At 62.3% G+C, this 114,625-nt stretch carries 97 protein-coding genes and 2 pseudogenes (2 of these 99 running past the window's edge); 64 read left to right on the top strand and 35 right to left on the bottom strand.

The annotated features are described in order from the left end of the window. Nucleotides 1–384, bottom strand: partial view of a LysR family transcriptional regulator gene (locus C4K38_RS21310; protein ID WP_053280073.1) — the beginning only. 510 nt of this gene lie to the left of the window's left edge; 384 of the gene's 894 nt are visible here — the first part of the coding sequence; the start codon lies at nt 382–384; the stop codon falls past the left edge of the window. A 125-nt stretch (nt 385–509) separates the two neighbouring features. Here C4K38_RS21310 and C4K38_RS21305 point away from each other — a divergent pair, with 125 nt between their 5' ends. From C4K38_RS21305 to C4K38_RS21245, 14 genes are all read left to right on the top strand, one after another. Continuing rightward, the gene (locus tag C4K38_RS21305; RefSeq protein WP_164487045.1) at nt 510–1,637 is read left to right on the top strand and encodes a muconate cycloisomerase family protein; all 1,128 of its coding nucleotides are present in this window, start codon (nt 510–512) and stop codon (nt 1,635–1,637) included. Between the two features lie 31 nt (nt 1,638–1,668). Then, entirely contained in the window at nt 1,669–1,959 is a 291-nt protein-coding gene (catC, locus tag C4K38_RS21300; RefSeq protein ID WP_009044734.1) for a muconolactone Delta-isomerase, read from the top strand. 51 nt (nt 1,960–2,010) lie between these two features. Next, the gene (catA, locus tag C4K38_RS21295; RefSeq protein ID WP_053280071.1) at nt 2,011–2,940 is read left to right on the top strand and encodes a catechol 1,2-dioxygenase; all 930 of its coding nucleotides are present in this window, start codon (nt 2,011–2,013) and stop codon (nt 2,938–2,940) included. Between the two features lie 150 nt (nt 2,941–3,090). Beyond that, the gene (locus C4K38_RS21290; protein ID WP_053280070.1) at nt 3,091–4,047 is read left to right on the top strand and encodes an AraC family transcriptional regulator; all 957 of its coding nucleotides are present in this window, start codon (nt 3,091–3,093) and stop codon (nt 4,045–4,047) included. 421 nt (nt 4,048–4,468) lie between these two features. Then, on the top strand, nt 4,469–5,830 hold the full coding sequence (gene benA, locus C4K38_RS21285; protein WP_053280069.1) for a benzoate 1,2-dioxygenase large subunit: 1,362 nt from the start codon (nt 4,469–4,471) through the stop codon (nt 5,828–5,830). Further along, nucleotides 5,830–6,318, top strand: coding sequence for a benzoate 1,2-dioxygenase small subunit (benB, locus tag C4K38_RS21280; protein ID WP_053280068.1), 489 nt, complete (start codon nt 5,830–5,832; stop codon nt 6,316–6,318). Before benA ends, benB begins: the two co-directional genes overlap by 1 nt. 10 nt (nt 6,319–6,328) lie before the next feature. Further along, nucleotides 6,329–7,342: a benzoate 1,2-dioxygenase electron transfer component BenC gene (gene benC, locus C4K38_RS21275; protein WP_053280067.1), complete on the top strand. Its 1,014-nt coding sequence runs from the start codon at nt 6,329–6,331 to the stop codon at nt 7,340–7,342. A gap of 153 nt (nt 7,343–7,495) precedes the next feature. Then, nucleotides 7,496–8,269, top strand: a complete 774-nt coding sequence (locus C4K38_RS21270; protein ID WP_053280066.1) for a 1,6-dihydroxycyclohexa-2,4-diene-1-carboxylate dehydrogenase — start codon at nt 7,496–7,498, stop codon at nt 8,267–8,269. Nucleotides 8,270–8,438: 169 nt separating this feature from the next. Continuing rightward, nucleotides 8,439–9,776, top strand: coding sequence for an MFS transporter (locus C4K38_RS21265; protein WP_053280065.1), 1,338 nt, complete (start codon nt 8,439–8,441; stop codon nt 9,774–9,776). 80 nt (nt 9,777–9,856) lie between these two features. Then, a complete protein-coding gene (locus C4K38_RS21260) occupies nt 9,857–11,071 on the top strand; it encodes a benzoate/H(+) symporter BenE family transporter (protein WP_053280064.1) in 1,215 nt (404 codons plus the stop codon). Between the two features lie 242 nt (nt 11,072–11,313). Further along, the gene (locus C4K38_RS32375; RefSeq protein ID WP_009049922.1) at nt 11,314–11,487 is read left to right on the top strand and encodes a hypothetical protein; all 174 of its coding nucleotides are present in this window, start codon (nt 11,314–11,316) and stop codon (nt 11,485–11,487) included. A gap of 352 nt (nt 11,488–11,839) precedes the next feature. Continuing rightward, nucleotides 11,840–12,925, top strand: coding sequence for a hypothetical protein (locus C4K38_RS21255; protein WP_053280063.1), 1,086 nt, complete (start codon nt 11,840–11,842; stop codon nt 12,923–12,925). 138 nt (nt 12,926–13,063) lie between these two features. Further along, entirely contained in the window at nt 13,064–13,417 is a 354-nt protein-coding gene (locus C4K38_RS21250) for a DUF1428 domain-containing protein (RefSeq protein WP_053280062.1), read from the top strand. A gap of 163 nt (nt 13,418–13,580) precedes the next feature. Continuing rightward, nucleotides 13,581–14,216, top strand: coding sequence for a glutathione S-transferase family protein (locus C4K38_RS21245; RefSeq protein ID WP_053280061.1), 636 nt, complete (start codon nt 13,581–13,583; stop codon nt 14,214–14,216). Nucleotides 14,217–14,264: 48 nt separating this feature from the next. On the opposite strand, the gene C4K38_RS21240 is transcribed toward C4K38_RS21245, so the two are convergent. Both C4K38_RS21240 and C4K38_RS21235 read right to left on the bottom strand, forming a co-directional pair. After that, nucleotides 14,265–14,471 (bottom strand): tautomerase family protein, encoded by a 207-nt coding sequence (locus C4K38_RS21240; RefSeq protein WP_053280060.1) that lies wholly within the window; start codon nt 14,469–14,471, stop codon nt 14,265–14,267. A 66-nt stretch (nt 14,472–14,537) separates the two neighbouring features. Next, complete coding sequence (locus tag C4K38_RS21235; protein ID WP_053280059.1) at nt 14,538–15,284, bottom strand: SDR family NAD(P)-dependent oxidoreductase; 747 nt, start codon at nt 15,282–15,284, stop codon at nt 14,538–14,540. A 118-nt stretch (nt 15,285–15,402) separates the two neighbouring features. On the opposite strand from C4K38_RS21235, the gene C4K38_RS21230 reads away from it, so the two are divergent. Beyond that, the gene (locus tag C4K38_RS21230) at nt 15,403–16,323 is read left to right on the top strand and encodes a LysR family transcriptional regulator (protein ID WP_053280058.1); all 921 of its coding nucleotides are present in this window, start codon (nt 15,403–15,405) and stop codon (nt 16,321–16,323) included. A gap of 159 nt (nt 16,324–16,482) precedes the next feature. Next, a complete protein-coding gene (locus C4K38_RS21225; protein ID WP_053280057.1) occupies nt 16,483–16,932 on the top strand; it encodes a hypothetical protein in 450 nt (149 codons plus the stop codon). Between the two features lie 206 nt (nt 16,933–17,138). Here C4K38_RS21225 and C4K38_RS21220 read toward each other — a convergent pair whose 3' ends face one another. Together C4K38_RS21220 and C4K38_RS21215 are read right to left on the bottom strand one after the other, a co-directional pair. Continuing rightward, nucleotides 17,139–18,185, bottom strand: a complete 1,047-nt coding sequence (locus C4K38_RS21220) for a class I SAM-dependent methyltransferase (RefSeq protein WP_053280056.1) — start codon at nt 18,183–18,185, stop codon at nt 17,139–17,141. Nucleotides 18,186–18,579: 394 nt separating this feature from the next. Beyond that, complete coding sequence (locus C4K38_RS21215; RefSeq protein ID WP_414860356.1) at nt 18,580–19,389, bottom strand: CAP domain-containing protein; 810 nt, start codon at nt 19,387–19,389, stop codon at nt 18,580–18,582. A 293-nt stretch (nt 19,390–19,682) separates the two neighbouring features. Here C4K38_RS21215 and C4K38_RS21210 point away from each other — a divergent pair, with 293 nt between their 5' ends. Together C4K38_RS21210 and C4K38_RS21205 are read left to right on the top strand one after the other, a co-directional pair. Next, on the top strand, nt 19,683–20,294 hold the full coding sequence (locus tag C4K38_RS21210) for a cell wall hydrolase (protein ID WP_053280054.1): 612 nt from the start codon (nt 19,683–19,685) through the stop codon (nt 20,292–20,294). A 216-nt stretch (nt 20,295–20,510) separates the two neighbouring features. After that, complete coding sequence (locus C4K38_RS21205) at nt 20,511–21,203, top strand: GNAT family N-acetyltransferase (protein WP_053280053.1); 693 nt, start codon at nt 20,511–20,513, stop codon at nt 21,201–21,203. Between the two features lie 12 nt (nt 21,204–21,215). Here C4K38_RS21205 and C4K38_RS21200 read toward each other — a convergent pair whose 3' ends face one another. The 3 genes from C4K38_RS21200 to C4K38_RS21190 all read right to left on the bottom strand — a co-directional run bounded on the left by C4K38_RS21200 (nt 21,216) and on the right by C4K38_RS21190 (nt 25,611). Further along, entirely contained in the window at nt 21,216–23,441 is a 2,226-nt protein-coding gene (locus C4K38_RS21200) for a DNA/RNA non-specific endonuclease (RefSeq protein ID WP_232007619.1), read from the bottom strand. Between the two features lie 126 nt (nt 23,442–23,567). After that, nucleotides 23,568–24,407 (bottom strand): oxidoreductase, encoded by an 840-nt coding sequence (locus C4K38_RS21195; RefSeq protein WP_053280051.1) that lies wholly within the window; start codon nt 24,405–24,407, stop codon nt 23,568–23,570. 193 nt (nt 24,408–24,600) lie between these two features. Then, a complete protein-coding gene (locus C4K38_RS21190; RefSeq protein ID WP_053280050.1) occupies nt 24,601–25,611 on the bottom strand; it encodes an AraC family transcriptional regulator in 1,011 nt (336 codons plus the stop codon). A 397-nt stretch (nt 25,612–26,008) separates the two neighbouring features. Here C4K38_RS21190 and C4K38_RS21185 point away from each other — a divergent pair, with 397 nt between their 5' ends. The 5 genes from C4K38_RS21185 (at nt 26,009) to C4K38_RS21165 (ending at nt 30,995) form a co-directional block, all read left to right on the top strand. Continuing rightward, nucleotides 26,009–28,087, top strand: a complete 2,079-nt coding sequence (locus C4K38_RS21185) for a TonB-dependent siderophore receptor (protein WP_172833171.1) — start codon at nt 26,009–26,011, stop codon at nt 28,085–28,087. A 300-nt stretch (nt 28,088–28,387) separates the two neighbouring features. Then, nucleotides 28,388–29,884, top strand: coding sequence for a methyl-accepting chemotaxis protein (locus C4K38_RS32745; protein WP_053280048.1), 1,497 nt, complete (start codon nt 28,388–28,390; stop codon nt 29,882–29,884). A 231-nt stretch (nt 29,885–30,115) separates the two neighbouring features. Then, the gene (locus C4K38_RS21175) at nt 30,116–30,370 is read left to right on the top strand and encodes a bacteriocin immunity protein (protein ID WP_053280047.1); all 255 of its coding nucleotides are present in this window, start codon (nt 30,116–30,118) and stop codon (nt 30,368–30,370) included. Between the two features lie 81 nt (nt 30,371–30,451). Then, nucleotides 30,452–30,730: a bacteriocin immunity protein gene (locus C4K38_RS21170; protein WP_053280046.1), complete on the top strand. Its 279-nt coding sequence runs from the start codon at nt 30,452–30,454 to the stop codon at nt 30,728–30,730. Between the two features lie 7 nt (nt 30,731–30,737). Next, nucleotides 30,738–30,995: a bacteriocin immunity protein gene (locus tag C4K38_RS21165; protein WP_053280045.1), complete on the top strand. Its 258-nt coding sequence runs from the start codon at nt 30,738–30,740 to the stop codon at nt 30,993–30,995. A gap of 78 nt (nt 30,996–31,073) precedes the next feature. Here the strand turns inward: C4K38_RS21165 and C4K38_RS21160 are convergent, their stop codons facing one another. From C4K38_RS21160 to C4K38_RS21150, 3 genes are read right to left on the bottom strand one after another with little or no spacing between them, the layout of a single operon-like run. Then, nucleotides 31,074–32,369, bottom strand: a complete 1,296-nt coding sequence (locus C4K38_RS21160; RefSeq protein ID WP_053280044.1) for a cytochrome c — start codon at nt 32,367–32,369, stop codon at nt 31,074–31,076. Further along, nucleotides 32,366–34,660: a xanthine dehydrogenase family protein molybdopterin-binding subunit gene (locus tag C4K38_RS21155; RefSeq protein ID WP_053280043.1), complete on the bottom strand. Its 2,295-nt coding sequence runs from the start codon at nt 34,658–34,660 to the stop codon at nt 32,366–32,368. Before C4K38_RS21155 ends, C4K38_RS21160 begins: the two co-directional genes overlap by 4 nt. Continuing rightward, nucleotides 34,657–35,130, bottom strand: coding sequence for a (2Fe-2S)-binding protein (locus tag C4K38_RS21150; RefSeq protein ID WP_053280042.1), 474 nt, complete (start codon nt 35,128–35,130; stop codon nt 34,657–34,659). The genes C4K38_RS21155 and C4K38_RS21150 overlap by 4 nt, the downstream gene beginning before the upstream one ends. Nucleotides 35,131–35,486: 356 nt before the next feature. Between C4K38_RS21150 and C4K38_RS21145 the strand changes: the two genes are divergently transcribed. The 13 genes from C4K38_RS21145 to C4K38_RS21085 all read left to right on the top strand — a co-directional run bounded on the left by C4K38_RS21145 (nt 35,487) and on the right by C4K38_RS21085 (nt 59,063). After that, nucleotides 35,487–36,899, top strand: coding sequence for a TolC family outer membrane protein (locus C4K38_RS21145; RefSeq protein ID WP_053280210.1), 1,413 nt, complete (start codon nt 35,487–35,489; stop codon nt 36,897–36,899). A gap of 132 nt (nt 36,900–37,031) precedes the next feature. Beyond that, complete coding sequence (locus tag C4K38_RS21140) at nt 37,032–39,170, top strand: type I secretion system permease/ATPase (protein WP_053280041.1); 2,139 nt, start codon at nt 37,032–37,034, stop codon at nt 39,168–39,170. 92 nt (nt 39,171–39,262) lie between these two features. After that, the gene (locus tag C4K38_RS21135) at nt 39,263–40,678 is read left to right on the top strand and encodes an HlyD family type I secretion periplasmic adaptor subunit (protein WP_053280040.1); all 1,416 of its coding nucleotides are present in this window, start codon (nt 39,263–39,265) and stop codon (nt 40,676–40,678) included. Between the two features lie 1,357 nt (nt 40,679–42,035). Continuing rightward, entirely contained in the window at nt 42,036–47,855 is a 5,820-nt protein-coding gene (locus C4K38_RS21130; RefSeq protein WP_053280209.1) for an SPM autocatalytic domain-containing protein, read from the top strand. A gap of 350 nt (nt 47,856–48,205) precedes the next feature. Continuing rightward, on the top strand, nt 48,206–49,441 hold the full coding sequence (locus tag C4K38_RS21125; protein ID WP_081001558.1) for an EAL domain-containing response regulator: 1,236 nt from the start codon (nt 48,206–48,208) through the stop codon (nt 49,439–49,441). A gap of 168 nt (nt 49,442–49,609) precedes the next feature. Then, nucleotides 49,610–50,446, top strand: coding sequence for a DUF3658 domain-containing protein (locus C4K38_RS21120; RefSeq protein ID WP_053280038.1), 837 nt, complete (start codon nt 49,610–49,612; stop codon nt 50,444–50,446). Nucleotides 50,447–50,546: 100 nt separating this feature from the next. Further along, on the top strand, nt 50,547–51,569 hold the full coding sequence (locus C4K38_RS21115; protein ID WP_053280037.1) for a fimbrial protein: 1,023 nt from the start codon (nt 50,547–50,549) through the stop codon (nt 51,567–51,569). Between the two features lie 366 nt (nt 51,570–51,935). Continuing rightward, entirely contained in the window at nt 51,936–52,769 is an 834-nt protein-coding gene (locus tag C4K38_RS21110; RefSeq protein WP_197678051.1) for a fimbrial protein, read from the top strand. A gap of 185 nt (nt 52,770–52,954) precedes the next feature. Beyond that, nucleotides 52,955–53,971 (top strand): fimbrial protein, encoded by a 1,017-nt coding sequence (locus C4K38_RS21105; protein ID WP_081001556.1) that lies wholly within the window; start codon nt 52,955–52,957, stop codon nt 53,969–53,971. Nucleotides 53,972–54,689: 718 nt separating this feature from the next. Beyond that, on the top strand, nt 54,690–55,226 hold the full coding sequence (locus C4K38_RS21100) for a fimbrial protein (protein ID WP_053280034.1): 537 nt from the start codon (nt 54,690–54,692) through the stop codon (nt 55,224–55,226). A gap of 78 nt (nt 55,227–55,304) precedes the next feature. Beyond that, nucleotides 55,305–56,009, top strand: coding sequence for a fimbrial biogenesis chaperone (locus C4K38_RS21095; RefSeq protein WP_081001575.1), 705 nt, complete (start codon nt 55,305–55,307; stop codon nt 56,007–56,009). Between the two features lie 108 nt (nt 56,010–56,117). Then, nucleotides 56,118–58,658, top strand: coding sequence for a fimbria/pilus outer membrane usher protein (locus C4K38_RS21090; RefSeq protein ID WP_053280032.1), 2,541 nt, complete (start codon nt 56,118–56,120; stop codon nt 58,656–58,658). Between the two features lie 72 nt (nt 58,659–58,730). Beyond that, nucleotides 58,731–59,063 (top strand): hypothetical protein, encoded by a 333-nt coding sequence (locus C4K38_RS21085; protein ID WP_053280031.1) that lies wholly within the window; start codon nt 58,731–58,733, stop codon nt 59,061–59,063. A gap of 111 nt (nt 59,064–59,174) precedes the next feature. Here the strand turns inward: C4K38_RS21085 and C4K38_RS21080 are convergent, their stop codons facing one another. From C4K38_RS21080 to C4K38_RS21055, 6 genes and pseudogenes are all read right to left on the bottom strand, one after another. Further along, nucleotides 59,175–60,311, bottom strand: coding sequence for a response regulator (locus C4K38_RS21080; protein WP_124345309.1), 1,137 nt, complete (start codon nt 60,309–60,311; stop codon nt 59,175–59,177). 11 nt (nt 60,312–60,322) lie between these two features. Continuing rightward, nucleotides 60,323–62,497 carry a sensor histidine kinase gene (locus C4K38_RS21075; protein WP_164487018.1) on the bottom strand — a complete coding sequence of 725 codons (2,175 nt, stop codon included), beginning with the start codon at nt 62,495–62,497 and terminating at the stop codon, nt 60,323–60,325. A 34-nt stretch (nt 62,498–62,531) separates the two neighbouring features. After that, nucleotides 62,532–63,236, bottom strand: coding sequence for a response regulator (locus C4K38_RS21070; protein ID WP_081001554.1), 705 nt, complete (start codon nt 63,234–63,236; stop codon nt 62,532–62,534). Between the two features lie 519 nt (nt 63,237–63,755). After that, nucleotides 63,756–64,833: pseudogene (locus C4K38_RS32970) on the bottom strand (HlyD family secretion protein). A gap of 156 nt (nt 64,834–64,989) precedes the next feature. Further along, entirely contained in the window at nt 64,990–66,456 is a 1,467-nt protein-coding gene (locus C4K38_RS21060; protein WP_053280028.1) for a calcium-binding protein, read from the bottom strand. Between the two features lie 69 nt (nt 66,457–66,525). Then, nucleotides 66,526–66,834 (bottom strand): hypothetical protein, encoded by a 309-nt coding sequence (locus tag C4K38_RS21055; protein ID WP_053280027.1) that lies wholly within the window; start codon nt 66,832–66,834, stop codon nt 66,526–66,528. Nucleotides 66,835–67,293: 459 nt separating this feature from the next. On the opposite strand from C4K38_RS21055, the gene C4K38_RS21050 reads away from it, so the two are divergent. From C4K38_RS21050 to C4K38_RS21000, 12 genes are all read left to right on the top strand, one after another. Then, a complete protein-coding gene (locus C4K38_RS21050; protein ID WP_053280026.1) occupies nt 67,294–67,581 on the top strand; it encodes a DUF5862 family protein in 288 nt (95 codons plus the stop codon). A 249-nt stretch (nt 67,582–67,830) separates the two neighbouring features. Then, on the top strand, nt 67,831–69,087 hold the full coding sequence (locus tag C4K38_RS21045) for an HlyD family secretion protein (protein ID WP_081001574.1): 1,257 nt from the start codon (nt 67,831–67,833) through the stop codon (nt 69,085–69,087). A gap of 11 nt (nt 69,088–69,098) precedes the next feature. Then, nucleotides 69,099–71,273, top strand: a complete 2,175-nt coding sequence (locus tag C4K38_RS21040) for a peptidase domain-containing ABC transporter (RefSeq protein ID WP_053280024.1) — start codon at nt 69,099–69,101, stop codon at nt 71,271–71,273. A gap of 44 nt (nt 71,274–71,317) precedes the next feature. After that, nucleotides 71,318–72,685 (top strand): TolC family protein, encoded by a 1,368-nt coding sequence (locus tag C4K38_RS21035; RefSeq protein ID WP_231998613.1) that lies wholly within the window; start codon nt 71,318–71,320, stop codon nt 72,683–72,685. A gap of 962 nt (nt 72,686–73,647) precedes the next feature. After that, entirely contained in the window at nt 73,648–73,806 is a 159-nt protein-coding gene (locus C4K38_RS32965; protein WP_414860354.1) for a DUF5993 family protein, read from the top strand. 13 nt (nt 73,807–73,819) lie between these two features. Beyond that, on the top strand, nt 73,820–74,419 hold the full coding sequence (locus C4K38_RS21030) for a disulfide bond formation protein B (RefSeq protein ID WP_081001553.1): 600 nt from the start codon (nt 73,820–73,822) through the stop codon (nt 74,417–74,419). Nucleotides 74,420–74,689: 270 nt separating this feature from the next. Beyond that, nucleotides 74,690–76,126, top strand: coding sequence for a cytochrome ubiquinol oxidase subunit I (locus C4K38_RS21025; RefSeq protein ID WP_053280022.1), 1,437 nt, complete (start codon nt 74,690–74,692; stop codon nt 76,124–76,126). A gap of 3 nt (nt 76,127–76,129) precedes the next feature. Then, nucleotides 76,130–77,137, top strand: coding sequence for a cytochrome d ubiquinol oxidase subunit II (gene cydB / locus C4K38_RS21020; RefSeq protein WP_053280004.1), 1,008 nt, complete (start codon nt 76,130–76,132; stop codon nt 77,135–77,137). A 15-nt stretch (nt 77,138–77,152) separates the two neighbouring features. Next, nucleotides 77,153–77,314, top strand: coding sequence for a DUF2474 domain-containing protein (locus C4K38_RS21015; protein WP_081001552.1), 162 nt, complete (start codon nt 77,153–77,155; stop codon nt 77,312–77,314). 710 nt (nt 77,315–78,024) lie between these two features. Beyond that, the gene (locus C4K38_RS21010; RefSeq protein WP_081364219.1) at nt 78,025–79,182 is read left to right on the top strand and encodes a TDT family transporter; all 1,158 of its coding nucleotides are present in this window, start codon (nt 78,025–78,027) and stop codon (nt 79,180–79,182) included. A 172-nt stretch (nt 79,183–79,354) separates the two neighbouring features. Next, complete coding sequence (locus C4K38_RS21005) at nt 79,355–80,206, top strand: molybdopterin-dependent oxidoreductase (RefSeq protein WP_081001551.1); 852 nt, start codon at nt 79,355–79,357, stop codon at nt 80,204–80,206. Continuing rightward, on the top strand, nt 80,178–80,663 hold the full coding sequence (locus tag C4K38_RS21000; protein WP_053280002.1) for a c-type cytochrome: 486 nt from the start codon (nt 80,178–80,180) through the stop codon (nt 80,661–80,663). The genes C4K38_RS21005 and C4K38_RS21000 overlap by 29 nt, the downstream gene beginning before the upstream one ends. 247 nt (nt 80,664–80,910) lie before the next feature. On the opposite strand, the gene C4K38_RS20995 is transcribed toward C4K38_RS21000, so the two are convergent. Further along, nucleotides 80,911–81,819 (bottom strand): LysR substrate-binding domain-containing protein, encoded by a 909-nt coding sequence (locus tag C4K38_RS20995; protein WP_053280001.1) that lies wholly within the window; start codon nt 81,817–81,819, stop codon nt 80,911–80,913. A 147-nt stretch (nt 81,820–81,966) separates the two neighbouring features. Between C4K38_RS20995 and C4K38_RS20990 the strand changes: the two genes are divergently transcribed. From C4K38_RS20990 to C4K38_RS20970, 5 genes are all read left to right on the top strand, one after another. Further along, the gene (locus tag C4K38_RS20990) at nt 81,967–82,188 is read left to right on the top strand and encodes a hypothetical protein (RefSeq protein ID WP_053280000.1); all 222 of its coding nucleotides are present in this window, start codon (nt 81,967–81,969) and stop codon (nt 82,186–82,188) included. A 48-nt stretch (nt 82,189–82,236) separates the two neighbouring features. Further along, a complete protein-coding gene (locus C4K38_RS20985) occupies nt 82,237–82,884 on the top strand; it encodes an isochorismatase family protein (protein ID WP_053279999.1) in 648 nt (215 codons plus the stop codon). A 797-nt stretch (nt 82,885–83,681) separates the two neighbouring features. Further along, complete coding sequence (locus C4K38_RS20980; RefSeq protein WP_053279998.1) at nt 83,682–84,179, top strand: sigma-70 family RNA polymerase sigma factor; 498 nt, start codon at nt 83,682–83,684, stop codon at nt 84,177–84,179. Nucleotides 84,180–84,222: 43 nt separating this feature from the next. Beyond that, nucleotides 84,223–85,206, top strand: coding sequence for a FecR family protein (locus C4K38_RS20975; protein ID WP_053279997.1), 984 nt, complete (start codon nt 84,223–84,225; stop codon nt 85,204–85,206). 96 nt (nt 85,207–85,302) lie between these two features. After that, a complete protein-coding gene (locus tag C4K38_RS20970; RefSeq protein ID WP_172833172.1) occupies nt 85,303–87,750 on the top strand; it encodes a TonB-dependent siderophore receptor in 2,448 nt (815 codons plus the stop codon). Between the two features lie 251 nt (nt 87,751–88,001). Here the strand turns inward: C4K38_RS20970 and C4K38_RS20965 are convergent, their stop codons facing one another. Then, nucleotides 88,002–89,162, bottom strand: a complete 1,161-nt coding sequence (locus tag C4K38_RS20965) for an MFS transporter (RefSeq protein WP_053279996.1) — start codon at nt 89,160–89,162, stop codon at nt 88,002–88,004. 15 nt (nt 89,163–89,177) lie between these two features. Further along, nucleotides 89,178–89,525, bottom strand: a complete 348-nt coding sequence (locus C4K38_RS20960) for a PALP domain-containing protein (protein ID WP_124345308.1) — start codon at nt 89,523–89,525, stop codon at nt 89,178–89,180. 154 nt (nt 89,526–89,679) lie between these two features. On the opposite strand from C4K38_RS20960, the gene C4K38_RS20955 reads away from it, so the two are divergent. Continuing rightward, a complete protein-coding gene (locus C4K38_RS20955) occupies nt 89,680–90,150 on the top strand; it encodes an Lrp/AsnC family transcriptional regulator (RefSeq protein WP_007932741.1) in 471 nt (156 codons plus the stop codon). A gap of 224 nt (nt 90,151–90,374) precedes the next feature. Here C4K38_RS20955 and C4K38_RS20950 read toward each other — a convergent pair whose 3' ends face one another. Next, a complete protein-coding gene (locus C4K38_RS20950) occupies nt 90,375–90,797 on the bottom strand; it encodes a DoxX family protein (protein ID WP_053279995.1) in 423 nt (140 codons plus the stop codon). A gap of 147 nt (nt 90,798–90,944) precedes the next feature. Between C4K38_RS20950 and C4K38_RS20945 the strand changes: the two genes are divergently transcribed. Next, nucleotides 90,945–91,853 carry a LysR family transcriptional regulator gene (locus C4K38_RS20945; RefSeq protein WP_053279994.1) on the top strand — a complete coding sequence of 303 codons (909 nt, stop codon included), beginning with the start codon at nt 90,945–90,947 and terminating at the stop codon, nt 91,851–91,853. Here C4K38_RS20945 and C4K38_RS20940 read toward each other — a convergent pair. Beyond that, entirely contained in the window at nt 91,838–92,764 is a 927-nt protein-coding gene (locus C4K38_RS20940) for a LysR family transcriptional regulator (RefSeq protein ID WP_053279993.1), read from the bottom strand. The genes C4K38_RS20945 and C4K38_RS20940 overlap by 16 nt on opposite strands. A gap of 98 nt (nt 92,765–92,862) precedes the next feature. Here C4K38_RS20940 and C4K38_RS20935 point away from each other — a divergent pair, with 98 nt between their 5' ends. Then, on the top strand, nt 92,863–93,867 hold the full coding sequence (locus tag C4K38_RS20935) for a cyclase family protein (RefSeq protein ID WP_053279992.1): 1,005 nt from the start codon (nt 92,863–92,865) through the stop codon (nt 93,865–93,867). 287 nt (nt 93,868–94,154) lie between these two features. Here the strand turns inward: C4K38_RS20935 and C4K38_RS20930 are convergent, their stop codons facing one another. After that, on the bottom strand, nt 94,155–94,406 hold the full coding sequence (locus tag C4K38_RS20930; protein WP_053279991.1) for a DUF7709 family protein: 252 nt from the start codon (nt 94,404–94,406) through the stop codon (nt 94,155–94,157). A gap of 92 nt (nt 94,407–94,498) precedes the next feature. On the opposite strand from C4K38_RS20930, the gene C4K38_RS20925 reads away from it, so the two are divergent. Both C4K38_RS20925 and C4K38_RS20920 read left to right on the top strand, forming a co-directional pair. Next, nucleotides 94,499–95,284 (top strand): AraC family transcriptional regulator, encoded by a 786-nt coding sequence (locus C4K38_RS20925; protein WP_053279990.1) that lies wholly within the window; start codon nt 94,499–94,501, stop codon nt 95,282–95,284. A gap of 213 nt (nt 95,285–95,497) precedes the next feature. Next, on the top strand, nt 95,498–96,493 hold the full coding sequence (locus C4K38_RS20920) for a DeoR family transcriptional regulator (RefSeq protein WP_053279989.1): 996 nt from the start codon (nt 95,498–95,500) through the stop codon (nt 96,491–96,493). 182 nt (nt 96,494–96,675) lie between these two features. Here the strand turns inward: C4K38_RS20920 and codA are convergent, their stop codons facing one another. From codA to C4K38_RS20885, 7 genes are all read right to left on the bottom strand, one after another. After that, on the bottom strand, nt 96,676–97,947 hold the full coding sequence (gene codA, locus C4K38_RS20915; RefSeq protein ID WP_053279988.1) for a cytosine deaminase: 1,272 nt from the start codon (nt 97,945–97,947) through the stop codon (nt 96,676–96,678). Nucleotides 97,948–98,025: 78 nt separating this feature from the next. After that, nucleotides 98,026–99,297 (bottom strand): cytosine permease, encoded by a 1,272-nt coding sequence (codB, locus tag C4K38_RS20910; protein ID WP_053279987.1) that lies wholly within the window; start codon nt 99,295–99,297, stop codon nt 98,026–98,028. Between the two features lie 194 nt (nt 99,298–99,491). Continuing rightward, complete coding sequence (locus C4K38_RS20905) at nt 99,492–100,115, bottom strand: NUDIX hydrolase (protein ID WP_053279986.1); 624 nt, start codon at nt 100,113–100,115, stop codon at nt 99,492–99,494. 37 nt (nt 100,116–100,152) lie between these two features. Next, nucleotides 100,153–100,659 carry a nucleoside 2-deoxyribosyltransferase gene (locus C4K38_RS20900; protein ID WP_053279985.1) on the bottom strand — a complete coding sequence of 169 codons (507 nt, stop codon included), beginning with the start codon at nt 100,657–100,659 and terminating at the stop codon, nt 100,153–100,155. Next, nucleotides 100,656–101,492 carry an alpha/beta fold hydrolase gene (locus tag C4K38_RS20895; protein ID WP_053279984.1) on the bottom strand — a complete coding sequence of 279 codons (837 nt, stop codon included), beginning with the start codon at nt 101,490–101,492 and terminating at the stop codon, nt 100,656–100,658. Before C4K38_RS20895 ends, C4K38_RS20900 begins: the two co-directional genes overlap by 4 nt. A 149-nt stretch (nt 101,493–101,641) precedes the next feature. Beyond that, nucleotides 101,642–101,998 (bottom strand): 6-carboxytetrahydropterin synthase QueD, encoded by a 357-nt coding sequence (gene queD / locus C4K38_RS20890; protein WP_025804812.1) that lies wholly within the window; start codon nt 101,996–101,998, stop codon nt 101,642–101,644. 97 nt (nt 101,999–102,095) lie between these two features. Continuing rightward, complete coding sequence (locus C4K38_RS20885; RefSeq protein WP_053280018.1) at nt 102,096–103,175, bottom strand: patatin-like phospholipase family protein; 1,080 nt, start codon at nt 103,173–103,175, stop codon at nt 102,096–102,098. 160 nt (nt 103,176–103,335) lie between these two features. Here C4K38_RS20885 and C4K38_RS20880 point away from each other — a divergent pair, with 160 nt between their 5' ends. The 4 genes from C4K38_RS20880 to C4K38_RS20865 are packed head-to-tail and all read left to right on the top strand — an operon-like array spanning nt 103,336 to nt 105,936. Beyond that, entirely contained in the window at nt 103,336–103,644 is a 309-nt protein-coding gene (locus C4K38_RS20880) for a PepSY domain-containing protein (protein WP_007930566.1), read from the top strand. After that, entirely contained in the window at nt 103,644–103,958 is a 315-nt protein-coding gene (locus C4K38_RS20875; protein ID WP_016701955.1) for a PepSY domain-containing protein, read from the top strand. The genes C4K38_RS20880 and C4K38_RS20875 overlap by 1 nt, the downstream gene beginning before the upstream one ends. Beyond that, on the top strand, nt 103,958–104,626 hold the full coding sequence (locus C4K38_RS20870; RefSeq protein ID WP_009049871.1) for a response regulator transcription factor: 669 nt from the start codon (nt 103,958–103,960) through the stop codon (nt 104,624–104,626). The genes C4K38_RS20875 and C4K38_RS20870 overlap by 1 nt, the downstream gene beginning before the upstream one ends. After that, complete coding sequence (locus C4K38_RS20865; RefSeq protein WP_053279983.1) at nt 104,623–105,936, top strand: sensor histidine kinase; 1,314 nt, start codon at nt 104,623–104,625, stop codon at nt 105,934–105,936. The genes C4K38_RS20870 and C4K38_RS20865 overlap by 4 nt, the downstream gene beginning before the upstream one ends. Nucleotides 105,937–106,159: 223 nt before the next feature. Here the strand turns inward: C4K38_RS20865 and C4K38_RS32960 are convergent, their stop codons facing one another. After that, the gene (locus C4K38_RS32960; protein WP_481374243.1) at nt 106,160–106,864 is read right to left on the bottom strand and encodes a methyl-accepting chemotaxis protein; all 705 of its coding nucleotides are present in this window, start codon (nt 106,862–106,864) and stop codon (nt 106,160–106,162) included. A gap of 201 nt (nt 106,865–107,065) precedes the next feature. After that, a pseudogene (locus C4K38_RS33065) lies at nt 107,066–107,122 on the bottom strand (hypothetical protein); the annotation flags it as partial. 1,616 nt (nt 107,123–108,738) lie between these two features. Here C4K38_RS33065 and C4K38_RS20855 point away from each other — a divergent pair. After that, a complete protein-coding gene (locus tag C4K38_RS20855; RefSeq protein ID WP_164487044.1) occupies nt 108,739–110,055 on the top strand; it encodes a Na+/H+ antiporter family protein in 1,317 nt (438 codons plus the stop codon). A gap of 214 nt (nt 110,056–110,269) precedes the next feature. Next, on the top strand, nt 110,270–111,949 hold the full coding sequence (locus tag C4K38_RS20850) for a methyl-accepting chemotaxis protein CtpM (RefSeq protein WP_053279980.1): 1,680 nt from the start codon (nt 110,270–110,272) through the stop codon (nt 111,947–111,949). A gap of 174 nt (nt 111,950–112,123) precedes the next feature. On the opposite strand, the gene C4K38_RS20845 is transcribed toward C4K38_RS20850, so the two are convergent. The 3 genes from C4K38_RS20845 to C4K38_RS20835 form a co-directional block, all read right to left on the bottom strand. Next, nucleotides 112,124–113,032, bottom strand: a complete 909-nt coding sequence (locus C4K38_RS20845) for a MurR/RpiR family transcriptional regulator (protein WP_053279979.1) — start codon at nt 113,030–113,032, stop codon at nt 112,124–112,126. 109 nt (nt 113,033–113,141) lie between these two features. Beyond that, nucleotides 113,142–113,906: an ABC transporter ATP-binding protein gene (locus tag C4K38_RS20840; protein ID WP_053279978.1), complete on the bottom strand. Its 765-nt coding sequence runs from the start codon at nt 113,904–113,906 to the stop codon at nt 113,142–113,144. An 18-nt stretch (nt 113,907–113,924) separates the two neighbouring features. Beyond that, nucleotides 113,925–114,625 carry the 3' portion of a succinylglutamate desuccinylase/aspartoacylase family protein gene (locus tag C4K38_RS20835; protein WP_053279977.1) on the bottom strand. It continues 412 nt past the right edge of the window, so only the last 701 of its 1,113 coding nucleotides appear in the window; the start codon falls outside the window, past its right edge — the gene reads right to left on this strand; the stop codon is at nt 113,925–113,927.

The raw sequence follows: 114,625 nt of genomic DNA, 5'->3' as shown, positions 1-114,625 counted from the left end.
GGTCATTTCCGATAACCCCAGCTCCAGGGCCAGGGTCTCGTGGCTGCGCAGGCGGCGGATCAGTTCCGGCAGCAGGCCATACAGAGTCGAGGGAGCGAAGCCGATGCCGAGCCAGGTCTTTTCGCCGTGGCCGATGCGCCGGGTGTTGTCGCAGACCTTGGCCAGTTGCTCCAGCAGCACGCTGGAATGCTCATAGAAAAACCGCCCGGCCTCGGTCAGGCGCAACGGCCGGCCGCGCTCCAGCAGCAACACCCCGAGTTCCTCTTCCAACTGCTGGATCTGCCGGCTCAAAGGCGGCTGGGCGATGTGCAGGCGCTCGGCGGCCTTGGTGAAGTTGAGGGTCTGGCCCAGCACCTGGAAGTAACGCAGATGACGCAGTTCCATAAGGCCTCCGCGGGCAAAGGTTGGATACCTTCAAGGTATCGAGCCAGACCAATTCTATATTGGAACCCCGGAAAAAGCCGTACGAGAATCGGGTCCATAACTTCAAGAACCTGATGGGTATGGAAATGCTTTCGAGTGCCATTGAATCGATCGAAACGATCATCGTCGATCTGCCAACCATCCGCCCGCACAAGCTGGCGATGCACACCATGCAGAACCAGACCCTGGTGCTGATCCGCCTGCGTTGCGCCGACGGCATCGAAGGCCTGGGCGAGGCCACCACCATCGGTGGCCTGGCCTACGGCAACGAAAGCCCGGACAGCATCAAGACCAATATCGACCGCTTCTTCACGCCGCTGCTGCTCGGCCAGGATGGCGCCAATATCAACGCCGCCATGCAGCGCCTGGAGCGCAGCATCCGTGGCAACACCTTCGCCAAATCCGGTATCGAGAGCGCCTTGCTCGACGCCCAGGGCAAGCGCCTGGGGCTGCCGGTCAGCGAGCTGCTCGGCGGTCGGGTGCGCGACGCCTTGCCGGTGGCCTGGACCCTGGCCACCGGCGACACCGCCAAGGACATCGCCGAAGCGGAAAAGATGCTCGACCTGCGCCGCCACCGCATCTTCAAGCTGAAGATCGGCGCCGGTGAGGTGGACCGGGACCTGGCCCACGTGATCGCGATCAAGAAAGCCCTGGGCGACCGCGCCAGCGTGCGGGTCGACGTCAACCAGGCCTGGGACGAAGCGGTGGCGGTGCGCGCCTGCCGGGTTCTGGGCGGCAACGGCATCGACCTGATCGAACAGCCGATCTCGCGCAACAACCGCGCCGGCATGGTGCGCCTCAACGCCATCAGCCCGGCGCCGATCATGGCCGACGAATCCATCGAATGCGTGGAAGACGCCTTCAACCTGGCCCGCGAAGGCGCGGCCTCGGTGTTCGCCCTGAAGATCGCCAAGAACGGCGGCCCGCGCGCCGTGCTGCGCACCGCGGCGATCGCCGAGGCGGCGGGCATCGGCCTGTACGGCGGCACCATGCTCGAAGGCGGCATCGGCACCCTGGCGTCGGCCCATGCCTTTCTCACCCTCAATACCTTGAGCTGGGACACCGAACTGTTCGGCCCGCTGCTGCTGACCGAGGACATCCTCGCCGAGCCGCCGCTGTACCGCGATTTCCAATTGCACGTATCCCGGGCGCCGGGCCTCGGCCTGAGCCTGGATGAGGAGCGCCTGGCGTTCTTCCGCCGCGACAAAGCCTGAACTGCCATTCATCACGTCTGAGGAGAGCACCATGCTGTTCCACGTCAAAATGACCGTGAACCTGCCGGTCGACATGAACCCCGAGCGCGCCGCCCAGCTCAAGGCCGACGAAAAGGCCCTGGCCCAGCGCCTGCAGGAGCAGGGCAAGTGGCGGCACCTGTGGCGCATCGCCGGCCTGTATGCCAACTACAGCGTATTCGACGTCGACAGCGTGCAGGAACTGCACGACCTGCTGATGCAACTGCCGCTGTACCCGTACATGGCTATCGAAGTGAATGCGCTGTGCAGGCATCCTTCGTCCATTCATGCGGATGACCGCTGAGCCCGCGCCGGCTCGCTCCACACTCTAATAAATACAAGATGAGGAATAACCATGAACGTCCGAATTTCCCACACTGCCAGCGCCCAGAAATTTCTCGAAGAAGTCAGCGGCCAGTTCAACGACCAGGGCAACCCGCGCACCAAGGCTCTGGTGTACCGCATCCTGCGTGACACGGTGAACATCATCGAGGACCTCGAGGTGACCCCGGAAGAATTCTGGAAGGCGGTCAACTACCTCAACGTGCTCGGCGCGCGCCAGGAAGCCGGGCTGCTGGTGGCCGGCCTGGGCCTGGAGCACTACCTGGACCTGCTGATGGACGCCGCCGACGAGCAGGCCGGCAAGACCGGCGGCACCCCGCGCACCATCGAAGGCCCGCTGTACGTGGCCGGTGCGCCGCTGAGCCAGGGTGAGGCGCGCCTCGACGACGGCCGCGATCCGGGCGTGGTGCTGTTCATGCAAGGCCAGGTGCGCGACACCGCTGGCCAGCCGCTGGCCGGAGCCATTGTCGATGTCTGGCACGCCAACACCGGCGGTACCTATTCCTACTTCGATACCGCCCAGTCGGAGTTCAACCTGCGTCGCCGCATCGTCACCGATGCCGAAGGCCGCTACCGTTTCCGCAGCATCGTGCCTTCGGGCTACGGCTGCCCACCGGACGGTCCGACCCAGCAGCTGCTCGACCAGCTGGGCCGTCACGGCCAGCGTCCGGCGCATATCCACTTCTTCATCTCGGCCGATGACCACCGTCACCTGACCACCCAGATCAACCTCGATGGCGATCAGTACCTGCACGACGATTTCGCCTACGCCACCCGCGACGAGCTGATCGCCAAGATCACCTTCAGCGACGATCAGCAGCGTGCGGCGCAGCATGGGGTCAGCGGGCGTTTCGCCGAGATCGACTTCGACTTCACCCTGCAGTCGTCCGCCCAGCCCGAGGAGCAGCATCGCCTGGAGCGGGTACGAGCACTGGAGGACTGACATAGCGGCAGATCCCGATCCGGGGCCACGGGATAACGTGAAGGTTATCCCGTGGTTTTTGCCGTTGTGAGCCGTGGTCGATGTTTTGCGTGATGTGCCAGCGGTGGCGAACGATCACCGCCCGATAATAACAATGAGAGTGACCCGCTTATGGAAACGCATCTGTTGAGTGAGCGCAGCAGGGTATTTGCCCAGGCCGATCCCTATGCTGTGTCCGGCTATGTCAACCAGCATGTGGGCAGCCACTGCATCCGTTTGCCCAAGGCCGGCAGTCCCCAGGCCAGCCTCAATCATCGGCAGTTCGCCAGCCTCGACCTGTGCTCGCTCAGCTACGGCGGCAGCGTGCGCGTCACCTCGCCGGCGCTGGAAACCATCTACCACCTGCAAGTGCTGCTGCGCGGCCACTGCCTGTGGCGCGGCCATCGCCAGGAACATTACTTCGCCCCGGGCGAGCTGCTGCTGATCAACCCCGACGATCCGGTGGACCTGACCTATTCCGACGACTGCGAGAAATTCATCATCAAGGTGCCCACCCGCCTGCTGGAGTCGGTGTGCCAGGAGCAGCGCTGGCTGTATCCGGGGCAGGGGGTGCGCTTCGTGGGCAACCGCTACCAGCTGGATGAACTGGAAGGCTTTATCAACCTGTTGGGCGTGGTCTGCCGCGAAGCCGAAGCCGCCGAATGCATCCCGCGGGTGCAGGAGCATTACGCGCAGATCGTCGCGAGCAAGATGCTCAGCCTGATGAAGACCAACATCCGGCGCGCGGGCCTGGGGTCGTCGTCGGCGACCTTCGAGACGATTGCCGATTACATCGAGCGCAACCTCAAGCAGGACATCGGCTGCGAGGAGCTGGCGCAGCAGGCGCAGATGAGCCTGCGTTCGCTCTATGCGCTGTTCGAGCGCAACGCCCGCACCACGCCCATGCGCTACATTCGCCAGAAGAAACTCGAGCGGATCCATGCCTGCCTGCGCGACCCCAGCTGCAATGTGCGCAACATCACTGAACTGGCCATGGACTTCGGCTTCCTGCACCTGGGACGCTTCTCGGAAAGCTACCGCAAGCAATTCGGCGAACTGCCGTCCGATACCCTCAGACGCCGGCCATGATATTGACGTATTTGCCTCTGTAGGAGCGAAGCTTGCTCGCGATAGCGTCGGATCTGACCCACCGCGTCGCCTGCCATCGCCGGCAATCGAGCGTCGACCGGCCGCTCCTACAGAAACCGTGTCCGCCACGTCATCCCCGATTCCTCGTAGCCGCTGCCGAGCCCGCGAGGCTGCGATCGACTGCGCAGCAGTCGTAAAACCTGAAACCACGATCGTTCTGGATAAATGCGACGCCCGAGTGGCGGCCACTGCATCGGACTTCCTTGCAACCCGAGCGCAGCCTCGGCGGCTACCCCCTGTAGGACTTGCCCTACAAAACTCTGCAGAAAACGGATAGTGGTCTGCACGCAACGGATATTGCCCCCGCGCACCCCGCCCTAGCATGAGCCTTGCCTGAATAAAAACAACGGAGGCGGCGGCCATGACCCTGCGACCCGAATACCTTCACTCACTGCTTGAAGAAGACCGTGACCGGGGCGTCTACCGCTGCAAGCGGGAGATGTTCACCGACCCTCGGTTGTTCGACCTGGAAATGCAGCACATCTTCGAGGGGAACTGGCTGTACCTAGCCCACGAGAGCCAGATCCCCAACACCAACGACTACTACACCACCACCATGGGCCGGCAGTCGGTCTTCATCGCGCGCAACAAGGACGGTGAACTCAACGCCTTCCTCAACGCCTGCAGCCATCGTGGCGCCATGCTCTGCCGGCACAAGACTGGCAACAAGTCGTCCTACACCTGCCCGTTCCACGGCTGGACCTTCAACAACTCCGGCAAGCTGCTCAAGGTCAAGGACCCGGCCGCCGCGGGTTATCCGTCGAGCTTCAATTGCGAAGGCTCCCATGACCTGACCAAGGTCGCGCGCTTCGAGTCCTATCGCGGCTTCCTGTTCGGCAGCCTCAACCCCGACGTGCTGCCCCTGGTGGAGCACCTGGGTGAGTCGGCGAAGATCATCGACATGATCGTCGACCAGTCCGCCGACGGCCTGGAAGTGCTGCGCGGTTCCTCGAGCTACATCTACGAAGGCAACTGGAAACTCACCGCGGAAAACGGCGCCGACGGCTACCACGTCAGCTCGGTGCACTGGAACTACGCCGCCACCCAGAGCCAGCGCAAGCAGCGCGAAGCCGGCGAAGAAATCAAGACCATGAGCGCCGGCAGCTGGGCCAAGCAGGGCGGTGGTTTCTACTCCTTCGACAAGGGTCACATGTTGCTCTGGACCCGCTGGTCCAACCCCGAGGACCGTCCGCTCTACGAGCGTCGCGACGAGCTGGCCCGTGACTTCGGCCAAGCCCGCGCCGACTGGATGATCGAGAACTCGCGCAACCTGTGCCTGTACCCCAACGTCTACCTGATGGACCAGTTCAGCTCGCAGATCCGCATCGCCCGGCCGATCTCGGTGGACCGTACCGAGATCACCATCTACTGCATCGCGCCCAAGGGCGAAAGCGACGAAGCCCGGGCCATGCGCATCCGCCAGTACGAGGACTTCTTCAACGTCAGCGGCATGGCCACCCCGGACGACCTGGAGGAATTCCGTTCCTGCCAGATGGGCTACCAGGGCAGCGGCAATGCCTGGAACGACATGTCCCGCGGCGCCGAACACTGGGTCGAGGGCGCGGACGACGCGGCCAAAGAAATCGACCTGCAACCGATCCTCAGCGGCGTGCGCACCGAAGACGAAGGCCTGTTTGTGATGCAGCACAGGTACTGGCAGCAAACCATGCTCGAGGCGCTTGCCGCCCAAGCCGCGCGAACCATTGCCGTGGAGGCTGTGTGATGAGCATTTCCCATGACACCGTGCGCGACTTTCTCTACCGCGAAGCGCGCTACCTGGACGACAAGGACTGGGACAGCTGGCTGGAGCTCTACGCCGCCGACGCGACCTTCTGGATGCCGTCCTGGGACGACAACGACGAGCTCACCGAAGACCCGCAGCGGGAAATCTCGCTGATCTGGTACGGCAGCCGCTGCGGCCTGGAAGACCGGGTGTTCCGGATCAAGACCGAGCGCTCCAGCGCGAGCATTCCCGACACCCGCACCTCGCACAACCTGAGCAACATCGAGGTGCTGGAGCAGGCCGACGGCCTGTGCAAGGTGCGCTTCAACTGGCACACCCTGAGCTTTCGCTACAAGACCGTCGACAGCTACTTCGGCACCAGCTTCTACACCCTCGACGTGCGGGGCGAGAACCCGCTGATCCTGGCCAAGAAAGTCATCCTGAAGAACGATTACGTTCGTCAGGTCGTCGATGTCTACCACCTCTGAGGCGACTGCCATGACTCATCAAATCGCACTCAATTTCGAAGACGGGGTGACCCGCTTCGTCGCCGCCAATGCCGGCGAAACCCTGGCCGATGCCGCCTACCGCCAGGGCATCAACATCCCCCTGGACTGCCGCGACGGCGCCTGCGGCACCTGCAAGTGTTTTGCCGAAGCCGGGCGTTACGACCTGGGCGAGGAATACATTGACGATGCGCTGACCGCGGATGAAGCCGAGCAGGGCTTCGTGCTGACCTGCCAGATGCGCGCCTTGAGCGACTGCGTGGTGCGGGTGCCGGCTTCGTCACAAGTCTGCCGCACCGCCCAGGCCACCTTCGATGCCACCATCAGCGCGGTGCGCCAGCTGTCCGACAGCACCATAGCGCTGTCGATCAAGGGAGAGGCCCTGAGCAAGCTGGCGTTTCTGCCGGGGCAGTACGTCAACCTCGGCGTGCCCGGCAGCGAACAGACCCGCGCCTATTCCTTCAGCTCGCTGCAGCGCGACGGCGAGGTCAGCTTCCTGATCCGCAACGTGCCGGGCGGCTTGATGAGCAGCTTCCTCACCGGCCTGGCGAAAGCCGGCGATCACATGAGCCTGGCCGGGCCCCTAGGCAGCTTCTACCTGCGGGATATTCGCCGGCCGCTGTTGCTGCTGGCTGGCGGCACCGGGCTGGCGCCGTTCACCGCGATGCTGGAGAAAATCGCCGAGCAGGGCAGCGAGCATCCGTTGCACCTGATCTATGGGGTGACCAACGACTTCGACCTGGTGGAAATGGATCGCCTGGAAGCCTTCGCCGCGCGCATTCCCAACTTCAGCTTCAGCGCTTGCGTGGCCAACCCCGAGAGCCGCCACCCGCTCAAGGGCTACGTGACCCAGCATATCGAACCCAAGCACCTGAACGATGGCGATGTGGACGTGTACCTGTGCGGCCCGCCGCCGATGGTCGAGGCGGTGAGCCAGTTCATCCGTGAGCAGGGCATCGCCCCGGCCAATTTCTACTACGAAAAATTCGCCGCCAGCGCGGCCTGAAACCCACCCCAATTCTGTAGGAGCGAAGCTTGCTCGCGATCAGCCGACAGGCTGAAAGGTCAGCGCTGCACGCACTATCGCTATCGCGGGCAAGCCTCGCTCCTACAGAAGAAGGTGCAGTGGTGCGTCGGCCTAGCGGAATGAGGTTTTGAGATGAGCAGATTCGAGGAAAAAGTCGCCCTGGTCACCGGGGCGGCACAGGGCATTGGCCGGCGGGTTGCCGAGCGCCTGGCCGAGGAGGGCGCGCGGCTGGTGCTGGTGGACCGCTCCGAGCTGGTGTTCGAGTTGCAGGCCGAGCTGGCCCCCAGGTTCGAGGTGCTGGCGCTGACCGCCGACCTTGAGCGGTACGCCGAATGCAGCCGGGTGATGGCCGCCGCCGTCGAGCGTTTCGGGCGCCTCGACGTGCTGGTCAACAACGTCGGCGGCACCATCTGGGCCAAGCCGTTCGAGCACTATGAAGAACAGCAGATCGAAGCCGAAGTGCGCCGTTCGCTGTTCCCCACCTTGTGGTGCTGCCACGCGGCGCTGCCCTACATGCTGGAGCAGGGCAGCGGCGCCATCGTCAACGTGTCGTCCATCGCCACCCGCAGCATCAACCGCGTGCCCTATGGCGCGGCCAAGGGCGGGGTGAATGCCCTGACCGCCTGCCTGGCGTTCGAGACCGCCGGGCGCGGGGTGCGGGTCAACGCGACCGCCCCTGGCGGCACCGAAGCGCCGCCACGGCGCATTCCGCGCAACAGCGCCGAGCAGAGCGCCGAGGAAAAGGTCTGGTACCAGCAGATCGTCGACCAGACCCTCGACAGCACCCTGATGAAACGCTACGGCACCATCGACGAGCAGGCCGCGGCGATCCTGTTCCTGGCCTCCGACGAGGCGTCCTACATCACCGGCATGGTCATGCCGGTAGGCGGGGGCGACCAGGGCTGAAGTATCAGGCGTCATCGAAAACCGCACCCAACTGTAGGAGCGAGGCTTGCCCGCGATGGCGTCCGGCCTGACACACCGCAGCGCTCCAATCGCGGGCAAGCCTCGCTCCTACAGGACTGCGTAAACGCACATCCGGTTTCTCCTAAAACAACAACAAGAGTCAGATGCCATGCGAAACATAGACAGCAATCAATTGATCGACGAGGCACGCTTCAATGCCTTTCACTGGCGCGTGCTGTTCTGGTGCGCGCTGATCATCATCTTCGACGGCTACGACCTGGTGATCTACGGCGTGGTGCTGCCGGTGCTGATGCAGGAGTGGGGCCTGAGCCCGCTGCAGGCCGGGGCGCTGGGCAGCTATGCGCTGTTCGGCATGATGTTCGGCGCGCTGTTTTTCGGCTCGCTGTCGGAGCGTATCGGCTGCAAGAAAGTCATCGCCATCTGCGTGGTGCTGTTCAGCGGTTTCACCCTGCTCAACGGGTTCACCACCACGCCCACCCAGTTCGGCATCTGCCGTTTTATCGCCGGTCTCGGCATCGGCGGGGTGATGCCCAACGTGGTGGCGCTGATGAACGAATACGCGCCGAAGAAAATCCGCAGCACCCTGGTGGCGATCATGCTCAGCGGCTACTCGGTGGGCGGCACGCTGTCCGCCGGCCTGGGTATCCTGCTGCTGCCGAATTTCGGCTGGCAGGCGGTGTTTTATGTGGCGGCGATCCCGTTGTTGCTGCTGCCGCTGATTCTCAAGTTCCTGCCCGAATCCCTGGGCTTCCTGCTGCGCCAGGGCCGGGAAGACGAGGCGCGCCAGGTGCTGCAACGGGTCGAGCCGGGCTTCGTGCCGCAACCCGGCGACTCGTTCGTCAAGGCCAACCTCAAGACTGCCGGCGCGCCGGTGGTGCAGCTGTTCCGCGAAGGCCGTGCGCTGAGCACCTTGATGCTCTGGGTGGTGTTCTTCTGCTGCCTGCTGATGGTCTACGCGCTCAACTCCTGGCTGCCCAAGCTGATGGCCAGCGCCGGTTACAGCCTGGGCTCGAGTCTGATGTTCCTGCTGGTGCTGAACCTTGGCGCGATCTTCGGCGCCGTGGGCGGCGGCTGGATCGGCGATCGCCTGCAGCTGCAAAAGGTCCTGGTGGCGTTTTTTGTCGTGGCCGCGGTGTCCATCAGCCTGCTCGGCTTCAAGAGCCCGCACGGGCTGCTGTACGCCCTGATCGCGATTGCCGGGGCCACCACCATCGGTACGCAGATCCTGGCCTTCGCCTGTGTCGCCCAGTTCTATCCGGTGACGATCCGTTCCACCGGCATTGGCTGGGCCTCGGGTATCGGCCGCAGCGGGGCCATCGTCGGGCCGCTGCTGGGTGGTGCCTTGGTGAGCATCGAGCTGCCGCTGCACTATAACTTCATGGCCTTCGCCATTCCGGGGGCAGTGGCGGCGCTGGCGATGTGTTTCGTCTACCAGCGGCCGGCCAAGGCGCTGCCGGTCAATCAGGCCAGCGCGCCATCGCTGTAGTGATGCCATGACCGGCGCGGGCGCCCAGGTGCCTGCGTCGGCGGTTCAGTCATGCCATGCCTCAGGGCTTCGGAGCTTGCATGCGGCAGTTGATCAAGGACTTTTCGTTGTCGGCGCTGGTGGCCGGGTTTATCGCCACGCTGATTTCCTATGCCGGGCCGCTGGTGATCATCTTCCAGGCGGCCGAGGCCGCGGGCCTGCCCGAGGAAGTGTTGTCGTCCTGGGTCTGGGCGATTTCCATCGGCAGCGGGGTGCTGGGCATCGTCCTCAGCCTGCGCTTCAAGGTGCCGGTGGTCATCGCCTGGTCGGCGCCGGGCTCGGCGCTGCTGGTGGCGTTGCTGCCGGGCATTGGCCTCAATGAGGCGGTGGGTGCCTACCTGGTGGCCAGCGCGCTGATCCTGCTGATCGGCCTGTGCGGCATCTTCGACAAGATCATCGGCCGGCTGCCGGCGGCGATTTCCGCGGCGATGCTGGCGGGCATCCTGTTCAGTTTCGGTACCGGGCTGTTCCGCTCGATCCAGGACAAACCGCTGCTGGTCGGGGCGATGTTCTTCACCTACCTGCTGTGCAAGCGCCTGTCGCCGCGTTATGCGGTATTGGCCGTGCTGCTGGTGGGCTGCGCCATCTCCCTGACGATGGGCGATATCGACCGCTCGGCACTGGTGATCGGCCTGGCCACGCCGCACTGGATCAGCCCCGCGTTCAGCTGGAACGATGTGCTCAACGTCGCGCTGCCGCTGGTGGTGGTGGCCCTGACCGGGCAATTCGTGCCGGGCATCGCCGTGCTGCGCAACGACGGCTACCACACGCCGGCCAGCCCGATCCTCGCCAGCAGTGCCTTCACCAGCCTGCTGCTGGCGCCATTCGGTTGTCACGGGTTGAACCTGGCGGCGATCACCGCGGCCATCTGCACCGGCCGCGAAGCCCACGAAGACCCGGGCAAGCGGTATGTGGCCGGGGTCATGGGCGGGCTGTTCTACCTGCTGCTGGGGATCTTCGGCGCGACCCTGGTTTCGCTGTTCAGCGCCTTTCCCCGGGCACTGATCGCGGCCCTGGCTGGGCTTGCGCTGTTCGCTGCCATTGGCGGCGCCCTGAGCAGCGCCATGGCCGTACCGCGGGATCGCGAAGCGGCGCTGATCACTTTCCTGGTGACGGCCTCGGGCATGTCGCTGTTCGGTTTGTCGGCGGCTTTCTGGGGGCTGCTGTTTGGCCTGCTGGCCCATGGGGTGCTGACCTTGCGTCGCCCGCAAGCCTTACCCGTAACGGGGGAGGCACCGGCCCAGGCGCGTAATTGACAGCGCTACGGCGCCCGCTATGTATCAAAAACCTTGCACAGGCGAATCACCTCCGGCACGGCCTGTGTCTGCGGGGCTGCCGTTCGCTGCTGCTGGGATGAATACGCAAGTCCCCGGAAACCTGTGGGTTTTTCGATACAACCCTTACCCATTCTTTACCTTCATGCGCTGCTCAATGTCGCGCAATCGCTGTCTGAAACGGCGAGAAACTTGTGGTTCTCGTCCTGAAAGAGAGTGAAGTGATGATGTTGAGTCGAGTTGCAAAAGTGGCGGTCGTGATCGCCTTGTTGTCGTCCCTGTCGGGCTGCTGGATGTTCTTTCCGCCGGGTGGCGGCGGCGGTGGTCATGGCGGCGGTGGCGGTGGTGGCCAGCATGGTGGTTTTGGCGGAGGCCCCGGCGGTGGCGGTCCACGCTGACCGCGACTGAGCCGATTCTGTAGGAACCAGGCTTGCCGGCGATCGAGGCATCGCGGGGTATCAGGCCGGACGCCATCGCGGGCAAGTCGGATCGCCGCCCGCTCGCTCCTACAGGGCGGATGCGCTTCTGTAGGAGCCAGGCTTGCCGGCGATCGAGGCGCCGCGGTGTGTCAGGCCGCACGCCATCGCGAGCAAGCGGCTGGTCGGATGCGCTGTTGCAAACCCCTTCTTGAGCCTGGGGCGCAAACCCCAGCACCTATACTCAATCCAGGCATGGTCGTGTGGTACCCGGTTGAAGCCTGCCCCGTCATGAGCGGGTGGCCGTGGTCGACGCTGTGCGAGGGTTGCCATCTTGTACCTGCGTGCGCTGATCGTCGTGATGCTGCTGGTGCTGGCCGGGTGCGCCGTGACCCAGCGCGTCCGCGAGGTGGTAGCGCCGGTGGTGGTGCCAGCCAGCACCTGGCGTCAAGTGGACCTGGAGATCGCCCAGGCTTCGCAAGAGGCGGTGATCCAGGTCAAGGTCTTTGCCCGCGGCTCCATGGAGCACTGGCGGGTGCGGGTCTATGCCGTTACCGAAGAAACCTTCATCCCCTGGTTCAGCAGTTACTGGACCCAGGAATGGATGGCCATGAAAGTCAGTTGGTACAGCCTCACCGCCGGCGACGAGAAGGACGCGGCGGCGACGCGGCTGGCGGAGTACCTCAAGGAGCAGTATCAGGAACAGGTGCTGGCACCGGTGGCGGTGGAAATCGACCCGGATGCGATTCTCAACCAGGCCACGGAGTTCTATGTCGAGCTGCTGGACAAGCAGATACAGGTTATCGCCCAGCGTTATCGGTTGCCGGCCAAGCAGCTCGATCAACGGCTCAACGGCATCCAGGCGATTCGCCTGGGGCCGCCGCCGCCGCGCGATGCGTCGATGTACCAGGTGCTGCACGCCAAGCCCTTGACCACCCTGCCGGCCTACTCGGCGCTGTACCAGCAGATCCATGGCGCCCCCGCGGGCACCGGCGAGGTGTCGTCCGAGGCCGGGATCGTCTCGGTGGCCAAACAGGCCAGCGAAAAATTCGAAGCGCAGATGGCTGGTCGTGGCATTGCCGGCGCCGCGTCGGCGGTGGCCGGCAAGGTCGCCGGTGCGGTGATCTCCCTGGGGGCGGCGGGGTTTCGCGCGATCGCCCATGAGAGCGACCGGGCCGAGACCGAGGCGCAGATTCGCCAGAGCCTGGGCAAGGCGTTCGACCAGGCCTGGTTCAAGCTGATGAACAACACCGGCAACGGGGTGATGGCCGGGGTGTATTACCTGGCCGGGCAGATCGAGGGCGAACTGGGCAAAAGCGCGGTACCGAACCCTCCGCTGGAGACTGTACCAGGCACCGTGCATCCACCTGCCACGCCGGGCCTGAGCGCCCCGGAAACCGGTTGGCAACCGGAGCCATGAGGCCCGTCGGTCGGCCGCCCGGTTTTTTTCGCGCCGAGCTGTCGATTGTCGGCGATGCGGATCGACCAGTTCCCAGAAGCCGCGACCGATACCCAGGTCGGGCCTTGATGTCCAACCCCAATCAGCAGGAGCAGGATCATGTCTTATGTCGATGGTTGTGTACTGGCAGTACCCACCGCCAACCTTGAAGCCTTCAAGCAGCATGCGCAGACCGCGGCGAAGGTGTTCAAGGGTTATGGCGCCCTGAGCGTGGTCGATTGCTGGGGCGACGATGTGCCCGAGGGCAAGCTGACCTCGTTCCCCATGGCGGTCAAGCTCAAGGCGGACGAGACGGTGGTGTTCAGCTGGATCATCTGGCCGTCCCGCGAAATCCGCGACGCGGGCATGCAAAAAGCCATGGAAGACCCGCGCCTCAAGCCCGACGCCTGCCCGATGCCGTTCGACGGCCAGCGCATGATTTATGGCGGGTTCAAGATGCTGGTGAATGCGTGAGGGGTTACCGGCGAAACATCGGCAACGGCCGCAGCGAGGCCCGGGGATACATCGATCATGTCGGCCAGTCGCAATGGTTGGACGCTCGAGGCGTGGGCGTGGCGGTTTATCAATGTATGGGCCAGCCGGCTGGCGATCGGGGATCAAGATCAGGAGAGCATTTATGAGTATCGAGTTGAGTGCGTTTCGTTGGGTGCCGCCCTTTGCCCGGGGTTATGTGCGCGATCTGCGGGTGCGCTGGGCGCTGGAGGAGGCCGGGTTGCCTTATGAGGTCCGGTTGATTGACCCGGAAATCCAGGCCAGCGACAGCTACCGGCGCTGGCAGCCGTTCGGCCAGGTGCCGGCCTACCGCGACGGTCGGGTCGAGATGTTCGAGTCCGGGGCGATCGTGCTGCATATCGCCCGGCAGTCCGAGGTGCTGGCGCCGGTTGATGAGGCCGGACGGGCGCGGGTCGAGACTTGGGTGCTGGCGGCGCTGAACTCCATCGAGCCTTCCGCCCAGAACTTCGCCAGCCTCGAGGTGACGTACGGGGCTCAGGCACCGGGCAAGGAACAGGAGAGCCTCGACCGGCGCCTGGAGGCGCTCGGTGCCTGGCTGGGGCAACGGGAGTACCTCGAACAGCGTTTCAGCGCCGGCGACCTGATGATGACCACGGTACTGCGGGAGCTGGTGGTCTGCGGCGCCCTGGCGCATTACCCGACGCTGGACGCCTACCGCCTGCGCTGCGAGGCCCGCCCGGCATTTGCCAGGGCCCTGGAAGGGCAGTTGCAGCCGTTCCGCGAGCATCCCGCGGGCTGATTCAAGCGCAATGAAAACAGGGCGGACCAGATACTGGTCCGCCCTTTTTCATTGCGCCGTTCGCTGGCGATACTCGGTGGTGGTCATGCCGGCATAGCCCCAGTTGTCGAGGTCGACTTCCTCGATGACGATGTGGGTCAGTTCCGGGGCCTTGTTCAGCACCCGTTGCAGGGTTTCGGTGATCTCGCGGATCACCTGGGCTTTCTGTTCGCGGGTCACGCCGTCACGGGTGATGCGCAGGTTGACGAAAGGCATGGCTGTACTCCTGGGGAAGATAGGGGGATTGCAAGAGACGGGAGGCACGCGGGCCTCCCGCCGGGTTCACCATTTGCCGCTGCTCATGCCGCCGTCCACCGGCAGCACCACGCCGGTGGTGAAGCCGGCGCCGGACAGGTAGAGCACCGCGTCGGCGATTTCCTCGATGCGCCCCAGCCGCCCGGCCGGTTGCAGGCCGTCGAGGAAGGCGCGGTGCGCCGGGTCGTGCATCGGCGTGTCGATGATCCCCGGGGCCACCGCGTTGACCTGGATATTGAACGGCGACAGCTCCAGGGCCAGGGCGCGGGTCATCTGGTTCACACCGCCCTTGATCAGCACCGGCAAGGCCGCCGGGACCGCCAGGTTCGGTTGCAGCGCGACGCTGGCGCTGATGTTGATGATGTGGCCCTGGCGCCGCTCGATCATGTGCCGCGCCGCAGCCTGGGAGGCATAGACCACGCCCTTGAGGTTGGTCTCCAGCAGGCTTTCCAGCTCCTCGGGGCTGTAGTCGATAAATGGCTTGGGCAGGAAGAAGCCGGCGTTGTTGACCAGTACATCGACCTGGCCGAAACGGCCGACGGCGCGTTCGACCAACTGGGTGGCGGTGGCCGGGTCGGCGATGTCGCCTGCGACCCCGAGAAAACGCTCGTTGTGGCCCAGGGTTTCGGCGGCTGCGGCCAACCGTTCTGCCGAGCGGGCATTACCCACCACGTTGTAGCCGCGGGCCAGGTAGGCCTGGGCCAGGCCGAGGCCGATGCCGCTGGAGGCGCCGGTGATGATGACGGTTCTGTCGTGGTTCAGGGTGTGGCTCATGGGGATAGTCCTGTTCTGCGTTGAGAGAAGTTCCAGCGCTGTTGGGCAGAACTATATTTGTGTGCCGAATGCTGATAAATAGCGTTACGGGTACTTCACTTGATACATGGTGTAATCAATGAGTCGGCAATTCGACGATGTGCTGCTGGGCAGCATCGAGCTGTTCTGCATGGCGGCGGAGATCGGCAGCTTTACCGGCGCGGCGCTGGCGGCCGGGGTCACGCCGGCGGCGGTCAGCCGCTCGGTGTCGCGCCTGGAAGAGCGGCTCGGCGTACGCCTGTTCGTGCGCACCACCCGCAGCATCCGCCTGACCGACGGCGGGCGCGACTATCACCAGCAATGCCGCAGCGCGCTGAACCAGATGCTCGAAGCCGAGCGCCAGTTGACCGGGCAGCAGCTGGCGCCTTCCGGCACCTTGCGCATCAGCCTGCCGACCACCTACGGCCATCTGCGGATCCTGCCGCTGCTGCCGGAATTTCGCCGGCGCTACCCGCAGATGCGGGTGGAGGTCAACCTGAGCAACCGCAATATCGATTTCGTCGAAGGGGGCTACGACATGGCGATCCGGGTGCGCGCGCAGCCGGATTCCGGGCTGGTCGCGCGGTTGCTGGAGGACGCCGAACTGGTGGTGTTCGCCGCCCCGGATTACCTGGCGCGGGCCGGTACCCCGCAGCGGCTCGACGACCTGGCGCAGCATGAGTGCATCCAGTTCGAGCTGCCCAGCAGCGGCCGGCGCATCGCCTGGCTGTTCAACGGCCCCGACGGCCCCTGCGAAGTGCTCGCCGGGGGGGCCTACGTGTGCTCCGAGGACCTGCTGGGGGGCGTGACCCTGGCCAGGCATGGCGCCGGCCTGTTCCAGACTTACCGTTTCATGGTCGAGCGCGAGCTGGCCGAGGGTTCCCTGGTGGAGGTGCTGCAGCCTTACGGTGGCCGTTCGCGGCCCTTCAGCCTGCTGTATCCCCACAGCCGGCATGTGCCGTTGCGCCTGCGGGCCTTTATCGATTTCCTGCTGGAGAAGCAGCCGGGCTGGAAGACCTGAAGCGGGGATGGGCAGCCCGGGATGGATTGGTTAGTATGGCGACCGGGCTTCCTGGGCGCCCACCTCGCGAAAGCGCAAGCACCTTCAATTCCCGCAAGCACCACGCTTGCATACCCCCTCCGGGCCAATAGCGAGCAGGCCGATTTTCTTGGAGTTGGTATGCCTATCAATAAATCCGTTCCCCGTTCACCCGCCAGTCAGGCCGCCAGCCTGGTACTGCGCGAAGCCAAACGCCTGCATCGCACTGCAACCAGCGGTTCGCTGGCCAGCGCCTTGCCGATCCTGCGGCGCTTGCTGGCGAGCAACAGTGTGCCTGGCCTGTCGTTGCCCGAGCTGTATCGGCAGCGCGACAAGGTGCAGCGCAAACACCTGTTGCGCACCCTGGCCAGCGAGGCCGGTTTTGCCCATTGGGAGACCTACCGCCAGGCCCTCGACGAGCTGGCGCCCGAGCAGTTGCAGCACTTCGAACTGGTCTACCGCCAGGCGGGCCATCTCAACTGCTGGTTCTCGTCGCCGGACGAGGCTCGGGAGTATGTGGCCCATCATGGCGGTCGGCTGTTGTGCATAGGGCAACAGGCGGTAGTGCTGGTGGATCTGCCGGCGGCGTAAGGCGCTATCCATAGCGGTACAGAAGCACGGCACCCGGGACTTCCCGGGTGCCGTTTTTATTGGCATGCAACATCTGAATCAACAACACACATCTGTAGGAGCGAAGCTTGCTCGCGATGGTCGTTAACGATGACGCGTATCGACCGGGTAAGCGCGCCGCCCTCAAGTTCATCGCGAGCAAGCTTCGCTCCTACAGGACTGCGTTTTTATTTACGTGCCTCGAGAATCAGGTTGAACGGCGTTTCTGCGGCCCGGCGGAACTGGCTGAAGCCGGCTTCGCTGAAGACCTTGCGCAGGCGTGCTTCGCCGGCCTGGGCACCGAGCCCGAGGCCGACTTCCTGGGACAGCGAGTTGGGCGTGCAGATAAAGGTCGAGGCGGCATAGAACAGCCGGCCGACCGGGGTGATGTTCTGGTCCAGTTGATCGTTGGCGAACGGCTCGACCAGCAGCACGCTGCCGTCGTCTTTCAGCGACTGGAAGGCATGTTGCGCGGCGCCCACCGGGTCGCCCATGTCATGCAGGCAGTCGAAGAAGCAGATCAGGTCGTAGTCGTTGCCGGGGTAGGTCTTGGCGCTGGCCTGGGAGAACTGCACGCGGCCGGTCACCCCGGCTTCCTCGGCCCGTTGTGTCGCGGTGGCGATGGAAGGCTGGTGGTAGTCGAAGCCGAAGAACTGCGAAGCGGGAAAGGCCTGGGCCATGATCACCGTCGAGGCGCCATGCCCGCAGCCAATGTCTGCCACCTTGGCCCCGGCCTGCAGTTTCTCCACCACACCGTCCAGCGCCGGTAGCCACTCGGCCACCAGGTGTGCCCGATAGCCCGGGCGGAAGAAACGCTCGGTGCCGCTGAACATGCACGGGTGGTGATCGCCCCAGGCCAGGGCGCCGTCGCCGCGCATCGCCGCCAGCAGTTTGTCCTTGTCGTGAAACAGCGCAGAGACCACCACGGCGCCACCGGCCACGTACACCGGCGAGTCCTCGATAGCCAGCGCCAGGGCCTGTTCTTCCGGCAGGCGGAACTGGCCGTCGAGGTGTTCCATGTAGCCGGACGCGGCATGGGCGCTCAGCCATTCGCGCAGCAGTCGCGCGTTGCAGCCGGTCTTGGCGGCCAGCGCCTCGGGGCTGACGAAGCGACTGTCGGCCATGGCCCGGTACAGGCCCAGTTCTTCGCCGAGAATCATATTGGCGAGCATCGCCGCGCCGCCCATGTCTGACACCAGTTTGCCCATGAAATCGTTGAGCTTGGCTTCGTCCATAGCCTTGTCCTCCGCTGTGAGGGGCACTGCCGCAGACGGCCCGGCAGTGGCCGGATGGAGATACGCGGCGCACGCGGGGAGGCCATGTCCCGGCGGTGCCGAAGGAGTGGGCCTGACAGGGCAGGCCGGGCTCTGAGGAGCTGACGCACGGGCGCCTCCAGCGTGGGACGGGGTGCGTGTATACCGTTCAGGAACATCAGGGTAGCCATCGGGGCTGGGCGCCTAACACGTGACGGCAGGCGAGGCTGCGCGCGGGTTCCGGGGACGCCCGGAGGAAGCGATTCCTGGCCGGTAGATGAGTCAGTCTAGTTCGCTGGCAGGGGCGTCGCGGGGTTGGCCGATGAGGGGGCAGGGGCGCCGATGACGACGCCCTTGGGCAACGCAGGTCAGGCCTTCAAGGCGTGCCGAACATGGCGGTCCAGTAGATGCCGGCATCGCTTTTCGGATCGACCGCATAGGACGCGCCCAGCTCGCGATACTGCGGGTTCATCAGGTTGGCGCAATGGCCGGGGCTGGCCAGCCAGCCATCGACCACCTTGCGCACGCTGTCCTGGCCGGCGGCGATGTTCTCGCCGATCTGCTGGCCGGCATAACCCGCCAGTTCGGCGCGGTCGCCGGGGGTGCGGCCGTCGCGGTCCTTGTGGTCGAAGAAGTTGTGGTTGGCCATGTCCCGGGTATGGGCCTGGGCCGCGCTGGCCAGGGTGGAGTTCCAGGCCAGCGGGGTGGCGGCGGCGAAGATCTGGTTGCCGCACTGGCGCGGCTGTGCGCGGGCGCTGTTGAGGCTTTCCAGGAGCTTCTGGCCCTCCGCCTGCCAGTCGCCGAGGCGCGCGGTCAGCAGCGGTCGGGCGAGGACGATGCGCCAATCCTGGCCGGTACGGCTGACGCCGATATCGACGAACTGCGGGTCCAGCACCACCTGGCAGAAACTTTCCCGCACCGCCTTCATGGCCGCCTGGGCATCGCGCGGCCCGGACAGGCTGATGGCCTGCACATTGACCATCGGGTAGGCGCTGCTGGCCAGGGCCTGCTGCAGGTTGCCGATGCTGTTGGCGGGCAACACCAGGCGCGGGTCGGCGGCCAGCGGCGGCAGTTCCTGGGATACCTGGCCGGCGCAGCGCTGGACCTGGCTGCGGTAGCTGTTGATCGATGTCACCAGTTGCGTCTCGTCGTTCGCCACGGCGGTGGTGGCGAAGGCCATGCTCATCGACAACAGGAGGGGCGACAGCAGGGTCAGCGGCAGAGCAGAGGATAGGCAGCGCATGGAGGTCTCCCTTGAGCGAATTGCGCCCATGATGCGCGATTTAGCCCCGGTCGGCGCAATGTCTTTTTGCAGAAAACGGGCGCCGTTATCCGCCCTCCCTGTTGCCGGCGCGGCGCCGGTTACGGCTGGACGGTGGCGAACTACACTCAACTCCAGTCGCCGCCAACCTGCCGCCAATGCAGCAGGCGCAGGCGGCTTTCCCGTGCCCGGACAGGGCTTTTGGCGAAGGTGCACGCATGCGCCCGACAGCGATTGCCGGCGGTCTCCTGATCCTCCTGTGCGGGGGGCTGGCGTTGGCCGCGGGTGAAAGGGCGGACCCCGAAGTGGTGGAGGACAAGGCCCAGGTCCTGGAGCAGAAAGCCGCGGAGCAGCAGCCGGTGCCCCGCAGCGAGACCATTACCCCTCCCGAAGCCCAGGCGGTGGACCCGGCCGGCGCCGCGCCGCTGGACGACGCCATCACCTGCCTGGCGCGCTCCATCTACTGGGAAGCCAAGGGCGGGGCCGCCGCCGACATGGAAGCGGTGGCCAGCGTGGTGCTCAACCGGCTCGGCCACGAGGGGTTTCCGGATACGGTGTGTGCGGTGGTCAAGCAGGGTTCGGAGCAGCGCGCCTGCCAGTTTTCCTGGTGGTGCGACGGGCGCCCGGATCAGGTGAAGGAAGATGAACCCTACATCGTGGCCAAGGAAATCGCGCGCAAGGCGCTCAACCAGCAACTCCGGGACCGCACCCACGGCGCCCTGTATTTCCACGACCGGCGCGTGAGCCCCGATTGGGCCAGGGAGTACCGCAAGACCGCCGAGACCGGCAAGTTTCTGTTCTACAAGCCGCGAGGCGACAGCGCCCGCTAGCCCGGTTTACCCAGACTGTAGGAGCGAGGCTTGCCCGCGATGGCGCCGTCCCTGACCCACCGCGGCGCCTGGATCGCGGGCAAGTCGGATCGCCGCCCGCTGGCTCCTACAGAAGCAGATCGCGGTACGGCCATGGCGCGACAACGAGTATCATGTCCGGCCCGCCGCCGACGCCTGCTGCCCAGGCGTGCCTCAACCTTTGGAGCCCTCCGCGCAATGCCCACCATCAGTCATTTTCACACCCAAACCCCGTGCCCGGAGGCCGTCAACAGCCAGATCCTGCAGATGGTGGTTGACTACCTGACCGACATCAGCGCGGTAGCGATCCCGCCCAGCAACCTGCTGTACAACATCTACCAGTACGCCATCGGCTACGAAGTGCATCTGTATCTGCAGGCCCTGGACGGCTCCCGGGGCATCGCCGTGGAACTGCTGGTGGCCACTGACGATGACGACCCGGAACAGGTGCTGGGTTTCCTGTTGTACCTGCCGGTCAAGGACGATCCCGAGGCGTGCGGCGTGGCCTATATGGCGGTGCGTGCCAGCCATCGCCGGCAGGGAATCGCGCGCTCGCTGCTGGCACGGATGCGCGAGCGCTACCCCCATGCCGAACTGACCTGCGCGGCGGGCAAGGTGGCCTGGTTCGAAGCGCTGGGTTTCCAGGTGCTGGGCGTGCGCGGCCCGCAGGTGCTGATGAACACCCGCGATCAGGCTACCGATGGCTTGATGGGCTTGCTGGACACGGCGCCGATCTATCGCTCGCTGGAGGTGCGGCAGATCCACAGCTACCTGCTGCAAAAGCATGGCAAGCGGGCGATGCTCGATGCCGAAAAACAGCGTGACCGCCACCTGGACCAGATGACCCGCAACGCCCAGGCGCTGGTCCGAGAACGCCTGGCGCAGGGCTGAGGCCGCTCGGTTTCACCTGTCAGGTTTCAGCCGCCAGACCCCTGGTACTGGGCGGTCAGGCTGCTTGTACTGGTCGGCGGCCATGATCGACGGCGTCAGGGAAATCCCCGTGAGCAGGCAGATGGCCGTGAGCGGCACCTTCTGCTTCTGGAAGGTGTTGGCCAGGTCCTGGACGGCTTCCTTGACGTTGAGGCCGAACTCCTTGATGACCTCGCTCTGATCGAACAGGAATCCGTAGGCCAGCAGTTCCGGGGTGCGCGATTCGTCCTTGGGCACTATGACGATTTTCCAGAAGCGGGTCGGGTAGCGCACCGGGCCCTTGCCGAAGTCCTGTTCCACGCACGAGGTCTGGTCCAGTACCGGGCCGGCGAAGATGATCGCCTGGCCGCCGCCCGCTTCGATCTGCTCGGCCAGCTCGTTTTCGAAGTAACCCCAGACCCCTTTGCGATTGCGGTATTCGGCACCGTCGGGCGATTCCTGGTTGAACAGCTCGTGCTGCGGCGTGCAGTTGGTCCAGTGGTAGGTGTCGGCGTTGGCGTACTCGGTTTCGAGCCCCGGCATCCCCCAGCAGCTGTCTTCGCGGCGCACGATATGGCCGCGGTCGAAGTTGCCGGCCGGCCCGTAGATATCGCCGTTGGTGAGCTGGTAGCGGCTCGGCACCCGGCGGTCGAGGCGCCAGCTTTCGCCACCGTACTTCTTGCGCGCGCGGGTATCGCCACGGACCTCGGGCCGGTAATCGACATTGCAGGCGGTCCACATCGGCATGCGGTAATCCTTGTTCATCACCAGCGAATAGTGGTGGTAGGGCAGGGCCAGCGGCGCCTCGTCATCCAGGCCGGCAAGCTGCACCGGCGGTACGTTGCGGGCCGAGGCGAGGTGTTCGCGGTAGTCGCCGACCCGGTAGAGCTGGGGCAGCCGCGCGCCCTCGATTGCGGGCGGCGGGACGGGCACCCCAAGAAAGTCCGGGTCGTAGCCTTTGCGGGCGGCGTAGTCGAGGTCGAAGGTCAGGGTCTTTTCCAGCGCCGCGGCTGCCGGAGCCGGCGCGGCAGGCACCGGCTCGGCAGGCGCGACGTTGAGGATGGGCATGACGCTGGCCGGGCTGTCCGCGGCGTGGCTGACGATGTTGATGGTGGTGGGGCCGGAGATATGAAAGATGTTCTGCGACATATCGGGCGCTCCTGGGCGGTGTGGCGCCGCGGGCAGGGTTTCGTTGACGCTGAGCATGGCCAGCGGGTCGGGGGTCAGCTCCATGAGCTGGGCCAGCAGCTCGGCCGGCTTGCCGCTCAGTTGCAGGGCCTTGAGCGCGCTGACGATGCTGCTGACCCGGGTGCCCTCGTTGGCCACCCAGTCCACCGTGCTTTCCTCGTCCCCTTCGGGGTTCCAGATGCTGTGGTCGGTCTTGAGAATGTTGCCGGCTTCGTCGGTCCGCGGAATGCCGCAGTGGTGCAGGGCGATCAGCTCCCAGTTGTCGCTGAACACCGGGGAGCCAGAGGCGCCTTCGGCGGTGTCGGTTTCGTAGTGCAGGAACCCCTGGTCGAGAATGTCCAGCAGGCGGTTGTGGGTGGTGGCGTACTGGCGCGGGCCGCCCTCGGGGTGCTGGATGATGTTCATCGGGCGGCCGCGCAGGGTCTTGCCGGTGGCTTCGATCAGGCGGATGCAGCCGTAGTCCGCCAGGGCTTCGCCGCGGGTGCCTTGCGGCGAGATGGCCACCAGGCAGAAGTCCAGCGCCTCGTCGGCGAAGTAGAACTGATCCGGCAGCAGGTTGAAGTAGGTGCCTTCGTTTATCCCGCGCTCCAGCCTTTCGTAGAGAAAGTTGGCGGCGCAGTCCACCGCGTCCACATCCCTGGGAAACACATGCTGGTTGGTCAGCAACAGGTTGGGGGACACCAGGAAACCAGTGGCGAAGCCCTCGACCACCGTTCCTGGCTGTGGGGCGTTGACCAGGCGCGCCACCGGCCTTGCCGCCTGGCGGGCAGCTTCGCTGGGGGCGTAGAAGGTCGGGTCCCAGGTGCCGATCCGTCGCTCCAGCCCGGCCCTGACCAGCACGGAGCGGGCATTCTCGCGGGCGATCCACTTGGCCAGCTGTTGCGGCGAGTCGCCGGCGCCGGGGCCCAGTTCGCGGATGCGCGACAGCGATTCGCTGCGGGCAACGGCTTGCCGGTTCCAGCGTTCCAGGGCTTTGGCCATATTGCTTCGGCGGGCAGTGGCAACGGCATCTGGCGTCTTGCTCAAGGGCACCTCCTGGCGAGTACGGGATTCCTTTCGGGCTGTCGATTTGAGCGTAGACAACAAGTGCGGTGGCAGATGGCTGGCGACATGCCGGCTCGTCGGATCCGTGGCCGGCATTACAGGGTGAAAGGCGGTTCAGCTGACCGGGCGGGAGATACCGGTGGCCAGGCGCATAAGGCCGTCAAAGGCGCGGTCGGAAAGCAGCCTGCGCAAGAAGATCAGCGGTTTGGCCCCGAACCCGACGGCATAGCGGGTCTTAGGTCGGCGGGCGCTGACAGCCCTGGCGATGGTATCGGCGATGACTTGCGGCGGTGACTGATACTTGCGGCTGGTCTGGCCGACCATGGACCGCGTCATGGCTTGCGCCTGGGGAGCGTAAGGCCCACGGCCGGAGGTCTCGACAATTTTTTGCGCCGCGATGTCCGCCCACTCGGTCTTGATGCCGCCCGGCTCGATCACCACCACATCGATACCGAAAGGCTGCACCTCCAGGCGCAGGCAATCGCTGATCGCTTCCAGGGCGAACTTGGTGCCGTGGTACCAGGCGCCCAGCGGCGTGTGCATCTTGCCGCCCATCGAGGTGATGTTGATGATCGTCCCCGAGCGCTGCGCGCGCATCTGCGGCAACACCAACTGGATCAAGCGGACGGCGCCGAACACATTGACCTCGAACTGGGCACGGGCTTCGTCGCTCGGCACATCCTCCACCGCGCCGTAGGATCCATAGCCGGCGTTGTTGACCAGCACGTCGATGCGCCCCGACCGGGCGAGGATGTCCTGCACGCAGGCCTGCATCGAGGCGTCGTCGGTCACGTCCAGGGGCAGTACATGCAGGCCGGCCTGCGCCAGCGGGTGCATACGCTCGACCCGGCGGGCGGCGGCATACACCGTATAACCCAGGGCTTTCAACTTGAGGGCGGTGGCCTCGCCAATGCCGGAAGAGGCGCCCGTTACCAAGGCAACTTTGCTGTTCATATCTGTCGATCCTCTGATTGAGAAGCGTCCGGCAAGCCAGCTCGGACCGCCATCCGTGGGGGGAACTTTAGGGGGATGGCGGCGCCGGCGCTCTAGCGCTTGGCGCCATCGGACTTGCAAACAGCGCCATGGCCATCGAGGGTTTTTCGGGCCGATTGCGCGATGGGCACTGGGGCGCCCTGGCCCACCGGTTTCAGTTCAGGCGCAGGGCGTGGCGGGCGCGATCGGGGGTCTGCCCGGTCCAGTCGAGGAAGGCGCGGTAAAAGGAGTTCGGGTCTTCGAAACCGAGCAGAAAGGCAATCTCCGTACCGGACAGGGCGGTGTTTTCCAGATAGTGGCGTGCCAGGCTTTCCCGCGTGCCGTTGACCAGCGCGCGGAAGTTCTCGCCTTCGTCCTCCAGGCGTCGTTGCAGGGTGCGCTTGCTCATGCACAGGCGGGCGGCGACCTCCTCGATGCTGGCCGCATTGCTTGGCAGCAACTCCAGCAGCAGGGCGCGCACCCGCTCGGCGGTCGCCGCCGTGGCATCGAGTTCACTCAGGCGTCGACGCAGGTCGGGCTCGAAGACCCGCCACATTCCTTCGTTGAGGGTCAGGAAGGGGCGCAGGACATCGACCGCGGCGAAGCGGATGCTCAGGCTGGCGCCGCGTTGCACGGGCACCCCGAAGAAACTTGCGTACTGGCGGGCATGGGCGGCGGGGGGGAGCGCGGGGAGCGTTACGCCGAGGGCGTTCACCGGTTCGCGGGTCGCCAGCCGCACCAGCCGGACAAAGAACGCCAGCTCCGCGACCTGCAGCGAATAGGGAATGTCGCCCTGGGCCAGCAGCCAACGCGGCGAGAGTCTCAGGTCGCCATTGCTGGCGACCTCGATGTCCAGGCTCATCGGCGCCACCAGCTGCTTGTACTTGGCCAGGCGCTGGACGGCCTGCATCAGATTGGCGCTGCACAGCGCGGCGAACACCGGTGGGTTGAACGACTCCGCCGAGACCGACTCGATGATCCGCAGCGCAAACAGCGGGTCTGCGGCCTCGTCCTCGAGGCTTTGCCAGAAGCACAGGTACTGCGTCGTGGAAAGGCTCTGGCCCGGGCGAGACAGCAAGTCTTGCGGCAAGCCCGCGCGACGCAGTACGTGGGCGGGCTGAAAGCCCAAGTCCTTGAGGATCAGCTGCCATCCGATGTCGAGGGGAAAAGACTGATTGCGGGTCATCGAACCTCTTGCGCTGTGCGGAGCAGGACCTGAAGCCGTCCTCCTGTGGCTGTGGAGATCGAGTATAGGGGGCCCAAGAGGATTCTTGGCATGCGGAGCGCGCCAGGCTGCCGGCAATTGGCGCCAGTGCGCAGGCGCGTGATACCCGATCGCTGCCCGCTTGCCGAGGGCTCACTAGGGGGCTGGAAAATGCGTGGTGCTCACGGCCTTTGGCATGAATTGGCCAATCGGCTGCCGATGACGGCATGAAAAAACCTGTTGCGCAGCAGGTTTGAGGGATTTACTGCGAATGAGACGCTCATTACAATGATAATCATTGCTATTAACATCCCTCCCTTGAGTGCACACCTTGAAGCCATCCTGTCCGCGTGCCCGCCGTAAAACCCTGATCAAACGCATGTTGCCGACACTGTCCTGCTGTCTGGTCGCCAGCCCGCTGTGGGCACAGGAGGCGGTCGAACTGCCGACCACCGATATCCAGGCCGAGCGCCTCAACCAGGACACCGGCTACACCACCTCGCAAGCCAGCACGGCGAGCAAAAGCAATGTGCCGATCAAGGAGGAGGCGCAGTCGATCAACGTGGTGACCCAGCAGACCCTGGCCGACTATCAGGTGCAGTCGCTGGAGGACGCCATGAAGTTCGTCAGCGGCGTCAGCCAGGGCAACACCCTGGGTGGCTCCCGGGACTCGCTGGTCAAGCGTGGTTTCGGCACCAACGATGACGGCTCGATCCTGCGCGATGGTGTGCGTTCCAACCTGGGGCAGAACTTCAGCGCCACCACCGAGCGGGTCGAAGTGCTCAAGGGCCCGGCGTCGATGCTTTACGGCGCGCTGGAGCCGGGCGGGCTGATCAACATCATCAGCAAGCAGCCGCAGTACACCCAGAGCACCACGCTCAGCGGCTCGGCCTACAGCGAAGGCGGCGGCACCATGGCCCTGGACACCACCGGGCCGCTGGGCGATACCGGCCTGGCCTACCGCCTGATCGCCGAGCGCGGCCACGAGGACTACTGGCGCAACTACGGGGTCAACGAGCACACCCTGGTGGCGCCGTCGCTGACCTGGACCGGCGAACGCGCCAGCCTGACCCTGAACTACGAATACAACGACTACTCCAGCCCCTTTGACCGCGGCACCGTATTCACCAACGGGCATCCGGCGGACATCGACTACGACAAGCGCCTGGACGAACGCTGGGCGAAAAGCGTCGGCATCCGCGAAGTGGCCAGCGCGCGCTTCGAGTACCAGCTGAGCGACGCCTGGAAAACCCGCGTCACCTACGGCTGGAACAACGACCGCTACAGCCTGTCGATCGCCCAGCCCAACAGCCTGACCGGCAACACCCTGCGCCGGGCCGCCAACGGTGCCCACTACGACGACGAAACCCGCTACGCCAGCTGGGACTTCATCGGCCAGCAGGAGCTGTTCGGCCAGCGCCATGACCTGCTGGTGGGCGTCGACAGCGAGCACTCCGACCAGTACCGCGGCAAGACCTACCGCAACACCGCCCAGGGTGGTTTCAACATCACCTCACCGGTCTACGGCAAGCTGGCCGAGCCGAGCCTGGTCAGCGCCACCCAAAGCAACCTGCGCAACCAGCTGACCTCGAGCTCGGTGTACTTCAAGGACAACTGGCATTTAAGTGAACAGTGGATCCTGGTGTTCGGTGGTCGCCAGCAGCATTACGACCAGTACAGCGACCAGGGCCTGGGCCGCAGCTACAAGGTCAACCGCGACAGCAACGGCGACACCTTCGTACCCTTCCTCGGCCTGGTGTTCAAGGCCACCGACAGCCTGTCGCTGTACGGCAACTACAGCCGTTCGTTCAAGCCCAACACCGATGTCGACGACGCCGGCAACACCTTCGATCCGGAAGAGGGCCGCAGCTACGAGGTGGGGGCCAAGTACGATCCGCTGCCCGGCCTGAACATCAACCTGGCGCTGTACGACATCGAGAAAAAGAACGTGGTGACTACGACCACTGTTAATGGCGTGAGCCTCTCGGAAGCCGCCGGCAAGGTCGGTTCCCAGGGTGTGGAACTGGATGTCACCGGGCGCATCGCCGAGCGCTGGGACCTGATCGGCACCTACGCCTACAACCACACGGAAATCCTCGACGACCCGAGCAACGAAGGTCACCGCCTGGCCAACGCCCCCAAGCACACCGCCAGCCTGTACCTGAGTCACTACCTCAACGTGCCCGCGGAATTCGGTGCCTGGCATGCGGGCGGCGGCGCCCGTTATGTCGGCGAGCGCGCGGCCAACAACGCCAACGATTTCTGGCTCAGCAGCTACACCGTGGCCGATGCCTTCGTGCGCTGGGAATCGCCGCTGTTCGGCTACAAGACCAGCTTGCAGTTCAATGTCGACAACCTGTTCGACAAGCAGTACTACCCGTCGTCCACCGGCAGCCAGCTGCAGGTCAACGTCGGCGAGCCACGCACCGCACGCTTGAGCGCCAGCGTAACCTTCTGATCACACCCGGACCGCTGCGCGTCGCCCTGCAGGGTGGCGCGTCGGCGGCAGCTGTTTCCCTGCTGTCGTCCCCCCGCCGATTCGGCCCTTCATGGCATTCCCGCCAATCTCCCGACTTTGCCCACCCGCGGCCCGATTCCCCGTGGCCCGGCGTCAAGAAAGCCTTGGCCATGTCGATAGTTGGAAGGCGATTTAGGCAATTTGCCACTATCGTTGCTGACTGAACCGCTCGCCGAAAGCGGTCACCCCGTTTTGCCCTCTGCCGTTTTTCTTCCCGTCACGTACATGGAGTAAGAGTGCATGGCTTTCCCCCCGCGTTTTCTCGAGCATTACCGTAAAGCCGACCGCATCATGATGGGCCTGATCTGGCTGATGTTCGCCTATGCGCTGGGCCTGGCGTTCTGGCACGACACCTTCACCCAGGCGCTGCTGGTGGGCGGCGATACCACCCTGGTGCTGAGCCTGCTGTACCGCGTTATCAGCGGCACGCGCCTGATGCGCTGCTGCATCGCCATCGGCTTCATGCTCATGGCGGCACTGCACATCAACCAGGCCAAGGGCTTGATCGAAGCGCACTTCGGCATTTTCGTGCTGCTGGCGGTGCTGACCTTCTATCGCGACTGGCTGCCGATTCTGCTGGCGGCGGTGACCATCGCCCTGCATCACGTGCTGTTTCATGTGCTGCAGCACCAGGGCTTCCCGGTCTACGTCATGGCCCATCACGGCGGTTTCGGCATGGTGGCGGTGCACGCCTTCTATGTGGTGGTGGAGACGGTGATCCTGCTGTACCTGGCGGTGCACAGCCATGCCGACGCGGTGGAGAGCCAGGACATGCTGGACAAGATGCTCGCCGCCACGTCCCAGTTGACGGTCGAGGTTCATCAGGGCGAAAGCGGCAAGGTGCATGTGTCGCTGGCCCAGCGTTTCGACCACTTCATGCAGCAGATCACCGCCCTGGTGGATGGCGTGGTGCGCGACACCCACGGCCTGCGCGAACTGGGCCAGGACCTGGCGAAAACCAGCCAGACCCTGGAGCAGGGCGCCCAGCACCAGTTGACGGAAATCACCCAGATGACCGGCTCCATGCAGCGCATGGGCGATGCCATGGGCGACATCGCGGTGCACGTTGAGCAGGCGGTCGAGCGCGCGGGGCAGGCCAGCGCGCAAATCAGCCGCGGCCAGCAAAGCGTCGACCGCGCCCAGGCGGAAATCACTCAACTGGCGTCACGCATCAACGGCACCAACGAAACCGTGCAACGGCTGGCGGGGCAGGCGGAACAGATCGGCAACGTGCTGGAAGTGATCGGCAGCATCGCCGCCCAGACCAACCTGCTGGCCCTCAACGCCGCCATCGAGGCCGCCCGCGCCGGCGAGCAGGGCCGCGGTTTCGCCGTGGTCGCCGATGAGGTGCGCAACCTGGCCCAGCGCACCGCGCTGTCCACCCAGGAAATCAAGACCATCATCGAAGCCCTGCAACAGGGCAGCCGCCAGGCCGCTGAAGCCATGCACGACAGCCGCGAAGGCGCCCAGCGCTGCGTCGAAGACAGCCGCCAGGCCTCCGCGATGTTCCAGGCTGTGGGCGCCGACATCTCCCATATCGACCAACTCAACGGCCGCATTGTCAGCACCACCCGCGAACAATCCAGCGCCAGCCTCGACATCGTCGGCCGCCTGCACTCGGTCCAGGCCATCGCCCAGAACACCGCCGACGACATGAGCAACCTGGCCCTGAGCAGCCAACGCCTGCCGCCGATCGCGATTCGCCTGGAGGCGTTGGGGCAGACGTTTCACAAGTAACGGGGGGAGTGGCGCCTGTTTGCCGATAAGTAGCGGGCGCCATCATTGTTGCTGGTTTGAAGGCCCTGACCGGAGTCCGGACTACAGGTCATTCAGACCGGTCGACGTCAATCTCAGAGTTCTCCACGTTTCCAAGGGCGAGCTGTTTCGCCAACTTGAGATATCGACAACCTGAGTGTCGTTACACCGAAACATCACATCGACATTCACCGAAAAGGATGACGTTTATCAATGAAGAACAACATCACTGACTTTACCGAAGACGAATTTGTCAGCTATCTGAATGAACTGCTCGCCGCTAACAAGACCGCAACCGACGATGTGCTTGACGATCTTCTAGAAGAGTTCTGCGAGATTACCGGTCACCCAGACGGCACCGATTTGATTTACTACCCGGAGGACGGTTCAAAGGGAACCGCCGAAGACATTACGCGAGTTGTGAAGGCGTGGCGTATGGCGAATGGGCTACCGGGATTCAAACAGTGATGATCAAAGGCGAGGGCGAGCTTCTGATATCAGGTTCATCAAAAGTGAGATCTCCCAAAGCATCGCTCAAGGTTAGCTGCCATGTCTTTAGATAAGACCCGGCTTGAGCACTACACAGAGTGTGAGTTCCTACAGCTGATCAATGAGTTCTTCAGTGAAACCAACGATCTGGAAGGGGCTCAGCTCGAAAATTATCTGAGTACGCTGGCCGATCATTTTGAGAAAGTCACAGGACACCCGGCGGGTTATGGACTCATTTACTACCCGGATCAAAACGGTATTGAAGACAGTCCTGAGGCGGTATTGAGTGAGGTGAAAGCGTGGCGGGCTGCAAATGGTTTGCCAGGGTTCAAGGGTTAAGGTGCTTATGAAAAACAACTTCTCTGATTACACAGAATCTGAGTTCATCGAGCTTTTGGAGGAGCTTCGTAAAGCAGACGAAGAAGATGAAACGGACGCTAGGGCGGATGTGCTTCTGCTGCACTTTGAAAAGGTCAGCCAGCACCCGGCAGGCTCCGACCTTATCTACTACCCCGAAGAGGGTGCAGACAACTCGCCCGAAGGCGTCACTCAGATCGTGAAAGCATGGCGGGTCGCGAACGGTTTGCCAGGCTTCAAGGCGTGATGCCCCACCTTGTTGAGCACCAGACAGAACCGATAAAAAGCCCCGCCCGTGCGGGGCTTTTTCATGGCCGGGAACGGGTCAGCCGGGAGGCAGGCTGGCGCGTATCTGGCCGACGCGTTGTTGCACTTCTTTCCAGGGGGCCTGGCCCGCCAGGTTCTGGCGCAGGAAGGTCAGCAGGTCGGCGATCTGTTGGTCGTCGAGGCTGTGGCGGAAGGCGGGCATGTAGCCCAGTTCCGGGTTGGCCGGTTGGGCGATGCCTTCGAGGATCACGCGGATGGCGTTGTCGGGGCTGTCGGCGTAGAGGTTGCTGTTGAGGGCCAGGGAGGGGCGCACGCCGGTCAGGGTCGGGCCTTTTTCCTGGGCGTGGCAGGCCATGCAGGCTCCCGAGAACAGGCGGGCGCCGGGGGAGCCGAGGGGCTCGGTGCGTTGCTCGGCCTGGTGGTTCAGGGTGTCGGCGCTGCCTTGCGTGGCGCTGGCCGGCTGCAGGCTGGACAGGTAATGGGCAATGGCCTGCAGGTCGGCCTCCGGCAGTTGCGCCAGGCCTTCGTGGATCACCGGCGCCATCGGGCCGGCGGCGACGCCGTGGCGCGGGCTGTAGCCGTGGCGCAGGAAGTCCAGCAGGTCCTGTTCGGTCCAGGCCAGCGGCGCCTTGCCGCCGGCCAGGGCATGGGCGCTCCAGTCTTCGGCTACGCCGCCGCTCAGGTGGCGCCGGCCGCCGCGTTCGCCAAACAACGGGTCGCGGGGCGAGTGGCAGGCGCTGCAGTGTCCCAGGCCCTCGCTCAGGTAGGCGCCACGGTTCCACAGGGCGCTGCGCCCGGGATCGTCGGCCAGGGCGCCGGGCCTGAGATAGAGCCAGTTCCAGGCGAGGATGCCCGGGCGGATATTGAAGGGGAAATGCAGGTCGGTCTGCGGTGGCTGGTGGCGGACCGGCGGCTGGCTCATCAGGTAGGCGTAGAGCGCCTTGAGGTCCTCGTCGCGAGTCTTGGTGAAGGCGGTGTAGGGAAACGCCGGGTACAGGTAACGCCCGTTGCGGTCGATGCCGTGGCGCATGGCGCGCTCGAAGGCCGGATAGGACCAGCTGCCGATCCCGGTCTCCGGATCGGGGGTGATGTTAGTGCTGTACAGGGTACCGAACGGGATGCGCATGGCCAGGCCGCCGGCATTGCGCGCCCCGCCCGGCGCGGTATGGCAGACCGCGCAATCGCCCAGGGCCGCGAGTTGCTCGCCCTTGGCGACTTGCCCATGGCTGAAGTACTGGATGTCGTGATTGTCCAGCGGCGCGATCGCCGGCTGCCAGCTGAGGAACACGCCCGCGGTGACGGCCAGGCTCAAGGCGGCCAGGCTCCAGCCGGCGATGGTCTTGAATGTGCTCATGGGCGAGCCTCCTGGCCAAGGCGGTCAGTGTCGGGAGCTCGCTGCAAGGCTTGCAACACCCGTTCCGGGGTGAAGGGCACTTGCCGCAGGCGCACGCCGACCGCGTCGAAAATCGCATTGGCGATGGCTGCGGCGCTGGGCACCGAGGCCGATTCGCCGGCGCCCATGGACGGCTCTTCTGGGCGGTCCAGCAGTTGCACATCCACTTCCGGCAGTTCGTCGAAGCGCAGGATCGGATAACCGCCCCATTCCAGGGAGGTGCTGCCGCTGCGGTCGAAGCCGACGTATTCCTTGAGCACCCGGCTGCACGACTGGACGATATTGCCGTGCACCTGATGCCGGACCCCGGCCGGGTTGACCATGCGCCCGCAGTCGTGGCTGACGAAGATCTTGTCCAGGCGGATCTGCCCGGTGCGCCGGTTGACGCTCAGGTCGCAGACCCACGCGGCCCAGGCGGCACCGAAGCCTGGGAACTTGCTGTGGAAATACCGGGCATAGGCAAAACCCCGGCCCTTGACCCATTCCTGCGACGGCGGCGCCGGGTGCCGGTGGGCGCTACCGTCCTGCCAGCCGGCCTGCTTTTTCAGCGCCTCGATCAGCGCCAGGGCGCGCGGGTCGTCCAGGTAGCGCAGGCGGAAGGCGATCGGGTCCTGCTGGGCGATGTAGGCCAGTTCGTCGATCCAGGATTCGTGGGCGAAGACATTGGGCAGCGCGGAGACCCCGCGCATCCATGAGGCACGGACGATCGGTGCGGCGTCCTGGCAGACGATGCGCATCTGCGGGAAGCGGTATTGCGGGATCGCCGTGCGGTCGCCCATCTGCTGGATGTCGGGGCGGTTGGCGACGGTGCCGGTGAGTAGCAGCGCCAGGGTCCGGGCGTTGTTCGAGGGGTAGCAGGTCTTCAATTCGTAGGCGGCCACTTCGCGTTTGCCGTCGAGGCCACCGCGGACCTGCATCAGTTGCGCGGTGCCCTTGGGTTCCCAGCCGGCTTCCTGTTCGCGCATCAGTTGTACCCGCACCGGCCGCCCGACCGCCTGGGACAGCAGGGCGGCGTCGGCGGCCACGTCGTCGGCGCAGTTGCGTCCGTAACAGCCGGAGGCCTCCATGCGGTTGACCTGCACCTGTTGCGGCGTGCGCCCCAGCAGCAGGGCGATGTCCTTGCGCAGGTCATGGGGGTTCTGGCTGCCGGCCCAGACCTCGGCCCGTTCGGCGTCGATCATCGCCACCGCGCAGGACGGGCCGATGGAGGCATGCAGGTGATAGGGCCAGACATAGTCGACATTGAGCGGGCTGTTGAGCTTGCCCAGGTGGCTGTCGAAACCGGGATCGTCGCGCAGCACGCGGTCCTGCTTGGGGTGGGCCAGGAGCGTTTCACGCAGAATGTCCGGCCGCAGATCGGGCAGCGCGTTCCAGGGTTTCCACTGGACCTTGAGCTGGCGCATGGCGTCGATGGCCTGCTCCTCGCGCTCGGCGACTATGCCGACAAAGTCACCGATCACCACCAGTTTGACGATGCCCGGCAAGTGCGCGATGGATGCCTCATCCACCGCGATCAGTGCATGGCCCAAGGGCGCGCTGGCATCGGCACCGGGGTAGGGCGGGCGCACCACGCGACCATGGAGCATGCCGTCCAGGCGCAGGTCGTGGACATAGGTCAGCTGGCCGCTGACCTTGGCCGGGATGTCCACGCGCGGGGTGGACTGGCCGACATAACGACTGGCGCCGACGGCCTTGAGTTCGACGCGCGGGTCCAGGGGCAGGTGCAGGTCCTGCCCGCGGGCCAGTTCGGCATAGCTCAGGCGCCGTGTGGGGCGAGTGCTGGCGTAGATCTGCCCTCGTTCAACCTGCAACCCGGCAAGCGGCTGGTCGAGGATTTCCGCTGCACCTTCCAGCAGCCACCGGCGCAACTGGGCGGCGGCCTGGCGCAGGGGCAGGGCGCTGACCTGCAGGGTCGCGCTGGCGATGGTCGGGCCCTGGTCCGGGGTGCTGGCGGTGTCGCCGAGAATCATCCGTACCTGCTCGAAGTCGACATCCAGTTCGTCGGCGACGATCTGCGCCAGCGCGGTGCGCACCCCGGTGCCGAGATCGACATGACCGCAGAACGCGGTCACGCGGCCGTCGGCGCCCAGGGCGATAAAATTGTCGACATGGTCCGGCGTCGGGTCCGCTGGCAGCGCCGCCGGGTTCTTGGTATCGGCCGTGGCCAGCAAGGGTTTGGGCAGCAGGGTACTGATCATGATCAGGCCGCCGGCCTGGAGCAGGCGGCGACGGGTCAACGGCAGGTCGTTCATGGTCGACCCCGCTCTGCCAGCAGTTGGCGGGCCCTGGCCGCGGCTTGCAGGATCTCGAAGTGCGCGCCGCAGCGGCAGAGGTTGTAGGCCAGCTCGTTCTTGATCCGTTGCTCGTCGGCCTCGGGTTCGCGCTCGAACAGCGCCACCAGGGTCATGATCATGCCGTTGCTGCAATAGCCGCATTGCGCGGCCTGCTCATCGATAAATGCCTGTTGTACCGGGTGCAGGTGCTCTTCCTGCTTCAGGCCTTCCAGGGTGGTGACCTGTTTGCCCTGCACGCTGGACAGCGGCAGGGTGCAGGAGCGGGCGGCGACACCGTCCACCAGCACCGTGCAGGCGCCGCATTGTCCCAGGCCGCAGCCGTACTTGGGGCCATTGAGGCCGAAGTCGTTGCGCAGGGCATACAGCAGTGGAGTGTCTGGCGGCAGCTGATCCAGTAAAAGGCGGCGGCCGTTGAGGATAAAAGTCATGGCAGCTTGGGTCCTGTGAGTGAGTGGCGTGGCGCGCGGAGAACGCGACAGCGGTCAGGGCAGGTGTGAGCCGGCAACGCGTCCCGTTCAGGGACTGGACAACAAGGTTGGGCTCAGGTGCTGGGCAGATTGGCGGGGGCGAAGCATGCGGGGTTTGTGGTGGGTCGATAAATAAGACGATTCTGGTTTTTTGTAGGCCAAAGCCAGGGAGTGATTCGGTTTTATCTGAGGAAACTCCTGAGAAAATGATGGCTACTAGCCATAATTGTCGCTTGTGACAGCCTTGGGCACGGCGTAGGATGCGCGCCCTGATCAGCCTGGCTGAACCGTTTTACCCGAATGCGACATGGATTGTTATGACTCACTCCCCCCGTTTTTTCTCGCCCTTGCTCATCCTGGCAATAGTGACGATACCGGCTTTCGCCGATCCAGGCGCCCAGCGCGCCGAGCTGCTGCAGGTTTACCGCCAGGCCGTCGAGCATGACGCCCAGCTGTCCGCGGCGCGCCACGAGTACCAGGCCCAGCGCGAAAGCGTCCCCCAGGCCCGTGCCGGTTTGCTGCCCACGCTCAATGCAGGCAGCACCCTGGAATCGGTGCGTCTGGAACGGGATGAGCCCGGCCTGACCCGCACCCGCAGTACCACAGTATTCCAGGCCAATCTCAACCAGCCGCTGTTTCGCGCCGATCGCTGGTTTCAACTGGAAGCGGCCCATGCCAGCACCGCCCAGGCCGAACTTGAACTGGGCGCGAAGGAGCAGGGGCTGGTGCTGACCACGGCCCAGGCCTATTTCGAAACTTTGCGCGCCCTGGACCTGCTCGCCGCCGCCAAGGCCGAGGAGGCGGCGCTCAAGCGTCAGCAGCAACAGGCCCAGGCCCGCCTGGAGAATGGCGCCTCGAGCATCACCGATGTGCTCGACGCCCAGGCCGCCCACGACAACGCCGGCGCCAATCGCAAACTCGCCGAGCGCAAGGTCGAGGATGCCTTCGAGGCCTTGTCCCGCTTGACCCGCCAGGACTATTCGACGATCGAGGGGATTCAGCATCAACTGCCGGTGGAACTGCCGGTGCCCAACGATGCCAACGAATGGGTCAGCCGCGCGGTGCGCCAGAACCTGGCGTTGCAGGCCAGCAGCTACGCGGTGATTGCCGCCGAACAAACCAATCGCCAGCGCAAGGCCGGTTATGCGCCGACCGTCGATGCGGTGGCGTCCTGGCGCAAAGGTGAAAACGACAGCTTCGGCTACAGCAACCCCACCGACTTCGGGCGGGATGGCTATCGAGGCAATGTCACGCAAAGCAGCATCGGCCTGGAGCTGAATATTCCGCTGTACTCCGGCGGCATGACCCGTTCCCAGGTGCGCGAAGCGACCGAGCGGCTGGCCCAGAGTGAAGACGAGCGCGAGGACCGCCGCCGCGAAGTGGTGCAGAACACACGCAATTTCTACCGCGCGGTGAATTCCGATATCGAGCAGGTCATTGCCCGCCGGCAGACGATTCGTTCCGGCCAGGCTTCGGTCAAGGCCAACCAGGTCGGGCGGGACCTGGGCTCGCGTAACACCGCGGATGTGCTCAATGCCCAGCGCCAGCTGTACAGCGCGGTGCGTGAGTACAACAACGCGCGCTACGACTACATCATCGACACCCTCAAGCTCAAGCAGGCGGCGGGAACCCTGAGCCCGAAGGACCTGAGCGACCTGGCGATGTACCTGACGAAAGACTACGACGCCGATCGGGATTTCCTGCCACCGCAGGAGCGCAAGGCGCTCTGACGGGCGATTCATACAAAAGAGTGAAATAAATCTCAATCAATGATGTCGTATTGATACTAATTGTTTCGGGTTTGATATAACATCTTGAAATATTAGGACTTTACGGCCGCAACGCGGCATGCATGGAAGCTTATGAGCGAACAAGGAAGGGGCGCCGAGTCGCCCACGCCAGACACGGGCCTGGTCTGTCTGGTGATGCTGGCCCGGTTTCATTCGGTGGCGGCATCCGCCGAGCAACTGGCCCACGAATTCGCTCCAGAGAACCAGCCGTTCACCCAGCGCGAACTGCTGCTCGCCGCCCGCAAGCTGGGGCTCAAGGCCAAGTCGGTCAGCACTTCCATCGCTCGCCTGGAGCGCACGCCATTGCCGGCGATCGCGGCCGATGGCGACGGCACATTCTTCATCATTGCCAAGCTCGACCAAGGCCAGGCGCTGATCCAGGACCCGCGTGCGGATCGTCCTGAAGTCATCTCCTTCGAGGCCCTGGCCGCGCGCTGGACCGGCGAGCTGGTGCTGCTGCGTTCCGAGGCCGGGTTGCCGGGGGAAACCTCGCGGTTCGATTTCACCTGGTTCATTCCCGCCATCGTCAAATACCGCAAGCTACTCGGCGAAGTGCTGCTGGTGTCCTTTGCCCTGCAGCTGTTTGCCCTGGTGACGCCGTTGTTTTTCCAGGTGGTGATGGACAAGGTGCTGGTGCACCACGGGCTGACCACCCTGGATGTCATCGCCGCGGGGTTGCTGGGCATCATGCTGTTCGAGTCGGCCTTGAGCGGTTTGCGCAGCTACGTATTCGCCCATACCGCCAGCCGGATCGACGTGGAGCTGGGTTCGCGCTTGTTCCGTCATCTGATCAACCTGCCGCTGGCGTATTTCCAGGCGCGCCGGGTCGGCGATTCGGTGGCCAGGGTGCGCGAGCTGGAAAACATCCGCAGCTTCCTCACCGGCAACGCCATTACCTTGTTGCTGGACGTGCTGTTCTCGCTGGTGTTCATCCTGGTGATGTTTTACTACAGCGGCTGGCTGACCCTGGTGGTGCTGTTGTCGTTGCCCCTGTACGTGCTGGTCTCGCTGTTTGTCACCCCGCTGTTGCGCGCCCGCTTGCAGGACAGTTTTACGCGCGGCGCGGAGAACCAAGCGTTCCTGGTGGAGACGGTAAATGGCATCGACACGGTGAAATCCATGGCCGTCGAGCCCCAGGCGATCCGCAAGTGGGACAACCAGATGGCCGCTTATGTCGCGGCCGGGTTCAAGACCCAGACCTTGTCCACCATCGCCAACGAGAGTGTGTCGCTGATCGGCAAACTGGTTACTGTGGCGACCCTCTGGCTGGGCGCGCGGCTGGTGATCGACGGGCAGCTTTCGGTGGGCGAACTGATCGCCTTCAACATGCTGGCCGGTCGGGTCAGCGGCCCGATCATGCGCCTGGCGCAGTTGTGGACCAGCTTCCAGCAGACCGGCGTTTCCGTGCAGCGCCTGGGCGATATCCTCAACACCCGCACCGAGCTGTCCCAAGCCACCCGCAGCGCCTTGCCGCCCCTCAGGGGGCAGATCGAATTCGACCAGGTGCATTTCCGTTATCGCGCCGACGGTTCGGAGATCCTGCGCGGGATCAACCTGCAGATCGCCGCCGGCGAAGTGATCGGCGTGGTGGGGCGTTCCGGCTCGGGTAAAAGCACGCTGACCCGTCTGCTCCAGCGCCTGTATGTGCCCGAACGCGGGCGGGTGCTGGTGGACGGCATGGACCTGGCGCTGGCGGACGTTTCCTCCCTGCGCCGGCAGATCGGCGTGGTGTTGCAGGACAACATGCTGTTCAACCGCAGCATCCGCGAAAACATCGCCCTGAGCGATCCGGGCGTGCCGCTGGAAACAGTGATGCATGCTGCCAGCATGGCCGGGGCCCACGAATTCATCCTGGAGCTGCCCGAAGGCTACGACACCATGGTCGGGGAGCATGGCACCTCGCTGTCCGGCGGCCAGCGGCAACGCATCGCCATCGCCCGGGCCCTGATCGGCAACCCACGGATCCTGATTTTCGACGAGGCCACCAGTGCGCTGGACTACGAGTCCGAACGGATCATCCAGCAGAACATGCAAAGCATCTGCGCCGGGCGCACGGTGATCATCATCGCTCACCGGTTGTCGGCGGTACGCGATGCCAACCGCATCCTGGTGGTCGATCGCGGACAGATCGTCGAGCAGGGCAACCATGCCGAACTGCTGGCGCACCAGGCCGGCCACTATTCGCGCCTGCACCGTATGCAGCAGGGCTGAGCAGCGCCCGATTCACAGGTTATTTGTCCAGCCCGGGCCCTCGCCGCAGGGGGCGGGGCTGGATGCCATCCGGATTCAAGGACCGATTGCCCATGAGCGCCACTCCTTCGTTATTGCAGCGCTACCGTGACGCCTGGCAACACGCCTGGCGCCAGCGCAAAAGCATGGACAGCGTGCAGCGCCTGCCCCATGAGGCGCAGTTCCTGCCCGCCGCCCTGGAGCTGCAGGACACCCCCGTGCATCCGGCGCCGCGGATTTTTGTCTGGAGCATCCTGGGCTTTGCCGTGCTGGCCTTGTTGTGGGCCTTTATCGGCAAGATCGAAGTGGTGGCGGTCGCGCCGGGCAAGATAGTGCCCAATGGCAAGACCAAGCTGATTCAGTCCAGCGAAACGGCGGTGGTCAGGGCGATCCATGTCAGTGACGGCCAGGTGGTGAAAGTCGGCGAGCTGCTGGTGGAACTCGACCCGACGGCGGCGGATGCCGACGTCAGGCGGATTCAGAGCGAGCTGCTGGCGGCCCGGGTCGACAGCGCCCGTGGCGCGGCGATGCTCGACGCGATCAATCAGCAACAGCCGCCGGCATCGCTGATCGGCGCGATTGCCAACGCCAACCCGGAGCAGGTGCTCAGTGCCCAGCGCTGGTTGCAGGGGCAGTATCAGGAGTACCGCAGCAACCTGGAGCTGGTGGACGCGGAAATCCTCCAGCGCAGCGCCGAAATCCAGTCCGCCCAGGCCCAGGTGGCCAGCCTGCGGCAAACCGTGCCGATCGCCACGCAATTGGCCGAGGACTACCGACGGCTGCTGGAACAACAGTATGTGGCGCGCCACGAGTACCTGGAAAAGGAACAGGCGCGCCTCGACCTGCTGCGCCAGCTGAGCGTGCAGCAGGCCAGTGTCTTGCAGTCCACCGCTGCCCAGGGCGAGGCGCGGCGCCGACGCGAAGGCGTGGTCGCGCAGAACCGCCGGGCCATGCTCGACCTGCAACAGGAAGCCAATCAGAAAGCCGCAAGCCTGGTCCAGGAACTGGCCAAGGCCCGTTACCAGAAAACCCTGACCAGCCTCAAGGCCCCGGTGGACGGCACCGTGCAACAACTGGCGATCCACACCGTCGGTGGCGTGGTCACCCCGGCCCAGCCGCTGATGGTCATAGTGCCCGCGGACCAGCCGGTGGAAGTGGAAGCGATGCTGGAAAACAAGGACGTGGGCTTCGTCCGCGCCGGCCAGCCGGTCACGGTGAAAGTGGAAACCTTCACCTTCACCAAATACGGCACCGTCGACGGCGAAGTGCTCAGCGTCTCGAACGACGCCATCGAAGATGAAAAACGCGGGCTGATTTACAGCAGCCGCATTCGCCTGAAGTCCGACCACCTGCTGGTCAACGGCCAACGCGTGGCGCTGTCGCCGGGCATGTCGATTACCGCGGAAGTGAAGACCGACCAGCGCCGGGTGATCGACTACTTCCTGAGCCCGTTGCAACAGCATGTGGATGAGAGTTTGCGAGAGCGCTAGGGCTGTTGCGCGGGAAGAGCCCTTGGCGCTGGCGGATGGGGTCGAGCGTTATGAGGTCGGTGGTTTTCAGGAGCACAAGCCTTATGAGCTTTCAGATATTAAAGCGGTAGAGGCATTTGCCCTGAGTGTTTGAGTGAGGAGGCGGTTCATGGAATTGCTTAGTTTGGAACAGCGGACTTTTTATAGTAAATACTTTCTGTACTCTATATTGTCTGGCGTGATTGTTTTTTTGCTGATGAAGTTTGTTTTTGATACGCCAGATTCGTACTTTGTCGAGATCTATCCTGATCTCAAGGCGCTCGTTTGTGTAAATATTTTTATAGGGCTTTTCCTTTCTGAAAGGAAGGCGAAACTCCTCGTTTATATCTCCCGAATATATGTGTTGGCGAACTTTTCGCTGTTCGGGTTTTTTACGGGGTGTGTAGTGCTTTATTTGTCAGTCATGAATAAGTAAGGAGTAGTGATGACGCTGTCAGTCAGTCAAATGGAACGTATCGCGGAGTTGATAGATAACTCTTTCGCGGTAAAAAGCATTCGCGACGATGCAAAGAAAGAGAAAAGCAACCCGCTGGAGGTTGCGGGAGACTACGGGACTATCGCTAATGGCCTGGCCTCGTTTCTGGATACTCCGGGGCGCACTGTTACGAGCTCGATTACTGCTCCACTGGTGCTCGCATCTGCCATTTATAAATTTTCCAAAGGCACTGCGGGCCTGGATAATTACGCAGATATTGCTTCGTTGATTGCGTTGAAAACAAGTAATGCGGCACTGGCGCGGCTTTCGCTTTCTTTTGCTGTAGGCGTGAAAATAGGCGGCTATATCCAAACCACATGGGGACCGGAAATTGATGCGCGAATAGGTGATTCCTCCATGCAAGTGGGGGATTACTTTTTTGACAAGACCGGGTCCGTCGAATTTGCCGCGGTCATGGCTGGAGCCTCTCATGCCCTTATGACCTTGGCCTATCTGCCTTCAGAGTTCGGTCCGGTGAAAGAGTTGAATGCCTGGATTGATGAAAAACGCTTGCTGGATCCGGCATTCAAGGCCTTTGATAGCTCTGTTGCCTTCACTGCCGATAATATTTTCTTGCCTGCCAGCAACGCCGTTGAATCTCTCAGCGCGCAGTACGATGCCATTTTCAATGGAGCCAAAGAAAGTCAAAACCATCCTCAGGGAGAGGGGCGTCAAGACTTAATAAAAATTGATATAACGCCCAACCCGGTACCGCAACAACATATCCAGGGCGAAAGCAAGGCCCAGCAGGACGTCGCCAACGGCTATATCCAGAACGCCGCGACGCACAATATCTTTGCCGTCGGCGGCATTCTCAGCAAAACCGATTTCACCTCGACCCAGATGGCCAGCCTGGCCTCGGGCGGTATTCGCCCCGGCGAGATGCAGCTCGACCCCAACGCGCGGCCCAACACCTACCTGTCGAACTTCTACCAGACCCCGGACAGCAGCAAGCCTGACTTCAGCCTGCGCAATGCCGTGACCCTGAACGGCCTGTCGGCCATGACCACCTTCAACACCTACGTTGACCCGTTGCTGCTGGACCTGACCGGCAACGGCGTGCACATGACCGACATCCGTGACGGCGTGCTGTTCGACACCGACCACAGCGGCACGCTCAAGCGCAGCGGCTGGGCCGATCGCAGCACCGGCATGCTGGTGATCGACGATGGCAGCGGCCAGATCAAGGACGTCAGCCAGATGTTCTCCGAGTACTACGGCGGCAAGGCCGGGGTGAACGGCGCGGCGGGCGAGACGAAGTTCAAGGACGGTTTCGCCGCCCTGGCCAGCGAGGATGCGAACAAGGACGGCGTGATCGACCCGCGCGATCCGATCTGGAGCAAGCTGCGGGTCTGGGTCGACGGCACCCATGACGCGAAAGTCGATGCCGGCGAACTCAAGACCCTGGCCGAGCTGGGCATCACCCAGATCAACGTGCGGGCGGCGGCGTCCACTCAAACCGAAGTGCGTGACGGCAACCGGGTGCTCGCCACCGGTTCGTTCACCATCAATGGCAAGAGCCAGGAAGCGCTGGCGGTGGATTTCCTCGGTGACCCGGTCAGCAACACCCTGACTGCCCAAGGCGCGGGTACCAAGGTGACCTCGACCACCAATGGCATCACCACCACCGCCTATGCCAGCCAGAGCACCACCGGCGAAACCCTGGATGCGGCGCAGCTGGGCGTGGGCAACCTGTACGGCGGCAGCGGCAACGACAGGCTGATTGCCGCGCCGGCCGGTGGCTGGCTGGTGGGTGGCGGCGGCAGCAACACCTATGTCGGCGGCAAGGGCGACGACGTCTTTGTGATCAGCGCCTCGGACGACACCAAGAACATCCACGGCAATGGCGGTCACGACACGGCGATCATCGTCGGCGACAAAGGCGTGGTGCTGAACATGGCCCAGGCCGGCCTGACCATTGCCCAGGGCGGCAGTGGCGACGACACCCTGATCAGCGGCGGCACCGGCAGTGCCTTCATCAAGGGCGGCTCCGGCAACTCGACCCTGGTGGGCGGGGCGGGCAGCGACGTGCTGGTCGGCGGCAGCGGCCACAACACCATCATTGGCGGCACCGGCAAGGCGGTGATCTACGCCGGGCCCCAGGGCGACGTGATTTACGCCTCCGAAGGCGGCAGCATCATTCACGCCGGTGGCGGCGCCGACCGGATTTTCGGCGGTGCCGGCAATGACGTGATCGAAGTTGGCCACGGCAATGCGACCATCGACGGCGACGGCGGGATCAACCTGGTGACGCTGCACGGCAACCATGGCGATTACCGCATCACCCGTACCGCGAGCGGCTATGAAGTGGCCGACCAGGTGGCTGGGCGCGACGGCACGGTGACCCTGAAAAATATCCAGAAGCTGAATTTCTCGGATATCTCGGCGGTCGATCTGCAGACCCCCAACGCCATGCCGGTGGCCGACGTGCTGACCCTCGACAAGGACGGCAAGGCCTTCGACCGCACCCAGCCCCACCAGATTTCCGCGCAAAGCCTGCTGGCCAACGATCAACACCTCAACAGCCAGGGTGCGCTGCGCATCGCCAATGTCGGCGACGCGGTCGGTGGCACCGTCAGCCTCACGGCCCAGGGTGATGTGCTGTTCACTCCAGATGCGCGCTACACCGGCCTGCTCAGCTTCAAGTACGGTGTGGTCGATGCCGCCGGCAACCTGTCGGCCTCGGTGGTGGACCTGAGCAGCGGGCAGACTGCGCCGATGCGTGCCGGGGTGACCTTGCTGACGCCGGAAGTGCCGCTGGACCCATTGGCGGCCCAGGAGTGGTACCTGAGCGACACCAACGTGCTGCCGGTCTGGAAGGACTACACCGGCAAGGGCGTACGCATCGGCCAGTTCGAGCCGGGCGGCCAGTTCGCCACCGCGCCCGAGATCTTCGACATCGCCCACCCGGACCTTGCCGCCAACGTCGATAAGGCCTGGCTGCAAACCCAACAGAGCAACGGCAGCTTGCCGGGCCTGGTGTCCAACCACGCCACCATGGTGGCGGGGGTGATGGTCGCCGCCAAGAATGGCTCGGGCGGGGTAGGGGTGGCCTACGGCGCGACGCTGGGCGGCTACTACCTGGCCAACAGCGGCGCCGACCTCGCCGGGCTGGGGCATATGGTCAGCTTCGACATCGCCAACAACAGCTGGGGCTTCACCAACGATTTCGCCCTCAGCAGTTTCCAGGACGGTTTCGTCAACACCGCCACGGCGCTGAGCATGAATGCCCAGTACGCCGCGAGTAACGGTCGTGGCGGCCTGGGGACGATCATTGTCGCGGCCGGCGGCAACAGCCGCGCAACCGGCGGCAATGCCCAGGGCTCCTTGACCAACAACAACCGCTTCTCGGTGGAAGTCGGCGCGATCAATGCCCAGGGCGACTTGTCGACCCTGCAGATCGGCTCCTCGCCGTTCTCCAACCCGGGCGCCAGCCTGCTGGTGTCGGCGCCGGGCAGCAACGTGGTGTCCACCAGCCATATGCTGGAAACCGACCGTGGCTCGACCTTCGGCAACGACTACACCAGCATGCAGGGCACCAGCTTCGCCGCGCCGATCGTCTCCGGCATCGTGGCGCTGATGCTCGAGGCCAACCCGAACCTGGGCTATCGCGACGTACAGCAGATCCTCGCGCTCTCGGCGCGCCAGATCAACGATCCGTCCACCCAATGGACCGACAACGCTGCCCGTGGCTGGAACGGTGGCGGCATGCACACCAGCAACGACTACGGTTTCGGCGAAGTCGACGCGCGGGCCGCGGTGCGCCTGTCCGAAGCCTGGATGACCCAGAGCACCGGGGCCAACGAGTATGTCTACAGCGCCTCCAGCGGCGCACTCGGCAAGAGCCTGGCGGCGGGGGGCACGCTGACTTCGTCGATCGCCATGAATGCTGGCCTCAATGTGGAACACGTCGAGATCGACTTCGACGCCCAGGTGGGCCGCCTTGGCGACCTGACGCTCAAGCTGATCTCGCCCGACGGCACCCAGAGCGTCCTGCTCAACCGCCAGGGCAAGGTGCCGGACGGCATGCCCGGCGCGAGTGCCAGCGATGTCGGCAGCACGCAGTCGGGGTCGTTCAAATACACTTTCATGACGACCCATGACTTCGGCGAGCGCTCGGCGGGCAACTGGACCTTGCAGGTGAGCGATGCGGCTTCCGGCCAGCCGGTCACGCTCAATGCCTGGTCGCTGCGTTTGTACGGCAGCAAGAGCACCCCGGACGATACCTATTTCTACACCGACGAATACCTCAAGTCGGTGGTCGGGCATGCCAACCGTGCAGTCCTGGACGACGCGGTCAACGGTGTCGCGGGCGGGCGCAATACCCTCAACGCGGCGGCCGTTTCCGGGGATAGCTCGGTCAACCTGTTGACCGGTGTCGTCAGCATTGGCGGCGCGGCGTTGACGGTGAAAAATCCGGGCAGCATCCAGAACATCGTCACCGGCGACGGCAACGATGTGCTGGTCGCTGGCAAGGCCGATGCCTTGCTCGACGGCGGGCGTGGCAACAACAGCCTGACCGGTGGCGCGGGCAAGGACTTCTTCGTGGTCCACCGCCGTGAGGGTGGTAGCGATGTCATCAACAACTTCGAGGCCGCCCGGGGCGAGATCATCGACCTGGTGGGCTTTGCCGGGAAGAAGTTCAGCGACCTGGTGCTCAGCCAGCAAGGCGCGGACGTCAAGATCGACCTGGCCAAGGGCCAGAGCATCGTCCTGAAGAACCAGCTGCTGGCCGGGATCGGCGCGGCGAACTTCAAGTTCCAGGACACCTTTGTCGCCCCGACGGCCTACGTCAACAGCGACGCCTCGGCGGTCCAGCCGCAGGAAGGCCTGGGCACCGTGCTGCTCAACGGCGGCGCTAAGGGCGTGATGTACAGCAGCGACGCCCAGGGCAAGATGGTGGCTTCGTTGAGCGGCACCCTCTACAGCCATGACAGCGCGACTTCGGATGTGTTCGTGGTGGCGGCCCAGTCGGGCGTCAAGGACTACAACAACGCCCTGCGCGGCTTCCGCCACGGGATCGACAAGATCGACCTGCGCCAGACCGGAGTGACCGATTTCAGCCAACTGACCATCGAGCACAAGAATCGCGCCACCCTCAACGGCCTGACGCAGATTCATGGGGTGTACGTGACACGTAACGGCGCCCAGGGCGCTGCCTCGAACGTCAACCTGGTGTACCTGGATGCGCTGGATGTGGCGCAGGTCAGTGCTTCGGACTTCATCTTCGCCGAGCATGCGCCGGAGGTGGTGCCGACCGTTGGCCCGGTGCCTGCGGTGACCGAGCAGCCGACAGTGACTGTGCCGGGTACGCTGACGCCGATTGTCGAGCGTCCTGGCGTGGACAAGCCTACGGTGGTGTCGCCGCTGCCGCCGGTCGATCTGCACCCGACGGTCAGCGTTCCAGTGGTCGACCCAGTGTTGCGACCTACGGTCACGATCCCGGACATCACCCTGCCGGAACACAAGACGATCGATCAGATCCTTGCCGAACGCGGTATCGACCTGAATCCTAAGGTGCCGGAGCACAAGACCGTCGACCAGATCCTGGCCGAGCGTGGCGGCAACCAGGGACCGACGACGGTTCCCGAGCGCAAGACTCTCGAGCAGATTCTTGCCGAGCGCGGCATAGGTTCGCTGGAGCCTTCGAAGGTGCCGGATATCGGCCCGGTCGGCCGTGATCTGGCGGGACGTACCCCGGTGGATGTGCCGAGCCCGCGACCGATCGTGATCCCTGATATCCCGGTGGTCGATATCGCTCACCGCGACCTGGATATTCCGAGTCGTCCGCGGGTCACAGTGCCGGATATCCCGGTGGTCCAGGACCCTCGGTTCAAGTTCGACGATATCCCTGGAGCGGCCGATACCTCGGACTTCTCCTATGCGTCGATCCGCGACCGGATCCGCGTGCGCCCGACACCGACCACCGTGGAGCCGGTAACGAGCTCGTCGCGCGACCCGCTCACGCTGAGCCCGTTGCCGACGGTCGATCCCGCGCCCGTGGCCAGCGATCCCAACACCATGACGGTCAAGGGCTTCTTCGCCAATGTCACCCTGGGCGACGAGAGCAAGATCATCAACGTCGAGGCCACGGGCGCCAAGCTGGTGGCCGGTAACGGTGACAACAAAGTCAACGTGACGGGCAGCCGGGCCGAGATCACCCTGGGCAATGGCAACAACGAGATTGCCGGCGACATCAACAAGCTCACGGTCGGCCATGGCAACAACAGCATCACCGACAGCGGCTCCTTCGCCACGGTGAAGCTGGGCGATGGCAACAACAAGGTCGTGGTCAGCGGCAGCATGCCCACCGTGGAAGTCGGGCACGGGGTCAACGACCTCGAGTTCAGCGGCAGCATGGGCCAGCTGGTGTTCGGCCAGGACATCAGCCCCGAGCGCCTGTGGTTCCAGCATGAAGGGCCGGACCTGCAGATCTCGGTGATCGGCAGCCAGCAGGAGGTCACGCTGCATAACTGGTATGCCGCAACCCCCGAGCGTCCACGGGACATCATGACCGGCGACCGTCACCGGTTGCTGGGCAACGATGTGGAAAACCTGGTCCAGGCCATGGCGGCGTTCGCGCCGGCAGCGCCGGCGACCATGACCTTCGGCGCTGCCGAGCAGCAAGCCTTGCAGCCTGTGCTGGCGGCCAACTGGACGTAACCGCGGTAGTTTGATCGGTAACAGGGCCCGCGATGCTTGTCGCGGGCTTTTGCCGCTCTCGTTCGGGAGCGGTTCTTTTTTATCCCCCAGGTTCCTCCAACTCACCCATCGGGCTGCGTCGGTTTTTTCGTGGGTGCAGGGTCTGATGAAACCGGACACCTCTCTTAGCGGGCCAACCCCGGCTACCGAAGCCAATCCGGTCTGGTGTCGAAATGTAGCTTCAGCTTCTCGTATCCAGAAGAGGCTGTTTTAGGAGTTTTCCTATTCTGATTACGGAGTTTTCCAAATGTCTGTATGAGGAGAACCAGACAGAATGGGGCCACGATTTTCATTACGCAGGTCGATACGCCATGTTCCCCTTTCGTGCACTTGTTCTCGAAGATCATGCATTTCAGAGAGCTGTTGCGGTCAACATGCTCCACCAATTGGGCTGTGGAGAGGTGCTTGAAGCAGCCGATGGTGCAGAAGCGCTGCTGCTCTTGCAGAACACTGGGCCGGTCGATGTGGCGTTATGCGACTTGCAAATGAATGGCATGGACGGCTTGGAGTTCATGCGCAAGGCCAATTCGTTTATTGGTTCAGTGATTCTGTGCAGCGAACTGGCTCCCGATTTGCGTCGCACCGTGATGCAGATTATTGCCATGCTGGGAATCAATCCGTTGGGCGACGCTGGCAAACCCTTGCAACTGAGAAGGCTGCAGGTTCTGTTGGAAAATCGCTTGCCGTTACCCAAGCCCATGTTGCCGGCCCCGTTAGCACTTGAGCTGCCCAATGAGGATGCGTTGTTCGAGGGCTTCGGGCGTAGCGAATTCGTTCCGTTTCTCCAGCCAAAACTTGATTTGGCTACTGGCCAAGTCAAGGGCGTGGAAGTATTGGCGCGCTGGCTTCGCCCCGGCAAGGGGCTATTGCCACCCTCGGTATTCATGCCCGTTATCGAGCGTTATGGCCTCTTGGATGTATTGCTGTCTGAGCTCCTGGCATCGGGGTTGGCTTTGCAGCGCAAGCTGCTACAGCAGGGTCATTCACTTGAGTTTTCCTATAATTTGCATGCCTCTCAATTGGAAAACTGTTACCTGATCCAGCGAATACAGGCGCTCCTCAAATATCATGGAGTGCCCGCCGGGAAAATCGTCTTCGAGTTGACAGAGAGCGCGCAGATTGAGGATTCGGCTACCAGTCTGGAGAGCCTGGTACGTTTGCGGATGATGGGTTGCGGCTTGTCCATCGACGATTTTGGCATCGGTTTCTCATCCTTGCGCCGCCTGTGCCAGCTGCCATTCACCGAGATGAAGCTGGATGCGGAGTTCGTTCACAGTTTGACGGCGCAGCCACGTAGCTCGGCGGTCATTGAAAGCACTCTGGTCTTGGCCAAGTCCCTGGGTATAACTCTGGTGATGGAGGGCGTCGAAACCAGGGAGCAGCACCAGGAACTGGTGGCCCTGGGCTGCTCAGTCGGGCAGGGCTACTTGTATGCGCGCCCCATGGGTGTTTCGGCATTCGTAGACTGGTTGGGTCAGGGGATTCACTCAAGAACTTCGCATGAATATTCAAACCCGTTTTATCGAGAGCCCTATTTGATTTGCTGATCGTGGATTCGGCTTTGGCGGAACCGACGCAGCCAGCGTGGAACGTAAATACACAACGTGCTCTTGGCAAGCAAAGCCACGATTCATGTACGCCTTCGAGACAGAGGGCGCCACTATCTGCGGGTAATAGACGCACCGTTAATCATTTGGCACAAAGGGACATTCCAGATGGCAGATATCCACCTCGTAGATTCTGAGAGTGCCAAGGGCTGCCTTCGGGTTGCTTTGCAGGCGCGAGGCTTGGCAGATGACGTTTTCTGCATTCAAGACTCTCTCTCATATGGCCCCCTGGCCGATGGACGGGAGCGGATGCGCTTCTGGTATTCGCTGTACGAGTGCATTGAAGAGCCATCAGTCGAAGCCATTGACCAGGCATCGGTCCTGGGCAGAGAAGAGCAGGCGGATTCGTTCGCACCCTGGCGAGCGCTCCAGAGCGCTGTTGCATTGATGGGGGCAGAGTCCTTGCGGGTTCTGATCTGGGACAGCGGGAGTGGTTCCGACTATGTGTTCCTGCGCATGGCGTGCCACTGGCTGGCGCCGACGGGGGCACAGTTGTGGCAAGTACCCGTCAAGCCTTTCCGAGGCGTGCATGCAGTGGCAGCCCATTCACCCCAGTCGCTCGTGGGGTTTATAGCAGACGCGGTCCCGCTGAAATGGGTAGAGGCCATGGTATTGGCAGAAGAGTTCCTGACGATCGCGGCAAGGACGGAACTGTTGCGCGAGTGTGATGCGCGGGGGCGTCTGCAGTTCAAGCCGATCTCGGCTCATGACGACATCATTCTTGAGTGTTGTTCGTCCCAGTGGAAGCCGGTGATACGAGTCATCGGCAACGTTATGGAGCGCACGGATTCCAGGAATGGTCTGGGAGATGCCTTTATTGCATTCCGCATCCGGCAATTGATCGCCGCGGGACGGATCGAGTCCGATGGGCCGACCCGGTACATCCGGCATTATCTTATTCGCCGTGTCCCCCCGTGCTCAGCGCTCGTAAAGGAACAGGAGTAGGGAGCGTGTTCTCCGTGAACTGGCGAATTTTCTCGAGGCGCGCTTGCGGCCCACGCCTTGCAACAATGTCTATAGAATTCCAGGGTGGAAAGGTACAACCATGAAAGGCTTGATTCAGTGCGTGAAGTTCGACCGACGACCCTACGCTTTTGCGTTGGGTCTGGGGATGATTGGCCCTGACGCATGGGCGGCGGCGCAATGCACCTTGAGCGGGCCAACCCGCGTTGATTTCGGGAACATCAGCATAGGACGGGACTTGGCCAACGGCTCACCCGTGGGGCGCCCGGTCACCCTGAATGTCTCGGTGAGCTGCCCTGCATCCGGCGGAGTGAATGGCTGGGACCTCCAAGCTGTTCGCGCTTTTGCAACCGTCACATCGGATACCGTTGCTGGCACATGGACAAGGCTTGCATACAAGTCGGTCGTTCCTTATTCCGTCATGATCACCAGCAACTGGAACGGCGGTACCCGGGTATCGGGCGGTGATCCCTACAATTTGCTTGGTACGGCCGAGCAAGGCTTCACTGGGTCCTACAGCCTGACATTCCAACTGTACAAGCAAGCATCCAATGAGAAGGCCTGGGACGATCTGGATGGCAGTACCGAATTTATGCGTTTATATAGCTATAACATTCGTGACAAGGACAGATCCAACAAGCTGCTGTCGTACACTTTTGCTGGCACCATCAACGAGCGGAGTGCTACATGCTTCATCAGTACGCGGTCCATCCCGGTGAAACTGCGCGATGTGACGGCGAGCAAGTTGCGTGATGCGGGTGCGAACGGGGTGGGGGATACCCCATTCACCATCGGTTTGACGTGCCCCGAGAACATTCGTCTCTACGCAACCTTGACCGATAATTCCGCTCCTAGTAATACCAGCAACCAGCTGAGCCTGGCATCCGAATCGACCGCCTCCGGAGTGCGGCTGCGCATCCTGCGAGACGGAACGCCCCTGACCTTTGGCCCGGACTCCTCGGCCCCTGGTAATACCAACCAGTGGTATGTCGGTATGTCGAGCGGCTCCGTGCAGATTCCGCTTACCGCCCAGTACATCTCGGACGGGGAGATCAAGCCAGGCACTGTCAAAGGGGTGGCTACCTTCACGATGAGTTATCAATAGATTGGCTACACAACATTCAACTACCGCGTGGACTGCTCCTTCCTGGCAGGCCTCGTTATACCTCCGGCCGTCACTGATAAAGCAGCCTTGACCCTCGCGTCTCCAGCATTTATTGGATATCTGCATTGAGGCGCCGCCAAGTTTCTTAGTTGTCATCCTATCGCTACAGAGTAAAAAATTACGACTATGAAAGGCTTTATACAGTTTGTGATGTTCAATCGATGGTTGTGCATCGTGGCACTAGGCTTGGCGATAGTCGGTCTGACACCTGAGGCCAGAGCAGCGGCCCAGTGCACGTTCAGCGGTCCAACCCAGGTCAACTTCGGAAATATCAATCTCGGGCGGGACTTGAAGGACGGCTCCCCCATGGGCGCACCCGTTACCCTGAACGTCTCGGTAAGTTGCCCGTTGTCCGGAGGCGAATCTGGCTGGTACCTTCAAACTATTGCCGGAATGAAGATGTCGTCCAGCGTCCCCGACACATGGACAAATACAGTATGGGTGTTTGATGCTCCTTACTCCGTAAAAGTAACCAGCAATTGGAACGGTACTACCTTGTTATCCGGTAATACTGATTACAATTCATTTGGTGCTGCGGCTCCGCAAGGCTTCCAAGGGAACTACAGACTGACTTTTCAACTGTATAAGCAAGCGTCATCTGCTCCTTATGTCGACTTCTCAAATACTGTTCTGAATCTAGTCAGTCATAATATTGCGGCTAATGAAAAGTCCGGTGTACTAATGGCCCTTAACATGGCAGGCACTTTCAATCAGCAGGCCGCCACCTGCCGCATCGACACAGCCTCCATCCCGGTGAATCTGCGCAGTGCGTCGGCGAGCCAGCTGAAGGGTGTGGGCACAACGGCCGGGGATACTCCGTTCAGCATTGGGTTGACCTGCCCTGAGAACATTCGTCTCTACGCCACTCTGACCGATGGTTCCGCTCCCGGCAATACCAGCAACCAGTTGAGCCTGGCACCTGGCTCGACCGCCTCTGGGGTGCAGCTACGCATTTTGCAAGGCAACAGGCCTCTCGCCTTCGGTCCGGACTCCTCGACCGCCGGCAATACCAACCAGTGGGAGGTCGGTTTGTCGAGCGGGTCTGTGCAGATCCCGCTTACCGCCCAGTACATCGCGACCGGGGAGATCAGCCCCGGCACGGTCAAAGGCGTGGCTACTTTCACGATGAGTTATCAATAGATGGCCGGGGTGGTGGCCATACAGTATTCAGCTACTTCCAGACTGGCCTGACGTTTATACGGCCGGCCGTCGCTGATGAAGCAACTTTGACCCTCGCGCCTCCAGGACTCTTTGGATATCGGCATTGAAGAGTGGCCAGGTTCCTTATTTGTCATTCAATCGCTACAGAGTAGAAACTTACGACTATGAAAGGCTTTATACAGTTTGTGATGTTCAAACGATGGTTGTGCATTACGGCGCTAGGCTTGGCAATAGTCGGTCTGACACCTGAGGCCAGGGCGGCGGCTCAGTGCACTTTCAGCGGTCCAACCCAGGTTAACTTCGGAAATATCAATATCGGGCGGGACTTGCCGGTCGGTGCCCCCATGGGCGCACCGGTTACCCTGAATGTTTCGGTAAGTTGCCCGTCGTCTGGAGGGGCGTCTGGCTGGTATCTTCAGGCTATTACCGGAATGAATATGTCACCCAGCGTTCCTGACACATGGGCAAAAACATACTATCTGATGAATCTTGCCTACTCCGTAAAAGTGACCAGCAATTGGAATAATTCTACCTTGTTATCCCGTAATACTGATTACAATTCGTTTGGTGCTACGGCCCAACAAGGCTTTCAAGGAAACTACAATCTGACTTTTCAACTTTATAAGCAAAGCTCATATGGGGAAACGAGTTCGATCCCATCCAATCATATTGTTCTGAATCTGGTCAGTCATAATATTGCGGCTAATGAAAGATCCAGTGCGAGATCCTTTAACATGGCCGGCACTTTCATTCAGCAGGCCGCCACCTGCAGTATCAACACCCCCTCCATCCCGGTGAATCTGCGCGATGTGTCGGCGAGCCAGTTGCAGGGTGCGGGGACAACGGCCGGGGATACCCCGTTCACCATTGGGTTGACCTGCCCTGAGAATATTCGTCTCTACACCACCCTGACCGATGGTTCCGCTCCCGGCAATACCAGCAACCAGTTGAGCCTGGCGCCCGGTTCGACCGCCTCTGGGGTGCAGTTGCGCATTTTGCAAGACGGCATTGCGCGCTCTTTCGGTCCGGATTCTTCGGCCCCCGGCAATACCAACCAGTGGTTCGTCGGTATGTCGAACGGCGCAGTGCAGATCCCGCTCACCGCCCAGTACATTTCGACAGGGGCGGTCACGCCGGGCACGGTCAAGGGGGTGGCTACCTTTACAATGAGCTATCAATAACCACCCGCAGGGGCTGTTCAGTCGATATGAACAGCTGCCGGGAGACATAGGCGGCGACTGGATGACTATGTCTTGTCCTGTCTCAAGTCGACTGGCGAAGGATTCTGTGAGCAGAGTTCCAGGTTCGTAGAGCATGGACTTGTTTTTATTTCTCCTCCAAGAGGGTGGTTCTCACCCTCTGAGAAAGTTGGACAGCTATTTTTCCGGGTGAAGCCAGTTGCCATTTTTCCCCAGATTACATCCGCACTAATCAGGCTTATCCCCCTCCGCCTGATATATCACGCCAACCCCACGGAATGATCCGTGCAACCCTCACTGATCTTTGATCTGCTATTGATGCAGTATTTTGGCCTGAGCAATAGTCACAGGCCGAGCTGGTTACTCATGATCATGTTCAAAGGATGTGGTTTCCCAGGTTCAAATGAAAATACCTGGCCGATGAGATCAACCTTAATGACCCAAGTCGTCCGTGCATTATCTCGGTCATCGGCCTTTTCTCACTATCAATATAACGACCCTGTCGCCTCACACCTGGGCAGAATCTCCGTGCCTGTCTTATCGATATCAAGAATATTCTTATACGAGATTAGGACTATCAAGGGGTGCAAACTAAGAGTTGGCCCAATACTTCCTTGTGTGCTGTCCGGCCAAAATACACAAACCGCAGAGCAGAAAGTATGCAAGGCGGTATTCATCAACTCAATGAGTGGTTCGGATCATGCGCAAAAATATAATGAGTGTTGCAGCTGCCAGTCTTGCGTCTTTAGGCAGTCTTCTCGCGACTTCGGCCCAGGCGGCGCCAGATGGCACCATCACAATCAACGGTTCGGTTTCGGGAACTACCTGTACTGTTAGCACTGCCAGTGCTACCCAGACGCTCCAATTGAACCCTAGCTCGACCAGCACTTTGTCGGAGGTTGGAAAGACCTCGGGGCGCAAACCGTTCAGTTTCGCTCTGACCGGCTGCAGTGCCGGCGCGGGGGCTGTAAAGGCTCGCTTTGAAAAGGGCACCAACACTGATGATGCCTCGGGGGAACTGAAGCTGGCCACCGGCAGCACCGCCACGAACGTCCGGATGCGCCTGCTTAACGAAGACGATTCTGTGATAAAGATCGGCGATGATAGCACTATCAAGGGTGTGAACGTTGTCAACGACAGCGCAACGCTGAACTATAAGGTCGAGTACGTTGCTACCGGTGCCGCCACGGCGGGTACGGCCAATAGTTCCGTTACCTACAGCCTCATCTACGAGTAATGAAAAGGGTGGAGAGGGTCTCTCCACCCAATCGTTTCTTTGGAGGCTTCGATGCAAAGGTTTTCGAAACTATGGCTCATGCTGAGCGTATTGATGGTGGGAGTCATGTCGCTCCCGGCGCAGGCGGCGATCGTTCTCCACGCCACCCGAGTGATTTACCAGGCGAAGGATCGAGAGGCGAGCGTCAAGCTGGAGAATGTCAGCGAGCAACCCGTGGTGGTCCAGTCCTGGCTGGATGAGGGCAACCTGCAGCGCGACCCTGGCGAGATCAAGACGCCGTTCCTGCTGATGCCGCCCATGGTTCGGGTGGAGCCGGGCAAGGGGCAAACCCTGCGGCTTATGTACACCGGTGAGCCGTTGCCGAACGACCGGGAGTCGGTCTACTACCTCAATGTGCTTGAGATCCCGCCGAAAGCCGCCAAGGTCGAGGGGCAAAACACCCTGAATATGGCGTTGCGCACCAGGATCAAGGTGTTCTACCGGCCTGCCGGCCTCTCCGGTACGTCGAGTGAAGCGCCGGAGAAGCTGTCCTGGAAGGTCGTGCAGAATGCTGCTGGCTGGGTGCTCGAGGCCCGTAATCCGACAGGGTTTCATGTGTCCATGACCGAGGTGGCGCTGTCCGACGGGGGTAAATCCATCCCGGTCGGCAATGGCATGGTCGATCCGAATGCTGTGCTGCGCTTTCCCTTGAAGGCCAAGCCGGATGCTCGGGCCGAGGTGAAATTCAGCGCCATCGACGACTACGGTGCCGTACGCGCGCACTTGGGAACGCTCGCTCCATAAAGTAGAGCGTTCTTCGTCAGGCCTTCTCGTACTACATACCCCCATGCGCATGCGGATGTCCCGTTTTATGCGGGGCATCCTATTGCCTGCTGATTTTGAGCTTTTCTCATGTCTGTCAATCATTCCGTCGGTGGTGCAAGCCTGGGCGAAGCTTTCGCTGCTTGTAAATTGGCTGTCTTTTTCGCGCCGCTGCTACTGGCGTTTCTGGTCGCTGTGCGAAGTGCGCATGCCAGCGATGCTTTCGAGTTCGATGATTCGGTGCTGGTGGGTGGCGCTTCTTCGGCCGACCTGGCCCGGTTCTCTCAGGGCAACCCGACCCTGCCCGGCACCTACCTGGCGGAGATCGCCATCAATGGCTCGTCGAGCGGGCGCGAAGAGGTCAGGTTGATCGAGCAGCCAGGGCGCGTCGGTGCCGTACCCTGCATCACGGTCGAGCTGCTCGACAAGCTGGGTGTCGATCTGACGAAAATGACCGGACTGGATACCCAGGACCGGCAAGCCTGTGTCGACCTGGGACGGATTCCATCGGCGACGGCGCACTTCGACAGCAGCGAGCAGCGCCTCGACGTCAGTGTGCCGCAGGTGAACATGCGCCAGGGGCCGCGTGGGTATGTCGACCCTTCCCGATGGGACAGCGGAGTCACCGCGGGCCTGTTGAATTACAACCTCAACAGTTTCTACAGCAGTGCCCAGCAGGACGGTGCGCAGAATTACCTGGGACTGACCGGGGGCATCAACCTGGGCGACTGGCGCTTGCGTCAGCAGTCTTCATTGGACTGGACCGACAGCACCCGCAATTGGCAGAACCGTGCGCTCTATGCACAACGGGATCTCCAGGCGATCCGCTCGCAGCTGACGCTCGGTGACTCGTCCACCAGTGGCGACCTGTTCGATTCGTTCTCGTTGCGTGGCCTGCAGCTGGCAAGCGACGACCGCATGCTCCCCGACTCATTGACCGGCTACGCGCCCGTGGTGCGTGGCGTCGCGCAGACCAACGCCAAGGTCACGATCAGCCAGAACAGCTACGTACTGCGCGAAACCACAGTCGCGCCCGGCGCATTCGAGATTACTGACCTCTACCCGACGGGCTATGGCGGGGATCTCGACGTGACCGTGACTGAGGCCGACGGACAGATCCAGCGTTACAAGGTGCCGTATGCGTCGACGGTGCGCATGCTCCGTCCGGGCAGCCAGCGCTACAACCTGGCGCTGGGTCGCTACCGTAACGGTCTCGGTGACAGCGACCGCTGGGTGGGGCAGTTCACCTACCAGCGCGGCTTGACCAACCTGTTCACCGGCTATGGTGGGGTCACCGCCGCGAACGGCTATACCGCGGCCATGCTCGGCACCGCGCTGAATACCCCGCTCGGCGCCTTCGGGCTGGATGCGACACACGCGATCACTCAGTTACCGGGTAATGCGCTTGTGCCCGCGCAAAGCTCGAGCGGCCAGAGCCTGCGTCTGTCCTACAGCAAGAGCCTGCCGGAGCTGGGCAGTACCCTGTCCGTTGCGACGTATCGCTATTCCACGGACGGCTACTACAGCCTGCCCAATGCGATGAGCGCGATGCAGAGTATTGAAGACGGGTTTGGCACGAGGCCCGCCTCGCAGCGCAGTGCCTTGCAACTGACGTTGAACCAGTCGCTCGGCAATCACGGCTCGCTCTACCTTTCCGGAACGGCGAGGAGTTACTGGGAACGTGCTGGTTCGGACGTTCAATATCAGCTCGGCTATTCGGGGAACACCCGCTATTTCAATTATTCGCTATTGGCGATGCGTAGCCAGGATGCCTTTGGCCGTAACGAAAACCAGTTGAACGCGTCAGTTTCCATTCCTTTGGGCGGCAGCGTTTCGATGAGCTCCAGCGCCAGCTTCGGTAACCGTGGCAGCAGTGGGCAGGTGGCGATGAACGGCACATCGGGTGAGCAAAACCAATACGGCTGGGGGGCTAGCCTGGCCCAGAACGCCGATAACTCCAGTTCGGCGAATATCAATGGCAGTTACCGTGGTCCATTCGCTGAGCTGAACGCTTCGGCCGGCAGCGGAGCGGGATATCGCCAGTCGTCTCTGGGGGTGGCGGGTTCGGTTGTCGCCCATCCGGGTGGCCTCACGTTCGGACAACCGACGGGCGAGACCATTGCCCTGGTCGAAGCGCCAAATGCTGCCGGGGCCGCGGTGACCAACCAAGCCGGGCTCAAACTGGATGGCCGGGGCTACGCCATCGTTCCGTACCTGCGGCCATACCGTAGCAACACGGTGGATATCGACCCTCGGCAACTGTCGACCAGCGTCGAGTTGAAGTCGACCAGTACCGAGGTGGTCCCTCGCGCCGGGGCCGTAGTGATGGCGAAATTCGCAACCGTGACCGGCCGGGTGGTGCTGATCGACTTGCTGCCGTCGAAGGGGGTGCATGTCCCGTTCGGTACGATGGTCACCGATGAGGCGGGGCGGTCCGTGGGCGTCGTTGCCCAGGGCCAGCGGATCTTTACCCGAGGACTGGAAGAGAAAGGTTCGCTCGTCGCGAAGTGGGGGGAGGCCAGCGATCAGCAATGCCGGATCAACTTCGTCTTGCCGCCCCGGAAGGAGGGCTCAAAGCCTTCGTACGAACGCCTGAGCGCGCCATGCGAGCCGGTTCGGTCCAGCAACTGAGCGGGCGACAGGTAAGACGAGCGAGGACTGGTCTTCGCGATTTGGATCATTGGGCAATCAGCGGACTTGATCATGCTTATCACTCTGGGAAAAGGAAAGTTCATCCTGAATGCACATGAAGATGTGCATGCGCGGGCGGCAATGGAGGCCTACGCCGATGCTTGTGAGGCGATGTCGCCTGAACTGGCCCGCAGGGTTCGTGAGAGTCTGCACCTGGCCCGGAGAATGCCGTTATGCGTACGAACGGCGTTGCGTATCGTGCGAGAGGCTCAGACCGTCGGGCGGTTGCGACCCGATTATTCCGAAGCGTCTTGGTTGCAGGTCCTGCGCACGCTCGAGCTGATCGAACGGGAGCCCGAAGTGATAAAAATGTTCAGCAACTGGCCTGACTCCAGCCCGCCGTAACGCGGCAAACTCCCCCGATCGGGGCGGCTCCTTGCTCGCCCCATCCTGTCGGCCAAGGCGTTGCTAGAGGTTCGTTGGCCTGGCCGGCCTCCCTGAGAGGCGCCGTGACGATCAGCGATAGCTGTGCTCAAGGCTGGTCATGGCTTGCGAGAAGTCGTAGATCTGCTCCCGGGCAGAGGCAAATCCACTGTGCTCCAGCGCCTGCTGTAGCCTCTCACAGCAATCGATGGCGGCCTGCTCGTTCAAGACGAGCAGAGCACCTTTCACACGGTGCAAGCGGCGCAGAAAACGAGCCGTGTCGCCAGCCGTAACCGCGTCCTGCAAGGCGGCCTTGTCCTTCGTCCATGACTGCAGGAAAACGCTTTGCATCTGTATGGAGGATATCGGTTGAAGCGCAACAGGCCTTTCAACCTCAACCTCGAGGACCTGGGTGCTGAATAGGTTCTCGAGCGCCCGGCGTAGACTGTGGATGGAGACGGGTTTGTGCAAGATGCTGGAGAAGCCTTCTATTCCTTTCTCCGTTCCTGCCGTATTGGCGATGACTGGCGTGGTGATGCCGTGCTTTCGCAGCGCCGACAGCAACTCTCGCCCCCCCAGGAGCGGCATGCCCAGGTCGGTCACAATCAAGTCGTATGACCGGCTCATGCAGTGCTTGATCGCTTCCAGGCCATTGGTCGTACTATCCACCTGGTTGTAGCCCAGCTGGGCGAGTTGCTGCTCGAGGAGTGCCCGGTTCAGTGGTTCGTCCTCGACAATCAGGATGCGGGCCCCGCCATTGACGGGCGCCTTTTCCAGGAGCGTCAGCGTTTCACTCTGTAGCAAGGCCTCTTCGCTCTGTCCGCATGCCGACAGTGCGAGTTTGAGCATTTCGCCGGATAGCGAGGTGACATGGATGGCCCCCCCTCGGCGTTCGGGATAGAGCGGCCCCGCCGCGCAGAGCACGATGGCGTCCTTGCACGATCGGGCAGCCAGGTTCCAGGAGTCGGGGAGGCTGTCTTCGTGCTCCCCGAAGATGATGACAGTCCGTTGCGCCTCGAAGGCTGGAACCGTCGAGGGATCGGCCCGAACGACCGCTATCCCGGGTAGCCATTGGCGCAGTTGCGCGACAATGGTGTCCTGCCACGACGGGCTGTCGCAAACCACCATGATCGTATCGAGCTCAGGCATTGAAATGTGGCTGCTGGTGTCATGTACCTGAGTACGCTCCAGTGGCAGATCGATAGTAAACAGCGAGCCTTCACCTTCCATGCTCTCGACCGTCAGGCCCCCCCCATCAGCTCGGTCAGCCGCTTGCACAGCGACAGCCCCAGGCCGGTACCACCAAAGCGGCTGGCAACCGAGGCGTCGACCTGGATGAATGGCTCGAATATCTGCTCTTGGCGATCTTCCGGAATACCGATGCCGGTGTCTGCAACCGACAGCCGGACCATCGGTTGGCCATCGGCCGAGCGGATCGGCATGGCGCGAAGTACGACAGAGCCCGAGTGGGTGAACTTGCGCGCGTTGCCAAGCAGGTTCATGAGCACTTGCGTGATCCGGTGGACGTCTCCTGCCCATGTGCCCGAAAGGCGTGGGTCGATGAGGCACAGGTAGTGCAAGCCCTTGCTGACTATGCCGGGGGCGAATGTCTGTGCGCAGCGTTCAAGCATTTCACGGAGCGAGAAAGGTTCGACATGCGGTTGCAGTTCATGGATTTCCACCTTGGTCAGGTCCAGCACGTCGTTGATCATCGCGAGCAAGGCGTCGAACGCCTGGCGGATGGTGGTAACGCGGTTGCGCTGTGACGGTGTGAGGGCGCCCATTGCCAGCAACTCGAGATTACCCAGCGCACCATGCAGAGGGGTACGGATTTCGTGGCTCATGGAGGCGACGAAGATCGACTTGGCCTGGTTTGCCTCGTCCGCCGCCTGCCGTGCCTGCTGAAGCAGCTGGATGGTTGCCTTCTGCCGGCTGATGTCCGTCAGGCCGAACAGTACGACCTCCTGCTGCTGGTAGCGCGTCCATGAGAAGGCGGCGGAGATTTCACGTCTCTGGCCATCGTCCGTGGTCAGTGAAGCCTCGCCGGTCAGCACATCCTGCGGCCCGGCTTCCAGGTGAGGGGCATGCTTGCCAAGCAAGGTGCGATAGAGGCCAACCTCATCCTCTGCGGTCGTGAGCAAGGCCCTGGCGATATCGTTCTGCATGACGATGTTGCCTGAGGCCGGGTCGAAGACCGTCAGGCCTACCGGTGCGGTCGTCAGTACGATCCGGTTGAATGCCTCGCTCTCGAATACCTGGCGGGCGTGTGCCCGCAGGGGGAGGAGGATCTTGCGATCCAGAATGATAATGCAAAGCCAGAGTATGGCTAAGGCGGTCGAGAGGACCCCGGTGATCCACAGCAGAGGCTTGCGTTGTTCCGAGAACACGGTCATCAGGTCAAATGCATAGGTCGCCACCCAATCCGGCCCCGGCATGGATTGCATGATAAAGAGGGTGGTGCCTTTGCGTACAAGCCGTACGTTCGAATCAACGTCGCGAAGGAGTTCGGGCATTGAGCGGATCATCCGCATCCAGCGCATATCCTGCGGTTTCTTCTCGTCGATCCCGAAAAGATGCATACGGTCGCGCGAGATAACGAAGAAGCCTGGTGCATGGGCCTTGCCCTGAAAAGCTGCCGGGAATTTCGAGAAGGGGATGGTTGCGACCATCAGGGCTATGCGCTGGCCGCCATGATAGATCGGCATCACATAGTGGGTGATCAGTTCTCCTGTAACGGGAGAGCGATAAAGCGGAACCCAGAAGATGCGCTGTTGCAGGCTCGGGTCGGGGGGATGCCGGTCAAGCTCGGCCTGGACCCGTTCGACGTAGCTGTCTATCAGTGTGTCGACACCCTGAGTGCGCGTCCTGTCCATCAGGCGTTCGGAGATTGGCGGCCAGGTCGCCAGGAAGCGACGATCCTCGGTGAACATGAAGCCTCCCATGAAGTACCCCGTGTCACGCTTGCGCAGGACGGGGGCGGGGGAGATCTCACGCATCAGTCTCAACAACATGGCCAGGCGAGGTTCATCTTTGGGACGGGTCAAGGTCGACAGGAGCGTGAAAGGGGTCGCAGTCATGTCCTGTCCCGTCACGACGACATGATTCTTTTTCAGGAGCTGTTTGCGATAGTCCTCAACGGGGACCAAATCGTGCTCCAGCAGCGTCCAGAGGGTTTCGTACCCTTCAACCGTCTGTTGCAGGCGGGCTTGATAGCGATCGACGTCAGTCTTGACATGCTCCCGATGCAGGAGAAAAACCTGCCGACGGCTGTCAATCCAGTGTTCGATCGTGTGTTGGATGGCGATTGCGGCCGCACTGAGGATCGTAACGGAAACGGCAGCCCCACCACCAAACAGCAGCGCTCGATAGTAGCGCCCCGGCAGGTCTGGCTGGTGAGGAAATCGAGGAGGGCGCATGGCAGTCATTCCGGACTTGAACGGCAGGGCCAGCTCAGAACATGCGGTTCAGGGCGTTGGCCAATTCGATATCGTTGCTGGCTCCCAGCTTGGTCATAACGCCCTTCTTCTGGGCGCTGATGGTCTTTACGCTGCGGTTGGTATGCTGGGCGATTTCTGTCACGGACATCCCCTTGGTCAGGAGCCGGGCCACTTCCGTCTCGCGCATGGTCAAGGTTGCGGGTGTCAGTGACTGGGACAAGGGCACGCCATTGGCCAGTTGCCCGATGATGAGCGAAGACGTACTTGGGTCCAGGTATCTTTCGCCGCCAAACACCCGCCTGATGACGTCCGGAAGCTTGGTGAACTCGTTGCTGTTCTTGCTCAGAAATCCGTTGATCCCCGCACGCAATGCATACTGGACTATCAGTAGATCGTCATAGGCGGTCAGGAGAATGATCTTCAACTGGGGGAATTCCCGACGGATTCGCTCCAGCAACTGCAGCCCGTCGGGTTGCCCATCGTTCTCGAATGAGTAGTCGCAAATCAGGACGTCGCAGGGGGCCTGGCTCAACGCGAGCCGCAACTCGGTGATGCTGGTCGCTGCTGCGACCAGATGCAGGTCGGGAGCATCTTCCAACGCCTTGCAGATGCCAAGCACCACGACAGGATGGTCATCGGCGACGATGACGTTGATTCCCGACCGATGAAACAAGCCGTCCAAGCCCTTAGCTTGGGTATTGTCTTTTCCATATGCCAAGATCGATCGCTTCCGTGTTTAATGACGTAAAGAGGGATTAAGTAAGATTAATCCTAGCAGTCTGAGGAATAATCGACGAGATAGTGTGCCTGTTTCTCTGTAACTTACAACGGGCTTCTCATATTTTGATGATGTATGCAGTCCGCTTGTTCGGGTGGAGGCTCATCCGGGAAGTACAGCTTCTGAAAAGAGGCTTTCAGAAGGGGAGCGCTCACACCCAGTTGGCAGACTAGATGGATATTTGCATAACTGTGGATTGGCTGGTGTTCGTCGCGTGTTCAGCAAGTGGCGAGAGTGACTTAGTGGTATCCCTTCCATCTTAATGCCTGTGTGAGCACTCAAAGTGTCGACCCTCAGAGATTTCCTTTATGCACAGGAGGCGTACCCGTACAGTTATACTTGGCGAGATGGGCGGCCTGTCGATGGTCGCGGCTATTCTCAGTACGCGGATCGCAAAAAGTCTGAAACCGCTATACCTAGACGTAAGGCAATGCCGTCGAGAAAAAGCATGGGTTCTTCCTAGCGTTTGCCGGTCAGGCTATAAAGAGGTTCCAGCACCCACTCGTAGAGTCGGCGGGTGTCTTGCAACATGTCAGCCTCAAGGAGCATTCCGCTCTGCAGCGGCCTTGGCTTGCCGTATGCCATGACCTCCTGCTGGTCGAGATGAACCCGCAAGCGATATGGCTGCTCGCCGTTCTGCGCCAACCCCGGGACTTTGCCCGCCATGCTGGCCAGGTCGGCAGAGGGAACTGCGGTCTGCGAGATCGACAACACTTGGGCGTGATGCTGGCCAAATTTTTGATAGGGATAGGCTTGGTAGCGGACCAATACCGCATCACCAGGCTTAATAAAACCCACGGCTTTGCTGGGCACGTATAGCTCCGCCAGGAGCACGCTATCCGTTGGCATGATGCTCAGCAGTGGACGTGACAGATCGACTGTCTGGCCGATATCGGCGAGCACAGTGGTGGCGATCCCGTCGCCAGGGGCTGTGATCACTACATTGCGCTTGGCTTCGCTTTCCGCCAGTTCCTGTTCCATCCCCGAGAGTTGTCGGCGCAGGAGTGCCAACTCATTGGCCTGACGAGTTTGCAGGCCAGCGAGGTCATTTTTGCGTTCGGTGAGTTGCTGCTGCATAGCGGTGCGTTCACGGCTCAGGCTCTGTAGCGTCTGGTGCTGGCTCAGCAGCTCGGCTTGTCACTGTTGGAACTGATCCATGGAAATGTAGCCTTTGTCCAGCAGGCCCTGATAACGACTGGAGGCATCGCCGGCGAGTGCGACTAACTTGTGTTGGCCGCTGGCCTGCTCGGCTAGCGTGATCAGTTCGCTTTGCAGGCTGGCGACTTTGCTGGTCAGCACGGTTGTGCTCGACCTGTCGCAGTTGTTGGGTTTTTTCCAATTCATCGGATATCGACGCGTGTCTTTGCTTGAGTTGGTAACTGATGCTCGCCTGGACGGGGGCACCAACTGACCGGTCACCGTACTGCGCTTGGTGTAAGAACCGGCGATAAAAAATTATCACTAGACTGGCCATGGCCACGGCAAGCAAGGTTAAAAAGGGGAATGATGTGGGCCTGACCAGAATAATTTCACCCATCCATTTTGCTTGATGCGCTTCCTGCGCGACGGATCGAAAAAGCTTGTCGCTCACAAAACACTCCAAAAGAGCTGAGCCCTAATTCAAGCGGGTCAGGACGCAACGGGCAAATATAAAAACGTGGGCCTTGGACGGCTATCGAAGGCCTACGATAGATCAGGCGAACGCAATATCGGTTTGCGCTGCTGTGCCTAACAGGTTGATTGAGAAGTCGGCAACATGGTCGCCTGAAAAATCGATGGATAGGCTGCTGTTTTTATTGTTATCGCTGGCCAGGACTATTTGGCCAGCAGAGCCATTAAATGCGTCGACGAAAACAAAGGCTGCTTTGTTAGTGACGAATTTTACCAGGGCGGATATATCGATGATGTCTTCACCGCTGGTGAAGTCCAGGATATGGTCCGGAGCATTGGCGTAGGAGTCGCTGACTTGGGTATAGAAAAAGGTATCTTTACCCGTACCGCCGATTAGGGTGTCCGCACCCGCGCCACCGTACAAAGCATCATTGCCACCACCACCAAAGAGTTGATCATTACCGGCAAGGCCCTGCAGTATATTAGCGTTGTCGTTGCCCTCAATAATGTTCGAAAGCTTGTTGCCGAAGCCATTGATTTTGTTGCTTTCAGTCAGGTAGAGGTTCTCGACATTCTTGCTTAGGGTGTAAGTTACCGAGGCGTACACACTGTCGATACCTTCACCGTAATTTTCGTAAACCTGGTCGCCAACGTTATCAACGATATAAGTATCGTTATTGCCGCCTCCATACATCTTGTCTTTACCCGCTCCACCGTCCAGCACATCATTACCGTCTTTTCCGAGCAGGGTGTCGTTGCCCCAGCCGCCGCTAATATAATCATTGCCGTTACCGCCTTGCAGATGATCGGAGAAAATACTGCCCTTGATGGTTTGGTCGGTCTTAGGCACATCAATGAACCCTTTTAACAGCAGGTCCAGCGAGTTGGTAATACTTTGCGGGTTTCCGGAGAGCAGCTCTTTGACTACAGCTAGCCCCCCGGCGACATTCGAAATCAGGCCAGTCAATACGCCTGAGAGTGAGGCCACCAAACCCACCTCAGCAGGGTTGGGGAACTGCACATAATTCTCACCAAAGCCTAGGGGAGGGGGGAAAATGTCACCGATAACACCTGCCCAGGCACTTTCTGGCAGGCCAAGATTTTCCAGTGCCTGGCCAACGTCTGTGGCAACTACGTCTTTAGCGCTGGGCATGCCCCCGGCCTCGACCGAGTCGAGAATCACCATTTGCGCCAGTTTGTTAGAGGCAACCTGAAATTCGGCTTCGCTGATCCGGTGTCCGGCCAAGGCGCCGGCCATGCTGGTCGAGCCACGGACGAACTCACTGAAAATTGAGCCATCGGACGCATTGATGCCCACTACATCGCTGATCCAGGCTTCGAGCTTGATCAACTCTCGGGCTTTTTCGTCCCCAAACAAGTATATGAATGTGGGAGGGCCATCACCCGCGTAGGCAATGCGTGCCTCGTGGACAATATCGCGGATGTAGCGATAACCGTCGGCATATTGCTCAGTGGTATTAAACTGCAAGAGAGCATCTTTTTGCTCTTGCGTGTAGCTGACCAGTACGTTTCCATTTGTGAAAGGCATAATAAGGCTCCATGATCAAGAGAAAGAAATGCTATTGCCATCTGCAATGACAATAGCGTTTCCTAGGGATTAGCAGTTGCCCCACTCCTGCTTGAAGTGACTAGGTTGAGTCGGTGTGTAAGTGCCTCCCAAGAGGGTACCTATTTGGCTCACAGCACTTTGAATGCCAGCGATAATCTTATCGCCGGCATAGTGAATCAGCGCGACCCCAGGGATCAGGTTAAGTGTCTGCCCGATGGGGGCGACCGCATTTAGCAGGCCATTACTGACGTCCACACCAGCCTGTAGAGCACTACCAAACAATCGGCCCAAGATAAAACCACCGCTGACCGCTTCGATTTCTTCCAGACTCAGATCTTTAATAGAGTTATCGCTCATAGAATATTCCTTTTTGGATAGGTTTTAGAGTGTTTTTGCTTGGGCAAATGTATGCATCCACCACATTTTTCTTTTACTCAAAAAAAAACAACATAGCAAGCACGTTGATTTAAGGGAACTCCGTCAATGAGCGGTCTTGGGGTATTGCAAGCACTTGCGCTGCACCACTGAGGTCATGGTCATCCGACCAATACTCTGCTGGATGCCAGCAGTACCGCCTGCGGCATGATTCCCGGCCAGTTGATTTGGCTACGGGTCTCAGGGCTGTCGCCCATATCTGATGAGACAAGCGGCTATTTGGTGGGGAGGTTTGATAAATCAGATTAAGTCTTAAGCAGAAATAAGACAATTCTTAATTATATTTTTTGTCTCTGGTGGAAGAATTGTACCCGGCCACTACATGCGGTACTGCCGCAAGTTGGTCATTTAATAACTATCAAAATGATAAGAGAGAAAAATATGAAAGAGCTCAGTCAGCACGAAGTGGATCTGGTTAGCGGTGCAGATCTGAAAGGCATGATTCACGGTTTCTGGGACGGTGCAGCAACCGGTATGGCGATTGGCGGTACCTGGGGTGGCTCCGGTGGTTTTCTCTTCGGTGCGCTGGCACAACTCGGTGGGATCACCTTGGCGCCCATCATGGGGGCAGCAATGGGTACCTCTCTGGGGCTTATCCATGACGCCAAGACGGTAGCGGGAATTCTGGCCGATTTCCGAGCGAACTTTGGTTCTAGAGGTCGGAGCTGAACCGCTTAACTGAAACAACCTAGACGACCTATTGTTCTTTCCAGAACGATAAATCGCTTGCTTTGAAAACGCCTTCCGCCGAGTGAAGAATATTGATGATTCGGTCGCGCGGAAGGCGTTTTAACTTTATAGAGTCGAGCAATACCTGGAATCAAGACGACAGCCAATCATTGGTAGCAGCTTCCATGGAACGGCCCCTGGCTCTCGAATGTTCGCTCACAGGATTTTCGTTCGATGACAGATTCGCCGTTGTTCCGCAGGGAGGCACTCGAAGCCCAGCAAACCAACTGGCTGGGCGATATCGTGTTGGTCCGCCCGATCTCTTTCACTTTTCTTACCTCGCTCGCTGCGGCGATGGCTGTGTTGGTGATGGCCTTCTTTTTCTTTGGCAGCTACACCAAGCGCAGCACGATCAGTGGCCAGCTGGTCCCGGTCAGCGGCCAGGTCAAGGTGCACGTTCCCCAGGCTGGCATCGTGTCCGAGAAATTCGTCCACGAAGGCCAGGCGGTGAAACGTGGCGACCCTCTGCTGAGAATCTCCAGCGAGCGCTACGGTGCGGATGCCGGACCGGTGCAGGCAAACATCAGCCGCCAGCTCGAAGATCGCCGCGACTCGCTGCGCGACGAACTGGACAAGGTTCGCCGGCTGCAGCTGGACGAACGCGATAGCCTGACCAGCAAGGTCGCCAGCCTGCAGAGCGAGTTGGCCACGCTTGGCCAGCAGACCGGCAGTCAGCGTCGGTTGGTGGAACTGTCCAGCGACGCTGCACAGCGCTACCAGGGGCTGATGGAGAAGGGCTACATTTCCATGGACCAGCTTCAGCAACGTCAGGCCGAACTGCTCGGCCAGCGCCAGACCCTGCAGGGGCTGGATCGCGAACGCACGGTCTTGCAGCAGCAGTTGACCGAGCGGCGCAATGAACTGGCCGGGCTGGAGGCGCGCCAGGCCAACCAACAGGCGGAAATCCAGCGCCAGCTCTCTGCCCTCGAGCAAACCCTGGCGGAAAGCGAGGCCAAGCGCACCCTGCTGATCACGGCGCCGGAAACCGGAGTCGCTACCGCCGTGCTCGCCGAAGTCGGGCAGACCGTGGACAGCTCGCGTCCGTTGCTGAGCATCGTTCCCGCCGATACCCCCTTGCAGGCGGAGCTTTATGCGCCGAGCAAGTCCATCGGCTTCATCAAGCCGGGCGATTCGGTACTGATCCGCTACCAGGCCTATCCCTACCAGAAGTTCGGTCAGTACCAGGGGCGGGTGCGATCAATCTCCCGTACCAGCGTGTCCTTCGCCGAGCTCGCCAGCATGGTCGGCGGTATGCCAGGGCTGGGCCAGGACGGTGAGCAGCTGTATCGCCTGCAGGTCAGCCTGGATAAGCAGATGGTAACGGCCTACGGCCAGCCGCGGCCATTGCAGAGCGGCATGCTGCTCGACGCCGATGTACTCCAGGACACCCGCCGTCTTTATGAATGGGTGCTCGAACCGCTTTACAGCCTGACCGGCAAACTCTAGGAACTATGACAATGGCATTTCTCGATGCACTCGCTCTGCGTGTGGGCCGGCGCCTGCCGCTGGTCCTGCAGACCGAAGCCACCGAATGTGGCCTGGCCTGCCTGGCGATGATCGCGGGCTACCACGGTTACCACACTGACCTGATGGACTTGCGGCGACGCTTCAGTGTGTCGCTCAAGGGCGCTTCCCTGAAGCAATTGATCCAGACCGGGCACCAGCTGCAACTGGGGACTCGCCCGGTGAAGCTGACACTGGGCGATCTCGGCAAGCTGAAGCTGCCCTGCATCCTGCACTGGAACTTCAACCACTTTGTGGTGCTGAAGGCAGTCGACACCCGCGGTGTCACTCTCCACGACCCGGCCCATGGGTTGCGCCGGTTGAGCCTGGAAGAAGCCTCACGCAGTTTCACCGGGGTGGCCCTGGAGCTTTGGCCGGACCGCGGTTTCGAAAAGCAGGCCGCCAAGCCCCGGATCAGGCTGCTGGGCATGATGGGCCGGGTCACCGGGCTGTACCGCTCGCTGGCTCAAGTGCTGCTGCTGTCCGGTGCGCTGGAGTTGTTTGCCCTGGTCAGCCCGTTCTTCCTGCAATGGACCCTCGATAACGTCATCGTTAGCGAGGATCGCGACCTGCTCAGTACCTTGGCGCTGGGCTTCGGCCTGGTGCTGTTGATGCAACAGGCGGTCAGCGGGGTGCGCGCCTGGGTGATGATGCACATGAGTACCCTGCTGAGCGTGCAGTGGCAGGCCAATGTGCTCAGCCACCTTCTGCGCTTGCCGATCCAGTACTTTGAAAAACGCCACCTGGGCGACGTGGTCTCGCGCTTTGGTGCGGTGGACAATATCCAGCAGACCCTCACGGCGGCCTTCCTCTCGGCGATCCTCGACGGCCTGATGACCATCGCCACCCTGGTCATGATGCTGCTCTACAGCCCGACGCTGGCGGCCATCGCCATCGCCGCGATGAGCCTTTATGCCCTCGGTCGCTGGATCTGGTATCGCCCGCTGCGTAATGCCACTGAAGAACAGATCGTGCATGCCGCCCGCCAGCAGAGCCACTTTCTCGAAACCGTACGCGGCATCCGCCCACTGAAGTTGTTCCAGCGCCAGGACGAGCGTCGTTCGGTCTGGCTCGGTCTGCTGGTGGAGCAGATCAATGCCGGCCTGCGTACGCAGAAGCTGCAACTGCTCTACCAGCAGATGAATGGTTTGCTTTTTGGTGTGGAGAACCTGCTGGTGATCTGGCTCGGCGCAACCCTGGTGATGGATGGCCAGTTCAGCGTCGGTGTGTTGATGGCCTTCATTGCTTACAAGTCGCAGTTCGATAGTCGAGTGGGCAACCTGATCGACAAGTTCTTCGAGTTGCGCATGCTGCAGTTGCAGGGCGAACGCCTGGCCGACATTGTCCTCCAGCCACCGGAGCAGGAGCCTAATGGGATTACCCCCGACGATCTCCGGGAGCGCCCGGCCAGCTTGGAAGTCCGCGGCCTGCGCTACCGCTACTCCGAGCAGGAGCCTTGGATCCTCGACGGTCTCGACCTGGAGATTGCCGAAGGTGAGTCGGTGGCTATCGTCGGCCCCTCCGGCTGCGGCAAGAGCACCCTGTTCAAGGTATTGCTCGGCATCCTTGCGCCGAGCGAGGGACAGGTCCGCGTGGCCGGCCTGGAGCTCTCGCAGTTGGGGCTGGACGGCCTGCGCGAACTGGTCGGCACAGTGATGCAGGACGATGTGCTGTTCGCCGGCTCACTGGCGGAAAACATCAGCTTCTTCGACTCCAAGGTGGACATGCCATGGCTGATCGAGTGCGCGCAAATGGCGGCGATCCACGACGATATACAAGCCATGCCAATGGGCTACAACACCCTGGTCGGCGATATGGGCACTGTACTCTCCGGTGGGCAGAAGCAGCGAGTCATGCTGGCCCGCGCCTTGTACAAGAAGCCGAAAATCCTGCTCCTTGACGAGGCCACCAGTCACCTCGATGTTCACTGTGAACAGCGGGTCAATGCCGCCATCCGCGCCCTGCATATTACTCGCATCATGGTCGCTCACCGTCCGGAAACCATTGCCTCGGCGGACCGGGTCGTGGTTCTCGACCAGGGCAGGGTGGCGCTCGATGAAAGCACCGAGCTGCGTTTAGCCGAACAACAGCTGCAGGCTGCCGTCGATGCCTTACGGGAGCAAATATGAAGCAGCGTTCTCTTGTCTTGCTGGCCTGGTTACCGTGCTGGTCGATGGTGGCGCAGGCCTACGAACCGGACGTATTCGCTACCACCAACCAGGTGTCTGCCCAGGCGGTGTACGACCTCGACCGTGGCGGGTTGTCCTGCCATGTTGGGGCGCTGCCGGAACAGCTGTCTCTGGAGGACGCTATCACGCGTATTCTTTGCCATGACCCACAAACCCGCCTGGCCTGGGCGAATGCCAAGGCCCAGGCGGCGCAGGTCGGAATCAGCCGCGCGGCCTACCTGCCACGTCTGGATGGGCGTCTGGACGGGAGCCGCAATACCAATGAACAACAAGGTCAGCTTTCTTCCACCAATGGGCATCGCCAACGCACTGGCTCCAGCCTCAATCTGAGCTGGGTGTTGTTCGACTTCGGCCGCCGTGGTGCCGCCTTGCAGAATGCCCAGCAGTTGCTGCTGGCAGCCAATGCCAGCCAGGATGCGACCTTGCAAAACACCTTCGCCATGGCTGCCCAGGCATACAATGATGCCTTGGCCGCGCAACGCAACCTGGCTGCTTCGCGCCAGGTCGCGGAGCTCGCAGCGCAGAACCTCGAGGCCGCCGATGCCAAATACAAGGCCGGCGCTGCCGCGCTGTCCGACCGGCTGCAGGCGCAAACTGCGCTCTCCGAGGCTCGCCTGCGCGAGGTGCGAAACAGCGGCACCCTGCATCAAGCCCTGGGCACCATTGCGCTGCGCATGGGCCTGCCGCCAGAAACTCCGCTGAAGCTGGTGGGAGGCTTGACGCCATTACCCGATACCCATTTTGTCAAAGCGGTAGATGACCTGCTGACCGAGGCCCGCCAGCAGCATCCTGTGCTACTCGCTGCCCAGGCCCGGCTCAAGGCTGCCGAAGCCTCGGTAGAGGAAAGTCGCGCTGCCGGTCGCCCGACTCTCAGCTTGACCGCCAACCTGGCACGCAACCGGATCGACCAATCCCGGATTTACAATGGTGACTACCGTGAGCGCGACAGGAGCATCGGCCTGCAGCTGGACATTCCGCTGTTCGATGGCTTCGCCCGCAGCTATCAGGTCCGCAATGCCTTGGCACGGGTCGAATCCCGTCAGGCTGAACTGGCCGATAGCGAACAGCAGGTTTCACTGGATGTCTGGAGCAGCTACCAGACCCTCAGTACCGAGACGCGAAGCCTGGCTCGTACCCGCGAACTGGTCGATCAATCGCGTCAGGCCCTGGAAGTGGTCCAGGGGCGCTACCGCTCCGGAGTCGGTAGCATGATCGAACTGCTCAATGCGCTGACCGCCTACGCCGGTGCCGAAGAACTGCATACCCAGGCCCTCGGCAACTGGCAGAGTTCACGTCTGAAGCTTGCGGCGGGTCTGGGCCGTCTGGGGTTCTGGGCCGTGGATGCAAGATAGACAATCATATTAGTCTGGTGAATGAGAGGCTTGCCTCCCGGGTGTCTGGTCAGGGTTGGTGCATGGGGGGCACGTCTGTTAGCGCGTTACCAAGCCCCTCCCGATCAGAGGGGCAGCTCCTTGCGGGTCGGTGTTCGCATATATTTCGGAGAAACAGGAGGGCACACCGAGATAAGGAAAATGTCATTCGCAACACTCCTGTTACCGCCTGGTAAAGATCTGGCATGACCAGTTTGCCAGTACCATTGTCCAGTCAGTCTCTCACCGCTCATAGCCTGCTCGGGCAAAATGGGCGATGTGACTTGCCCACAAAATCCCGATCATTTGCCCTCTGAACAGCTGCGACAGGGGGGGCGTGATTGATGTCGTGTGCCAAGAACCTCATAACCGACCCGCCTGAGACATATCAGCAACCTAAGTGCGTCCTGCGACTACAGTTTCCTCGCATGCTGCCGACAACGCTGGGTCACCTGTGGTTGGCATATGCAAGCGTTTCGGCATGAGCGTCATAGGCGCCAGCCCGTCTTCCAGCGTCGCGGCTGCAGGAAAAGCGGTACGGTAAAAAAACTGCTTATCTGTAAAATCGATAATGCATGGCGATAATACGGTGAAAGGCCGATAAGGAAATGACTTAGACTGCACACACAGTCACTCACCGATCAGGACGATTGCCATGGCGTTTAGAGATCTTGCCGCTATAAATGTGGGAATCAAATCCTTTGGTCCTTGCTTTGGAGTTGCTTCAACTGCCGGGAACGATTTCAGGTTTCATTGTTGAGTGAGTGTTGAACATCGTTCTGTGTTGCATGCATTAGCATTTTGTGTGCGGTCCGGTGGATCATGTTTTTAATGTGAACAAACAGGTTTTCTGGATGCACCCTGGCGTAGGCTGGCTAGTGTAGGTGTTGAACTGCCATTAAATAAAGTCAGCGTTGCAGCGCTTTTATAAAGGAAGATAAGTAATGTATATGTTTTTGCCGTTCTTGATTGCGTTGATGAGTGCTATTGCTCTGTTTTTGGGGAAGAGGCGAGTGGGGATCTGTCTATGGCTTCTGCTATTGGTTGTCTCTGTTGCATGGTTTGATTATCACTCGACAGACCCACTTACCCTATCGTTCTAAAAAGGCATTGTCCATGACGAGTAACTACAGCTTGCAGTCCTCGACTGAAAAAGATACACCCCGTTTTTCCCAACTCAATATTGGCGATGTCCTGAATATCATTGGTCTTCTTGGTGTAAGCGCGTCACTGGTGATCGCTTTCTACTATCAGTTGGTGGAGCATGAATTACCGTGCCCGCTGTGCCTTCTGCAGCGAGTGGGTATGATTGCAATAGGCTTCGGCTTTTTAATGAATGTGCGCTTCGGTATACGCAGTGCACATTACGGTGTTGCGTTATTGGGGAGCCTGCTAACCGGGGCCATTGCCTCGCGTCAGATGTTTTTACATATTATGCCGGGAGACCCGGGTTATGGATTGGCACTTTTTGGCCTGCATTTCTATACGTGGGCTGTCGTGTCTGCCTTAGCAACTATTACATTTGTCTCAGGGCTTTTAATACTCAAGACCTGGGAGCGGCCATCACCAATACAACCGCGGATGCACGTTCTTGGAAAGTTGGCCATTATCGTGTTTGTCTTCCTGATAGCTGCAAATCTGGTGTCTACGCTGCTGGAGTGTGGGATGGGCGAGTGCGAGGCTAATCCTACGGTTTATCAGATGCTAACGAATTAATACAGCTTCGATGAAGCTTTCCTTAGGCCTGTGAGGGCATTACCTCACAGGCCCGATGTACTCTAAGCACTCGCTTTTTAATTTCGGTCGCGATGACTGAAGTTCGCTCCACTGCTTGCTACTAATCGAGAGAAAGTTCGAGTTGTCTTGTCGGTCACGACCCTGCGCCCGATTTTCGGCAGAGAGGCTATATCGGTCGTTTAGTTTGCACCAACTAACTTGAAAAACTGCCGTTCCGGTCATGATTTACTCGCACATGAGAGGACAGTTATGTTTGATTTACAGGCGTTAGACTTGGCACGAATGCAGTTCGCATTTACGGTCTCGTTCCATATTCTGTTCCCGGCTATTACGGTCGGGTTGGCCGGTTACCTGGTGGTGCTCGAAGGCCTGTGGCTCAAGACCCATAACGACACCTACCGTGACCTGTACCACTTCTGGTCGAAGATCTTCGCCGTCAACTTCGGCATGGGGGTGGTTTCGGGCCTGGTCATGGCCTACCAGTTCGGCACCAACTGGAGTCTTTTTTCGGATTTCGCCGGCCCCATTACCGGGACTCTGCTCACCTATGAGGTACTCACAGCCTTCTTCCTCGAGGCGGGTTTTTTGGGAGTGATGCTGTTCGGTTGGGGGCGGGTTGGACGCCGCCTGCATTTTTTTTCTACCCTTTTGGTGTCTCTTGGGACGCTGATATCGACCTTCTGGATCTTGGCGTCCAATAGCTGGATGCAGACCCCGCAGGGTTATGAAATCGTCAATGGCCAGGTCATTCCGATGGACTGGCTGGCGATTGTTTTTAATCCGTCGTTCCTCTACCGCTTGGCGCATATGGCCACGGCAGCGTTCGTTGCCACGGCATTCTTCGTCGGTGCTTCGGCTGCCTGGCACCTGCTGCGCGGCCGTGATAACCCGGCGATCCGCACCATGCTGTCGATGGCGATGTGGATGACCCTGATCGTCGCGCCGATCCAGGCGGTCATTGGTGATTTTCACGGCCTCAATACCCTCAAGTATCAACCGGCAAAGATTGCCGCGATCGAGGGCCACTGGGAAAACGTCGGTAACGAGCCGACCCCGCTGATCCTGTTCGGCTGGCCGGACATGAAGGAAGAAAAGACCAGGTTCGCCGTCGAGATCCCGTATCTGGGTAGCCTTATCCTGACCCACAGCCTGGACAAACAGGTTCCCGCGTTGAAATCGTTTGCCCCTGAAGACCGCCCCAACTCGACCATCGTGTTCTGGTCATTCCGGGTCATGGCTGGCCTGGGCATGCTGATGATCCTCACTGGGTTGTGGAGCCTGTGGCTGCGCAAGCGCGGCACGCTGTACCGCTGCCGCCCGTTTCTGTACTTGGCGATGTTCATGGGGCCGTCCGGCCTGATCGCGATCCTCGCCGGCTGGTTCACCACCGAGATCGGCCGTCAGCCGTGGGTGGTCTACGGGCTGATGCGCACCGCGGACGCTTCGTCCGGGCATAGCCTGATGCAGATGAGCATCACCCTGGCGCTGTTTGTCATGGTGTATTTCTCGCTGTTCGGTGTCGGTATCGGCTACATGATGCGCCTGGTGCGCAAGGGGCCGAAGACCAACGAAGGCGCGGAAGTCAGCCACGGTGGTCCTGGCCAGAAACGCACGCCGGCCCGTCCGCTGTCGGCCGCCGACGACGATGCCGAAGACAACGGCACCAGCCTGAACAAGGGGAATTGAGTCATGGGTATTGATCTTCCGCTGATCTGGGCCGTGATCATCATCTTCGGCATCATGATGTACGTGGTCATGGACGGTTTCGATCTGGGGATTGGCATTCTTTTCCCTTTCATCAAGAACCATAGCGACCGCGACGTCATGATGAACACCGTCGCCCCGGTCTGGGACGGTAACGAAACCTGGCTGGTCCTGGGCGGTGCCGCGTTGTTCGGCGCCTTCCCGCTGGCTTATTCGGTGGTGCTCTCGGCGCTGTACATGCCGCTGATCCTGATGCTCATCGGCCTGATCTTCCGCGGCGTGGCCTTCGAGTTCCGCTTCAAGGCCAAGGAAGCCAAGCGCCACATCTGGGACAAGGCGTTCATCGGCGGTTCGCTGGCGGCAACCTTCTTCCAGGGCCTGGCGCTGGGTGCCTTCATCGATGGCCTGCCGGTGGTCGACCGCCAGTACGCCGGCGGTTCGCTGGACTGGTTCACGCCGTTCACCCTGTTCTGCGGCGTCGCGCTGGTGGTGGCCTATGCCTTGCTCGGCTGCACCTGGCTGATCATGAAGACCGAAGGCAAGCTGCAGGAGCAGATGCATGACCTGGCGCGGCCGTTGGCCTTCGTGCTGCTGGCGGTGATCGGTGTCGTCAGTATCTGGACGCCGCTGGCCCACCCGGAAATCGCTTCGCGCTGGTTCACCCTGCCGAATCTGTTCTGGTTCCTGCCGGTGCCGATCCTGGTGCTGGTGACCATGTACGGCTTGCTGCGCGCCGTGGCCCGCAATGCTCACTACACGCCGTTCCTGCTGACCCTGGTGCTGATTTTCCTCGGCTACAGCGGCCTGGGCATCAGCCTGTGGCCGAACATCGTGCCGCCGTCGATCTCGATCTGGGACGCCGCCGCGCCGCCGCAAAGCCAGGGCTTCATGCTGGTGGGCACGCTGTTCATCATCCCGTTCATCCTGGGTTACACCTTCTGGAGCTACTACGTGTTCCGCGGCAAGGTCACCCACGAAGACGGTTACCACTAGCAGAGGAGTGCTCCAATGGACCATAAGAGAATTGTTGAATCGGCCGAGCATAAGCCACTACTGCGGCAGCGGCTGGGCTGGATGCTGGTGATTTACGTGGGCAGCGTGGCTGCACTGGGTGTGTTTGCCATGCTGATTCGATTGTTCATGCAGGCGGCGGGGATGAAGTCGCACTGATAGACCGCCCGATGTTGGTTGCAACTCCTTTAGGAGGTGGACTCTGGTTGGTATCGGGGTGCGCAAATCGCCGATGCCTGATTCGTGGTCGGAGGCCGCTTCCTGAGTACATCTGGGGAGTGGTCCCGCAGCCCACTATCGGTGAGATGTGCCACGATCCAACCTGATTGGCACGTGAATCGTCAGTGCTGGCGGAGCGCGATAAAACGCCGTTTCCGGTGTCACCGGATAACACCCTTGATCGGTCAGGCGGTGCTCTCACCGTCTTGTAACTGTCCGGCATGACCAGTTTGTCAGTAGCATTGTCCAGTCAGTCTCTCTCCGCTCAACGCCTGCTCAGGCAACCTACGCGCGGAATCTCGCTCCTTTAACCCCTGAACAAACTGCGACCCTGGCTACGCAGTTGATGTGGTATGTCGAGATACTGTCGTAGTTTCCTCCAGCGTTTCCTCACGAACCTGACAACACTGGCTATCGATGTGGTCTGGCGTCTTCAGCATTGAGCGTCATGTCTGCGGCAGCGAGTGTTCGATCCGCTTCAAGAAAACCTTGCTCAGCCTTCTGATCAAGACAGCTTGCGGCAGAAATACCGTCGTACAAAAAACTCATTATCGGTAAAACAGATAACACATGACGATAGTACGGTAAAAAGCCGATAAGGAAATCACCTAGAATGAACACACGGTCATTCACACATCAGGAAGATCACCATGTCGCTTAGAGATCTCGCAGCTATCAATGCGGGAGCCAAACCCCTTAGCCATTTGAGCCGACCACGGGAGGCGATACGCCAATTCACGCCGAACTGGTTCGCCGCCACCATGGGCACCGGCATCCTGGCCTTGGCCCTGGCTCAGTTTCCGCTCGCCATTCCAGGCCTGCGATCGGTTGCCGAAGGGCTGTGGATGTTGAACATCGTTCTGTTCTGCACCTTCAGTGTCCTGTACCTGGCCCGGTGGATCATGTTTTTCGATGAGGCCAAGCAGATCTTCGGGCATTCTACGGTATCGATGTTCTTCGGCACTATTCCGATGGGGCTTGCGACCATCGTCAATGGACTTCTGGTGTTCGGCGTCCCTCGGTGGGGCACTGGCGTCATACCGCTTGCCGAAGCCCTGTGGTGGATCGATGTGGCCATGGCGCTCGCCTGCGGTGTGCTGATTCCTTACCTGATGTTCACCCGTCAACAGCACAGCATCGATCAAATGACTGCCGTCTGGCTGCTGCCCGTGGTTGCCGCAGAAGTGGCGGCTGCCAGTGGTGGGTTGCTGGCTCCGCAGCTGCTCGATACAGGCGCGCAATTCATCATGTTGATCACCAGCTATGTACTGTGGGCCTATTCGGTGCCCGTCGCGCTGAGCATTCTGGTCATCCTGCTGTTGCGCATGGCGTTGCACAAACTTCCCCACGAAAGCATGGCGGCATCCAGCTGGTTGTCGCTGGGCCCTATCGGCACAGGCGCGCTGGGCATGCTGGTCATAGGCGGCGATGCCCCCGCGATCTTTTCGGCGCAGGGGCTGCAAGGGATTGGCGAGGTTGCTCAAGGCATTGGACTGATTTCCGGCATTCTTTTCTGGGGCCTGGGGTTGTGGTGGATGGCAATGGCCACCTTGATCACCGTCCGTTACTTCAAGGCAGGCATTCCTTTTAACCTGGGGTGGTGGGGATTTACTTTTCCTATCGGTGTCTATTCGCTCACGACTCTCAAGTTGGGCTCGGTTCTGCATTCCAGCTTTTTCAATATCTTTGGCGGATGCCTGGTGTTGGTGCTGGCGGTCATGTGGTTGATCGTGGCTTGCAGAACGCTCGCAGGGGCGTATCGAGGCAATCTTTTCGTCTCGCCTTGCATCGCCTCTTTAGCTAAATAGTCAACTCATCAATAGCGACCTCAGGCTTGCAAGCCTGAGGTCAGCGGTCAATCTGACTCACGGTATTACCTATCTGACGAACGACAGGCGCGTAGAGCGGGCCATTGGCAGCGCTTGGGAAAAATAAAGTGAAGGTTGTGATCTTCGATCCTTTGTTGAGAGTGCAGAACGTATGTCCACTGATAACGGAAACACTATTAAGCGACGTGTCTTTCTCCAGGGCGCAAGCCTGGTAGCTGCGGGGCTTGCATTCAAACCGTTGCGCAGTCGAGCGGCAGAAACCGAGGCTCAGGACTTTGCCAACGGAACCCGGGAGTTGGTGGCTTATCCACAGAAAAGACCCTTGATGCGTGTCACTGCTCGTCCACCGCATCTGGAAACACCGTTTTCGGTGTTCAACGAGTCGGTACTGACGCCCAATGATGCATTTTTTGTTCGCTACCACCTCGCCAATATTCCTACCTCGATTGATGCGGACAACTATCAGCTGCAGGTCAAGGGCCTGGTGGACAAGCCGCTCAGCTTGAGCCTTGCGGAACTCAAGGGGTTGGGGAAAGCCGTCGAGGTCGTGGCCGTCAACCAGTGCTCCGGTAACAGTCGAGGTTATGGGGCGCCGCGGGTATTTGGTGCGCAGCTGGGTAACGGCTCGGTGGGTAACGCACGGTGGACAGGCATTCCGTTAAAAGCAGTACTTGAACATGCTGGCGTCCAGGCGGGAGCCAAACAAGTCACCTTTCGCGGCCTGGACCACCCGGTCTTGCCGACAACGCCAGAGTTCATCAAGGCACTGGGTATCGATCTCGCGCTCAGCGATGAGCCGATGATTGCCTGGGCCATGAACGATGCCGATATCCCTTTTCTTAATGGCTACCCCATCAAACTGATCGTTCCTGGTTATTTCGGTACCTATTGGGTCAAGCACTTAAGTGAAATCGAGGTCATTGACCATACCTTCGAAGGCTACTTCATGGAAAAGGCCTACCGCGTTCCTGACAATGATTGCCAGTGCGGCCGATTATATTGAGTATCAACCGCCCGGCTTCGACCAGAAACGATGGACAGGTCTGGCCAGAAAAATGAAAGAGTCTTATGGCGCGCCACTTTCTGAGAGTGAAGTAGGGCTGGTGGGTGAATACCTGGCCGCTACCTATTCAGGTCAACCTGCTGCCGAGAGTAAGCCTGTGATCAAGGCAATCGAGCTTGCGGCCAATACAGTTGATCAACCTAAAGTTGCAGATGCAAAGGCGCTTCTGGATCAGAACGGCTGTCTCGGCTGCCATGCGATTGATCGACAGGTTGTTGGCCCCGCGTACCACGATGTTGCTATGCACTACAAAGGCAATGCCCAGGCCATTTCGCAAGCTATCGATCACATCAGTCACGGTGGTTCTGGACGTTGGGGCGCGATACCGATGCTGCCATTTCCAGGTTGGCAGCCAGCTGAGCTGAAGCAGTTGGCGGACTTTGTTCTGGCGCAGTGATTTCTCCAGATACGACTCATAAACAGCTGAGGAGCTTTGGTGTACCAGTTGAATCGTCCCGGATTGTCTAACATCAAGGCTTTATAAAATTTCGTGAAGGACAGCGTTTTTACATAGTCTGGGCCAGAAGCAGTCACTGCAAGTCTTAAAGTAAGAGCGAAGTATTCGACATGCGCGTCACTGGCTGTTGGTCGACCGTCTCATGGCCAATATTCGTGCATGGCGAGAGGCGTCTGCCAAAGACGAATTATTGAACAGCCATCGGTACATGTTCCGCGAGATACCCAACGAACGCAGATACTGATGGGAGCAGCCCCCGGCGAGAAGGCATTAACACGCTTAGCGTAGACAACCCGGCAATCCAGTGAGGCAACACGCGAATTAACTGGCCCTGTTCCACCTCGGCTGCACCTACGAAACCCGGTAACGCGACGATTCCCAAACCTGCGCACGCGGCGGCTTTGAGCGTTGTCATGTCATCGCTCACAAGGTTCGGCGTAAACGGCTGCACAACGAAAGGGATACCGGAGTGTTCTTCACGCAGGTGCCATGCGTAGCTCTCCTGCGCACTGCCGAGTGCAATACCGTCATGTGTCGACAATTCATCGGGTTCGCTGGGCATGCCTTTGCGATCCACATAGGCAGGACTCGCGAACAGATACCAAGGGGTTCGGGCAATTGACCGCTGAATCAACGAAGAGTCTGGCAGCGGCTCGATATGAGCCCGCAGGCAGAGATCGAAGCCTTCCTGCACAGTATCCACGCAGCGGTTCGTGGCGTGCTGAACGATGCTTACTCTCGGGTAAGCCGCCATGAAGCCGGGAATCAGTTTAGCCAGCACCAATTGCGCATAGGAGATTGAACAGGTAAAGCGAATGGTGCCGCTGGGTTCGGAGGCGCGACGTCGGACGACGTTTTCCGCCGCCTCGGCCTCAACCAGCATGGCCAGAGCGTGACGATGGAACTCGACACCGATCTCCGTCACGACAAAACGTCGTGACGTGCGCTGAATCAGCCGTGTTCCCAGTGAGGCTTCAAGCGCAAGAATGCGCCGGCTGATGCTGGACTTTGGCACACCAAGCACCCGAGCTGCCGCCGTGATGCCCTGGTGTTCTACCACCTGGACGTAAAGGTAGATGTCGTTCAGATCAAGCATCGCTAACCCTCGTTGCAAGGCATCCGACCTTTTGCGTCGGCGTATCGTCCCATCATGTAGACGATGGTTCCCATTTAGCCTGATTGTTCTCAGATTGTCCCAACCCTAATGTTAAGGCATTCCGATCTTCCCCCAGAGAGTCTGGCCATGAGCTCGCCCCACTTCCATGAACACCTGACCCACGAAAACGCCATCCTGCTATTGGTCGATCATCAGGTCGCCCTTTACACCGGTGTGCGCGACATCGACACCTTTGCGCCCAAGCACAATGTCGTCGGCCAGGCCAAAGCCGAGGCGGTCTACGCTGCGCTCGGTTCGCCTTTCGCCGGCCTTGTGTATGGCCTCAAACAAATTTTCTCGCACCGCTGAGTGCTTTCCGATTTTCCATCCACCTCTCTCTTCAGAAGGCATCAAGAAATGAGTAAAAAGAGCTATACGCAGACCCGATTCTCCGCGGACGATTCAGCACTTGTTCTGATTGATCATCAATCGGGGATCATGCAACTGGTGCGTGACTACACCCCGGCAGAGTTTCGCAATAATGTGGTGGCCTTGGCGAAGGTCGGCAAGGTCTTCAATCTGCCAACAGTCCTGACCACGAGCTATAGTCAGGGTCCTAACGGCCCGTTCATGCCGGAAATAGTGAAGATGCATCCGGATGCACCTCTGATCGATCGACCTGGCATCATTAGCGCGTGGGACGATTCCAACTTCGTTGCTGCGATCGAAAAGACAGGACGTAAGAATCTGATTATGGCTGGCACCACGGTCGACATTTGTCTGGCCTTCGCCGCAATGCAAGCAATTGATGCTGGCTACAACGTCTACGGCGTGATTGATGCTTCAGGTGGATATGAGGTGACTATTCGCGAGAACGCCGTCGCTCGGATGCGCGACCATGGAATTATTCCGGTCAATTGGACCACCATTGCGGCCGAGCTCCAGCGCAATTGGACGTCGTCGACCGGTCAGGAGATGGTGAAGGTTTTCCATGACCATTACCCACCCTACGGCCTCTTGATGGACAGCTTTGAAGGCGCGATTGCGGCTCAGAAGACCTTCTGACTTCTTGTCGCACATCTTCGATGGGCCCGATCCCTTGCTGGGTCGGTGCCCGCATAGGACTTACCGGTGACTCCACTATGAGCAACCCGATATTTGATGCCAGTAGCCGCGGATAGCTATGTGACTGATTGAGGATTGAACATGAACCAAAACAACACATTTACTACCGCCAGTGACGCTTCAGTCGCTGACAACCAGAACTTCCGTTCTAAAGGATGACGGAGAGTTTGGGCGAGCTCTTTCCTCAAGATGTAGGACTTTTTGAACTCCTCGATAGCGTGCAAATTGATCCTTCGTGATGTAACGCCATTTCTGCATTCAACAGTTGAATTCAGCAGCCCATGCCGAACCAAGGTATAAGCAATGTCGGTGGTGGTGCCTAGATATTTTGCAGCTTGGCAAACGTTCAGCGATTGCGAACTGACCATCTGCTTCATATAGGTCAATGGCTGCCAGTACATCTTGCAACCTGCCGAGCTGTCTTCTTGAACTTGCCCCCTTCAATTTTCCCCATGACCGTCACCTCAAAAGGCTCGATATTTCACTCCTTAGGTTAGGTTCAGACTTGGCCAGCCTCTAGCGTTTCGGTAGCGTCTTATTACCTTTGAGGCAGGCGTGTGCCTTTAACGGTCAGCCCAGCAATCCATCTTTCAGTTTTTTTTATTTTTGAATCATGTATGTGCTGTTTCTGTCATTTCCTTTGAATGTCTACACCCAAAGAGCAGTCGTTCTGAACCAATTGCTACCTTTAATAAGAAGCATTACTATTCACGCCTCCCCACCCTCAGCACACTGCAATGACCCCCAAGCCGCCTCGCCGCCCAGGCTTTTTCGAGCACTACGAAGAGTTGATCGGTACCTGGACGCGTCGGTTGAAGAGCCGTTCGCAGGCGGAGGACCTGGCCCATGACACCTTTGTCCGGGTGCTGGAGGCGGATGCGGCGGCGGTGCAGCAGCCGCGGGCGTATCTGCATCAGACGGCGCGCAATATCGCGGTGGATGCTTATCGCCGTGAGGATCGACGCGGTGCCATGGAGTTGGAGACGGTGTATCAAGGCGCGTCGCCCAGCGGCGACCCGGAGCATTTCATGCATGCGATCCAGCTGGCTGACTCCATCGAACGGGCCCTTGGCGAGTTGCCGTTGAACTGCCGCAAGGTGTTCGTCTGGCAGAAGATCGAAGGGCTGACCCAGGCCGAGATTGCCCAGCGCCTGGGGCTGTCAAAAAACATGGTGGAAAAGTATATGATCCGCACCCTGCGGCATCTGCGCGAGCGCGTGGACGGGCCGCAGTGATGAATGCCATGCCTTTTTCACCCCTAGCCCAACAGGATGTTCCATGACGCAGACTCGTGAGTGCGCGTGCGGGCAGGCGACGGTTCGCGATGAGGCGGCGCTGTGGTTTGTGCGCCTGCAAGAACCGGCGATTAGTGCCGAGGAGCGGCAGCGTTTCGACGCCTGGCTGGCGGAACACGACGCGCATCAGGATGAATACCAACTGCTGCAAAGCCTATGGGCGGCCACCGACCTGGTGCCCAAGGCGCGTTTGCAGGCACTGTGTGAAACCCCGAACCTGAGCAGCAAGCGCCGGCCGCTGTTGCGTTACGCGGTGGCGGCCAGTGTGCTGGCGGTGGCCGTGGGCCTGGGGCTGTTCAGCGGCCTGAACCAACCTGCCGGGTACAGCGCCGAGTTCGTCACGGCCCTGGGCGAGCGCCGCCATGTGGCCTTGCCCGACGGTTCCCAGGTGGACCTGAACAGCCGCAGTCGCTTGCTGGTGCGTTATGAACAAGGCCAGCGCAGCGTCGAGCTGAGCGAAGGCGAGGCGATGTTCAGTGTCGAGCACGACAGCAGCCGGCCCTTTGTGGTGGCGGCCGGGGCCGGCAAGGTCACGGTCATCGGCACCCGTTTCGATGTGCGCCGCGACGCCAGCCAGACCCGGGTGGCGGTGGAGCAGGGCAGGGTGAAAGTGCAGGGGCGGGACGCCGCGGACAGCGACTTCGTTAACCTGACCGCGGGCCTGGGTACCGCGGTCGATGCCCAGGGCAAAGTGGCCGCGGCCTATGCGGTCGATCCCCAGGCGCTGACCGCCTGGCGCAGTGGCAAGCTGGTGTTCAACAACGCCAGCCTCAGCGAAGTGGTCGCCGAGGTGTCGCGTTATCGCGAGCAGCCGCTGCGGGTCGGCAGCGAGGTGGTGGGCAGGCTGCGCCTGACCAGCGTGTTCAAGGCCGACGACACCGATGCGCTGCTCAAGGCCTTGCCGAGCATCCTGCCGGTGGCGGTGAAGACCCATGCCGACGGTAGCCAGGAAATAATTGCGCGATAGATTCAGGTTTTTTTCGAGTTCTTCGTCTTCTTGTCCAACTGCAACTGGTTTGCATTAACAGACGCATCTACTTGCGATCAACAGGACTGCTCGAACTTGAAACGCCTCGACCTGAATAACAACAATCCTTGCTCGCCCTCTACCCGCTGGCTGCCGCTGGCCCTGGCCCTGGCGGTCAGTGCCGCGTTGCCCCAGGCCCATGCCGAGCAGGCGCCGAGCGCCATCCATATCCAGGCCCAGCCGTTGGGCCAGGCCCTGAGCCAGTTGGGGCTGCAAACCTCGCTGCAGGTGTTTTTCAGCCCTGAGCTGGTGGCCGGTAAACAGGCCCCGGCGGTGGACGGCAACCTGTCGCCGGAGCAGGCGCTGCGCCAGTTGCTGCAAGGCAGCGGCCTGCAATACCAGATCGATGGCGGCTCGGTGACCCTGAGTCCAGCGCCGTCGGCGGTGGGTGACGGCCCTTTGGAACTGGGCGCCACCAGCATTAGCGTGGTGGGTGACTGGCTGGGCGACGCCAACGAAGCGGTGGTGCAGAACCACCCGGGTGCGCGCACGGTGATCCGCCGTGAAGCCATGCTCGAGCAGGGCGCGATGAACGTCGGCGACGTGCTGCGTCGGGTACCGGGCGTGCAGGTGCAGGACGCCAACGGCACCGGCGGCAGCGATATTTCCCTCAACGTTGGCGTGCGCGGCCTGACGTCGCGCCTGTCGCCGCGCTCCACGGTGCTGATCGACGGCGTGCCGGCGGCCTTCGCCCCTTATGGCCAGCCACAGCTGTCGATGGCGCCGATCTCCTCGGGCAACCTCGACAGCATCGACGTGGTGCGCGGCGCCGGTTCCGTGCGTTACGGACCGCAGAACGTCGGCGGGGTGATCAACTTCGTGACCCGGGCGATCCCGGAAAAGGCCACCGGGGAAATCGGCAGCACCCTGGAAACCTCCCAGCGCGGTGGCTGGAAGCATATCGACACGGCGTTCCTCGGCGGCACCGCGGACAATGGCATCGGCGCCGCGCTGCTGTACTCCGGGGTCAACGGCAACGGCTATCGCGCCAGCAACAACGGCAACGACATCGATGACGTGATCCTCAAGACCCATTGGGCGCCCACCGACCAGGACGATTTCAGTCTCAACTTCCACTACTACGACGCCAAGGCCGACATGCCCGGCGGCCTGACCCAGAAGCAGTACGACGCCGACCCCTACCAGTCGGACCGCGACTGGGACAACTTCAGCGGCCGCCGCAAGGATGTGTCGTTCAAGTACCTGCGCCAGATCGACGACCGCACCCAGTTCGAAGTGCTGACCTACTACTCCGACAGCTTCCGTGGCAGCACCATCGCCGCCCGCGACCAGAAGACCCTGGTGTCCTATCCGCGCACCTACTACACCTTCGGCATCGAGCCGCGGGTGTCCCATGTGTTCGACCTCGGCCCGACCACCCAGGAAGCCAGCGTCGGCATGCGCTACCTGAAAGAGGGCATGCACGAACAGGCCAGCCGCCTGGCCCTGGTCAACAACCAGCCGGTGGTGCGCCCGGGCTCCGACGGCCATGTGTACCAGGACCGCACCGGCGGCACCGAGGCCACGGCCTTCTACATCGACGACAAGATCGACGTCGGCAACTGGACCATCACCCCGGGGATCCGCTTCGAGAACATCCGCACCGAATGGCACGACCGCCCGGTAGCCGGCACCAATGGCGTGCCGGTGCAGGAGAAGCGCCGCGAGATCAACAGCAACGAGCCGCTGCCGGCGCTGAGCCTGATGTACCACCTCTCCGATGCGTGGAAGCTGTTCGCCAACTACGAGACCTCGTTCGGCAGCCTGCAGTACTTCCAGCTGGGCCAGGGTGGGGTGGGCGACCAGACCGCCAACGGCCTGAACCCGGAGAAGGCCAAGACCTACGAGATCGGTACGCGCTACAACGATGAGGTGTGGGGCGGTGAGTTGACGGCGTTCTACATCGACTTCTCGGACGAGCTGCAATACATCAGCAACGATGTCGGCTGGACCAACCTCGGCGCCACCAAGCACCAGGGGATCGAGGCTTCGGTGCACTACGACCTGGCCGCGCTGGACCCGCGCCTCGACGGCCTGACCGCCAATGCCGGCTTCACCTACACCCGCGCGACCTATGAAGGGGGCAGTTCGGCGTTCAAGGGGCGCGACCTGCCGTTCTACTCGCGCCAGGTGGCGACCCTCGGCCTGCGTTACGACATCAACCGCTGGACCTACAACATCGATGCCTTCGCCCAGTCCAAGCAGCGCTCGCCGGGCAACATGGTCAACGCCGACGGCAGCTTCAACGACAACTACATCACCGAAGGCAGTGCCGACGGCCAGTACGGCGACATGCCGGGCTACGTCACCTGGAACGTGCGTGGCGGCTATGACTTCGGTTCGCAGTTGTCGAACCTCAAGCTCGGCGCCGGAGTGAAGAACCTCTTCGACAAGCAGTACTTCACCCGCTCCAGCGACAACAACTCCGGCATCTACGTCGGCGCGCCACGGACCTTCTTCGTCCAGGCCAGCGTCGGCTTCTGATAGACTGCGTTGCCCCAATCGCGGGCAAGCCTCGCTCCTACAGGGACATGGCTTGCCCGCGATTTTTTATGCCTGGTGCAAAACCCTGTAGCCGCTGCTGCAGGCTGCGCAAAGGCCCGCAGGGCCTTCCGGCAATTCTGAAAACGTAGCTGGGTGCTTGGGCGTGCGTGTTGGCTGGACAGGCGTATCGTGGGCAAGCCTCATGCTTCTGTAGGAGCGGCCGGTCGACGCTCGATTGCCCGCGAAGGGGCTCAAACCTTCAACACTTTGCCGCTGGCCGCCACGCCGATCAGCATCACCGCGATCAGGCCGAAGGCGATGCTCAGGCTGCTGCCGTGGGCGATAAAACCGATCAGCGCCGGGCCGGCGAGGATGCCGGCGTAACCCAGGGTGGTGATGGCCGGCACGGCGATGGCTTCGGGCATCAGGGTTTGTTTGCCCACCGCGGTGTAAAGCACCGGCACGATGTTCGAGCAGCCGACCCCCACCAGCGCATAGCCCACCAGTGCCGCTTCCCAGGCGGGCGCCAGGGTTGCGAGCAGCAGGCCCGCGGCGGCCACCGAACCGCCCATGACGATCACCCGCTTGGCCCCCAGCTTGTGCACGATGGTGTCGCCAGTCAGGCGGCCGACGGTCATGGTCAGGGCGAAGGCCGCGTAACCCAGGCCGGCATAGGCGGCATCCACCTGGCGCTCGGCACTGAGGAACACCGCGCTCCAGTCCAGCACTGCGCCTTCGGCGAGGAACACCACGAAGCACAGGCAGCCGATAAACAGCACCACGCCGTGGGGCACGGCAAAGGCCGGGCCCGAGCTCTGGCTGCCGTATGGCAACATGTGCGGCGCCGCCTTGAGCAGGGCGACGACCAGCAAGGCCACCACCACCAGGGTCGCGCCCAGTGGCGACAGGCCCAGGCCGAGCATGGCGCTGACCCCGGCCGCGCCGACGATGCCGCCAAGACTGAACAGGCCATGGAAGCCCGACATCATCGGCCGCCCGCTGGCCCGTTCGACGATCACCGCCTGCAGGTTCACCGTGGAATCCACCGTGCCCAGCCCGGCGCCGAACATGAACAGCCCGGCGATCAGCAGCGGCACCGTGCTCACCGTGGCCAGCAACGGCAGGGCCAGGCAGATCAGCAGGCTGCCGGCGGCCATCACCCGCCGGCAACCGAAGCGCCCGGCAAGCACCCCGGCGATCGGCATCGCCAGGATCGAACCGACTCCCAGGCACAGCAGCAACAGGCCCAATGTGCCTTCATCGAGCCCGGCCCGGGCCTTGGCGTAGGGCACCAGCGGCGCCCAGGCGGCGATGCCGAAACCGGCGATGAAAAACGCAATGCGCGTGGCCATCTGTTCCAGGCGGCCGGGGCTGATCTGTTGCTGCGAGGTGTGGGTGTTCAGGGCTGTCATAAAAATCCTTGGCGGTCACCCCGGCGCGCCTGGCGCTTGTCGCCATTGCTGTTGCCGCTGGAGGACCGAGTCTGCCGTTTCACCGACCAGTTGTTGATACACCGCTGGCGACGTGGCGCCTTCGGTGTTGATAAGCAGGACGCGTGAGTGGGCGTCGAGGTGCGCGACTTTGCGCCGCGCGCCATCCTTGCACATCAGGCTCAGTCCCGCGAGGCCCGCGGCGCCGGATTCGCCGGCCACCAGGGGAATGTCCCGGGCGCTGCCGCTGGCCAGTCGGCGCATGGCGTCGGCGGCGAGCGCGTCGGGGATTGTGACAAAACAATCGATCGAAGGTTGCAGGAAGCGCCAGGCCAGGCCGGCCATCGGCGAGTCCACCGCGCCACTGGCCAGGCCCCGGCTCGCAGCCCTGGAAATAATATTGCGTGGCTGGCGAATTTGTTTCGCATAATCGCCAGCCTTTGCACAATTTCATTTCATTGATTGCTCGCCAGCGATTGCCTGCTTACGGATTGCCTACATGACCACCAGCCTGGACGCCTACGACCTGAAACTGCTCGCCGAGCTGCAACGCGATGCGCGCACTCCGCAAAGCGAGCTGGGGTTGCGGGTGAACCTGTCCACCGCGGCGGTCAATCGGCGCCTCAAGCGCCTGAGCGATGAAGGGGTGATCGAACGCTACAGCGCGGTCATCGCTCCCGAGGCGCTGGGCTATGAGCTGAGCATCATTGTCGAGGTGGAGGTGGAGAGCGAACGCATCGATCAGCTCGATGCGCTCAAGCGCAGCTTCCAGGCCTGCCCGCAGGTGCAGCAGTGCTACTACGTGGCGGGGGAGTGCGATTTCGTGCTGATCTTCGCCGTGCGCAACATGGCCCAGTACAACGAACTGACTCGCGAGCTGTTCTTCGAGAACAACAACGTCAAGCGCTTCAAGACCCTGGTGGCCATGAGCCGGGTCAAGGTCGGGCTGGATGTGCCGACCCAGCCTTGATGAGTGATTGACCCCGGTTTGCCGAAAACAAGCGTTCTTCTGTAGGAGCGGAGCTTGTCCGCGATAAACGAAAACGCGGTCCGTCAGGCGGACCGCGTCGTTCTTATCGCGAGCAAGTCGGATCGCCGCCCGTTCGCTCCTACAGAAGCCAGGGTATCTCTGGCTGGCTGGTGAAAACGACAACGCGGCGCCCTTGGGCGCCGCGTTGTCGTGGGGCAGGCCGATCAACCCTGGCGACGGGCATCCAGGCTGAAGCGACCGGCGCCGTAGGCCACCACTTGCAGCAGGCCACCGGCCATGGCGATGTTCTTGAAGAAGTGGATGAACTGGTTCTGGTCGCCCAGGTTGTTGTGGAAGGCCAGGGCGGTGGCCACGCTGAACACCGCCAGGCCCAGGGCTACCAGGCGGGTGCGGTAGCCGGCGATCAGCAGCAGGCCGCCACCCAGTTCCACGGCGATGGCGATGCCCAGGGCCAGTTGCGGGAAGGGCAGGCCGACCGATTGGATGTAACCGACCATGGCGGCTGGCGCGGCGACTTTCGAGAAGCCGGACAGGATGAAGATGGCGCTGAGCAGGACGCGCCCGATCAGGCTGATGCTGGCGTTGGTGTTCGAGCTGGCGGACAGGCTGTTGGTCAGTGTGGACATGCTGGATTCTCTCAGTGGGTTCGGCCTCACCACTCTGGTGCGCCGCAATGGAGAGAAGTTTGCCACTGGCGTTATGAACGTAATAGCCGAATAATTTCGAGTATCAGGTTCGATTTTCTAGAACATAGCCTTTGCGAGAACAGCACCATGTCCAGCAACCCCGGCACGCCCACCCTCGATCAATTGCGCATCTTCCTCACCATCGTCGAGGTCGGCAGCTTTGCCGGCGCGGCGCGCAAGCTGCATCGCGCCACCTCGGTGATCAGCTATTCCATGGCCAACCTGGAGCTGCAACTGGGGGTCAGCCTGTTCGACCGCAAGACCACTCGCAAACCCCAGCTCACCGAGGCCGGGCGCACGGTGCTGGCCGAGGCGCGCAGCATCTACAACGGCATCGACGGCCTGCGGGCCAAGGTCAAGGGGCTGTTGCAGGGCCTGGAGGCGGAAATCCACTTGGTGATCGACGTGATGTTCCCGGCGGCGCGCATCGTCGATGCGCTGAAAAACTTTCGCCGCGAGTTCCCCACGGTGCAGTTGCACCTGCATATGGAGGCCCTGGGCGCAGTGGCCGAGATGGTGCTGGCGGGGCGTGCCGCGGTGGGCGTCAGCGGCATGGTGCATCGCGATCTGGCGGGTATCGAGCGGGTGCAGGTGGGGTTTGTCCAACTGATTCCGGTGGCGGCTCCGGAGCATCCATTGGCGCAAGCCTCGGTCAACCTGCCGGGGGCCGGCCGCGAGCATGTGCAGCTGGTGCTGTCGGACCGTTCCGAGCTGACGCGCAACCAGGACTTCGGCGTGGTCGGCACCCACAGCTGGCGCCTGGCGGACCTGGGCTCCAAGCATATGCTGCTCAGGGAAGGCATCGGCTGGGGCAACATGCCGGCGCCGATGGTCGAGGAAGACTTGGCCAGCGGGCGCCTGGTGCAACTCGATCTGCCGGGCAGCCAGGGCCTGCCTTATGGCTTCGACGCCATCTACCGCCTCGACACGCCACCGGGGCCGGCGGCGTCCTGGCTGATCGATTGGCTGGTGGCCCAGGCTCAGTCCGCCGCCTGAGGCATTGCCTGATCGGCCTCCTCGCCAGGGCCGAGGGCCTGGGCCAGGAAGTCGACGAAGAAGCGGATCTTCTGCGACACATGGCGATTGCTGGCGTACACCGCGTAGATGGTGCGGCCTGGCATGGAGTAGCAGGGCAGGACCCGCTGCAACTGGCCGCTGTCGAGCAGCGGCTGGGCGATGAACGAGGGCAGGGCGCCGATGCCCAGCCCGGCCTGGAGCATGTCGCTGAGCATCAGGCTGTTGTCCACGGCAAAACGCACCGGCAGTTCCAGGCGGCTGCTGCCTTGCGGGCCTTCCAGCTGCCAGTGGCCGGGATGCTCGGCCAGGCGATAGGCCAGGCAGCTGTGGTCGCGCAGCTGATCGACGGTCTGCGGGCTGCCATGGGCCTGCAGGTAGGCCGGGGCGGCGCAGATCACCTGGTCGATTTCCCCCAGTCGGCGGGCGATCAGCGATGAGTCGCTCAGCTGTCGGCGTATCCGCAGCGACACATCGAAGCCTTCGCTCACTACATCCAGCAGACGGTCGTCGAGGGTCAGGTCGATGCGAAATTGCGGGTAGCGCCGCATGAAGTCGGCAAGGATCGGCGACAGCACCTTGAGGCCGAACGACAGCGGCGCGTTGACCCGCAGGCGGCCGCCGGGCTCGCGGGTGCCGGCGCGGGTCGCGCATTCCAGGGCCGCCAGTTCGTCGAGCAGGTGGCAGCACTCGCTGAAATAGGCCTGGCCGGCGTCCGACAAACTCATGCGGCGCGTGGTGCGCAGCAGCAACAGGCTGCCCAGGTGTTCTTCCAGCTGGCGCACCTGCTTGCTGACGGCGGCGGTGGATTGCCCCAGGTCGTTGGCCGCCAGGCTGAAGCTGGCGCGCTCCACCACTCGGCGAAAGGTGCGCATGGCTGCCAGCACGTCCATATTGTTTCTCCTGGGTTGAATATGTCTTAACGAAACGCCTGATTATCGCCGAATTGTTAATCCATACCATGGGCACTTCATTTCACAGGAGTGTCGTCATGACTGTTTCCCGTTTGTCGCGTGTCATCCCCGGCCTGGCCGCCTTGTCGCTGTTCAGCGCCCTGTTCAGTGCACAGTGCAGCGCCGCGCCCCAGGCCGAGGTGGGTGTCAGCCCCTGGGGGCCGAAGGATGAGATCGGCCGCCTGAACCTGATCACCGAGCAGTCGCGGGCGGCGATCATGGCCCGGGTCAACGGCAGCCAGGCCTACGATTTGGCGGTGGACTATTACGTCGGCATGCCCAGCTGGCAGGCGGCGGGCGATCCTCCCTATCAGATGTGGATGACCCATACCCCCCACGGCAATGTGATCGCTGACCCGATGCAGGTCGGCGAGCCGATGAACCGGCATGTCAGCTATACCGGCTCGGCGGTGTCGATGTACGCCCATATGGGCACCCATATCGATGCGCTCAACCACTTCGGCCTCGACGGCAAGATCTGGAATGGCTTTCGCGCTGACCAGCACCTGGGCGACCGTGGCTGGAACGTCACCGGCGCGGAAAAACTGCCGCCGATCGTTGCTCGTGGGGTGCTGATCGACGTCGCCGCGGCCAAGGGCGTGGACATGCTGGCGGACAATTACCGGGTGACCCGCGCCGACCTGCAACAGGCGCTGAAGGCGCAACAGGTCAGCCTGGAAAAGGGCGACGTGGTGCTGATCCGCACCGGGCGCATGCGTGACTATGAAAAGGCCCAGGCCTATATGGCCAACCCGCCGGGCATGAGCCTGGACGCGGCGAAGTTCCTGGTGGAAGAGGGCGGCGCCATGGTGGTGGGCGCCGATAACCTTAGTTTCGAGACCTTCCCCTCGGAGGTGGAAGGCAACTACCTGCCGTTGCACACCTACCTGCTGGCGATGCAGGGCGCGCCGATCATGGAACTGGTCAACCTCGAAGGCCTGTCGCGGGACCGGGTGTACCAGTTCGCCTTTATCGGCGCGTCGTTGAAGTTCCGCGGTGCCGATGCCGCACCGATTCGGCCGATCGCCTTGCCGATTCGCTAGGTGCTTGCCGTGTGACCTGTAGCCGCTGCCGCAGGCTGCGATCGAGCGGCACGCTCGTGGCGATCTTGCGGGCGCCGAGACCCTGCGGGTCTATCGCAGCCTCGCGGGCTCGGCAGCGGCTACAGGGAATGGTGACGCCCTCGATATTCCGGTCAGGCCCGATGTTTGTGTAGCCGCTGCCGCAGGCTGCGATCGAGCGGTACGCTCGCGGCGGTCTTGCGGGCGCTGGAGACCCTGCGGGTCTGTCGCAGCCTCGCGGGCTCGGCAGCGGCTACAGGGGGCTGGGTTCAGTCTTGCCCGCACAACGTTCGCAAGGCCGGGTCGCGTATTTGCATCAGTTCGAACAGCCCCAGGGCGCGGAGCGCCGGCAGGGCGGCCAGCAGGTCTTGCTCGGCGGCGCGCCGCTGCTCTGTCGGCGTGCCCGGTTCGGCCCAGAGCCGGGCATTGATCAGGAAGGCCCCCACCGTGCCTTTGCGCACTTGGGTGCCGTTGAAATCGGCATGGTTGAGATGATCGGGTAACAGGTCTTCGGCGCGCATGGATCGGTCCTCGTGTGAATAAGCGCTCAGTCTGCGGTCAAGGGATTGGCTAAACTGCCTGATTCATGTCGTTGAATAACGTGGAACAGCCAATGTCCCAACCTTTGGTTTCCCCCTTGCTCGCTCAAGCCCAGGGCGGCCCGCTGCTGGCCGCGGCCTGGCAACACAGCCCGATCGAACGGCAGACCGCCGCCCACAGTCATGCCCGCGGCCAACTGCTCGGCGCCCGGCGCGGCCTGCTGTCGGTGACGGCGGCCGACAGCCAGTGGGTTGTGCCGGCGACCCATGCGGTGTGGGTGCCGCCCCGGTGCGAACACGCCTTGCGTTCCCATGGCCCGTTCGACGGCTGGAGCGTCTATATCGAGCCCGATGCCTGCCACGGACTGCCGGAGGAACCACGGATCATTGCCACCTCCGGGCTGTTGAGGGAGGCGGTGATGCGCGCGGCGAGCTGGCCACAAGGCGCGCTGGAGGAGCGCCAATTGCACATCGCCCGGGTGATCCTCGATGAGCTGGTCAGCCTGCCGGTGGAACCCTTAGGTTTGCCGTTGCCTATGGAGCCGCGGTTGCGGCGGATCTGCCAGGCGCTGGCCGACGACCTGGCGGACAACCGCGGCCTGGAAGCCTGGGCGCAGTGGGCGGGGATCTCGCCACGAACCCTGGCCCGGCGGTTTGTCGGCGAGACCGGTTTTGCCTTCAGTCAGTGGCGGCAGCGGGCACGCTTGCTGCGGGCCCTGGAGCGCCTGGCGGCGGGGGATGCAGTGACTCGGGTGGCGCTGGACCTGGGCTACGACAATGTCAGCGCCTTTATCGCCATGTTCCGCCGTCAGTTCGGGGTGACGCCGGGGCGCTACTTTGTGGGGCGGGAAAAGGGCTGATCGATTCGCCGCTTTTCCTCCGACGCTTTCACCACCTCGTCACACCAGTGAAAGCCGCTCCCGGCTGTGGCTCAAATAGCCAGCGCCTGGCGCATCTGCAACACGTCGTCGTGGCGGGTACGCTGACCTGGGCGCTGACATAGCCACGGGGCTTGGCCGGGCCGCTGCATTCACAGTAATGTCAGCGGCCCGTCTGCTTTTGGAAGCCTCTACATGACCTCTTTCTACGATGCCCGCGGCAATCTTTACGCTGTGGTGGCCCCCGCTGAAGTGCGCCGGCTGGGGATCGCCTTGCCGGCCAGCGCGGCCGAGGCGGCGCAAGCCCGGGCCGACTGGAGCGAGCAGGCCATCGAGGCCTTGTGCGGCTGGACGCCCGGCACCCGGCCGGAAGGGGCCAAGGCCCATCGCAGCGACGGCTTGCTGGTCGGGCCGTTCCAGGACGCGCCGCCGTTCGACCTGCTGATCGTCAACACCGACGGCACCCTGGCCGAGCGCAGTGGCAACGGCCTGACCATCTTTTCCCAGGCCTTGACCGAGCAAGGGCTACTGCCGGCTCAGGGGCCTACGGAGCTGCGGGTGCACCACGACAAGCCGGATGGGGTGTCGCCGGTGGCGACCCTGGTCGAGCCGGCACTGGTCGCCGGGGTGCCCGGCTTCTGGCTGGACCTCGGGCAACCGGCGTTCGGGCCACAGGCCGTGGGGGCGCAACAAGGGGTCGAGAATGACGGTTCGAGCTGTGTCGAGCTGAGCCGTGTGCTTGGGCTGGCGCGGTTGCGCCCGGAATGGAGTCGCAGCCAGTTCGTGCGCATCGGCAACCCCCATTGCGTGACCCTGGTCAGCGATGCCAGCGCCTTGCCGAGCAACCGGCAGATGAGTGAGGCGCCCCTGGCCGAGGCCCTGACCCGCATCGCCTATGCCATGCCCACCGGCAGTGGCGAGCCTTGCCCGGCGGGGGTGAACCTGCAATGGGCGTGGCTGGAAGGTCCGCAGCGTATCGCCGCCCGGGTATTCGAACGCGGCGAAGGCCCCACCGCGTCCTCCGGCACCAGCGCCAGTGCGGTGGCCAGCGCGGCGTGGCGGGTCGGTTGGGTCAAGGCCGGCGAAGTCGCGGTGGTGATGCCTGGCGGTACCGCGCCGTTGCGCCTGGAAGCGCAGGGTGGGGAGTTGGTGCGGGTCAGCCTGTTCGGTACGGCGGTGGGCATTGCTTAGCTCGAGGTGTATTCAAGTACGCCATCGCGGGCAAGCCTCGCTCCTACAGATGCGCGCCAGTCGCATTGTTGCGACCAACCCAATCCCAGCACGGCTAAATCATTGCAAGCAAACCTCATTCCGACACCAAGATCGCCATCTTCTGTAGGAGCGAGGCTTGCCCGCGATGACGTCAGCAGCCGTTACACAAACCCCGCATCGCCCGGCAGCTCCACCTGGGCCATTTGCCGTTTCATCAGCACCTTGCCGTTGCGGATCGAGTACAGCGGCAGGCCCTGGCTGCGGATCATTTCGTAGTCGCTGTCGGCCGACAGAATCAGCAGGTTGGCCGGCCGGCCTTCTTCCAGGCCGTAACGCTCGCCCAGGGCCAGGGCCTTGGCGCTGTTGTCGGTGACCAGGTCGAGGGCGCTCTGCAGGTTGCGGTAGCCGAGCATGTGGCAGATGTGCAGGCCGGCTTCCAGCACCCGCAGGATGTTGCCGTTACCCAGGGGGTACCAGGGGTCGACGATCGAGTCCTGGCCGAAACACACGTTCATCCCGGCTTCCAGCAGCTCGTTGACCCGGGTCACGCCGCGGCGTTTCGGGAAGCTGTCGAAGCGCCCCTGCAGGTGGATGCTTTCGGTGGGGCAGGAGACGAAGCTGATGCCCGAGTGGCCGAGCAGGCGGAACAGCTTGGCGCAGTAGGCGTTGTCGTAGGAGCCCATGGCGGTGGTGTGGCTGGCGGTCACCCGTGAACCCATGTCACGGCTGCGGGCTTCTTCGGCCAGCACTTCGAGAAAACGCGAGTGCGGGTCGTCGGTCTCGTCGCAGTGCACGTCCACCAGGCAGCCGGTGCGTTCGGCCAGGTCCATGAGGAACTTCACCGAGCTCACGCCCTGGTCGCGGGTGTACTCGAAGTGCGGAATGCCACCCACCACGTCGGCGCCGAGGCGGATCGCCTCTTCCATCAGCTCGCGGCCGTTGCGGTAGCTTTCGATGCCTTCCTGGGGAAAGGCGACGATCTGCATGTCCACCAGGTGCGTGCTTTGCTCGCGCACTTCGAGCATGGCCTTGAGCGCGGTCAGCTCGGGGTCGGTGACGTCGACATGGGTGCGCACATGCTGGATGCCGTGGGCGGCGAGGGCGCGGATGGTTTTGCGGGCGCGGGCCTTGGTGTCTTCCTGGGTGATGGTGACCTTGCGTTCGCCCCAGCATTCGATGCCTTCGAACAGGGTGCCGCTCATGTTCCAGCGCGGCTCGCCGGCGGTGAGGGTGGCGTCCAGGTGAATGTGCGGCTCGACGAAGGGCGGCACCACCAGATTGCCGCCGGCGTCGAGGTCGTCGGGGGCTTGGGTTTGGGGCGGGGCCTGGGTCTGGGCTTCGGTCTGCCGGGCGATGCTGGCGATGCGGCCATTCTCCAGGCGCAGTTCATGCAGGCCTTCACGGTTGCGCAGGCGGGCGTTGATGATGAGCATCGGAGCGATTCCTTTTTCAATCCAGGCGGTCAGGGTACGGCGCTCGGGCCGGCGGCCGCAACGTCGCGTGGCCCGGGCTCATGCCTGGATGTCCGCCGCGGTCGTGGCGCGCGCGCCGAGCAGGCTGCTCAGCAGCATGTAGCTCAGGGCGGCGGCCGCGATGCCCACCAGCGGCGCGACCCAGGGCGAGCCGAAGGCCGCCACGGTGCCGATGGCGTAGGCGCCCAGGCCGGCCCAGTTGAACGCCGGCAGCTTGCTGTCGGCCAGGCGCGGGTACTGGCCGCGGTAGCGATAGAAGAAGTCGGCCATGATCACCCCGCCAATCGGCGGGATCACCGTGCCCAGCAGAATCAGGTAGGGCACCAGCATGTCGTACATGCCCAGCAGCGCCAGCAGGGTGCCGATCACCGCGCCGACCAGGGTCACGGTCTTGCGCCGGCCGGTGCGCAGCAGGTTGCAGCCGGCGACGGCGAAGTTGTAGATGGTGTTGTCCTGGGTGCTCCAGATATTCAGCAGGAGCATGGCCATGGCGGCCATGGCGAAGCCCTGCAACAGCAGCACTTCGACCACGTCCGGCTGCTGGTAGACGATGGCGCCGTAGGCACCGATCAGCACCATCAGGCCGTTGCCGATAAAAAAGCCGATCAGGCTGGCCAGTACCGCGACCCTGGCCGAGCGGGAAAAACGCGTCCAGTTGGTGGCCTGGGTGGCGCCGCTGACAAAGGTGCCGAACACCAGGGTGATGGCCGTGGACAGGTCGAGGCTGGCGCTCGGCACCACGGCCAGCAACCCATCGAGACCGCCGACCTTGACCGTGGCCACCCACATCGACAGCAACAGCAGCAGGGCCATGGCCGGCACCGCGATATAAGAGAGGATTTCCAGCCCGCGGTAACCGACGTAGGCGGTGGCGCAGAACACCATACCGAACAGCACCATCAGCCCCAGCACCGTGCCCTGGCCCAGCTCGAAATATTTGCCCAGCACCACTGCCGCGGTGGCGGTGCCCCAGGCGTACCAGCCGATCTGGGTGAAACCGAGGATCAGGTCGCTGAGCTTGCTGCCCACCTCGCCGAAACAGAAGCGCCCCATCAGCACCGAGTTCAGGCCGCTCTTGAAGGCGATGTAGCCCAGGCCCGCCGCGTACAGGCCCAGCAGCAGGTTGCCGAGGACGATCACCCCGAGCATCTGGCCAAAGCTGAAGGCCACGCCGAGCTTGCCGCCGGCGAACATGGTGGCGGTGAAAAAGGTGAACCCCAGCAGCACCATGGCCGTGGAGGCCAGGCCCTTGCGCGCGTGCATCGGGACTTCGCTGAGTGGGTAGTCGTTGCCGGATGCGTGCTGGGTCATGGCCTGTCCCTGGTGGCTGAGTGTTACAGCGCTGTTGCAGCAGGCGTGCCAAAGGACCTGACACCCGGCGGCTACCCGGCAGGTATAGACGATGGCACGAATGCCGCTACCGCGTGCTGCTCACTTCTGGGGCCGGGCCGGCACGAAAGCAGTGCAGCGGGTGATGCTTCGCGTCGCTGCAAGGGGCCTGAGCGTCAGTCGAACCGCACCTGGGTGGTCTTGCCCTGATGAAAGTCGAAGGCTTCCTGGATATCCCGTTCCACGGTGCGTCCCAGGGACAGCGCCGGCAGCTGGTCGAGGGCGAAGAAGGCGGCCTCGGTGGTTTCGCTGCCGGCCACTGGCGCTGCGCCGTGTTGCCGGTCGCAGAGGAAATACAGCTTGTAGAAATCGCGGTGATCGGCCTTGTACGGCCCCTTGGCCTTGTGCCGGACGCTGTACAGGCCCCGCACGGTCACCTCGAGTCCGGCTTCTTCGTGGATTTCCTTGATCACGTTTTCGGCGGCCGACAGGCCGACATCGGCGTAGCCGCCGGGCAAGGCCCAGAGGCCGTCAGTCATTTCCCGCACCAGGAGGATCTTCTGTTCCTCGATCAGCGCGCCGCGCACTTCCACCATCGGTGTCGAATAGCGTTGGGCAAAATCCGAGACCAGGCCGGTGATGCGTTCCAGCGGGACATTGCCCAGTTGCGCGAGCATGTCGTGGGCGATGTCGGCGACTTCCTGGTAACGCTCGCGATCGAAGGGGTCCTTGCAGAAATGCAGCCCGGTGGAGGCGAGGGCCTGCAAGCGTTTGGCGTGGGTGAGCCAGGTGTTTTCCATGGTGGCTGTCCTTGAGTGATAGCTGGACCTGTCAGGGTCAGAACCTTGGCGGCTGCTGTGCGAGGTAAGCGGCCAGGCGCGGCAAGGCTTCTTCGGCGCTGCGGCTGTGGCCGGCCCAGGTGCAGGCCAGCATCAGGTTGCGCGGCAGGTTGAAATCCTCCACCAGGAAACCTTCGGCGTCGCGGCCGTCGGCGTCATGGGGCACTTGCTCGCGCAGGGTCGTGGGGGCGTCGAACCAGGCCCACACCGGTTTGCCCAGGGCGATGGCCATGCCCACCTCGAAGGCGGTGCCGGAGTCCGGCTCCAGGCCGCGAAAGTCGTTGAGGTTGGCCAGCACCGCGTCGCAGTCACGGATCATCTGCAGGTTCTGCTGGCAGATCAGTTGGGCGGTCTGCTCCGGCGTCGGCTGGGCCGGCACCTGATGGTCGAAGGGGTAGAGGCCTTGCAGGCCCTGGGCCTGGCACAGGTTCTTGAGGTATTCGCCGCGGGCGATGGCATCGCGGCGAAACAGGTCGAAGCCGGCGAGGTAGATGCGTGGGCTCATGCCTTGCTCCCGGGCTGGGGCAGAAAACGCAGGAGCGCGGCGATTATGGCTTCCGGGGCATCCTCTTGCAGCAGGTGGCCGGCATTGGGTACGGCCTGGAACCGCGAGCCGGGGATCAGCTGGTGCAACTGGCGCCCGCGCTCGATGGGGATCCACTGATCGTCCTCGCCCCAGAGGATCTGGGTCGGGCAACGAATGCTCGGATAGAGCCCGGCCACTTCCGTGGTGTAGCACTCGTCCATCTGCGCGATCTGCCGGTAGAAGGCGGCCTGGCCGCTGGCGCCGAGCCAGGGCTGGACGTAGGGCGCCAGCTCCTGGTCGGGGATCTCGCGCTGGATCGCCCCGCGGATGTAGGCCGGCACAATGGCGCGCTGGATGTAGTCCGGCACGCCGCTGAAGGCCTGTTCATGCTGGCGCACGTGCTGCACGAAGGGCGAGCCCCAGGGCGGCAGCGCCACCGGGTCGATCAGGGTCAGGCTGCGGTAGTCCTTGCCGTTGAGCAGGTGGGCGCGCAGGGCGGTGGCGCCGCCGAAGTCGTGGGCCACCACGTCCGGGCGCTCCAGGCCCCAGTGCTCCAGCAGTTCGGCCAGCAGCTGGTTCTGCACGCCGAGGGACACATCCTGGCCAGCGGCCTGTTCCGACTGACCGTAGCCCAGCAGGTCGAAATAATGCACCCGGTGGCTGGCGCTGAAGTGCGGGGCGATGCGGTGCCAGACGTAGGAAGAAAAGGGCGTGCCGTGCACCAATACCAGGGGAGGGCCATCGCCGTGAATGGCATAGCGCACTGTGTACCCGTTGAAGCGATATTGCTGATCCAGAAGCCAGTCGCTCATGGCGATGTTCCTCTTGGCGAGAGAGGCCAGATCATAGGGCAAAACGAGCGGTGATGCGGTATTGGCTGGGAGGTGTGGTGCTCTGTAGCCGTTGCAGCAGGCTGTGCAAAAGCCCGCCTGCTGCGCAGGATTACGGCTACAGGTGGGGATTATTCGCCGCGATAGATGCAGCCGCTGGTGCAGGTCTCGTGAATGCGGATCGCACTCAGCTCCGGCAGCAGGGGTTTGAGCTCGTTCCAGATCCACTTGGCCAGCACTTCGCTGGTGGGGTTTTCCAGGCCGGGGATGTCGTTCAGGTAGTTGTGGTCCAGGCGCTCGTAGAGCGGCTTGAAGATCTCCTTGATCTCGGAGAAGTCGCGAATCCAGCCGGTGTGCGGATCGAGGTCGCCGCTCAGGTGGATGGCCACCTTGAAGGAGTGGCCGTGCAGGCGCCCGCATTTGTGGCCTTCAGGTACGTGGGGCAGGCGGTGGGCGGATTCGAAGGTAAATTCTTTGAAGATTTCCACAGTGTCGGTCAGCTCGGTCAGGTGGCTATCGCCGCGGGCGATGTAAGGCAGGCAGCGAGTTTACCAGCTTGGTTATGCCGGTGCGGGAAAACACTGACTAAAGGGTCAATAGCCGCTCACCGAGACCACCACTTGCGGCCAGCTCCAGGAACTCGTCGCCCAGGCGCCGGCTTTCGTCCATCGCGCTACGCCAGTATTTCTGGCGGCTGGCGTCGTCGCCCATGAAGCGCTTGAAGTCGTTGCGGTCCGGCAGTTTGCCGTAGGGCAGGCGCGCCAGGTATTCCTTCGACGGTGCCAGCAGCAACACGTCCTGCAGGCGGCCCGGGTTGCCGCGGCGCCAGGGCAGGGTCTTGTCGAACCAGCCGGGAATCACCCGGTCGGTGAAATGCGGGTAGAGCACGATATCCTCGCCGCTGTAGGGCAGGTCGAGGTGGTAGTCCAGCAGGCCGCCGTCACGGAAGGTGCCGGCCCCGGCGCCGGGGAGGTCGCGCACGCCTTGCATGACCATCGGGATCGAACCCGAGGCCAGCAGGGCCTGGCGCAGGTTGCCGGTGTCCAGCGGCACGAAGCGCGAGGGGAAGTCGTCGAGGGTTTGTAGCGGTGGCGCCAGGCGCGGGTCGAGCAGCACCAGGCGTTCGAAGTGCCGAGACAGGCGCGCGCGGCCGCGCAGGTTGTCGGCGATCACCGAGGACAGTCCCAGGCCCAGACGGCCGCGATGGTCGTCGGCGAGCAGGCCGTGGCTTTTCACCACCATGATGTTCAGCCGGTAGTGCGGGTTGTCGAGAATGCTCGCGTCGCGGCCGTCGAGCAGCTCGTGCAGCATGCGTTGCGAACTCTGGCTGATCTGCGCCATGGTCACGCCCTTGGCGAAACTCTGGGCGTTGTACAGCTGGCCCAGGCGGCGGATGCCTTCGACGGCGTCCGGCAGGCAGGCGCTGGCGAAGCGCCAGGAACCCACCGAGGCACCGATCAGCGAACGTTCCCGTGGCGCCGCCGGCAGCCACTCGCCGAACAACGCCAGGTCCAGCCCCTGGATGCCCAGGGCTTTCGGCCCGCCGGCGGCGCCGGGCAGGGTGCCGACTTCGGCCGCGCTCAGGCCGTTGGCGCGGATGCGGGCCAGGGCGCGCGGGCCGGCCTTGAGGGTCAGGGCGGGGAACTTGATGTGGATAGCGGTCATACCGGCCTCAATCTCGAGCGACAGGTGAGTATAAAAGCTCGGGCGGGCGGCGCCGAATGAAACCTGCGCGCTGCCGATGATGGCCATTCAGTTTCAATTAAGTTCGACCCGCTATCGTGAGCCGCGTAGCAACACATAACGAGAAAGCCGGAGACACCCCATGAAAACCCTGACTGCCCTGTTCACCGCGACCCTCATCGGCATGACCGCCAGCCTGGCCCATGCCCGCGACCTGGGCCCAGACGAGGCCCTGAGACTGCGCGACGCTGGTACCATTGTGTCCTTTGAAAAACTCAATGCCACGGCATTGGCCAAGCACCCGGGCGCGACCATCACCGAAACCGAGCTGGAAGAGGAGTACGGCAAGTACATCTACCAGATCGAGATGCGCGACCCTCAAGGGGTTGAGTGGGACCTGGAATTGGACGCGGTGAGCGGCCAGGTGCTCAAGGATCATCAGGATACGTAATGAAGGTGAATCTACGCGCCGGCAGCAGGGTGGCCCTGGCGCTTCTGGCTTTTTGCTCGGTGGCGCTGGCCCGCGACCTGGACCAGGACGAAGCCCTGCGCCTGCGCCAGCAAGGGGTGATCCTGCCGCTGGAGCAGTTGCTGCAACAGGCCCTGGACCGTTACCCCGGGGCCAAGCTGCTGGAAGCCGAGCTGGAAGAAAAACACGACGTCTACATCTATGAAGTCGAGCTGCTGACCGCCGAGGGCGTGGTCCGCGAGCTGGACCTCGAGGCCGCCACCGGCCGCTTACTGAAAGACAAGGAAGATGACTGATGCGCCTGCTCCTGGTGGAAGACCATGTCTCCCTGGCCGACGAACTGCTGGCCGGGCTCAATCGCCAGGGCTACGCCGTGGACTGGCTGGCCGACGGCCGTGACGCGCTGTACCAGGGCGCCAGCGAGCCTTACGACCTGATCGTGCTCGACCTCGGCCTGCCGGGGGTTCCAGGCCTGGAGGTGCTGGAGAAATGGCGTGCCGGCGGCCTGGCGACCCCGGTGCTGATCCTTACCGCCCGTGGTTCCTGGGCCGAACGCATCGAAGGCCTCAAGGCCGGTGCCGACGACTACCTGACCAAACCCTTCCACCCGGAAGAATTGCACCTGCGCATCCAGGCGCTGTTGCGCCGTTCCCACGGCCAGGCCAACCAGCCGACGCTGCAGGCCGCCGGGCTGCACCTCGACGAAGGCCGCCAGTGCGTGGTGCGCGATGGCGTGGATATCCAGCTGACCGCCGCCGAGTTCCGCCTGTTGCGCTACTTCATGCTGCATCCGGAGCAGATCCTCTCGAAAAGCCATTTGGCCGAGCACCTCTACGACGGTGAGACCGAGCGCGATTCCAACGTGCTGGAAGTCCACGTCAACCACCTGCGGCGCAAGCTCGGGCGCAGCGTGATCGAAACCCGGCGCGGCCAGGGCTACCTGTTCGGCGGGAGCGCCCAGTGAGGTCGATCCAGCGCCGCCTGAGCCTGGGCCTGATCAGTGTGATGGTGATTGTCGGTCTGGTGCTGGCGCAGACCAGCCTGTGGCTGTTCGAGATGGGCTTGCAACGCTACCTGGAAGCCGGCCTGCGCAACGACAGCGAAAGCCTGCTGGTGGCGCTGGTGCGCGGCCCCCAGGGTTTGCAGCTGGACGAGCGGCGCCTGTCGCCGGCCTATCAGCGGCCGTTTTCCGGGCATTACTTCCGCATCGACTTCGATGACGTGCACTGGCGCTCCCGCTCCTTGTGGGACCAGGATCTGCCAAAACTGGAACAGACCGGCCTGCACAGCAACCTGCAACTGGGGCCGGAAGGCCAGCGCCTGCTGGTGCTGCGCACCGACTACCGACGCCTCGGGCAATCGATTTCCATCAGCGTGGCCCAGGACTACACCCCGGTGCGCGAGAGCTTTCTGCGCATGCAACAGGTTGGCCTCGGCCTGGGCCTGGCCGGCTTGCTGCTGATCCTGATCCTGCAGCGGGTCACCGTGCGCCGCGCCTTGCGCCCGCTGGAGCAGGCCCGCGAACAGATCGCCCAATTGCAGCGCGGCCAGCGTTCGCAACTGGACGAACAGGTGCCGCTGGAGCTGGAGCCGTTGGTGGCGCAGATCAACCATTTGCTGGCCCATACCGAAGACAGCCTCAAGCGTTCGCGCAATGCCCTGGGCAACCTCGGGCATGCACTGAAGACCCCGCTGGCGGTGCTGCTGAGCCTGGCTTCCAACCCCAAGCTGCAAGCGCACCCGGAGTTGCGCCAATTGCTTGAAGAACAGCTGGAGCAGGTGCAGCAGCGGCTCAATCGCGAGCTGAACCGCGCACGCCTGGCCGGCGATGCCTTGCCCGGCGCGCTGTTCGATTGCGACGCCGAGCTGCCGGGACTGCTGGCGACCCTGAACATGATCCATGGCGAGCACCTGGACCTGAGCTACCAGGCGGCCCCCGGCCTGCAATTGCCCTGGGACCGGGAAGATTTGCTGGAGCTGCTGGGCAACCTGCTGGACAACGCCTGCAAGTGGGCGGATGCCGAAGTGGCGCTGAGTGTCTGGCAGACCGCCCAGGGTTATGGCCTGGCGGTGGATGACGATGGACCGGGGATTCCCGAGGAACAGCGCAGCCAGGTGTTCAGCCGTGGCACGCGCCTGGACGAGCAGACCGATGGCCACGGCCTCGGGCTGGGCATCGTGCGCGATATCGTCGAGAGCTGGGGCGGGGCGCTGCGCTTGCTGGAAAGCCCGCAGGGCGGGCTGCGGGTGTTGATCGAGTTGCCCAAGCGCTAGCGCCGATCTGTAGCCGCTGCCGAGGCACGAGGCTGCGATAGGGTTGGGCGGCATTCCGACGAAGCGGCCGCCAATCCTGTGTCCTGGGTGTATCTGACATACCGAGTTGCTGGGGTTACGACTGCTGCGCAGCCGATCGCAGCCTCATTCCTCGGCAGCGGCTACAAAAGCCAGGATGTCCTCGAAATGGATGCCCCTCCCATAGGGAGGAGGGGGCTGGAGATCAGACCCGGAACTGATCCATCAGGCTCTGCTGCTGGTTGGCCAGGCTGTTCAGCGACTGGCTGACCCGCGCCGATTCGTTGGCCTGCTCCGACAGCGACTCGGTGACGTCGCGGATGGTCGCCACGTTGTTGTTGATCTCCTCGGCCACCGCGCTTTGCTCTTCGGCGGCGCTGGCGATCTGCAGGTTCATGTCGCTGATCACCGTCACCGCGTCGCCGATCTGCCGCAGGGCGGTGACCGCCTGGCCGACCTGCTCGACGCTGCCCTGGGCCTGGCGGTGGCTGTTGCCCATGGCACCGACCACTTCCTGGGTGCCGCTTTGCAGCTCCTCGATGACCTGGCGGGTTTCCTCCACCGATTCCTGGGTGCGGCGGGCGAGGTTGCGCACTTCGTCGGCGACCACCGCGAAACCGCGCCCGGCCTCGCCGGCGCGGGCGGCCTCGATGGCGGCGTTGAGGGCCAGCAGGTTGGTCTGCTCGGCGATGGCGCGAATCACTTCCAGCACTGAACCTATCTTCTCGCTGTTGGCGGCCAGGCCTTCGACCTGGGTCATGGCGGTGCTCATGTCGGCCGCCAGGTGATCGATGCTGGTGGTGGTGCGGTCGATCACGCTCAGGCCCTGGCGCGTGGCCTGGTCGGCATCGCGGGCGGCCTGGGCGGCCTGGGCCGCGCTGCGGGCGACGTCCTGGGCGGTGGCGCTCATCTCATGGGAGGCGGTGGCCACCTGGTCGACCTGGCGATACTGCTGCTCCATGCCGGCGCTGGTCTGGGTGGCGATGGCCGAGGACTGGTCGGCGGTGCCGCGGGCATCCTGCACCGAGCGCTTCACCTCGGCGATGATAGGTTGCAGCTTGTCGAGGAAGCGGTTGAACCAGCCGGCCAACTGGCCCAGTTCGTCCTTCTTGTCGTAGGCCAGGCGCCGGGTCAGGTCGCCTTCGCCGCTGGCGATGTCTTCCAGCATGTGCGCCACGCCGAGGATCGGCCGGGTCACGCTGCGCGCCATCAGCCACACCAGCAGCAGGCCGAGCACCGCGGCTAGCAGGCCCAGGCCCAGTTCGACCAGGGTGCCGGCCTTATTGCTCTGGTCCAGCTGGTTCTTCAGGGCTTCGGCCGGGCCCACCAGGACCCGCTCCGGCACTTCCAGCAGTACGCCCCAGGGCTTGCCGTCGGGAATCGGGGTGAAGGGCGCGAGTACTTTCAGGGCGTTGTCGTTGTGCAGGCTCTGGGTCTGGGTGCTGGCCGACAGCAGGCGGATCAGTTCGCCACCGTTGGCCTGGTCCAGCTGGTCCAGGCGCTGGCTGAGCTTGCTGGCGTCGGCGCTGTAGCCGGCGAGCAGGCCGACCGGGCTGATGATGCTGACCGTGGTCTGGCCGTCGTAGAGTTCCTTGCTCGCTTGCTGGCTGACCGATTGCAGGCTGTTGAGGTTGATGTCCACCGACAGCGAGGCGATGACTTTGCCGTTCACCAGCAGCGGGAACACGATGCTGGTCATCAGCACATTCTGGCCGTCGATCACATAGAAATAGGGCTCGATCACGCAGGGCTTGAGGGTGCTGCGCGGGCAGGTGAACCAGGCATTGGCCGGCTGGCCGCTGGGGCCGGTGGTGGTGTCGCTCATGTCGCTTTCCGGCAGCGCCATGGAGGTCAGCTTGCCCGGGGTCGGCTGCGACCAGTACAGGGCGAAGCGGCCCTTGTCGTTGCTGCCCAGTTCGCTCTGGCCGCTGAAGAGTTCGTCCTTGCCGTCCAGGGCATTGGCTTCGAACACCAGCGACAGGCCGAGCAGGTCGGGGTTGGCCTGCAGCGCCGACTTCACCTGGCGGGTCAGGTCCTCGCGCAGGTCGAAGGCATCGAGGAAACGCTTCTCGGCCTGTTCGCGCAGGAACAGCACCTGGCGCGAGAAGCCGTGGCCGTATTGATAGGCGTCCATGAATTGCTGACGGATGCCCAGCGCCTGGACTTCGCCCTGGGCCTCGATGCGGGCCTGGGCGGCTTCGTTGAGCATCTCCATGCTCGAGGCCTTCACCAATGCGGAGCTGTGCTCCATGCGGTACAGCGAAAGCCCCACCAGCAGGGTCACGATGCCGGCCAGGCAGAGTCCGGCGAGCAAGGTGATTTTCCACTGGATGGAAAGTTGTCTGAGCGACATGGAGACGTCCTTATTCGATATTTATTTGAGACTTTGCAGCGTATCGGCCGAAGAGCGGCCTTCTTTAAACGCTCGTTCGAATTTTCCCCGGGGACTGTCTTGCTGCGGATTTGCCCCTAAGCCACCGTCCCCTGTAGCGGCTGCCGCAGGCTGCGATCGATCTGGGCGGCATTCCGACGAAGTGGGCGTTGCTTTTGAGGGCCTCGGAAGGTCCATCGGACCTTATCGTCCGAACGCGGCCCGAACCTGCGGCAGCGGCTACAGAGGGCAGAGGGCGGCGCCCGGGTTTTGACAAGCGTTGCCCGCTGCTGCAAAGTGCGCGCCCTCTAATAAGACCCTCCTTTTTCAATCCGGCGTCGGCAGCTATGCCCTCTGGCCGGACTCATTCCTTTTGCGGCGTTTTCCCGCCGCAGTGCCATGAGGTAACGATGATTAATGCAGTAATTGCCGCGGTTGGCGTCATGCTGGTCCTCAGCCTGTCCCGCGTGCATGTGGTGATCGCGCTGATCGTGGGCGCGCTGGTGGGAGGGTTGACCGGTGGCCTGGGTATCAAGGCGACGCTCAAGGCTTTCAATAACGGCCTCGGCGGTGGAGCGACGGTGGCCCTGTCCTACGCCTTGCTCGGCGCCTTTGCGGTGGCGATCGCCAAGTCCGGCCTGGCCCACGCTTTGGCGGACAAGATCCTGCTGCTGGTGGACCGCCAGGACGCCAACGGCGGCGGCAACGTCAAATGGCTGCTGATCGGCCTGTTGTGGGTGGTGGCGATCGCCTCGCAGAACATCCTGCCGATCCATATCGCCTTCATCCCGCTGCTGGTGCCGCCGTTGTTGTATGTGCTGAGCAAACTGCAGTTGGACCGACGGCTGATCGCCTGCGTCATCACCTTCGGCCTGATCACCCCGTACATGTTCCTGCCGGTGGGGTTCGGCAATATCTTCCTCAACGAGATTTTGCTGGCCAACGTTGCCCGCAGCGGCGTGGACATCAGCAATATCAATGTCACCCACGCCATGGGCATTCCGGCCCTGGGCATGGTCTTCGGCCTGCTGCTGGCCTTTGTCAGCTACCGCAAGAAGCGTGTGTATGACCTGGAACTGATCGAGAAAGTCGAGCAGGTGACGGTGCAATACAACCCGCGCACGCTGCTGGTGGCGGGCCTGGCGATTGTCGCGGCCTTTGTCATCCAGCTGTTGCTGGATTCGATGATTATCGGTGCGCTGTCCGGCTTCCTGATCTTCTCGGTGTCGGGCATCGTGCGCTGGCGCGAGACCGACGACCTGTTCACCGAAGGCATGAAGATGATGGCGATGATCGGTTTCATCATGATCGCCGCCGCCGGTTTCGCCGAAGTGATGAAGGCCACCGGCGAGGTGAAGAGCCTGGTGGAATCCTCGGCCAGCTGGATCGGCCACAGCAAGGGCGTGGGTGCCTTGCTGATGCTGCTGGTGGGGCTGCTGGTGACCATGGGCATCGGCTCGTCGTTCTCCACCGTGCCGATCCTGGCGACCATCTTCGTGCCGCTGTGCGTGCAGCTGGGCTTCAGCCCGCTGGCCATCGTCTGCATCGTCGGTACCGCCGGCGCCTTGGGCGACGCTGGTTCGCCGGCCTCGGACTCGACCCTGGGCCCGACCTCCGGCCTGAATATCGACGGCCAGCATCACCACATCTGGGACACCGTGGTCCCGACCTTCCTGCACTACAACCTGCCGCTGCTGGCGTTCGGCTGGGTCGCGGCGATGGTGCTCTGAGGCCGCGGGGTTTCAGTTTCACCGCGTTGTTCCTATCGCGAGCAAGCTTCGCTCCTACAGATACGACACTTCTGTAGGAGCGAAGCTTGCTCGCGAAAACTCTCAAGGGCGCTGCGTGTCCGCAGATTCCGTTCATCTTCCCGTGGGGCTCAACTTTTGTTCCGGCGTGCCGTTAAGGCTGTATCACGCCAATAAAATCCAGAGTGAGCCTCCTATGCGCCTAAGTCTGAAGGGCAAAGTCCTGTCCCTCGCGGTCCTCCCGGTCTTGCTGTTTGCGCTGGTGATCAGCCTGACCACGGTCGTCATGCTCAGGGAGCAGGCGCAGAACGAGGTGAACGAGACAAGACAGCGCCTGCTCGGCGAGGCCAAGACCACGCTGCAGAGCTATGTGGAGGTGGCCCTGAGCACCGTCAAGCCGCTCTACGACGCGGCGGCGCCTGGCGATACCGCGGCCCGCGCCCAGGTGGTGAAGCTGCTGTCGAACATTACCTACGGCAAGGACGGTTACTTCTTCGGCTACGACTCCGAGACGGTGCGTCTGTTCAAGGGCAACAGCCCGGACGGCGTCGGCAAGAGCTTCAAGGACAACCGCGACCCCAATGGCGTGTACGTCAACCGCGAGCTGGTCAAGGTCGGCAAGGACGGCACGCACTATGTGCAGTACAGCTCGACCCAGCCGGGCAGCGACGTACTGGTGCCGAAACTGGGTTACACCGAATACCTGCCCAAGTGGGACCTGATCCTCGGCTCCTCGGTGAACCTGGACGGCATCGACGCCCAGGTGGCCGAGGTCGAGGCCAGCGTCAACCAGCGCATGCAGGGCATGGTCCTGAGCATCATCGGCATCGCTGTGGTGGTGCTGCTGGTGATCGCTGCCATCGGCATGCTGGTGGCCAATACCATCCTGCGACCGCTGAACCTGATGAAGCTCAACCTCGACGATATCGCCGCCGGCGAAGGCGACCTGACCCGCCGCCTGGCCATCACCAGCCAGGACGAGCTGGGCGACCTGGCCGGCTCCTTCAACCGTTTCGTCGACAAGATCCATGGCCTGGTGCGGCAGATCACCGAGATGACCGGCCAGCTCACCGGCCTGGTGACCCAGGTGTCCGAACAGGCCCAGCGTTCCGAGCAGGCCATGGAGCGCCAGCGCCACGAGACCGATCAGGTGGCCACGGCGATCAATGAAATGTCGTCGGCGGCCCAGGAAGTGGCGCGCAGTGCCCAGGGCGCGGCCGTGGCGGCGCAGCAGACCGATGAGGAAGGCCAGGCGGCCAAGCGCGTGGTGGATGGCAGCATCCAGCAGATTCATGCGCTGGTCAGCGATATCCGCAGCAGCGGCACCTCCCTGGATAGCCTGCAGAAGGACGTGGCGTCGATTGTCAGCGTGCTCGACGTGATCCGTTCCATCGCCGAACAGACCAACCTGCTGGCCCTCAACGCGGCCATCGAAGCGGCGCGGGCCGGTGAGGCTGGGCGCGGGTTCGCGGTGGTGGCCGACGAGGTCAGGGCGCTGGCCAGCCGCACCCAGCAGAGCACCCAGGAAATCCAGGGCATGATCGACCGCTTGCAACAGGGCACGCGCACCGCCGTGGAGGCCATGCGCCGCTCCAGCGACGCCGGCGACGGCACCTCGCACCAGGCCAACGAAGCCGGGGCTTCCCTGGATGCCATGGCGCAGCTGATCGGCACCATCAACTCGATGAACGCACAGATCGCCAGCGCCGCGGAAGAACAGACCGCGGTGGCCGAAGAGATCAACCGCAGCGTGCACCAGATCGCGGTGGCGGTGGACAGCGTCGCCGACGAAACCCAACTCGGCGCCCAGACCTCACGCAGCCTGGCCGACCTCGGCCAACGCCTGGGCAAGCTGGTGGGGCAGTTCCGTATCTGAATTCTCGAGATCGCCATCGCGGGCAAGCCTCGCTCCTACGGATTATGCAATCCTCTGTAGGAGCGAGGCTTGCCCGCGATGGCGTCCGAAAGGACAACATTGAGCTCCAAGCTCCAAGCTCCAAGCTCCAAGCTCCAAGCTTGAGGCTTGCAGCTTGAGCCTGGCTGTACCGCCTCACTTCTTCCGCGGTTTGCCGCTGCCCGGGATATGCAGGTAGGACATCACGCTTTCGGTCAGCTCGGTCGCCAGCTTGACCGCTTCCTTGTTGCGCGCCATCACCCCCGCCACCAAGCCTTCGATCAGGGCCAGCACCGCGATGTTGGAGCTGGTCATGACCGGATGGTCGGCGGGGGCGAACAGCACATGTTCGGCGATGCTGGCCAGCGGCGAGGCGGGGGAGTCGGTGATGGCCAGCACCGTGGCGCCGCGCTCATTGGCGAACCGCGCCAGTTGCAGGGTATCCAGGGAATAGCGCGGCAGGGAGATCGCCAGCAATACATCCTGATCGGTGATCGCGGCCAGGCGGTAGGCGGCATTTTCGTTGCCGCCCTCCATGCTGATGGCGGTGGCGTCGGCGCAGAAAGGCATCAGGGTCGAGGCGGCGAGGCCGGCGAAGTAGACGCTGTTGCCAAAGCCCAGGATGTAGATCTTGCGCGCCTGGACCAGGCTGGTGACGAAGGCGTCGAAGGTCTGGGCATGATTGTTGGTCGCCGCGGTGGCGAGGTTGCTGCTGGCGCTCTGGATCTGCTCGTGCAGGCCGAAGGCGCCGCCAGGGCGGTGGGCCAGTTCGTTGCGCAGCTTGTCGACCGGCGACACCATTTGCTGCAGCGTCGTCACCAGCTCGGCCTTCATGCCGGTGTAGCCGCCGAGGTCGAGGGTCTTGGCCAGACGGTTGACCGCCGCCGGCGAGGTCGAGGTTGCGTGGGCCATCTCCTCGATGGTCAGCGTCGCGGCCTTCAACGGATGGCGCAGGATAAAGTCCGCGACCTTGCGCAGCGACGGCGGCAGGTCGGCAACGATTTCCGCCAGCTTGCGCATCACCGGCGCGGCATAGACCGTGGTGTCTTTCAGTGGGGTCGGCATATCCGGCTCAACAGTTCCTGAGGATTGGAGGAGAGGGCACAAGGTTGGCGGAGTGTATCCGAAGCCGCCCCCTGGCGTGCAGCGCCAGGCCAGGGAGCGCTGCTTCGGGTTATTTCAGGCTGCCGGCGAGGAACTGCCGCAGGCGTTCGGACTGGGGCCTGGCCAGCACTTCGCGTGGCTCGCCGCGTTCTTCGACCAGGCCCTGGTGGAGGAATACCAACTGGTTCGAGACCTCGCGGGCAAAGCCCATTTCGTGGGTCACCACGACCATGGTCCGGCCTTCCTGGGCGAGGTCCTGCATCACCTTGAGCACGTCGCCGACCAGCTCCGGGTCGAGCGCCGAAGTCGGCTCGTCGAACAGCATCACTTCCGGCTCCATGGCCAGCGCCCGGGCAATCGCCACGCGCTGCTGCTCGCCACCTGACATATGGGCCGGCCAGGCGTCCATGCGGTGCGCCACGCCGACCTTGTCCAGGTAGTGCTCGGCCTTTTCCCGGGCCTCCTGCTTGTTCAGGCCCAGCACATGCACCGGTGCTTCCATGACGTTTTCCAGGGCGCTCATGTGCGACCACAGGTTGAAGTGCTGGAACACCATCGACAGTCGCGAGCGCATGCGTTGCAACTGCCTGGGGTCGGCGGCCTTGAGGCTGCCGAGTTTGCTGGCGCGCAGTTTGAGCGGTTCGCCATTGAGCAGGATGCTGCCCGCGCTGGGCTGTTCCAGCAGGTTGATGCAGCGCAGGAAGGTGCTTTTGCCGGAGCCGCTGGAGCCGATGAGGCTGATCACGTCACCGGCTTTCGCCTGCAGGGACACACCCTTGAGCACCTGGTGGGCGCCGTAGCTTTTGTGCAGGTCCTGAATTTCAAGTTTGTACATGGTTGCGATTCTCTGGAGTCAGTCGCTGAGCAGGCGACCCTGGCGAATGGGGGTAGTGCCGGCCACCTTGGCCAGCCACAGACCGGGTTGGGCAAAACGCAGGCGCTCGCGGGCATAGAGGATGCCGTTGGTCTCGGCGCGCACCAGGCTGTGATGATCGGTCAGCGGGTCGATGACCTCGAACAGCGGATCGCCGACCTTGACCCGGGCCCCCAGGGGTTGCAGGAAACTCACCACCCCCGGGTGCGGCGCATAGGCGTACTGCGCGCCGGCGAAGGGCGTCGCTTCGCAGATGCAGGGTGGCGGTGTCGGCCAGCCGCCGCTGATCAGACCCTGGTCGGCGAGGTAGCCGAGAATGGCCTGGGCGCTGTCGGCGCAGGGCTCGCGCTCGGTGTCGGCCATGCCGCGCAATTCGATGGTGGTGGCCACGCACGCCAGCGGAATATCGGCCGCCGGAAAGCGCTCGGCCAACTGTAGCCAGGGGATGGCGCAGGCTTCATCGAAGGCGCTGCCGCCCGCGGCCTCGGCCAGCAGCGCGACCCCCGCGTACAGGCGCGCGGCCAGAGAGCGCAGGTGTGGCCAGTTCTGCGGCATGGCGTACAGCAGCATCACCGATTCGAAATCGCAGTGCAGGTCCAGTACCACGTCGGCATCGCAGGCATGTTGCAACAACAGGCGGCGCAGGCCGTCGAGTTCCGAGGCCGGCGCCGGCAGGTCCG

The organism is Pseudomonas chlororaphis subsp. piscium, assembly GCF_003850345.1.
GTDB lineage: Bacteria > Pseudomonadota > Gammaproteobacteria > Pseudomonadales > Pseudomonadaceae > Aquipseudomonas > Aquipseudomonas piscium.
The sequence above is the reverse complement of the archived record's forward strand: the minus strand, read 5'-3'. Positions and strand labels throughout refer to the sequence as shown.

Excerpts from the sequence above, each read along its gene's own strand:
- C4K38_RS21140 (WP_053280041.1), top strand. The coding sequence starts at position 37,032 with ATGAGCGAACAAGGAAGGGGCGCCGAGTCGCCCACGCCAGACACGGGC.
- C4K38_RS21250 (WP_053280062.1), top strand. The coding sequence starts at position 13,064 with ATGTCTTATGTCGATGGTTGTGTACTGGCAGTACCCACCGCCAACCTT.
- catC (WP_009044734.1), top strand. The coding sequence starts at position 1,669 with ATGCTGTTCCACGTCAAAATGACCGTGAACCTGCCGGTCGACATGAAC.
- benB (WP_053280068.1), top strand. The coding sequence starts at position 5,830 with ATGAGCATTTCCCATGACACCGTGCGCGACTTTCTCTACCGCGAAGCG.
- benA (WP_053280069.1), top strand. The coding sequence starts at position 4,469 with ATGACCCTGCGACCCGAATACCTTCACTCACTGCTTGAAGAAGACCGT.
- C4K38_RS21240 (WP_053280060.1), bottom strand. The coding sequence starts at position 14,471 with ATGCCTTTCGTCAACCTGCGCATCACCCGTGACGGCGTGACCCGCGAA.
- codB (WP_053279987.1), bottom strand. The coding sequence starts at position 99,297 with ATGACCCAGCACGCATCCGGCAACGACTACCCACTCAGCGAAGTCCCG.
- C4K38_RS21195 (WP_053280051.1), bottom strand. The coding sequence starts at position 24,407 with ATGAACAGCAAAGTTGCCTTGGTAACGGGCGCCTCTTCCGGCATTGGC.
- C4K38_RS21090 (WP_053280032.1), top strand. The coding sequence starts at position 56,118 with ATGTCTGTCAATCATTCCGTCGGTGGTGCAAGCCTGGGCGAAGCTTTC.
- C4K38_RS21000 (WP_053280002.1), top strand. The coding sequence starts at position 80,178 with ATGATTGCCAGTGCGGCCGATTATATTGAGTATCAACCGCCCGGCTTC.
- C4K38_RS21005 (WP_081001551.1), top strand. The coding sequence starts at position 79,355 with ATGTCCACTGATAACGGAAACACTATTAAGCGACGTGTCTTTCTCCAG.
- benC (WP_053280067.1), top strand. The coding sequence starts at position 6,329 with ATGACTCATCAAATCGCACTCAATTTCGAAGACGGGGTGACCCGCTTC.
- C4K38_RS20990 (WP_053280000.1), top strand. The coding sequence starts at position 81,967 with ATGAGCTCGCCCCACTTCCATGAACACCTGACCCACGAAAACGCCATC.
- C4K38_RS20840 (WP_053279978.1), bottom strand. The coding sequence starts at position 113,906 with ATGTACAAACTTGAAATTCAGGACCTGCACAAAAGCTACGGCGCCCAC.
- C4K38_RS32960 (WP_481374243.1), bottom strand. The coding sequence starts at position 106,864 with ATGAGCGCCACCGCCCAGGACGTCGCCCGCAGCGCGGCCCAGGCCGCC.
- C4K38_RS21035 (WP_231998613.1), top strand. The coding sequence starts at position 71,318 with ATGGTGGCGCAGGCCTACGAACCGGACGTATTCGCTACCACCAACCAG.
- C4K38_RS20980 (WP_053279998.1), top strand. The coding sequence starts at position 83,682 with ATGACCCCCAAGCCGCCTCGCCGCCCAGGCTTTTTCGAGCACTACGAA.
- C4K38_RS21015 (WP_081001552.1), top strand. The coding sequence starts at position 77,153 with ATGGACCATAAGAGAATTGTTGAATCGGCCGAGCATAAGCCACTACTG.
- C4K38_RS21025 (WP_053280022.1), top strand. The coding sequence starts at position 74,690 with ATGTTTGATTTACAGGCGTTAGACTTGGCACGAATGCAGTTCGCATTT.
- C4K38_RS21290 (WP_053280070.1), top strand. The coding sequence starts at position 3,091 with ATGGAAACGCATCTGTTGAGTGAGCGCAGCAGGGTATTTGCCCAGGCC.
- C4K38_RS21235 (WP_053280059.1), bottom strand. The coding sequence starts at position 15,284 with ATGAGCCACACCCTGAACCACGACAGAACCGTCATCATCACCGGCGCC.
- C4K38_RS20960 (WP_124345308.1), bottom strand. The coding sequence starts at position 89,525 with ATGGCCGGCCTGGCCTGGCGCTTCCTGCAACCTTCGATCGATTGTTTT.
- C4K38_RS21305 (WP_164487045.1), top strand. The coding sequence starts at position 510 with ATGCTTTCGAGTGCCATTGAATCGATCGAAACGATCATCGTCGATCTG.
- C4K38_RS20895 (WP_053279984.1), bottom strand. The coding sequence starts at position 101,492 with ATGAGCGACTGGCTTCTGGATCAGCAATATCGCTTCAACGGGTACACA.
- C4K38_RS21260 (WP_053280064.1), top strand. The coding sequence starts at position 9,857 with ATGCGGCAGTTGATCAAGGACTTTTCGTTGTCGGCGCTGGTGGCCGGG.
- C4K38_RS20955 (WP_007932741.1), top strand. The coding sequence starts at position 89,680 with ATGACCACCAGCCTGGACGCCTACGACCTGAAACTGCTCGCCGAGCTG.
- C4K38_RS21060 (WP_053280028.1), bottom strand. The coding sequence starts at position 66,456 with ATGCCTTTCACAAATGGAAACGTACTGGTCAGCTACACGCAAGAGCAA.
- C4K38_RS21125 (WP_081001558.1), top strand. The coding sequence starts at position 48,206 with ATGTTCCCCTTTCGTGCACTTGTTCTCGAAGATCATGCATTTCAGAGA.
- C4K38_RS20995 (WP_053280001.1), bottom strand. The coding sequence starts at position 81,819 with ATGCTTGATCTGAACGACATCTACCTTTACGTCCAGGTGGTAGAACAC.
- C4K38_RS21185 (WP_172833171.1), top strand. The coding sequence starts at position 26,009 with ATGTTGCCGACACTGTCCTGCTGTCTGGTCGCCAGCCCGCTGTGGGCA.
- C4K38_RS21155 (WP_053280043.1), bottom strand. The coding sequence starts at position 34,660 with ATGAACGACCTGCCGTTGACCCGTCGCCGCCTGCTCCAGGCCGGCGGC.
- C4K38_RS21055 (WP_053280027.1), bottom strand. The coding sequence starts at position 66,834 with ATGAGCGATAACTCTATTAAAGATCTGAGTCTGGAAGAAATCGAAGCG.
- C4K38_RS21210 (WP_053280054.1), top strand. The coding sequence starts at position 19,683 with ATGCGCCCGACAGCGATTGCCGGCGGTCTCCTGATCCTCCTGTGCGGG.
- C4K38_RS21075 (WP_164487018.1), bottom strand. The coding sequence starts at position 62,497 with ATGCGCCCTCCTCGATTTCCTCACCAGCCAGACCTGCCGGGGCGCTAC.
- C4K38_RS21175 (WP_053280047.1), top strand. The coding sequence starts at position 30,116 with ATGAAGAACAACATCACTGACTTTACCGAAGACGAATTTGTCAGCTAT.
- C4K38_RS21120 (WP_053280038.1), top strand. The coding sequence starts at position 49,610 with ATGGCAGATATCCACCTCGTAGATTCTGAGAGTGCCAAGGGCTGCCTT.
- C4K38_RS21215 (WP_414860356.1), bottom strand. The coding sequence starts at position 19,389 with ATGAGCATGGCCTTCGCCACCACCGCCGTGGCGAACGACGAGACGCAA.
- C4K38_RS20850 (WP_053279980.1), top strand. The coding sequence starts at position 110,270 with ATGCGCCTAAGTCTGAAGGGCAAAGTCCTGTCCCTCGCGGTCCTCCCG.
- C4K38_RS20945 (WP_053279994.1), top strand. The coding sequence starts at position 90,945 with ATGTCCAGCAACCCCGGCACGCCCACCCTCGATCAATTGCGCATCTTC.
- C4K38_RS20985 (WP_053279999.1), top strand. The coding sequence starts at position 82,237 with ATGAGTAAAAAGAGCTATACGCAGACCCGATTCTCCGCGGACGATTCA.
- C4K38_RS21085 (WP_053280031.1), top strand. The coding sequence starts at position 58,731 with ATGCTTATCACTCTGGGAAAAGGAAAGTTCATCCTGAATGCACATGAA.
- C4K38_RS20845 (WP_053279979.1), bottom strand. The coding sequence starts at position 113,032 with ATGCCGACCCCACTGAAAGACACCACGGTCTATGCCGCGCCGGTGATG.
- C4K38_RS21050 (WP_053280026.1), top strand. The coding sequence starts at position 67,294 with ATGAAAGAGCTCAGTCAGCACGAAGTGGATCTGGTTAGCGGTGCAGAT.
- C4K38_RS32745 (WP_053280048.1), top strand. The coding sequence starts at position 28,388 with ATGGCTTTCCCCCCGCGTTTTCTCGAGCATTACCGTAAAGCCGACCGC.
- C4K38_RS21150 (WP_053280042.1), bottom strand. The coding sequence starts at position 35,130 with ATGACTTTTATCCTCAACGGCCGCCGCCTTTTACTGGATCAGCTGCCG.
- C4K38_RS21115 (WP_053280037.1), top strand. The coding sequence starts at position 50,547 with ATGAAAGGCTTGATTCAGTGCGTGAAGTTCGACCGACGACCCTACGCT.
- C4K38_RS20875 (WP_016701955.1), top strand. The coding sequence starts at position 103,644 with ATGAAGGTGAATCTACGCGCCGGCAGCAGGGTGGCCCTGGCGCTTCTG.
- C4K38_RS21130 (WP_053280209.1), top strand. The coding sequence starts at position 42,036 with ATGGCCAGCCTGGCCTCGGGCGGTATTCGCCCCGGCGAGATGCAGCTC.
- C4K38_RS20935 (WP_053279992.1), top strand. The coding sequence starts at position 92,863 with ATGACTGTTTCCCGTTTGTCGCGTGTCATCCCCGGCCTGGCCGCCTTG.
- C4K38_RS21145 (WP_053280210.1), top strand. The coding sequence starts at position 35,487 with ATGACTCACTCCCCCCGTTTTTTCTCGCCCTTGCTCATCCTGGCAATA.
- C4K38_RS20880 (WP_007930566.1), top strand. The coding sequence starts at position 103,336 with ATGAAAACCCTGACTGCCCTGTTCACCGCGACCCTCATCGGCATGACC.
- C4K38_RS21230 (WP_053280058.1), top strand. The coding sequence starts at position 15,403 with ATGAGTCGGCAATTCGACGATGTGCTGCTGGGCAGCATCGAGCTGTTC.
- C4K38_RS21270 (WP_053280066.1), top strand. The coding sequence starts at position 7,496 with ATGAGCAGATTCGAGGAAAAAGTCGCCCTGGTCACCGGGGCGGCACAG.
- C4K38_RS21010 (WP_081364219.1), top strand. The coding sequence starts at position 78,025 with ATGTCGCTTAGAGATCTCGCAGCTATCAATGCGGGAGCCAAACCCCTT.
- C4K38_RS20905 (WP_053279986.1), bottom strand. The coding sequence starts at position 100,115 with ATGGAAAACACCTGGCTCACCCACGCCAAACGCTTGCAGGCCCTCGCC.
- C4K38_RS32965 (WP_414860354.1), top strand. The coding sequence starts at position 73,648 with ATGTATATGTTTTTGCCGTTCTTGATTGCGTTGATGAGTGCTATTGCT.
- C4K38_RS21165 (WP_053280045.1), top strand. The coding sequence starts at position 30,738 with ATGAAAAACAACTTCTCTGATTACACAGAATCTGAGTTCATCGAGCTT.
- C4K38_RS20870 (WP_009049871.1), top strand. The coding sequence starts at position 103,958 with ATGCGCCTGCTCCTGGTGGAAGACCATGTCTCCCTGGCCGACGAACTG.
- C4K38_RS21245 (WP_053280061.1), top strand. The coding sequence starts at position 13,581 with ATGAGTATCGAGTTGAGTGCGTTTCGTTGGGTGCCGCCCTTTGCCCGG.
- C4K38_RS21110 (WP_197678051.1), top strand. The coding sequence starts at position 51,936 with ATGGGCGCACCCGTTACCCTGAACGTCTCGGTAAGTTGCCCGTTGTCC.
- C4K38_RS21105 (WP_081001556.1), top strand. The coding sequence starts at position 52,955 with ATGAAAGGCTTTATACAGTTTGTGATGTTCAAACGATGGTTGTGCATT.
- C4K38_RS32375 (WP_009049922.1), top strand. The coding sequence starts at position 11,314 with ATGATGTTGAGTCGAGTTGCAAAAGTGGCGGTCGTGATCGCCTTGTTG.
- C4K38_RS21225 (WP_053280057.1), top strand. The coding sequence starts at position 16,483 with ATGCCTATCAATAAATCCGTTCCCCGTTCACCCGCCAGTCAGGCCGCC.
- C4K38_RS21220 (WP_053280056.1), bottom strand. The coding sequence starts at position 18,185 with ATGGACGAAGCCAAGCTCAACGATTTCATGGGCAAACTGGTGTCAGAC.
- C4K38_RS21135 (WP_053280040.1), top strand. The coding sequence starts at position 39,263 with ATGAGCGCCACTCCTTCGTTATTGCAGCGCTACCGTGACGCCTGGCAA.
- C4K38_RS20885 (WP_053280018.1), bottom strand. The coding sequence starts at position 103,175 with ATGACCGCTATCCACATCAAGTTCCCCGCCCTGACCCTCAAGGCCGGC.
- C4K38_RS21160 (WP_053280044.1), bottom strand. The coding sequence starts at position 32,369 with ATGAGCACATTCAAGACCATCGCCGGCTGGAGCCTGGCCGCCTTGAGC.
- C4K38_RS20900 (WP_053279985.1), bottom strand. The coding sequence starts at position 100,659 with ATGAGCCCACGCATCTACCTCGCCGGCTTCGACCTGTTTCGCCGCGAT.
- C4K38_RS20940 (WP_053279993.1), bottom strand. The coding sequence starts at position 92,764 with ATGGACGTGCTGGCAGCCATGCGCACCTTTCGCCGAGTGGTGGAGCGC.
- C4K38_RS20930 (WP_053279991.1), bottom strand. The coding sequence starts at position 94,406 with ATGCGCGCCGAAGACCTGTTACCCGATCATCTCAACCATGCCGATTTC.
- C4K38_RS21265 (WP_053280065.1), top strand. The coding sequence starts at position 8,439 with ATGCGAAACATAGACAGCAATCAATTGATCGACGAGGCACGCTTCAAT.
- codA (WP_053279988.1), bottom strand. The coding sequence starts at position 97,947 with ATGCTCATCATCAACGCCCGCCTGCGCAACCGTGAAGGCCTGCATGAA.
- C4K38_RS20950 (WP_053279995.1), bottom strand. The coding sequence starts at position 90,797 with ATGTCCACACTGACCAACAGCCTGTCCGCCAGCTCGAACACCAACGCC.
- C4K38_RS20975 (WP_053279997.1), top strand. The coding sequence starts at position 84,223 with ATGACGCAGACTCGTGAGTGCGCGTGCGGGCAGGCGACGGTTCGCGAT.
- catA (WP_053280071.1), top strand. The coding sequence starts at position 2,011 with ATGAACGTCCGAATTTCCCACACTGCCAGCGCCCAGAAATTTCTCGAA.
- C4K38_RS21190 (WP_053280050.1), bottom strand. The coding sequence starts at position 25,611 with ATGACCCGCAATCAGTCTTTTCCCCTCGACATCGGATGGCAGCTGATC.
- C4K38_RS20920 (WP_053279989.1), top strand. The coding sequence starts at position 95,498 with ATGACCTCTTTCTACGATGCCCGCGGCAATCTTTACGCTGTGGTGGCC.
- C4K38_RS21205 (WP_053280053.1), top strand. The coding sequence starts at position 20,511 with ATGCCCACCATCAGTCATTTTCACACCCAAACCCCGTGCCCGGAGGCC.
- C4K38_RS20965 (WP_053279996.1), bottom strand. The coding sequence starts at position 89,162 with ATGACAGCCCTGAACACCCACACCTCGCAGCAACAGATCAGCCCCGGC.
- C4K38_RS21080 (WP_124345309.1), bottom strand. The coding sequence starts at position 60,311 with ATGGAAGGTGAAGGCTCGCTGTTTACTATCGATCTGCCACTGGAGCGT.
- C4K38_RS21170 (WP_053280046.1), top strand. The coding sequence starts at position 30,452 with ATGTCTTTAGATAAGACCCGGCTTGAGCACTACACAGAGTGTGAGTTC.
- C4K38_RS21095 (WP_081001575.1), top strand. The coding sequence starts at position 55,305 with ATGCTGAGCGTATTGATGGTGGGAGTCATGTCGCTCCCGGCGCAGGCG.
- C4K38_RS21040 (WP_053280024.1), top strand. The coding sequence starts at position 69,099 with ATGGCATTTCTCGATGCACTCGCTCTGCGTGTGGGCCGGCGCCTGCCG.
- C4K38_RS21100 (WP_053280034.1), top strand. The coding sequence starts at position 54,690 with ATGCGCAAAAATATAATGAGTGTTGCAGCTGCCAGTCTTGCGTCTTTA.
- cydB (WP_053280004.1), top strand. The coding sequence starts at position 76,130 with ATGGGTATTGATCTTCCGCTGATCTGGGCCGTGATCATCATCTTCGGC.
- C4K38_RS20925 (WP_053279990.1), top strand. The coding sequence starts at position 94,499 with ATGTCCCAACCTTTGGTTTCCCCCTTGCTCGCTCAAGCCCAGGGCGGC.
- C4K38_RS21030 (WP_081001553.1), top strand. The coding sequence starts at position 73,820 with ATGACGAGTAACTACAGCTTGCAGTCCTCGACTGAAAAAGATACACCC.